Here is a 113,941-nt window from a genome sequence, read left to right as displayed (position 1 = left end):
TCACTGAACGTGGAGCCCAGCGACTGCGCCACATAGTTGCCGCCGCCTTGCTTGCTGACCAGCAACCCCTTGGCCACCAGCTTCTGGATCGCTTCGCGCAACGACGGGCGTGATACCCCAAACTGCTCGGCCAGCACGCGTTCGGCTGGCAGCCGCTGGCCCGACGTCAACGTGCCTTCCAGAATCATCCCTTCCAACCGATCGACAATGTCGTCGGACAGGCGCCGCTGGCGGACCTGATCAAAAACCATCACACGCTCTCCACGAATCCCGGCTGATATCCGGGGCATCCATTCTCGCCGATCCACAGCCGGCCGACACCCACCAGCGCTCGATTTTCACGCCACATCACCTGCCCGCCCATCGGCATTCGACCAAAGTGCTGCCTCGGACAAATTGACACACCCCCGTGTGCGCTTTTAACCTAGCGGCGAGCCATTGTAAATTGGTCTTACCAATTATCCAGGGCCGGCGCATGACCAACAACAATTAGGGGCCACCCCATATGCAAACCTGGCAACAACTCTACAGCCCGCTGGGCAGTCTCGGCCTGTCCGCACTGGCGGCAGTCATCCCCATCGTCTTCTTCTTCCTGGCCCTGGCCGTCTTCCGTCTCAAGGGCCATGTCGCCGGCAGCATCACCTTGGGCTTGTCGATCCTGGTGGCGATCTTCGCTTTCCAGATGCCTGTCGACATGGCCCTGGCGGCTGCCGGCTACGGCTTCCTCTATGGTCTGTGGCCCATCGCCTGGATCATCGTCGCGGCCGTGTTCCTGTACAAACTCACGGTCAAGAGCGGCCAGTTCGAGGTGATCCGCAGTTCGGTGCTGTCGATCACCGACGACCAGCGCCTGCAGGTGTTGCTGATCGGCTTCTGCTTCGGCGCCTTCCTGGAAGGGGCGGCCGGCTTTGGTGCACCGGTGGCGATCACCGCCGCGCTGCTGGTGGGCCTTGGCTTCAACCCGCTGTACGCCGCAGGCCTGTGCCTGATCGCCAACACCGCACCGGTCGCCTTCGGCGCGCTGGGCATCCCGATCATCGTGGCAGGCCAGGTCACCGGCATCGACGCCTTCCACATTGGCGCCATGACTGGTCGCCAGCTGCCGTTGCTGTCGCTGTTCGTGCCGTTCTGGCTGGTGTTCATGATGGACGGCCTGCGCGGCGTGAAGGAAACCTGGCCTGCTGCCCTGGTGGCCGGCTTGAGCTTCGCCGTCACCCAGTACTTCACCTCGAACTTCATCGGCCCGGAACTCCCTGACATCACCTCGGCCCTGGCCAGCCTGATCGCCCTGACCTTGTTCCTGAAAGTGTGGCAGCCCAAGCGTTCGTTCGCGGCGGCCACCGGCAGCGTCGGCGCGGCCGTGGTGCAAACCGGTGGCAGCCAGCCAAGCCCCTACAGCCTGGGTGAAATCTTCAAGGCCTGGTCGCCGTTCCTGATCCTCACGGTGCTGGTGACGATCTGGACCCTCAAGCCCTTCAAGGCCGCGTTCGCCCCGGGCGGTGCGATGTACAACTTCGTGTTCAACTTCGCCATCCCGCACCTCGACCAACTGGTGATCAAGACCGCCCCCATCGTGGCTGCGCCTACCGCCATGCCGGCCGTGTTCAAGCTCGACCCGATTTCTGCCACGGGCACCGCGATCTTCCTGTCGGCACTGATCTCCATGGCCGTGCTCAAGATCAACGTCAAGACTGGTCTGACCACTTTCAAGGAAACACTCTTCGAGCTGCGCTGGCCCATTCTGTCCATCGGCATGGTGCTGGCCTTCGCCTTCGTGACCAACTATTCCGGCATGTCCTCGACCATGGCCCTGGTACTGGCCGGCACCGGCGCGGCGTTCCCGTTCTTCTCGCCGTTCCTGGGCTGGCTGGGGGTGTTCCTGACCGGTTCGGACACCTCCTCCAACGCCCTGTTCAGCTCGTTGCAAGCCACCACCGCGCACCAGATCGGCGTGAACGACACCCTGCTGGTTGCAGCCAACACCAGCGGCGGCGTGACCGGAAAGATGATTTCGCCGCAGTCGATCGCCGTGGCGTGCGCCGCCACCGGCCTTGTGGGTAAGGAGTCCGACCTGTTCCGCTTCACCGTCAAGCACAGCCTGTTCTTCGCCACCATCGTCGGCCTGATCACCTTGGTGCAGGCCTACTGGCTGACCGGCATGCTGGTTCATCACTAAAGTGAAAGGGGCCGGGCAGCCCACATCGCCCGGCCTTACTCACCTGCCAAGCTGCGAGAGCCCATGATCATTTCTGCCTCTACCGATTACCGCGCCGCCGCCCAACGCAAGTTGCCGCCCTTCCTGTTCCACTATGCCGATGGCGGCGCCTACGCCGAGCACACCCTGCGCCATAACGTTTCGGACCTGGCCAGCATCGCCCTGCGCCAGCGCGTGCTGAAGAACATGTCCGAACTCAGCCTGCAGACCGAGCTGTTCGGTGAAACCCTGAGCATGCCTGTGGCCCTGGCCCCGGTCGGCCTGACCGGCATGTACGCCCGCCGTGGCGAAGTGCAGGCGGCGCGTGCGGCTGCTGCCCACGGCATCCCGTTCACCATGTCCACCGTTTCGGTCTGCCCCATCGAAGAAGTGGCCCCGGCCATCGACCGGCCGATGTGGTTCCAGCTGTACGTGCTCAAGGACCGCGGGTTCATGCGCAATGCCCTGGAGCGCGCCAAGGCTGCCGGCGTTCGCACCCTGGTGTTCACCGTCGACATGCCCACCCCCGGCGCCCGCTACCGCGATGCCCACTCGGGCATGAGCGGCAAGAACGGCCCGCTGCGGCGTATGCTGCAAGCCATGACCCACCCGCAGTGGGCATGGGACGTGGGCGTCATGGGCCGCCCGCACGATCTGGGCAACATCTCCACCTACCGGGGCAACCCTACGGGCCTGGCCGACTACATCGGCTGGCTGGCCAACAATTTCGACCCGTCCATTTCCTGGCGCGACCTGGAATGGATCCGCGAATTCTGGGACGGCCCGATGATCATCAAGGGCATCCTCGATGCCGACGATGCCCGCGATGCGGTCAAGTTCGGCGCCGACGGTATCGTCGTGTCCAACCACGGTGGCCGCCAGCTCGACGGCGTGCTGTCCAGCGCCCGCGCCTTGCCGGCGATTGCCGACGCGGTGAAGGGCGACCTGAAGATCCTGGCCGACTCGGGCATTCGCAGCGGCCTGGACGTGGTGCGCATGATCGCCCTGGGCGCCGACACCGTGCTGATCGGCCGGGCCTTCCTGTATGCCCTGGCCGTTCATGGCCAGGCCGGGGTGAAGAACCTGCTGGAGCTGTTCGAGAAAGAAATGCGCGTGGCCATGGTGCTGACCGGCACCAAGTCCATCGGCGAGATCACCCGCGACTCGCTGGTACGCGAACTCGGCGCCTGAGCGCCTGCCTGAAACACCGCCTGATTACCGGGGCACGCGCCGCACCAGACGCCGCGGCCCCGCGAGGAGACTGCATGAGCCTGCCTGCTGCGTTTCTGCGCGATGCCGAGCGCCTGATACCTGCCGAGCGTCGCTTCGACGACCCGACCTCTACCCTGGCCTTCGGCACCGATGCCAGCTTCTATCGCCTGATCCCCAAGCTGGTGGTGCGGGTGGAGTCCGAGGACGAGGTGGTCGGGCTGATCAAGCTGGCCCAGCGCGAGCGGGTGCCCATCACCTTCCGCGCCGCCGGCACCAGCTTGTCCGGCCAGGCCATCAGCGATTCGGTCCTGATCGTGCTGGGCGATAACTGGAACGGGCGCGAGGTGCGCGGCCAGGGCGAACAGATTAGGCTGCAGCCGGGTGTCATCGGCGCCCAGGCCAACGCCTGGCTGGCGCCGTTCGGGCGCAAGATCGGCCCCGACCCTGCCTCGATCAATGCCTGCAAGATTGGCGGTATCGTCGCCAACAACGCCAGCGGCATGTGCTGCGGCACGGCGCAGAACACCTACCACACCCTGGCCGGCCTGCGCCTGGTGCTGGCCGACGGCACCTGCCTGGACAGCGAGGACCCGGCCAGCGTCGCGGCCTTCCAGAACAGCCACGCCCCCTTGCTCGACGCCCTCGCCCGCCTGGGTCGGGAGACCCGCGCCAATACGGCCCTGGCCGAGCGCATCCGGCACAAGTACCGGCTCAAGAACACCACCGGCCTGTCGCTCAATGCCCTGGTGGATTTTGACCAGCCGCTCGACATCCTGCAGCACCTGCTGGTCGGCTCCGAGGGCACCCTGGGCTTCATCAGCGCGGTGACCTACGACACCGTGCCCGACCACCCGCACAAGGCCAGCGCCCTGCTGGTGTTCCCCAGTGTCGAAAGCTGCTGCCGCGCCGTGCCGATCCTCAAGCGCCAGCCCGTATCGGCCGTGGAGTTGCTGGACCGGCGCAGCCTGCGCTCGGTGCAGGACATGGCCGGCATGCCGGTGTGGGTCAAGGGCCTGTCGGCCAACGCCTGCGCCCTGTTGATCGAATCCCGCGCCGCCAGCCAGACCCTGCTGCACGAGCAAGTGCACCAAGTGATGGCCTCGATTGCCGAGTTCCCCCTGGAACAGCAAGTGGATTTCAGCGAAGACCCGGTGGTGTACAACCAGCTGTGGAAGATCCGCAAGGACACCTTCCCCGCCGTGGGCGCCGTGCGCCAGACCGGCACCACGGTCATCATCGAAGACGTCACCTTCCCCGTCGAGCAACTGGCCGAAGGCGTCAACCGGCTGATCCAGCTGTTCGACCAGCACCGCTACGACGAGGCAATCATTTTCGGCCATGCGCTGGAAGGCAACCTGCACTTCGTCTTCACCCAGGGTTTCAACAGCGCCGAGGAAGTGGCGCGCTACCAGGCCTTCATGGACGACGTGGCGCAGTTGGTGGCCGTGGAGTTCGGCGGCTCGCTCAAGGCCGAGCACGGCACCGGCCGCAACATGGCGCCCTTCGTGGCGCTCGAATGGGGCCAGGATGCCTACCAGCTGATGTGGCAGCTCAAGCGCCTGCTCGACCCCAACGGCATTCTCAACCCCGATGTGGTGCTCAGCGAAGACCCGGCCATCCACCTCAAGCACCTCAAGCCGCTGCCGGCTGCCGACGCGATCGTCGACAAATGCATCGAATGCGGGTTCTGCGAACCGGTGTGCCCGTCCAAGGGGCTGACCCTCAGCCCACGCCAGCGCATCGTCATGTGGCGGGATATCCAAGCCAGGGAGCGCGACGGCCAGGACACCCGCGCGCTGCGCGACACCTTCCAGTACCAGGGCATGGACACCTGCGCCGCCACGGGGCTGTGTGCCCAGCGCTGCCCGGTGGGCATCAACACCGGCGAGCTGGTCAAGAAGCTGCGCGCCCAGGCGGCCGAACATGGCAAGGCCGCCGACTGGTTGGCCGAACACTTCAAGACGGCCATGGGCGGCGCGCGCCTGTCCCTGACCGCCGCCAATACCGCCCGCAAGCTGCTGGGCGCGCCGCGCCTGAACCGCTTGAGCGCCGCCCTGAGCAAGACCAGCAAAGGGCGCATGCCCCGCTGGACCCCGACCATGCCCCAGCCTGTGCGCCCTGTGCGCGTGGGTGAGGCGAGCAACGACCCGCGCCCTCGCGTGGTTTACCTGGCTGCCTGCGTGTCCAAGGTCATGGGCCCGGCGTATGCCGATCGCGAGCAGAGCTCGTTGCTGGACAAGACCCGCAGCCTGCTGGAGAAGGCAGGGTATCAGGTGGTCTTCCCTGACAATGCCGAAAGCCTGTGCTGCGGCCAGCCCTTCGCCTCCAAAGGCTACCCTGAGCAGGCTGAACACAAGCGCCAGGAGCTGATCAATGCCCTGCTGCACGCCAGCCGGGGCGGTCTGGACCCGATCTATTGCGACACCAGCCCCTGCACCCTGCGCCTGGTCCAGGACCTGGGGGATACCCGTTTGGACCTGTACGACCCGGTGCGTTTCATCCGTACGCACCTGGTCGATCGGCTCACCTTCACTCCTCAGGATGAACCGGTCGCCGTGCATGTGACCTGCAGTACGCAGCACCTAGGCGAAAGCCAGGCGCTGATCGACCTGGCGCGGCGGTGCAGCACGCAGGTGGTGATACCTGAAGGGATTCATTGCTGCGGGTTTGCCGGCGACAAGGGCTTCACCACCCCGGAGCTCAATGCCCATGCCTTGCGCAGCCTGAAGGATGCGGTGCAGTACTGCGGTGAAGGCATCTCCACCAGCCGCACCTGTGAAATTGGCTTGTCGACCCACAGTGGCATCGATTATCACGGGCTGGTGTATCTGGTGGATCGGGTCACTCGGGCGCGGTAGTTGGGGCCGCTGTGCGGCCCATCGCGGCACAAGGCCGCTTGTGTCTTGATTAGAGATTAGAATCTGGAGTGAGAGCGGTGAATGGCAAGCTGAAGGCCGCAGGTGCCTTGAGCACGAGTGGGAGCACAAGCTGCCATTCACCGTTCCACTTTGGCGAGAGCCCGAACAGTTGGACGCGGCTCTGATCTCGAATCACAAGCGTGGGCCAAGCCAAAGTCCTCTCACAGTGTTGAGTTTAGGAGATTTAGGCGATGGTTTCCTACCTGGGTATCGATGTTTCTAGTCTTTCGCTTGATGCTGCGGTACGGCCTCAGGGCACCAGACTTCATGTAAGCAATGATCCGGCGGGATTCGAAGCGTTGCTCGATGGCCTTTGCGGTCTCAGCATAAAGCGTGTTCTGCTGGAGGCCACAGGTGGCTATGAGCGTAATATCCTGAGGTTCTTGCAGGACGCGGGCTACAAGGTCATACGCGTCAATCCCAGGCGAGCCCGAGCGTTCGCAGAATCCATCGGAGTCAAAGCCAAGACCGACGCCATCGATGCCGAAGTACTGGCCCACTACGCTGAGGTCATTCCAGACCAGCCCACCCTGCGGATCAGCCCGGAGCGTGCGCTGTTGCGAGAATTGCTGCAGCAACGTGATCGGCTGGTTCAGCAGCGTGATGACGACCGCAGGCGCCTGAAACAGGCGCAGTTCAGCGCGGTGTCCGACTTTCTGAAAGCCAACCTTCAGCACTTCAAGTCGCAGATCAAGCTGATTGAGCAAGCGATCAGCCAGCAAACGGAAGCCCTGAAAGATGAACGGGTTACTCAGCTGGTCCAGGTCAAAGGCATTGGGCTGGTAACGGCGGGCAAGCTGATAACACTTCTGCCAGAACTGGGGCGTGTAGAGTCCAAAGAAATAGCCTCGTTGGTCGGGGTGGCGCCTTTTAACCACGACAGCGGAAAATCCGTGGGCAAACGCTCTATCTCGGGCGGGCGGTTTGAGGCCAGGCGATCGTTGTATATGTCATGCCTTGTGGCGATAAAGTACAACCCAGCACTCAAGGCTCGTTATGAGGCGCTGCGCGGACGCGGAAAAGTTGCCAAGGTCGCCCTCGTAGCCTGTATGCGGGTATTGATCGTACGGCTCAATGCCATGCTAAGGACGGGCAAGCCTTGGCTTGATCTGGTCTTGCCACAGCCTATGCGGACCTAGAGCAGGAAGCCGACGTAACTCATACAGGAGCGGGCTTGCCCATCAATCCAATACCGCGCTGGATGGCACGGGCTTCGCCCGTGGCCGCGCGACAAGCGCGCCCCCTGGGGGGCGGGCTAGATTTTAAATAAATCGGGCAAGACAGTTGCTCCCACAGGGATTTGCGTATTCGAAAGGTACCGGGATCTACTGTGGGAGTGGCCTCGTGCCGCGATGGGCCGCATAGCGGCCCCGGCGGTCTTCATCCCGGACTCGACGGCACAGCAAACCCAGCAACAAAAAAGGGCTGCCAGGCAGCCCTTTCACACAGGTCAAAAAACCTGCCTCAAACACCCCGACACCGCCGGTGCCAGGCCCCCATCCTCTCAACCATAAACCGGATAACGACGGCACAGCGCAACCACCTGCTCACGCACATGGTGCCCCACCTCGTCACTGCGCCCGGTTTCCAGGGCATCGAGCACATCACACAGCCACCCCGCCACCTGCTCGCACGCCTCTACATCGAACCCTCGCGTGGTCACCGCCGGTGTACCGATGCGCAGCCCCGAGGTCACGAACGGCGAACGCGGGTCGTTGGGCACCGAGTTCTTGTTGGCCGTGATATAGGCGCTGCTCAAGGCCGCATCGGCTTCCTTACCCGTGTAGGGCTTGGCCGACAGGTCGATCAGCATCATGTGGTTGTCGGTCCCGTCCGACACGATCTTGTACCCGCGCGCCTGCAACACCTTGGCCATGGCCCGGGCATTGGTCACCACCTGGGTCTGGTAACTGCGAAATGCCGGCGACAGCGCTTCCTTGAAGGCCACGGCCTTGGCCGCGATCTGGTGCATCAGTGGGCCACCCTGGACACCCGGGAATACCGCCGAGTCGAGCTTCTTGTAGAAACTTTCGTCCTGCCCCTTGGACAGGATCAGGCCGCCGCGCGGGCCGCGCAGGGTCTTGTGGGTGGTGCTGGTGACCACATGGGCGTGGGGCAGCGGGTCTGGGTATTCGCCTGCGGCAACCAGCCCGGCCACGTGGGCCATGTCCACCCAGAAGATCGCCCCGACCTTGTCGGCGATGCTGCGCATGCGTGCCCAGTCCTTGTAGCGCGAGTAGGCCGAGAAACCACCGATGAGCATCTTCGGGCGGGTTTCCAGCGCGATGCGCTCCATCTCGTCATAGTCGAGAAAGCCCGTTTCAGGGTCCAGGCCGTAGGGCACGATCTTGTAGTGGCGGCCCGAGAAGTTGGCCGGGTTGCCGTGGGTCAGGTGCCCGCCCTGGGCCAGGTTCATGCCCATCACGGTGTCGCCTGGCTGGATCAGCGCCAGGAACACCGCCGCGTTGGCCTGGGCGCCGGCGTGGGGCTGCACGTTGGCGTAGTCGCAGTTGAACAGGGCCTTGACCCGCTCGATGGCCAGGCTTTCGGCCACGTCCACGTATTCGCAGCCACTGTAGTAGCGCTTGCCGGGATAGCCTTCGGCGTACTTGTTGGTGAGCACCGTGCTCTGGATCTGCATCACCAAGGGGCTTGCATAGTTTTCCGAGGCGATCAGCTCGATGTGGTCTTCCTGGCGATTCACTTCGTTGCGAATCGAGGCGTGCAGCTCTGGATCGAAGGCGTTGAGGGTCAGCGTCGAGTCGTACATGGGTTAAGCGTCCTTGTTCTGAATCAGGCTTGGGGTGACAGCAAGCGGGTGAGGCGTGCAGCGATGTCGTCGATCTGCACCTCGGAGCAGATCAGGGGCGGCAGCAGGCGCACGGTGGTACCGCGGGTGACGGTGATCAGCAGGTGTTGCTCGTCCCGGGCCCGGTCCACCAGCTCGGCGCAGGGGCGGTTGAGCTCGATGCCGACCATCAGGCCCAGGCCGCGCACCGACACCACTTCAGGGTGCCCGCCCAGCGCCAGCTGCAAGGCCGCCAGCAAACGCTGGCCCAGCACCGCAGCGCGCTGCGGCAGCTGATCGCGCTGCATGATGTCCACCACCGTGCAGCCCACGCGGCAAGCCAGCGGGTTGCCGCCGAAGGTGGAGGCATGGTGGCCGGGGGAAAACAGCTCGGCGGCCTTGCCTCGGGCCAGGCACGCGCCGATGGGGAAGCCATTGCCCAGGGCCTTGGCCAGGGTGATGACGTCGGGCTCGATGCCGGCGTGCTGGAAACCGAACCAGGTGCCGGTACGGCCCATGCCGGTCTGCACCTCGTCGATCATCATCAGCCAGTCGTGCGCGTCGCACAGCTGGCGCAGCGCTTGCAGATAGCCCGCCGATGCCGGGTGCACACCGCCCTCGCCCTGCACGGGCTCGACCAGCACGGCCACCACGTTGGGCGAGTTGGCCGCCACCTGGCGCACCGCCTCGATGTCATCGTAGGGCACGCGGATGAAGCCTGGCATCAGCGGCTCGAAACCGCGGTGAACGGCCGGGTTGCCGGTGGCGGCCAGGGTTGCCAGGGTACGCCCATGGAAGCTGTTTTCCATCACCAGCACCTGGGGTTGGGCAACGCTCCGGGCCGTGGCGTGCAAGCGCGCCAGCTTGAGCGCGGCCTCGTTGGCCTCGGCGCCGGAGTTGCAGAAGAACGCCCGCTCCATGCCCGAGAGCCGGCACAGGCGCTCGCCTAGCTGTTCCTGCCATGGGATACGAAACATGTTGGTGGTGTGCAGCAGCACGTCGGCCTGTTCGGCCAGGGCCGAGGCGATCTCGGGGTTGGCGTGCCCCAGGCTGGTCACGGCCACCCCGGCGATGGCATCGAGGTACTCGACCCCGTGCGAATCCCACAACAAGGCGCCCTGGCCCCGGCTGAACGCAACTGGTTGGCGGGCTGAGGTGTGCATGAGGTAAGCGGGAGCAGCAGACATTGCAGGTTTCCTGTACAGAGTGGTCAATGGCTGGTGGCCAGCGACGGAGTAGCGTCCGGGTGCGGCGCGGCATCGGCGGTGGGCCAGTAGTAGGCATCGGGCATGGCGCGGGCGCCGAAGATCGCCTGGCCGACACGCACCACCGTGGCGCCCTCCTCGATGGCCACTTCGAAATCACCCGACATGCCCATCGACAGCTCCTGCAACGACACCCCTTCAGGCGCAGTGGCGCGCAGCTGGTCGCGCAGCTCACGCAGCAACACGAAGCACGGGCGTACCCGCGCGGCGTCGGCCGAAAACAGCGCCAGGGTCATCAGGCCGCGCACACGCAGCGCCGGGAACGCTGGCAGTGCCTGTAGAAACGCCGCCACGTCATCGGGCACCAGCCCGTACTTGCTGGCCTCGCCCGAGGTGTTGACCTGGACGAACACATCCATCTGCCGCCCTTCGATGCGCAGCCGGCGGTCCAGCACCTCGGCCACGCGTAGGCTGTCCAGCGCCTGGAACTCACTGGCAAAACGCGCCACCTGCTTGGCCTTGTTGGTCTGCAAGTGGCCGATCACCGACCACTGCAAGTCCTGCAGGTCGGCCATGGCTTCCCACTTGCGCTGGGCCTCCTGCACCTTGTTCTCGCCCAGCAGGCGGCAACCGGCGGCATAGGCCAGGCGCAGGTGGGCTTCGTCGAAGGTCTTGCTGACCGGCAGCAGGCGCACTTCGGCCGGGTCTCGCCCGACCCGCTCGCAGGCCCGGGCGATGCGCTCATGCACGGCGGCCAGGTTGCGGCGAAAATCCTCGACGGTGTTGGCCTGCGGATAGCGGCCATGGCGCGCATGCAGGGTGGTGAGGTCTTCGGCGTACTCGGTCATCAATTCGTCGCTCCTTTGGTGGGCACTGCTGCCGGTTCTGCCTGGGCGGCCTTGGCCCGGCGTGGCAGGCGACCGTTGAGCACGGCGTAGGCCACAAGGCCGATCACCAGCCCCCAGAACGCACCGCCGATGCCCAGCAGGGTGATGTTGGCCGCACAGGCCAGGAAGGTGATCAACGACGCCTCGCGCGCTTTTGCATCGAGCATGGCGTTGGCCAGGCTGCCGCCGATGGTGCCCAGCAGGGCCAGCCCCGCCAGGGTGGTGATGAAGGTGGCCGGAAAGGCCATGAACACCGCCGCCAGCGTCACGCCGAAAATGCCCACCAGGATGTAGAAGATGCCGGCGGCCACACCGGCCACCCAGCGCTTGGACGGGTCTTCGGACGCTTCCTTGCCGGTGCAGATGGCGGCGGTGATGGCGGCGATGTTGAAGGCGTGGGAGCCGAACGGCGCCATCAACAGCGAGCCCAGCCCGGTGATGCCGAGGATCGGATTGGCACTGGTGCGAAACCCGTCGTTGCGCAACACCAGCATGCCGGGCATGTACTGGCCGGTCAGGGTGATCAGAAACAACGGCAGCGCCACGCTCAGCAGTGCGTTGAGCGAGAACTCGGGGCGGGTGAGTACCGGCGTGGCGAATTCAAGGGACAGCCCAGCGAAATCGACCCGGCCCTGCATCACCAGGTACACCAGCCCCAGCACCAGGATGCCCACCACGGCATAGCGAGCGCTCAGGCGCTTGAACACGATGTACGCCCCGATCAGCAGCCCGACCAGCAGGGGGTCGACGCTCATGCTGGCGAAGGCGCCGATACCGAACTGCAACAGAATGCCGCCCAGCAGGCCCGCGGCTACCCCCGGCGGAATCAGGCGCACGGCTTTTTCGAAGTAGCCCGACACGCCCAGCAGCACGAAGGCCACCGCCGACACCATGTACGCCCCCACCGCCTCGGCGTAGGGCGTGGTGGCCAGGGCCACGATCAGGAACGCCGCCGCCGGCGTGGACCAGGCCGTGATGATCGGCTCGCGGCTGACCCAGCTGAGCAGCAGCCCGGTCACGCCCACGCCGATGGACACCGACCACACCCACGAGGCGGTCAGCTCGGGGCTGAGCCCTGCAACCTTGGCAGCCTGGAACACCAGAATGAAAGTGCCGCCATAGTTGACGATCACCGAAATGAGCCCGGCCACCACCGGGTGCAGCAGGTCCTGCAGGCGCAGGGGCGAGAGGGTACGAGTAGATGACATAGGTCTTGGCTCCTTGCTAGACGCTGTATCCGGCTGCGGTAGGCAGTCATTTATAGCCGCAGATTGGCTGGTTTTACCCCGACGCTTCACCGGGGCAGACCAGACCACTTTCAGTGCGCTCAACCGTACCTGCGGGCGAACGCCCCCATGAACTCGCACAGGGCGGCCACCGCTTCGACAGAGATGGCGTTGTACAGGCTGGCGCGAATGCCGCCGACGCTGGCGTGGCCCTTCAGGCCATGCAGCCCGGCCGCCTCGGCCTCGCGCAGGAAGACCGCTTGAAGTGCTTCATCGGCCAGCCGGAACGGCACGTTGTTGATCGAGCGATAGGCCGGCTGCACCGGGTTGCGGTAGAAGCCGTCGCTGCCGTCGAGGGTTTCGTACAGCAGGCTGGCTTTGGTCTGGTTGCGCTGGTGCAGCACCTGCAAGCCCCCGCTGCGCTTGATCCACTGCAACGTCAGGCCGGTCAGGTACCAGGGGAAGGTGGCGGGCGTGTTGAGCATCGACTGGGCATCGCTGATGCGCCCGTAGTTGAGGATGTCCGGGGTGAACCCATGGCAGCGATCCAGCAGCGCCGGGTCCATGATGACCACCGTCAGCCCGGCCACGCCCATGTTCTTCTGGGCGGCGGCATACACCAGGCCATGACGTGCGATGTCGATGGGCTTGGACAGCAGGCTCGAACAGGCATCGCACACCAGCGGCGCCTCGCTGGCGGGCGCTTCGGTGAACTGCACGCCGTGCACGGTTTCGTTCTCGGTGTAGTGCAGGTAGGCCGCCTTGGGGTTCAGCTGCCAGTGCGCGACCGCCGGCACCCGGTCAAAGCCGGTGCCCTGGGCACTGGCGACCACGCGCACTTCGCCATACTGGCGCGCCGCCTCGATCGCCTTGCCCGACCACAACCCGGTGTGCAGGTAGTCCACGCTGCCGTTGTCCCCGGCCAGGTTCATGGGCACCTGGGCGAACTGCAACGAAGCGCCGCCCTGCACGAACAGCACGCGGTAATGCGCCGGCACCTCCAGCAGCTCGCGCAGGTCGGCCTCGGTCTGCTCGGCAATGGCGCGGAAGATGGGCGAGCGGTGGCTCATCTCCATGATGGACATGCCCGTGCCGGCAAAATCGTGGAACTCGTCGTACGCCTGGTTGAGCACTTCCAGAGGGACTGCGGTGGGGCCTGCGCTGAAATTGTGTGACCGTGCCATGGTGGGTGGGCTCCTGTGCGTGAACGCGCCGACGCGGTGAATACCAGGCCAGGCCTGGGTGGCGAAGGCCGGAGTCTACGGATAAACTGGCCTGCCCTTACCTGCCAGTTCATGGATGGAGAGCAGACCACATGGCGAAGACCTTCGCGCTGGACACCCTGAAGATTCGGCTCAACGACGCCGAGTTTCAGCTGCTGGACCTGCACCAGCGCATCCAGCGCGCCTTGCGTGCGTTGATCCTGGATGGCGCGCTGGGCCCGAGCCTGAAACTGCCCTCCACCCGTGCGCTGTCCAAGTCTCTGGGCTGCGCCCGCGATACCGTCGAAAACGCCTACGTGCAGCTGCACCGGGACGGTTTCATCGTGCGCCGCGGCGGCGCGGGCAGCTACGTGTGCGACACGGTGGGCGCCGAATTGCGCGGGGCCGGCCCACGCCGGCAACGGACCCAGGAGATGCGGCGCAGCGTGGTCGCGCCCGGCGCCGAACTCAGCCAGCGCGGGCGCATGATCTTCGAGACCGGCGGCGTGCGTGACCAGCAAGTGATCAAGGCCTTCGCCACCGGCCTGCCGGAAACCCGCAGCTTCCCCACCGACGTCTGGGAGCGGCTGCAGCGTCAAGTGGTCAAGGACTACCGCGCCAGCGTCCTGCTGCACGGTGACCCGCAAGGCGCCGAACCCCTGCGCAAGGCCATCGCCACCTACCTGAACCTCGAACGCGGGGCCACGTGCACCCCCGACCAGGTGCTGGTGCTCAGCAGTACGCGTCAGGCGTTGTACCTGTGCGCGCAATTGCTGGTAGATGCCGGCAAACCCATCCTGCTGGAAAACCCCGGCTACTACGGCGCCCGCAAGGCGTTCGCCATCGCCGAAACCAAGGTGTTGCCCATCGACGTGGACGAACGGGGCATCCGCACCGACCTGCTGTTCGCCGACCGCAGCGGCGCCAATTGCGTGTACGTCACCCCCTCGCACCAGTACCCCACCGGCGCGACCCTGCCCCTGGAGCGCCGGCTGGAGCTGATCAACTGGGCCGCGCAGAAAGCCAAGTGGATCATCGAGGACGACTACGACAGCGAGTTTCACTACGACGGCCAGCCCACCGCCTGCGTGCAGGGCCTGGACCGCTACCAGCGCACCCTGTACATCGGCACCTTCAGCAAGACCCTCTACCCTGGCCTGCGCATGGGCTACATCGTGCTGCCGCCCGAACTGGTCAAGCCCTTCGCCTATGCCCGCAGCATGATGGATGGCCACACCCCGCAGACCTTGCAGCTGACCCTGGCGCGCTTCATGGAGGACGGGCACTACAACGCCCACGTGCGTGCCATGCGCAAGTTGTACGCCGGGCGCCGGGCGGTGATGCACGACGCCATCGCCAAGTACCTGAGCCCGGTGGTCACCGCCCACCTGCCGCCAGGTGGCTTGCAGATCCCCTGCCTGCTCAAGCCAGGCTGGTCCGAAGAAAAGACCATTCGCCAGGCGGCCACGGCCGGCGTGCAGCTGTCGGGCCTGAGCAGCCTGTACCTGGGCGAGCCGCAGACCCACGGCTGGCTGCTGGGGTATTCCTCGCTCACGGCCTACGAGATCGAAGCGGCCATGCTGCGCCTGGCCAACGCCCTCAAGCTTTGAGCGCCGGGTTCAGTAAGGCAGCTTGAAACGCCGGGTCAGGTCGAAGATGCCCTCGCGGATCGAGCGCTCGGTGCGGCTGTCCATGGCACCGCTGCGCACGCCCCCGAGCATGGCCAGGATCATGTCCCCGATCTCGCGGAACTCATCCTCGCCCATGCCCCGGGAGGTACAGGCCGCACTGCCCAGGCGAATGCCCGAGGTGACGCTGGACTTGACCTCGTCACCGGGCACGACGTTACGGTTCACGGTGATGCCGACCGCCTCCAGCGCACCCTCGGCGGCGTTGCCGGCAAGGCCCCAGGGGCGCAGGTCGATCACCCCCAGGTGGCAGTCCGTGCCGCCCGACACCACCAGCAAGCCACCTTCGGCCAGCCGCCCGCACAAGGCCCGGGCATTGGCCACCACCGCATGGGCGTAGGGGCCAAACCCCGGTTGCAGCGCCTCGCCCAGCGCCACCGCCTTGGCCGCGACCGTGTGCATCAGTGCAGCGCCCTGCAGGCCGGGGAACACCGCCGCGTTGATTTTGCGCGCCAGGGTCTGGTCGTTGCACAGGATCATCCCTCCGCGCGGGCCGCGCAGGGTCGCGTGGGTGCTCAGCGTGGTGACGTGGGCATGGGGCACAGGCGAGGGATAGGCGCCGCCTGCGACCAGCCCGGCGACGTGGGCGATGTCGGCCATCAGATACGCCCCCACCTCGTCGGCAATGGCGCGGAAACGGGCGAAATCCAGCGCGCGTGAATAGGCCGACGCCCCGGCGATGATCAGCCGTGGCCGCTCACGGCGGGCGATCTGCGCCACCTGGTCCATGTCGACCCGGTGCGTCAGCGGGTGCACACCGTAGCTGACCGCCTGGAACCAACGCCCGGACACGTTGAACGCCGCGCCGTGGGACAGGTGCCCGCCCGACTTCAGGTCAAGGCCGAGGATCTTGTCCTCCGGGTCCAGCAGCGCCAGGAACACCGCCTGGTTGGCCTGGTTGCCGGAGTGAGGCTGCACGTTGGCATAGCTGCAATCGAACAGCAGCCGGGCCCGCTCGATGGCCAGGTCCTCGACCACATCCACATTGCCGCAGCTGGCGTAATAGCGTCGCCCCGGGTACCCCTCGGCGTACTTGTTGGTCAGCACCGACCCTTGGGCCTCGAGCACGGCGCGGCTGACCACGTTCTCGGCGGCGATCAGCTCGATGGACTGCACCTGGCGCAACCGCTCGGCATCGATGGCGGTCCACACCTCGCTGTCCACCTGCGGCAGCGCAGCGGCACTGATGCCCGGCAGCGCGTGGCCCTCTTTATAAGCGAAATGCGGCATGTGTACTCCTTGGTCTGAACGCCGGCGACAACCGCACTACCCTAGCGGCCTGCGGCGCCTGCGACCGTACCGATTACCCGCGCTGTTGCAGACCACCTGGCTTGGCCCGGCAAGCAGGCGTCTGGCCTGGGCATGCCAGAACGCTCGAAAGATGGGCCAAAGCGGTCTGGCCTATTGCCACTAATTGGACTACCCGACAAGACCAAAGCCTCATTAAGCTCTGCGCCGACTCAGCTCATGCCACTACAGGTTTCACCATGACGATACGTATCGGCCTGTTGCCGCAAGTCGCCGCAGCGCACTTTGTCAGCCACCTGCACATCATGGTGCTGGCGGCGCTCTTTCCGCTGCTGCCTGCTTTTTTGAACGTGGATTATGTGGCGTTGGGCCTGGCCCTCAGCGTGTTCAACATCGTCACCGCGCTGGTGCAGGCCCCCATGGGGTTTGCCGTCGATCGCCATGGCGCCCGGCGCCTGCTGCTGATGGCCCTGGCCTTGGGCAGTTGCAGTTTCCTGTTGATTGCCCTGCTGCCCGGCTACACCTGCCTGCTGGTGGGCATGGCGCTGGCGGGGGTGGCCAATGCCGTCTACCACCCTGCCGACTATGCCCTGCTGTCCCGGCACATCAACCCTGCGCACATCGGCAAGGCGTTCTCGGTGCACACCTTTGCAGGTTTTCTGGGCGCGGCGGTGGCCCCGGTGTTGCTGCTGGGGGTGGCGGTGGCCAGCGGCCCGGCCATGGCCTTCGCGACCGCAGCGCTGGTGGGCTTTGCAGCACTGGCCCTGCTGTTGATACCCGGCTCGGCACTGGCCCAGGTCAGTGACGCGCCGCCCGCCCCGGCACCCAAGCCCGTGCAGGCGCAACGCGTGGCGCTGCTCTCGCCGATGATCATCAGCCTGACCCTGCTGTTCGTGCTGCTGAACCTGAGCACTGGCGCCATCGAAAAGTTTTCCGTCGCGGCCCTGATGCAAGGCCAGGGCGTGGCGCTGTACTGGGCCAACTCGGCCTTGACCGCCTTCCTGTTCGCCAGCGCATTCGGCGTGCTGGCAGGCGGTGCATTGGCCGACCGCACCCAGCGTCACGGGGTGGTGGCGGCCAGCGCTTTTGGGGTGGCGTGCATGCTGATGTTGCTGGTGGCCACGGCGGGCCTGAGCGAGCCGCTCTTGCTTGCCGTGCTGGGCCTGGCGGGCTTTTTGACCGGCGTGATCGCCCCGTCACGGGACATGCTGGTACGGGCTGCCGCCACCAAAGGGGCTGAAGGCAAGACCTTCGGCATCGTGTCCACGGGTTTCAACATCGGCGGCGCCATCGGGCCAGTCGGGTTCGGCTGGTTGCTGGACCAGGGCCACCCCAACGCGATTTTCTGGGCCAGTGCCGCCTTCATGGGCCTGACCGTGGCCCTGACATTGTTGCAGGAATGGGTAATGGCGCGGCAGCGCAAAGTCACTGCGCTGCAACTTTCATTTAAATGACCTGACGCAATAATAACGACACATTTGTACCGCAAACTTGAAGGGCGCCGCCCGCACCTGTGCGTGCCACCCAGCCGGCGTAATCAAACTGAACAACTACAACCGATAGCCTGGAGTTTTAACATGGATGTTAACCATAGCGGTACCGATGATGCAGTTAGAGGCATGCTCGCCAAACTTTCAACCCTGTGGAAAACCCGCGCTGCCGTGAACCAGCCACAACCCGATTACTGGGGCCTGGCGTTCGATGCCAACAAGAACGACTTCAGCCATTCACTGCTGCCGTTTCGCAACCACCAGGCCTGGCTTGAAGCCCCCAAGGACTTGCAGTCCAAGTGCATGTCCTACGCCTGGGGCATTTATAACCTCAAGACCATTTATATTGAATGCAATGTGGTGGTGCCGGCCTGCGAAGACATTATCAAGACCCCGCCCCACAGCCATAACCGCGCACTGCTGCAAGATGTAATGTCTCAAGCCCTGCTCGATGAAGCCCTGCATACACGCATGTCGATCATGGCCTGCAACTATATCTATGACATGCGCCAACTTACCCCTCTGGACTTCAGCGCCTTCAACCTGGTGACCTGGCGCGAAGCGCTGCTGGCCAACTGCACCGCCGAATGGGAACGCCGCCTGACCCGCTTTGGCATCGCCTGCGCCAGCGAAACGCTGATCACCGACTACCTCAAGACCATGGCCGAAGACACCACCATCCAGTCGGTCTGCCACGAGGTCACCCGCACCCACGCCATGGACGAGTGGAGCCACTCCAGCGTGTTCAGCTTCGTCGCCACCGACATCGTCAACGGCCTGACCCGCAAGGAACGCCTGTACCTGCGCTCGATCATCCTGCGCACCGTGCAGATGTTCGCCAACAACGAGATGGGCGCCTGGTCGCGGGTGTTCGAGATGCTGGGCTTCCCCAACGGCAACGAGATCCTGCACGACGTGGGCGACAACAACGAGATCAGCGTCTATACCGACTCCCTCGAAGCCCTGGTCAACCGCATCGGCCTGGCCGGCAATGGCCTGGAGAGCGCCGAACAGGCCGTCGAACAGCTGCGCGAGAGGGCTAGCGCATGAGTACCCCGACAGGCTTTGAAGCCGTGTGCGAGCATGTCAGCAGCGAGACCGCGCAGATCAAGGTATTTGGCCTGCGCGTACTCAACGCCTCCAGCGCCTTTCTGGCAGACCTCGTGCCCGGCCGGCACGTGGCGTTGCAGGCAACGGACCTGTCCGGCGCCCGTCAGCAACGGCTGTACTCCATCACCCGCAGGCTTGGCAACGACCAGTTCGAGCTGGCGATCAAGCGCGAAGGCCGTGGCGGGGTCTCGGACCAGTTGCACGCCACCTGCCAGCCCGGCACGCGTTTCGACGTGCAGTTCGCCGCAGGTGACATCACCCTGGCTTCGGTCCAGGCCTGCCGCCACGTCGGCTTGCTGGCCGGCGGCATCGGCATCACCCTGCCGATCGCCCTGCTGCGCGGGCTGCACGAGCGCGCCCTGCGCGGCTTGAACGTGCCCCAGGTCAGCCTGCTGCTGTGCGTGCCGTCCATTGCCGACATCCCGTTCCTGCACGAATTGCTGCAACTGGAACTGAGCTGCCCCTGGTTCGACCTGCAGGTGTTCGTCACCCGCGAAGCGGTGCACGGCAAAGGCCACTTCAAGGCCGGCCGCCCACAAGCCCAGGACCTGAAAGCGCTGGGCAACCCGGACAGCGTGGTGATCTGTGGCAGCCACGGCTTCGCCCAGGGCATGCGCGAGCACCTGCTGGCGTTGTTCCCCACCTGCCCCTTGCTGATCGAATCTTTCACCCCACCAGCGGCCTCTGCCCCGGCCACGCCAGACGATGCCCAGGCCGAAAGCCCCTTGCGCCTGCACCTTCAGCATAACGACCAGGTGCTGGAGCCCGCCGCGGGCAAGAGCCTGCTGGAGATGCTGGAAACCAGCGGCATCGCCGTACGCAGCCTGTGCCGCGCCGGCATCTGCGGCCACTGCCGGCTGAAAGTGTCGGAAGGCGAGTACACCGTCGAACCAGACTTCTGCCTGACCGACCAGGACAAGCGCGACGGCCACGCCCTGGCCTGCTGCACCTTCCCCAAGGCCGGTACGATCAAGGTCGACCTCAACCCTACGGCGTAAACCGCGCCCTCACTTCTTTCATCATCGGGTTTGCACATGAAAACAGCCATCGCACTGCGCCACATCCACTTCGAAGACGTCGGCACCCTGGCCCCCGTTCTGAGTGAGGCCGGCTACAGCCTCACCTACATCGACCCCACCGTCGAAACCCTCCACGCCGAACAGGTGATGCAGGCCGACCTGCTGATCGTGCTGGGCGGCCCCATTGGCGCCTACGACGAAAAGCCCTACCCCTTCCTCAAGGCCGAGCTCGAGCTGGTGCGCCAACGCATTGAGTCCGGCAAGCCCATGCTGGGCATCTGCCTGGGTGCACAACTGATCGCCCGCGCCATGAACGCCAAGGTCTACCCCATGGGCGTCAAGGAAATCGGCTTCTCGCCGCTTACCCTCACCGCCGAAGGCCAGCAATCGCCGCTTGCCGAACTGGGCGACGTACCCGTGCTGCACTGGCACGGCGACCAGTTCGACATCCCGCAGGGCGCCGTGCTGCTGGCCAAGACCGACATCTGCGCGCACCAGGCCTTTGCCGTGGACAACCGCATCCTGGGCCTGCAATGCCATCTGGAAGCCGACCCCGCCCGCATCGAGCAATGGCTGGTAGGCCACGCCAACGAAGTCGGCCAGGCCGGCCTGGACCCCATCGCCCTGCGCTCGGCTGCCGCCGAACTCGGCGAGCGCCTGACCCAGGCCGCCGCCCGCGTGATGCGCGCCTGGCTCGCCAACCTGAAGTAACCCGCTGCACCACCACCGCATCAAAACAACAAAGTCATCAAGGATGAGGCACGCCCCATGATCGTCGTATTGTTCGAGTTGCAAGCACTGCCCGGCCAGGGCGAAACCTACGTTGACCTGGTCAACAAGCTCACCCCCCTGCTCAAGCCCATGGAAGGGTTCATCTCGGTAGAGTGCTTCCAGAGCACCCTCAACCCCAAGAAAGTGATGTCGGTGACCACCTGGCGCGATGAAGAAGCCGTGGTGCAATGGCGCAACGTCACCGCCCACCTCTCTGCCCAACGCGCCGGCCGCGACAAGATCTTCGACGACTACCGCGTGCGCGTCACCTCGGTCATCCGCGACTATGGCCTACGCGACCGCGACCAGGCGCCCTACAACGAAGTCGTAGACGGCACCCGCCCAACCGCCTGCCCAGTAGCCTAAAGCTACCCCCCTGTGGGAGCGGCCTCGCCGGGGCGCCGGACCGACCGCGATGGGCCGCAAAGCGGCCCCTTCCCACTCTGCACTCCAGCAACATCCCGCCACAAACCCTCATGCCATCCCGCCACCATCAAAACGGAACTGTCAGCCAAACGGCACAGTCCACCTTTACAGGCCCACCTACCAGAGGCCACAGAGGAGACTCCCATGAAAGGTACCGCGCTTTCGGCCCTGTTCGCGGCCGCTACCCTGCTCGCTTCGCCGGCCTTCGCTGCCGAAAAAGACCTGTGCGCCCTGAACCTGCAGAAAATCAACGACAGCATGGCCACCGCCGGAGCCACCTCGGAAGGCCTCAAAACGCAAATCGATGATGAAGTGACCAAGGCCAAAGATGCCCAGGCAAAAGGCAATGACAAGGAGTGCATTGCAATCACTCAAAAAGCCCTGACCACGCTGCAAAACACCAACAAAGGCAGCGGCTCGAGCAGCGGCGGCGCCTGATGCATCGCGCGGGTGAGCGCTCAGCTGTCGACGCCGCCCGCGCAATGCCGTATACTCCGGTTCACGTGCCGTAAGGTGCGTTAGCTTAGAGCTAGTGTGGGGCCGATTAGGATTCGACGCCGGTAGCGAAACTCTAGGTGCATGCCGAGTTGGTAACAGAACTCGTAAATCCACTGTTGCAACTTTCTATAGTTGCCAATGACGAAAACTACGAGGGCTACGCTCTCGCTGCGTAAGCAGCTGAGCCCGCTCTCCTGGTAGCTTCGGCTCCAGCAATCACCAGGGGATGCCTGTAAACCCGAAGTGATTGTCATACAGAACAGGATCGTCGTGTAGCACGTTGGGGGCAAAGCGACTAAAACTTACCCAACTCGTCCAAAGCACCCTGCCCGTCGGGCGGCTGCGGATTAACTCAATAGACACGGCTAAGCATGTAGTACCGACAGCGGAGTACTGGCGGACGGGGGTTCAAATCCCCCCGGCTCCACCAAATTAACGAAGGAAGACGTCTAATGGGCGTCTTTTTTTGTGCCTGCGGTTTGGTAAATATGTGGTTTCCAGCGCTTTCGCGGTCTTTTGAGCGCTTTTGAATTCCAGCGATTCGGTATTCCAGGCGTTATTCCGGCTCACACGATGCCAGGCGCTGTCTGAAAAAAGCCGTCGCATACACCGCATGACACAAGCCAGCGAGACCATCGCGACGTAACTTTTTGCTAGCTTGTCGAAGCGCGTGACGATCCGGCGGTTCTCTTTCAGCCCGCCAAACATGCGTTCGATGATGTTGCGCTGTCGGTATTTGGGCCGGTCGAACAGTCTGGGTAAGCCAGGCTTGGGCTTGCGCTTCATCGAGCGCAGCGGGATGACGGGTTGTATTCGATATTGATCGCAGTAGCGGCGTAGCGCTTCGGCGTCGTAACCCTTTACAGCGCTTGCGCGGGCGGCCACGTTGGCTCGATGGAATGCTGACCTCGTCCAGCAGTGGTTGTGCGTAGCTGATGTCACTGGCTTGACCGCCAGAGAGGAGAAAGCGCAACGGTATCCCGTTGGCGTCGCAGAGCATGTGGATTTTGGTTGTCAGGCCGCCACGACTTCGGCCTAGAGCGTGATCGTCAGGCCCCCTTTTTTTCCGCGCTCCAGATGAAACACGGGTTGCTCTAACAGCGGTCGAATCGATCATCCAGGTGTGGGGATCGATCAAGCCCTTGTCATTGAGTCTGAGGTGCAATCGTCTGAGCATCTGATCGAACGTTCCGCGGTTTCGCCAGACTCGGAAGCGGTGATAGGCAGTCGCCCAAGACCCGAATCGCTCGGGCATATCTCGCCAGGCTGCTCCTGAGCAGAGCACCCAGAGAATACCATCGAGCATCAAACGATCACTGCTGCGGGGCCTGCCCCTGACGTGGACTGTGGTAGAGGTCGGCGACCACCGCCCACGCTTCATCCGAGAGCTCATAACGCTTTGCCATCACAGAATTCCTTTCCGTAGATGGTCGGCGACTGTACCGAACCCGGGCTGTTCCGGGGCCACATTTCAGTTTCTTGGAGTTTCAGACAAAGCCTAGGCCTATCTCAAGAGGCGCTTGCGGATGAGGCGAGGATAGATCGCTCTCATATGAGTAAGATTGAAAGCGGAGAGAGGAACGTGACGTTCTTGAACATCGTGAGAATTTCGACGGCCTTGGGATGCAAGCCGTCATTGCTGCTGAGCGAGACGGGTTTGTAGCTTTGAATGAGGTTGAGTTAGGCAAGGACTATCCTTGCCTGCTGCAATCTATTCAGATTTCCATCACTGCAAAGTTCGGAAGATATCTGTACATCCGGCAAAATTTCTCCGCGTCGGATGCGGGTATTGAGCCCAGGTCCAGCTCTCGGTCTACAGGTTTAGGAAGCTGTTGCTCAATTTTCCGAAGCTCTCGAATTGTCAACTTCGGCATTTCAATTCGAATAGGTTTTTGCGTTGCCGGCATGAAGTCGAGCCGCTCAAAAGCACAAGCCTCAAGTCGATTGATTTCGTCCTCGTCGACAAACGCTCCAACGATGGTGCACATTCGAGCATCATCCTGATACTCGATCTCGCAAATTGATTCGAATCGGAGGCTCGTGCCAGCACTCAGGTTACGTTCGGCTAGAGCCAACTCGATCTCAATAATCAGCATCTTTCGGCTAAGAGTCCCATAGGGCCATCCTGCAAGATCATCGTCTCGTGCATCTTCTGGGACTCGTTCTCGACCAAATGTTTGCCTGAAACGCTCGATTGCGGTCATTTTGCCTTCGTCCGTATCCCGCTGATAATCGATTAGGGACGGAGCCTTAACACATTGGACCGATACGGCTAAAACCGAGCCAGAACGGACCCGGTTTGCGACTGACCGAACATCTTGCAGCATACCGGGCTCTAAAGGATCGTCGTAATCGAGCCACGCAATAACTCGCTCCGACCAATCTAATCGAGGTAGAACAGTAGATGAATTTCCGAATTCGATATTGATATTGAAAGGCCTATTCTCCTCGAATCGGGCTCGAGCCCCCTCAGCTTGCTCAATGGATATCATTTTATTTATACCAAGCATGCGGTGAAATAAAATGAAATCCGAAAACCAGACCGACCCGAAGCCAATATAGCAATAGTCCTCCACTGCTTGGAATGGAGTAAGCCGACGAAGAACGTCAACTAACATTTTTCTCTCGGCGTGTTTAGCTGGCCGTAAAGAATAGTCGATTTTTCGGAAGCTTCCGCTCATCAGTCGCGCTGCCTCGTCAGAACCATGTCGAAGCAAGTCTCACCTACAGCCTTTGCTGATGTTACCCCTAAAGCATCTTGTAGGAACTCAACGTCATCAACTGTTCGAGAGTATTGTATTTTGACCAACTTTGGCCCCCTAGCAACTGAGCTTCTGTTTGGTGCGGTGAAGTCCGCTTTTTTCTGGAACGTCTCCGGGCCTTGAGGGGCTGCTTTGGTGACGAACTCTAAAAGAGGGCTCTTCTCTTTGGTGTTCTCGTCAATATCAGCGTCCAGCTCGTTGAGGAAGTCGATTACCGGTCTCATCATTTCCAGCATACGCTGGAATGTTGATCGCCAAACATTACTGTCTACGTCCACATCGGTTTTGGTCGTATTCCAAGGGATTCGAGATGAGTCATCTGAGTCGAATGAAACTATGCCTCGGAATCTAGCGAACTGGTTGTGGAAGCTGGGGATTATCATCTTCTCAGCGTTTTCTTCCAGTAAACCCCAGCCTGTTTGAGGCCTGCGGTCTGCTTCCAAGACGACCCGGCCATTACATATAACGTTCCAGCCTGCCTCCTTCGGAGACGACTTCCCTAAGCCTACTATAATTTTCGCTGTAACGGTAGCGGCGCCATCTTCGCTGAACTCTAAAATGTCGGTTCCAGGCGTAAACCCATCACCAACAAGTAGATAAATATTCGTTGCATCGATTCGAGTATCGTTAACCTTGATATCTAGGCCGTCTGAAATAAACTGCCGGTGTTTTGACTTGATTAGACCGATAATTGAGTTGACGAAGTAAGTTGTACCAAATTTTGCTGCAACTTCTCGCCGCAGCTTGGTTACTAAGATGTCAGTCCCCGGCTTGTCTTTTCCAATCTTGTCTGATTGGACTTCGGCCCAAGGGAAACTCCAGCCACCTGTCTCAGCTTCCCACTTTTCAACGTCAACATCTACAGCCCATGTTTCTGCTGAGGTGGATGACTCAACTCTGAAATGGCGTCCGAATTTGAACAGCGCTCGCTTCATGCCCACGCCAAATTGGCCGATAGAGTGTGCAGTTCTAGCGGCAGCCGCGGGCCTACCGAAGCGAAACGCATACTCCTGAGCAGTTTCGACATCGAATCCGCCACAATTATCGTAAATGCTGAACTGGTGGCTGTTAAGCACGATTTCGACCTTACATCCATCGTAAGGGCGAGTAGCGTCGCTTTCCCGGCCTGCGGCTATTCTTTTGGCTCCATCGACGCAGTTGTCGACTAGATCGAGCACAGCCTGTTCAAGTGGAATATCGCGGGTCAGCATGTCTACGAAGAACGCTTTCGTAGGCTCTGCGTTGATTTCCTTGCGGTGTGGAACGTCCGTTTCAGCCATCATGTACCTCCGGTCTCTTCGGCGATAATGACCGCTTTGCTGGCATTTCGCTAGCCTTCACGATCGACAAAAAGCTTCTGATCGCGTATGCTGTGCCAATGCTAATGGACTCTAATTATGCCTACCCTACTCGACCTTTTTAGTGGATGCGGCGGGCTAGCGCTCGGCTCCAAAAATGCGGGCTTCAAGACCTGCTTGGCTGTGGACATCGACCCGATCCTCTCAAGCTCATTCCCTGTCAATTTTCCTACAACCCCTTTTCTCCACGCCGACGTAGCGACGTTGGCGTGGGAAAATATCCGCCCCTACATGCCCGAAGGTGTTGACGGCATCGTAGGTGGCCCACCCTGTCAAGCCTTCAGTAGCATTGGGAAGCGGCTTCCTGATGACCCTAGGCGATCACTTGTGGGCCATTTTTTCCGCATAGTCGAGGAGGTCCAGCCCAAATTCTTTGTCATGGAGAACGTGCCTGGCTTGGCATTCCCTGAGAATAGGCCTGTTCTAGATGAAGGGCTGAGTCGACTCGGTAGCCACTGGAAAGTCCTTGGCCCGGTCATTCTGGATGCCTCTAATTTTGGGGCCCCGACGAAACGGAAGAGGGTGTTTGTATTCGGATTCAACTCACTGAAGCTCAGCCCTCCCGATCTTGGCTACCTTACCGAGTCGGCTTCGTTCTCTACTACGGTCCTTGATGCCATCAACGACTTGAAAAACTCCGTACCTTTGGGAACTGGTGGGGGGGGCAGTCAGTGGATGTACGGGAAAAGTCGAAAGCTGTCCGAATACGCAAAGCGCATGCGCGCCAAATCTGGTTCGTTCACTGGCCACCAGCGTACGGTGCACAAGGCAGAGACTAAAATGCGGTTTTCTATGGTTCCCCAAGGAGGCGTGGATACCGTTGGTAAGCACAAGCGGCTTGAGTGGCGTGGCTTTTGTCCTACCCTGCGCGCGGGAACCGGAAGTGATCGTGGCTCATATCAGGCGGTTCGGCCACTGCACCCGGACGAGGATAGAGTGATCACGCCGAGAGAGGCAGCGCGATTACAAGGTTTTCATGACGACTTTATCTTTCATCCAACGACTTGGCACAGCTTCAGGATGATCGGCAACAGCGTCTCTCCAATAATTGCTGAGGCATTGCTAACCAGGATTAAGCGCCTCCTCTAATCAGATGCCGATCATAGTACCTGCCTGAACAGGCTCTGGAGAGCGGTCTAGTTTGGTCGCGTGCGTTAGGGCCCGGTGCTACGCTGTGTCTGAAATCCCCAGAAACTGAAATGTGGCCCCGGAACAGCCCGGGTTCGGTACAGTCGCCGACCATCTACGGAAAGGAATTCTGTGATGGCAAAGCGTTATGAGCTCTCGGATGAAGCATGGGCGGTGGTCGCCGATCTCTACCACAGTCCACGTCAGGGGCAGGCACGCATGAGTAAGCCATTCGACATGAAACTGTTCTTGGCTGGCGTGCTGACCGGCTCGCGTGCAACCCAGCAACGCCATGTGCGGCAGGCGAAAATCATCCCGATTTAAATTGCAGAGCGCTGGCAACGAAAAACGCCTTGGGCTTGGCAAAGAAAGCATGTGACATGGTTCCTTGAACATTGCCTAGATGGACGCTGCGACGCGACTCGGTATTACTATCTGCTGACCATGCGGCTGATCATTCGCCGTTTAGACAAATCATGGGCATTGCCCTCCAGAGAGAGTCTGATATTGATAGTCACGACCGACTACAGAGTATCCAAACCGGTCAGTCATTGCAGGAAATAATCTGTCATTAGGAGTAATTTATGTCAGCCTATTGTCGGGAGGACTAATGCCCGCCATATATTTTTCTTTTTATGCGTTCAAAGGTAACTCACGAGCGAGTGCAGCAGACAGCTCAACACACAGATGAAGGACCGAGTACGCCGTACCCGGATTGATCGGTGCTCCTTCTTGGTGTTGTCCGAAGTCTCCAAACGCGTGCACCGCATTCATCAAGACAAAGGTTCCCCTCGTGATGTGCGCTGCGCACGGGGCACTCTTGTCTGTACCAGTCATGAGGTTGAGCAAGCGCACTCGGTGTACACCCTGAGGGAAAGTCGTCTTGAGTCTGTCGATACCACTTTCTTTGTTGTACTCCCAGATCGATATCCAACCGGAGGGTATCCGCTTTTCTGGCAGCTCAGCCTTCCAGACCAGATCAAATGCTTTGTCAACGATGCCACGGACATTACTCAGGAACATACTGGGGTGGTCGGGTAAATCCTCTGTACCGCGTTCAAGATAGCGCTTCAACGTCGAATCAATGCCGTTGACCTGTCCAATCCGGCGTTCTAACACCCCCTTGAGATTCTTCCGATAGGCATCATCTGTCCCAAACAAACGAACAAGCGCATTGCCCTCGTGTGGCAGCTCATCAAGATAGCGTTCAAGCAGCCGACAGGGTCTCAGTAGCTTGTTCGCTGACGTTTGCACAAACCCACGCTCAATCAGCGTATCTGCATCTGCGACAGCTATACCCGCTCGTGCAACAGAACTTTCATCTAGAACACGCCGAAGAAGATCCTGAGCAGAGGGGAGGCAATCACTCCATAGAGCATCTAGTTTGTCAGAAATCGTAGGAAATGCTCTGTCACATGCAGCCTGCATGGCTACTGCGCTCACAGCCCCCGGCCCACTAAACTCGCATACGGTGTTGAGTACACCCAGCATTACTACCGGGAAACCATTGCTCGCATTCCAAAGTTCTGTCTGGGCACCCGCAGCAAGCTGCCATTCCGGCATCTTATCTAAAACAGCCGCCAAGTCGCTCTCATCGAAGCATCCCACACGCACCGGATTCGGCTCGAAGATATTCCAGAAATCACTAGTCTGAGCCTCTGGATTGCGAATCAAGTCGCGTAATGTGCGCCGACTGGCAGTGACCAATCTGAGGCTGGGTTTAAGCGCCAGTTCCCGCAGTTGATCCCATAGGTTGCGCGTCAGTTGCCCATTGGATAGCGGCTTATCAAAGCCATCCATGATTATTAGTACTTTGACGCCCTCATCCTTAAGTATATCCAGCACCTCTGCGATGTCTTGGTAAGGGTTGTCCTGTGAGACCTTGAGATGATTGGCATAGTCGGTGTAGCTGCCCCTTAATGCTGAAGAGAGCTCGCTCGCCAATCGTTGCATAAAGAGTGCATCAGTCCCTGGCGTCTGATGACCTAAGTCCCATAGCAGTACAGCCGAGTAGGGTGAGCCAGCCTGACGCAAGCGAGCAGCTAACTCATGCAGAAGCACCGTTTTGCCGGCAAATCTTGGCCCGACCACTTGCAGATGGTCCGGAGTCGCCTTGGCCAGCGCGCCCATCATTTTTTGCAGAATGGCCCCTCGTCCGAGCATCGGTGGTACAGCAGTGCCCAATATGGGGAATTGAGTGTCAGGCATTTTCTTCCTCCGCTTCCGTGCGCGCGCGGCTGGCCACCACGTCTGCATCCTGTTGTTGTTCTATCCAGTCCGTCATTAACGGGATGGCCAAGCGATATTCACCATCGCCGATTCCGCCTGAGAACTCGATAAGCTCAAGTTCACGTAGATAACTCAAATCGGCATCAAGCGCTTCATCATTGACGTCCACGCCGACTTGAGCCAATTGTTCGTGTAAGGTGCCAAAATCGATGTGCGTTCCCTGTTTGAAGCTCAGCGCACACAACAGCAAGATCAACTGCCGGCGATGGCATCCCGTCTGGAGTCCCCGGGCTGAGTAATCCCATAAACTGGCGAAGTGCTCGTTGTCCCGCACCAGCGCATGCGCCGCATCATTAACCACGCTTACGGTGATTGACCTGCTCTTGGTCTGAACCGCGTAGTCGAACACACGGTTGCACAGACACTGCATCAGGTAAGGGTGGCGTGCAGTGACCTCGATCACCCGTTCAATGGCTTCCTGGGAGAAGACCAACTGATCACGCACAGGCTCGGTGACCACCTTGCGTGCGCTCTCCATATCGAGTGTCGTTACTGGGGTGCTCGTTCCCAGTCCGTACAGCGCTGACCAATACTCTTCGCGTAGCCGCTTCAGGCGGCGCGATCCGGTCAGGATCGCCGAGAACTTCGGGTAGCTCTGAATAAGGAAGCGAATATTCTCCGGCACCTGGGGTGAGGTCACTCCGTTATCGATGCCCTCCTGCAGCTTGTCGAACTCATCGAGCATCAAAACGAGGCCGAGCCCCGAGCGCTCCAGAACGGTCAGCACCAGCTCCAGATACTCGCGGAACTCGGTAAACGGTGACTCGTCACCGATGCCTTCACGACAAGCTCGCGCCACGCCCAACGCGAGTTTCCCGGCTGGAAGCATCTGGCCATTGGGCAGCGGTACATCAATGCCCAATTTGGTTAGTGCCGTAGCGATGCTGCGGGCGATCTCGCGGAAAACTTCGGCCGTCGGCACACCCACGACTTGAGCAGCGCCTTCAGCCCCTTGCAGGCTGGCATACACCGCCAACCAACCTGGAATCGCTAAACACCCTTCAAGATGCTTGAGGATAGAAGTCTTGCCAGCCCGACGATTACCCTCAAGCAGTACCACATTTCCATGGGTGGCGATTTGACGGCTGACCTTACCGAGCAGCTCGTCGCGGCCGTAGAAAACGCTATGACCATGTTGAGGCTCCAGCGGGCTGCCGGTCACATAGGGGCTTCCGCCCAGTTCGGCGGGCACCGTGTTGGCTACTAGCTCGGGCTCGGCCACACGAATGACTAATTCGATTTCCCCATCGACTTCCTGCCCCGCCAAGGCTCGTGCCTGCCAAATCAGGCGCAGCGCCAGATCGCCAACTTGCTTGGAAACGTCCCCTCGCAGGTTGATCGCGAACGCACCCCGCTCTGCGAGATACGGTAGCTCGACGATGCCCCAATCCGGCTGAGTTTCCACACGCACATTGCGCAGCGGCAAGGCCCCGGGATTTTCCAGCTCCACGGTAAACTCGGCGAAGCTACCCGCCACCAGTGATCCCGGCGAGGTACGCACCTGCAGTCCATTCGAATCGATCAGGTCTACAATCGCCGCGCGCAACCACTCCCGAAGACGCTCGCCAACGGCACGCGCCTGCGATTCAGAGGGTAGGTGGCCGGTGGTCTGCTCCAGGGTGGCTTGCACCCCTCGCTCAGCATCCTGCAACACACTTAAAAGCCCAGGACCTTGTGGAATCTGAGCGACGCCCGCCAGAGGAAGCAGTGCCTGGCTCAGCGGCATCAGCCAACGTCCAGCCTGGCTACTGACCTGCTCATGAGCCACCCAGTTCCTGGCCCTACTGACCAAGGCGACAATAGACTCGAAGTGACTGAGTGCTGGCGTGTCGTCTAGGCCACCTAAAAACTTGGGCACCTTGCCATCTAGCTCCGCCAGCCATGCGGCGAGGCGATCTGATCCACTGTTCCCCATTGCCTGGGATAAAAACGCAAGTGCGTCAGTGCCAAACTCGCGGTACTGCGCAGCGGCACGTGCCTGCATCTGCAATGGAGGCAGCGGCACCGGCAAGCCATCGAGTACGGCTCTGTTGAGGTGTTGAATCACTGTCCCACGTGACTGAGCGGCAAGCCAGTTTTGGCAAGCCGGACTAGCGAGATAAGCCAACAAAAAACCTGCGTCGAGGCGCTCCTGATCTGCCCTCAGCACATAGAGACCGTTAGCCGCGATGGCACCCACAGCGCCGTTACGTACCAAAGCTGTCTTTCCGATGGTACCGGATTTAGATACCAGTACGTCACCCGGTAGCAGGGCCCAACGCTGTTCGACGCTGGCAAGATCCGGGCGCAGCCAACTCGAGCTGCGTCCAACCTTTCCTTGACTGAGATCTTTGATCCGGACATAACCCACTGCTCGCTCAGTTGGGGGCTCCCCCAGCAGATCAGCAGACTTAATGGATCGCCCGGCCATAATTTGAGCCACCTCGGCGAGCGAGACCACTGCACCAGCTTTGCCCAAGGCTTCTTTGAGATTGCCCAGTAGGTCATCAAGCCCACCCTTCTCACGACGGCGTGGACTGAGATCCCATTCCGCAGCTTCAAGCTCACTGACACCGAGCTCCCAAGAGAGGCGGCTGATCATGCCCCTGTCCGGAGTGTTTTCTTCATTCCCTTTGAATGACTTTTGAAGTTCGGGACGGCGAAGCTCGCTTGCTAGCTGCTCGGCAACCTCCGCTAGGATCGTCGGAGCTTTGCGGCCAGACCGTGTTTCAAACAAGGTACTGGCATCTACCATCCGTACCCGGCTAGCACCACCTTGCTTACTGAGCACCAGCAAACTGCCCTTCACACTGGTATATGGAGCAAACGCCCCAGCTGGAAGCCCAATCACGGCCTCGATCTGCCCCTTTTCCAATAGGTGGCGACGCAACTCTCGCTCCGCCCCGCCACGAAATAGAAACCCCTCAGTCACAGCGATGACCGCACGCCCGTATGGCTTGAGCTGAGATATCGCATGCTGAATGAACAGCCCCGTGCTGTCGTTAGTCGCAATAGCGAAGTGCTGATACCGCCAGGGCTCTCGGCTGATCTTAGCGCCAATGGGAGGGTTGGCCAGAACCACATCAAAGCCCTGGCTGCTAGGGCTGCTCAGCGGCTCTCGCTCCAAGCTGTTGCCCAGCTGCAAGCGGGGCGTTTCAATACCCGCCAGCAACATCCGCGTCAAGCCAATCAGGAAGGCGCTGGCACTGATTTCAATCCCCGCGACCTCCAGTAAAGCGCCAGGACGAAGTAGTTCATTGCGACTGCGCTCGGTCTGCAGCCATGCAGCCACAAGGAAGTTGCCAGCACCAAAGCATGGGTCATAGATGCGCTCGCCCGGTTGTGGGTTCGCAAGAGCTGCAACGAGGCGAGCGATATTGATCGGCGTGGAATAATGCCCGTCGTAAGGATCGCCGGTTTCGGCGATGACCTGATCGAATAATTCCAGTAGCGCACGGCGCTCGCTCGGAGTCTCGAAGGGCAGATCTGCCACCCAGCACACGAAGGAGTGCAGGTAGACGAAGTTCACCCTTAGCACGCGGCGCAACGGCTCAGCCAGCGCATGCAAATAAGCTGCAACCGGGTGCGTCGTATCTCCGCGCACCCCCTCCAGATAATGCGCCAGCTCCCGCAGCCGATCGGTAATAGCGGAAGGGTGATCCAGCCGCACCCAATGTCGCCACTGCAGCGGTTCTGGCAAGAGCGGCAGGTAGGCTCGGTCTTCGAAGATTGCCATCGCTTCCTGCTCAGCATCCTGAAGATCAGCCCAGCGCAACAGCAAAAAAGCGGCGAACACCTCTCGAATCAGCGCCCTGGACTCACTGGTAGGCATTTCGCTGCGCAGCACGTCCAATGCAGCAACCCATTGAGAGGTAGCTTCGACCCATTGTTTGTCCTGCACGATGCTCAAAGCTCCCCGGCGAAGGCTTTGCGGAGGATGGCTCCGCGAAGCACTTCGACTTCACCGGACAAAGATTCCACGGCCAGGTGACGCATCAAGTCGTGAGCGGCGTCCAGCCGGCCGACAATCTTCGCTTGCTCAATCAATGACGGAACCGGAACGCTAATCTCCCGGAGCCGTTCACCAGAGATCTTCACCATCGTCTGGCTAGACCCAAGCGCACGAGCCTTGATCTGCTTGCGGGAACTGGCACTGCGCAAGGCATAGGCCAGATACCGGGGCAAGATTAGGGTAGGGTCCACCTTGAGTTTGATGAGTAGATCTGGGTAGATGAGTCGCTCCGAAATTGCTTCCATCGCCACAGCAGAGAGGCCGACCAACTCAATGGTGTTCGCACGCGATACAAAAACGTCGCCTGCATCAATTCTGAATTGCTTGGCAACTTGGTTTGGAAGGACGATAGGCTTTTGAAAAGAAATGCCCAGGTCGAAACTTCTAACTGCAGTCAACGTCAGTACCGCGCCGTCGGCAAGGCCTTCGGTATCTTGGGCAATGGACTTTCCATTTCGAACGGTGGTGACAAGATCCCCAATGGTACGGGTTGTCCAGCCTTCCGCACCCGTCAGGTCGGGATGCAATTCCGACTCGATCAGGGAAGCAGATAGGTATTGTTGCTGAATACGTGAGGAGTTCTTTAATTCCTCGACTTCCTTTACCCGTGCCATGAACTCCTTGATGCGGCCGACAATGCGGCGCTGTTCGGGTAACGGAGGAAGCGGCACTTCAAGAGCGTCGAGCACTTTGGTCGTAACCCCCTTAATGGTCGCACCTCGCTGATGCGACCTTAGATCGCCTTTTGCTTTTATCAGGAAGTACGCAAGAAATTCGCGATCAAGGCCATCGCATGGAACGAAAGTCGAGAAGTCTTGATTGGTGGCCATTGCGTTCTTTGCAATTCCCACTTTCCCAACAACAACGCGAGCCGAGAAGATAACCGCACCTTCAGGAACAAGCTTTGCCGCACTGTTTGCCAAGCCGGCCTCTGTAATAGACTCGCGACTGGTGCTCAGACACTGGATATCTTCTACGTCCTGTAGATCGGCTACGGTGAACCACGGGATATCGCCGCCCCAATAGTCCTTCCTTTCGCGTGCAGGTGTGCCGCCGCCAATCCGGTGAGTCACGCTAGCCAGCGGCTTCGTCACCCAAGGCATTAGGAAGCCTCCAACATTGACTGGAGCTCATCCAGCAATTCGATGATTCGAGCCTCCTTGTTCTTGATTGACTGCACCAGTTCAAGTGCCGGCCGATGCTCGTAGTCATCCACCTTGTTCGGGTTCTTGGCGGAAAGGTCAAAGCCCTTGGCCGTTATGTCAGCCAAGGGCACTATCCAGGAATTGTCGTCCTCCACACGGCCTTGCCACTTGGCCAAGAAGTCAGGCAGTTGGTTACCTGCAATCGGCTTGCGCGTCTGCTTGAGCTCAAAGCCGTCGTTGGTCAGGTCGTAATACCAGACAGACTCCGTGCCCGATCCGTCTTCCGCACGGTCAAAAAAGATCACATTAGTCTTAACGCCGGTATAGGGCAGAAAGCAGCCTGCCGGCAGCGACAGAATGGTGTGCACCTTAAACTGTTCTAGCAACTCCTTGCGGACCTTTTGGTCAGGACCACCACGAAACAGCACACCCTCCGGGATGACCACCGCCGCGCGGCCACCCTTGGCCAGATTAGCCATGATGTGCTGCAGGAACAGACACTCGGTGGCGCTGGAGCGAACGCGAAAGTTGGTTTGCAGCTCCTGCGCCATCTTGCCACCATAGGGCGGGTTGGCAAGGATAACCTGGTACTTGTCCTTCTCGGAGACGTTCTGACCGTGCGCTTCAAGCGTGTTGGCCAGCTCGAGATTGGCACCCTCGATGCCGTGCAAAATCATGTTCATCGATCCCAGCAGATAGGTCAGCGGCTTGAGCTCCAGACCAAATAAGGCCTTATGTTGTAACTCATCAAGCTGATTGCCGCTCAGCGTGCTGTGGTAGCGCAAGTAGTCGGCCGCCTCCCCCAGGAAACCCGCAGTGCCAAAGCAGGGGTCGTATACACGCTCGCCGGATTGCGGCTGAACCACTTGCACCATGGCACGGATGATGTGGCGCTGAGTGTAGAACTCGCCAGCGTAGCCGGCCGAGTCGGCCGCCACACGCTTGAGCAAGTCTTCGTAGATTTCCGACAGCACAATTACATCGGTCTCGCTGGAAAAGTGCAGCCTATCGACCTGCTGCACGACCTTCGCAAAGCTCACGCCCCGGCGACTGTAATTGCGTACGTTGTCAAAGATGCGACGGAAGCGCTGGGCCAGCGCATCATTGCCCAGGCCTATAGCCGGATCGGGGCTAGTGAGTTTGATCCACAGCTTGCCATCGACAAACTCGAGCATGTCGTCGGGGTGGTCTGTGTCCTTCGCCCAATGGCTCCAGGCGTAACTCCCCGTCAGGCGGCGCTCATAGGGTGTGTCGTCGAAGGCGGCCTCTTGCTCCTTGCGCGTTTCAGTTTCGTCGAAGGCCTTTAGGAAGAAGAGCCAGGCAAGCTGTTCCACGTAGTTGCGTGCATCCACCCCTTCAGCATTGAGCTGATCGCAAGCGTTCTTGACGATCTGCTGCACTTCCTGGCGGCGGTGATCCGTGTTGTTATGGGTCATGTACATTCCTGATGTTCTTGTAGGTCCGGTCGCCTCAGGCGGCCATGGACACGTAAAGGCGTTGCTTTACCAGCTCGAGGTCGGCCTTGAGCAAAGCCGGACCGCCGTAACGCTGGGTAAGCGTGGTAAAGCTGCCGAACTGCTCGGCAAATTGCGGGGCTCCGTAGGTACGCGCCTGTTCGAGGTCGTCAATACCGAAAAGACGGTAGTGGTCTAGTGCGGTTTGCCAGAGATGGGTTTTGAATCGCTGGCTCTCAGGCAGCGCGGCTTCGCCCATCTGAGTCAACAGCCAAATCTGATCCTCATCCCACAGTCTGTTGGCGCGGTCCGCGCGATTGGGTACTCGAGGCAGCTGAAAGCCAATCTTGGCTAAGACGTCGACGTCGTCGGCATCGGGAAGGTCCAGGTAGTGCCGGAAAGCTGACGGGTAAATGTCGCGGTCGCGTAAAGCTTCACGCAACTCCTGGCGACTGCCTTTATCGATCCAGATGCGCAACAACTCATCCATACCCTTGTGACTGACGTCGAGGATAAACTCGCGGGACTGCTCGGTATATTCCTCGAACGGCACCTTGCGCCCATCAGCAAGACACACGTAGCGGTTCTCGATGGAGATGACCACCGAAACACCATTACCCACAGGCTTAGGGGTACTGTCGTCGCCCTTTTTCTTTAGTTTGCTGCTGGTGGAGACAGCCTTCTGCCGATTTGCAGGGTGGCCGTCAAACTCAGCATCCTCAAGCTGGCTAGCGCCGGAATAGTCGAAGATGGTGAAGTAGCGCTTGTTAATGTCCTCGCACAGCCGGGTACCACGGCCCTTCATTTGCTTGTAGAGGATGGCGCTGCGCAACGGGCGTACAAAGACAACGTTTTTCACATCGGGCGCATCAAAGCCCGTGGTGAGAAGATCTACGGTGACAGCCACGCGTGGGTTGCTGGGTCCCACTACAGCGAAGTTTCGCTCGAGCTGGTGGCTGTTGCGCTCAGCCCTGGTGATGCGAGCTGCGTAGTCTGCGCTACCCGAAAGGCGGCGCAGCTCCTGTGCCATAAAGGCGGCATGGGTATCGTCCACGCAGAATATGATGGTCTTCTCATCGCGCAGATCGTACTTGCCCAGCACCTCCCAAAGGTCTTCGGCGATAGCCTTTGTGCGGTCCGGCATGCGGATGTCGCGCTCGAAGTTGGCAGTGGTGTAGCGCTTGCCGTCGGAGCCGGTGTAACCCTCTTCATCGATGTTGGTGATGCGTTCTTCAAGCAGATAGGGTACCAGGAAGCCATCTTCGATGGCCTGCTTGAGGCTGTAGGTAAAGACTGGATCGCCAAAATAGTGCTGCGTGTCGCGGCGCTTTTCTTCAGCTGTCAGCGAACGGTCACCCTCTTCGAGCTCGCGCGGGGTAGCTGTCAGGCCCAACTGCAACGCGCTGCCGAAATGTTTGAGTACACCGAACCAGTCCCCAAAGCCCGAGCGGTGGCATTCGTCGATCACTACTAGATCGAAGAAGTCGGGGTCGTAGTGCTCATAAACTTTCTTGCCATCCAGTTCCTCATCGAGACTCTGGTAATTTGCAAAGAAGACCTTGCCGACCAAGTGCTGGCCGTGAGCAACGGTATCCTTGTCGATCTGCACGCGCTCCGACGCCGAGAAGGCCGAGAAAGCACGATAGGCTTGGTCTTTGAGGCTGTTACGATCGGTCAGGAACAGTACATGTTCGCGCTTCAGCGATTTGCCGTTGAGCAACTTCCAAATTAGCTGAAAAATGGTGAAAGTCTTTCCCGTGCCGGTTGCCATCAGCAACAGCACACGGTCGTCACCTAGAGCAAATTGCCACAGCGCCTTATTGATGGCGATATCTTGATACGGACGCACGCCTTTGCGTGAAACCTGATCCATGTGGTAACCAGCGGCGAACGCGCCTTCCCAACGGGACCAGTCAACTGCGCCTCCCGAACGGGCGATGAGTTCTTCCGCCGACGGTGGAGCATTCAGCGACTCGAACTTGCCGGTTTCGTTGTCAGTCAGAATCCAGTCGTTGCCGTTCGATGCAATCGAGAAGCGCAGAGATAGGCGACGGGCGTAGCGCGAAGCCTGCTGCATGCCGTCGGCCGCACTTGCAGTTTCGGATTTGGCCTCCAGAATCGCCAAAGGTACGCCTTTGAAACGCAGTAGATAATCCGCGATGATCGACTGTGTTTCGTCGTACATCGCATCGCCAGTGAGGTTGACCCGCCCCGGCCCGATCCGCAGTTGCTCCTGCCATGACCAACCCAGCGCTGCCAATTGAGGCTCAATCAGTTCCTTGCAGGTCAATCGTTCGTTGCGTGCCATTCCGTTGCCTTGTCTATTTGTTCATGGTTGCGGACTTCGCCAAAAAAGTAGAACGCGTACCGATTATCCAACACTGTCCTTCGGATGAGTGTTGTTAGTGGGCAGGTCGGGCTATTTTAGGCTCCAAGGCGAGAGGTTCAGACCTGCCGCCATTAGGCTGTTCCAAGCGCGCTCTAGGTAGTGGCACGCCAGGCTTGCCCCTCGATATTCGGGAAGGAAAAGCACGCTCAGGTGGTCCGGGTACTGAGTTACCTTTGGCAGCGATCATATTCGGCGAAACTGCGACGTTTTCAACGCCAATTTCCCGTCTGAGGCAAGATACTACTGAAAAACAGATAGCCTGCATCCCAGCCACGGATGGCTATGATAATGTCCCTCGCCGCAGCATCCAATTTTTTATGCTTGCAGACAGGCGGTGATGAGACCCCGGCGTTAATGGCAACCAACATCGAATCGATCAGCCCCTCAAAATCACTTTCGCGTTTCCGGCGCCACTCCCCATCGAGAGCTACCCGCAAGTCTCTTGGAGATTCGGATCAGAATCACCTCTGCTCACCATCACGCTCATTGCACCAAATGAGAAGCCTGGTTTTCCAGTTGGTATTCCAAAGATCAAATCTAAGCGCTAAAAACAAAGAAAACTCAAATAGTTAAACGTTTTTCTCCAAATCCCCCCGGCTCAGCGGATTACCATTTCATCGCATCTGCGAGCGCCAGTCGATATTCGGGATTTGGGGTACACAAGGCTAATTCGTGAGGTCGGACGTTCCTGCAATCCTGCTCAGGATTACGCCCCCCACCCAAAACCTCAGACTTCCCCCCTTCCCTGTAGTCCATTTCCCAAAGATACTCCCCTCCCCTGTTTCCCGTTGCGTGAGCCTTCCCAGCGTCCTAGTCTCACCCCGTCGTTGCCAACCCAACGACACGACTTTGACAGGTCGCAGCGGTAAACAACTAAGCGGTCGCCCTTATGGCGGCTGTACGTGCGGGCACGCTTGCGTGCGCCGGATCTTGTTGTTTCCGCCGGTCTGTCAACCCACGTACAGCTGCCACCCACCGTTTGACAGCGGCGGATGTCGGCCCAGCAACGGAAGCAACTCATGTTAAAAATCGTCCCTGATCCACCACCCACACCCGTCACCCTGGAAGACACCCTAACCCTAGCCGCCGACTACGCCCTCTGCGCCGAAGCCGTGGCCCAACAAGCCCTCCTCACGCAGCCCCGCTCCCCGGCAGCCCCGCTGATCATGGCTTCCATGCACGAGCTCGAATCCCTGCGCCGCCTGCTGGAATCCGCCCTCCTGCAAATCCACCACCCTCCCTCGCGACACCCCACGCACTAACCCTCAAGCCCCTGGCTCAATCAAAACGGCAGTAACCCAGCCACGACACAAAAACAGCCAGCCCAAAAAACTTCAGGGAGCCACACCCATGTCCACCGCACACACCCCCTGCACCCTTGGCCAAACCGTCTTCTACCAAGGCGAAAACCACACCCACGCCCTGTTCCGCATCGAGCCCGGCATCCCCTGCCAACACGCCCGCGAACAAGCTTCGGAATTGATGGGTTACGCCCGCGACCTCACCCTCGAAGGCTTGATGGAAGACAAACCCAAACTGATCTGGGCCGCCCACTACCTCTGCGCACTCGGCAAAGCCCTGCTGGACGACGCTGAACTGGGCTTGATGCGCTGAGCCTACGGATCCCGGCGAAACGAGTCTGCTCGTAGCGCCGGGTCCGGCTCGTGCCTAAGGCTTGCAGGAGCTCTGAAGGAGTCCTAAGAAATTCAACGATCCAAACCCAAGGCGTTATCGTTTCTTATCGCCTTCAAATCTGGCGCCTCACGCCGGCACATAGAAATACGTCAGCGGCACCAAACGCTTGGTTTCCGGATCAGTCGCTGGGTAATGCGCCATCAATGTGCGAGCCAACTCGTCCAAGGTCCACATGGTCAGATGTACATTGGCTCGCTCCCCTTCGTACAAAGCTTCCTTAGTGAATCCGCCTGTACTCACATAGAGCCCGCGATCATCTTTGTGACGTCCACCTAGGAAGCTACGAATCTCATTACTGCCCATCCGCGCGCTACGGTGCTTGACCTGGACGACGATACGCGGGGGCTCGAAGCCGAAGCCGTCAGGGGAGGCAATGATGTCTTTGCCCCGGTCAGCCCCTGCTGGAGAGACGAGCGTTTTGTAACCCATCGCACGCAAAATGCCTGCTACCAGCTCTTGCATCTCTGACCAGTCCAAACCGTTGATCTGGTCTTTAATGCGTTCGAATGCAATCTCTTGAACGCCTTTCAAGGGGTCTTCCAGGGCCTCAGGGTCTTCAATCGCTTCCTTTGGCGTAGGAGAAAACACTTTTCCGTTGGCAAGCGCCAGCAGCTCTTTCTGCGCCTCCTCCGCCACGTTGAACACCGTCAACGTCGAGCCAAGGCTGTTGCGGCTAGCACTGGTTAATTTGTCCCTATCAACTTCGTGGGGGGACCACTCCACGGCACGCGTTAGTGACATGCCGTCTTCCGCTAGGTCCGCTCGATAGACGCATTCGCCCACGAACAGGCCAACTAGATAAGTCCTGTTTGCAGGTGAATAGGTGACCACCGCATCACCTGCTTTCACTTCGTTAACGAATCGGAATACCTGAGAGGCACCTGACACAGCACTGGCGTCTTTGATGCCAGGTTGGAGGTTTTTGTAAGCCTGAATCAGCGCTTTGCGCGAGACCCCTGGCTTAGCCTCTATCGCAAACTGTCCCCAACCAATCGCAGCTAAGTTGCGGTCTCAGAAGTCGTCATAGAGGCGTCCACCGTCGCCTCGGATCATCCACATGGTCGGCATCTGCAGGTTTTCCTAACCTTGGTTTTGAGGGGACCTAGCAATCTGTGTGTGGGAAGTGAACGCACTCATTCCAACAGGTACAACTAATTGGCCATCACTCTATAATGCGGCCCCGCCGGGCGGGTTGCGCTGCGTCATCTGCGCTCGATCAAACCGGCGGAGCCTGGTTTCCAACCCAATCAAGAAACGGATCACACCCAGGCACCACAATCCCGATCTTCACAAGGTTAAGAAATGGACGTCACCACCCTCCTCAGCCAGCACTGGGGCACACTGAGCTGGTTCATTCCGCTCGTCATCTGCATCTCAATACTGAAAACGCCAGCTGCCAAAGGCTACCTCGGCGAGCTACTCGTGCGCTTTTTCATATGGCTAGAGCTGGATGACAAAACGTATCACCGCGTACATAACGTGACCCTAGACACGCCAGACGGCACGACGCAGATCGATCACGTCATCGTGTCTATGTACGGCATTTTCGTGCTCGAAACTAAAAACATGAGGGGATGGATTTTTGGTTCGGAGCGCCAACCCCAATGGACGCAAAAGCTCTTCAAGCGCACGTTCAAGTTCCAGAACCCGCTGCGCCAAAACTACAAGCACCTGAAAGCCCTCGAAGCCACCCTGAAGGTAGCGCCTGAGCACCTTCACTCGATTATCACCTTCGTCGGTGATAGCACGTTCAAAACTGAAATGCCGCCAAATGTCACCCACGGCAGCAGGTTTATCCGGTACATCAAGTCGTTCACACAGCCCGTATTCACAGCGTCCGAAGTCGATACGCTGGTTCAAAATCTGTTGGATGGAAGGCGGGCACCTTCACTTGCAACGCACCGCGAGCACGTGGAGAACCTGAAGCGACGCAGTGATCCCACAGCCGACAGGCAATGTCCGAAATGCGGCAGTGCGCTACTGGTGCGGACTATCAAAACAGGTGCTAATGCCGGCCAACAATTCTGGGGATGCTCGACATTCCCGAAGTGCAGAACGCGGCAGATTTTCTAGCTTAGAAGGTTGCTGAGAGTGCTCGCATGCTGCGGGTGCTCTGAGCTGAAACGTCTCCCATCAATCAGGGCAGTCTCCGAGAAAGCCACCCAACATCGCTGCATCAAAGACCTAACATTCCTACAGGCGACACGCTCAAAGCCACCCAGAACTTTCAGACTTTTTTCCTTCCCTGTAGTCCATTTCCCAAAGATACTCCCCAAGCCCATTTCTCATTGCACACCCCAAAAGCCGACCGTAGTCTCGCCGTGTCGCTGACATCCAGCGACCAGGTTAGCCGCCTGAAAAAAACGTCGGACACCACAGCTGTGCAATACCGGGAAATCGGTGTTGTCGCCTTATGGCGGCTGTGCGTGGGGCACTTTCGAGTGCGCCGGGTGCCTGACGTCCCGGTCGGCTAACCCGCGTACAGCTGCCACCTTCCTGTTTAGCCGCAGCAGGTGGTCGCTTCATCACGTCAGGAGTCGTCATGTTAAAAATCGTCCCCGACCCACCGCCCACCCCCGCCACCCTGCAAGACACCCTAACCCTAGCCGCCGACTACGCCCTCTGCGCCGAAGCCGTGGCCCAACAAGCCCTCCTCATGCAGCCCCGCTCCCCGGCAGCCCCCCTGATCATGGCTTCCATGCACGAGCTCGAATCCCTGCGCCGCCTGCTGGAATCCGCCCTCCTTCAAATCCACCACCCTCCCTCGCGACGCCCCACGCACTAACCCTCAAGCCCCTGGCTCAATCAAAACGGCAGTAACCCAGCTGCAGCACAAAAACAGCCAGCCCAAAAAACTTCAGGGAGCCACACCCATGTCCACCGCACACACACCCTGCACCCTAGGCCAAACCGTCTTCTACCAAGGCGAAAACCACACCCACGCGCTGTTCCGCATCGAACCGGGCATCCCCTGCCAACACGCCCGCGAACAGGCTTCGGAATTGATGGGTTACGCCCGCGACCTCACCCTCGAAGGCTTGATGGAAGACAAACCCAAACTGATCTGGGCCGCCCACTACCTCTGCGCACTCGGCAAAGCCCTGCTGGACGACGCTGAACTGGGCTTGATGCGCTGACCCCGGTCCCCCGGCGCATCTGCGCGCCGGGGCTGTCGATCAGGTCAAACCGGGCCCGGCACCTGGGGCACTGCGCGCCCCGAGAGAAAACGCGGCAACACCACCATATGCGGCAGTGCAAACGCCGCCAGCACCACGAACAGCGCCCGAATGCCGGTCTGTTCCTGCTGCCAGAACACAGCCCCACCCACCAAGGCAAACACCCCTGCCCCGACGAGCACTGGCCAGGTGCGATGCAGGTAGTCGCCCATCGACAAGGCACCTACCATGCGCTCGCGCACACGGGTTTGGGGTTCGGCGTGCAGCAGGTAGAACCCGAGCGCAAACCCGATCAGCGGCGGGGTTACCACCACCAGCAGGAAGGTCAGCGCCAGCCTTAGGTCACGCTGTTGCCAGGCACTCATCAGCAATACACCGAACGCAATCAGCCCGGCACATGCCAGCGTCACCGCCAGCCATCCACCCAAGGCAGAGGATGCACCGGCCGCCATCGCCAGGTTGAGCAACCGGGCTACTGCGTCGCTGTGCAGCACCGCAGGGCCGCCCAGGATGAACAGCCCCAGCGCAATCTGCTCATGCCGCCGCTGGAACACCTCGTCCTCATGGGCGAAGTGCCAAACCGACAGCAACAAAAAAGCGGTAAGCGCCAGCGCCCCCGCCACTTGCCAGACCAGGGCGCACACGATGGCCACGCCCAGGTAACTGAGCACAAAGCGCCTGCGCTGCCCGTGCTCGATCAGGTACAGGTCGCTTGCCCCATGCAGCAGGCCAAGCCCGAGCCCGACCAGCAGCACGTAAGCCAGCGGTGCCAGCCCGCCTGCAAGGCTGGCCGCTATCGCCAGCCCCACAAGGGCGCGCCAGCTGCGCCCTGTGCAGGTCATGCTCAGTAGCCTCGGCCTACCGGCACGGCGCGCAGGTTACGTTCCGAAGTGAAGGCGTAGACGACCTTGGCCAGCACGTCGAGCACCAGGAATACCCATACGGTGGTGGCGTCGCTCACGGCCCAGAAGCCTTCTGGGCCGACGGCGAAGACCACGGGGTAAATCAGCCACAGCACGGTGAGAAAGCCTACGTTACGGCGGTAGGCGGGGCTGACGCCGGGTTGTTGGCTGGCGATGCTGGCGACAGGTTTCCACAGCAGGTACAGCACGCCGGCAAAGGCGGCGCAGGACCAGGCGAAGAACACCCATTTGATCACGCCGTAAGGGGCCAGGGAGGCGATCAGGCCGGTGACGATCATGATCACATCGAGGGTGACGATGGCGGTGATGTAGCCGCTTTTGCCGTACAGGTCGCGGGTGCCGTAGTAGGCGGAGCTGACGACGCCGGCCAACAACAGTGGGGTGGTGAAGGCCCAGTCCACGTAGCGGGCCAGGTAGGTGACGCTGCCGTCGACTTTGATCAGGTTGCCGACGCCCAGGTACATGCACAGGTAGGCGGTGGCGGCGATGAAGGGGACGGCGGCGTGGATGAGGGTGTGGCCCAGAAGCGGGCCGTAGTGTGCGCCTTTGATGTAGATGACCAGTGATGCCAGGGCCATGACGATGAAACCGATCAGCAAGGGGGTTTGGATCATTTGAGGCTCCGCTACCAGCAGTAAAAGGCCCGGGTGCATGCAAGGGGATGCCGGGGTTCGCCGCGGTTTATTTAGCCGCTTCGTTTACGGATGGAGAGGGGGGTGAGATTTTTGGTTCAAAATGTTTCGGGGGTCGGTTGAGATCTTTTCCAGGTCACGCGATCTACTACTGTGGGAGCGGCCTCGCGCCGCGATGGGCTGCGAAGCGGCCCCAGGATTTCAGCCCGCAGCTCAAATCGCCGGGGCCGCTATGCGGCCCATCGCGGCGCAAGGCCGCTCCCACACGGAGGGCGTGTTTCTGTCAGATCACCGAGTCATCGGAGCACGCGCCCCTGCTAGATCACCGCCTCGTCAGCCCATCAAACGCCTTGTCCAACCCCGCATCCGCATCCACCAGCTTCTGCCGCCGCTGCTCCATCCAGGCCTGATCCTCCTTCAACCGCGCCTGGGCCTCAGCCAACATGCGCCGCACTTCTTCAGGCTGCGGCCCACCAGTACCCTTGCGACTTTGCACCATGGCGCGAGGGGACAGGCTGGCGCGGAAATCCGCTTCGCTCAGGGGCAGGGTGTTGTCCTTCCATTTGTATTTGTCCGCCGCCTGGGTGAACAACGCCTGCGCATCGGCGTAGGCGAAGTCCTTGGGCAAGGTGCCGTCGGCGCGGGCTTTTTCGACGATCAGCGAGGCGAAGCTGTGGCCGATGCGGAAGGGGACGTGGTGCTTGCGCTCCAGGGTGTCTGCCAGCTCCATGGAGGTGGTCCAGTCGGCGTCCAGTTCTTCTTCGGCGCGTGCGGCGTTGATTTTCAGGGCGTCGAGCACCTGGTCCAGGCGCTTGAACATGTCGCCCGTGGAGCGGAACAGGCCCAGGTCGTCGAAGGCGGCCTTGTAGTCGGTCATGCCGGTGGTGACGTTGTGGGCGCGCAGGGTGGTGGCGTTGGCCAGGCCGACCACGTCGGAGGCGGCTTCGCGGGTGCGCATCAAGAGGCCAGGGTTGCGCTTTTGCGGCATGGCGCTGCTGGTGTAGGTGGCCCCTTCGTCGAGCAGCAGCCAGGGGCGGGTCTGGTGATACTGGGTGTGAATGTCGCCGATGAAGGCGCCGATGCGAATGGCCGAGGACGAGACCAGGCCCGCGGCTTCCAGCGGAATGTCGTAGGTCGAGACTTGGCTGGCGTCCAGCGAGTTCTCGCGCACGCCGTCAAAGCCCAGCAGCTGGGCCAGGCGCTCGCGGTTGATGGGGTAGCCGGAGTTGGCCAGCACGGCGGTGCCCATGGGGCTGAGGTTCAGGCGGGCGTAGAGTTCGTGCAGGCGTTGGGCGTCGCGCTCGAACGAGGCCTCGTAGGCCAGCAGGTAATGGGCGTAGCTGATGGGCATGGCTTGCACGCCGTTGGTGTAGGCCGGCACCAGGGTATCGACGTGCTGGGCGGCCAGGGTGAGCAAGCGCTGGCGGGTGGCGTCCAGGGCGTCGCCGTAGGCCAGCACGTGGCGGCGCAGCGAGGCCAGGCGGTAGGTGGCGTACATGTCCTGGCGGCTGCGCCCCGAGTGAATCAGCGAGGCCTCGGGGCCGACCTTGTCGGTGATGATCTGCTCCAGTTGCAGCACATCGCTGGGGCGCTTGCCGTCTGGCTGGGTGGCCTGGTCGATGGCGTGGCGTACCCCGCCTGCAATGGTCGCGGCCTGTTCGGCGGTGACGATGCCGGCTTCCTTGAGCATCACCAGCGAGGCTTTGTTGATGCGGTTGAGGTAGTCGAACTGGGTCTCGCCGTGGCGCTGGCCGTCGGGGGTCTTTTCCACGAAGGCGCCGATCTTGCGGGCCTGCTCGGCGCACTCGGCGGTGGTCTTGCATGGGTTGTCGGCGGTGTTGGCGGCCTGGGCCGCGGGGCTGGTGAGCCAGGCGCAGGCGATGGCAAGGCACAGCAGTGATCTTGTTGTTGTCATGGTGGGTCCGCTCGGGGCTTGTGGAAGACTGGCGGGCTGGTGGCACCCTTGGAGGGTCAACCTACACCCCTGCCCCCTTGGCCGAAAGTGAAACCACCGCCGGGTAGGCGGTGGCGTCGGTGCAGTGGCGGGGTTGATCGAGCCGCCGGTCAGGGCATGCCGAGAAACTCTGGCAGCGCCAGGGAGATGTACGGCACGTAGGTGACCAGGATCAGGAACAGCAACAAGATCGACAGCCACGGCAGCGCTGCGCGAATGGTCTGGCCCAATGTCAGGCCCGTCACGGCACTGGTCACGAACAGGTTCAAACCTACTGGCGGGTGAACCAGTCCGATCTCCATGTTCACCACCATCACGATGCCCAGGTGGATCGGGTCGATGCCCAGTTCCATGGCGATGGGGAAGAAGATCGGCGCCAGAATCAGGATGATCGCCGACGGCTCCATGAAGCTGCCGGCAATCAGCAGCACCACGTTGACCATGATCAGGAAGCCGATGGGCGTCAGGCCTTCGGAGAGCACCCACTGGGTGATCTGCTGCGGGATCTGCTCGGTGGTCAGCACATGGGCGAACAGCATGGCGTTGGCGATGATGAACAGCAGCATGATGGTCAGCCGCCCGGACTCCAGCAACACCTTGGGGCACTCGCGCCAGGTCATGTCCTTGTACACGAACAGGGCGATGAACGCCGAGTACACCGCCGCCACGGCCGCCGCTTCAGTGGGGGTGAACATGCCGCTGTAGATGCCGCCCAGGATGATCACCAGCAACAACAGCCCCCAGAACGCCCGCCGCGCGGCCGTAAGCCATTCGCGGAAGCTGGCACGTGGCTGGGCAGGCAGCTTCTTGACCCGCGCCACGATGTAGATGGCTACCATCAGCGACACGCCCAGCAAGATCCCAGGGATCACGCCAGCCATGAACAACTTGCCCACCGACGTTTCGGTCGCGGCTGAATAGACCACCATCACGATCGACGGGGGGATCAGGATGCCCAGCGTACCGGCGTTACAGATGATGCCGGCGCCGAATTCCTTCGGATACCCCGAGCGCACCATGCCGGCCACAGCGATCGAACCCACTGCCGCCACCGTGGCCGGCGACGAGCCGGACAACGCAGCGAACAACATGCAGGCCAGCACGGCGGCAATGGCCAGGCCGCCCCGAATGTGCCCCACGCAGGCGTTGGCAAAATCGATCAGCCGCTGCGCCACGCCGCCGGTGGTCATGAAGGCGCCAGACAGCAGGAAGAAGGGGATGGCCAGGAAGGTGTAGCTATCAGAGGTTTCGAACAGCTTGATCGCCAACGAACTGAGCGAGTCCTGGCTGAACAGCAGAATCGACACCGCCCCCGACAGGCCCAGGGAAATGGCAATGGGCACGCCCAGGAACATGAAGATGAACAGCAGCAGGAACAGGCAGATAACGGTCATTGCTGCGACTCCTCACCGGGATTGGCCAGCTTGCTCGCCTCGGCCGCTTCGTCGGCCAGGCCCAGGTTGATCTGGCGGTGGGTGTAGATGCGGTAGAGGATTTCCAGGTAGCGCACGATGATCAAAGCGAACCCGAAGGGCACAATCATCGCGATGTGGCCGATCTTGATGCCGTAGCGGTCCAGGTCTTCGGCCCCAATGCCAGCCGCCAGCACAGCGCTGACCCATTTGATGCTGGCAATCAGAAACAGCCCGGCATACGCCAGGCAACAGGCGCAGGCAACCATGGCCAGCACACGCTGCACCGGCTTGCGGGTGCGCCTGACCAGCACATCGACCCCAAGGTGGCCGGCGGTACGTACGCCATAGGCGATGCCGAAGAAGATCAGCCAGCCAAACAGGGCCTTGGTCAGGGCGATGCTCCAGGTCATTTCCTGGGCGTAGCCCATCAAGTGGTCACCGATGTTCAACAGCGGCTCGCTGGCAAAGGTCCAACGGTCGCTCAAGTTGTAGAACATCGTGTAGAGGTTGTTCAGCGCTACGTAGATGAAGGTGATGAGGGTCATGGCCGCCAGAAGAAAGGCGATCATGCCTTCCTCGAAGCGCTCCCAGACGCGCCGTAACGTTTGCATGGGCATTCTCCGCGCAGAATGAGGCTGAGCCGCCCACGCAGGGGCGGCTGCAGGCGGGGCCAATCAAGAGGCTGTGTTGGCGTCCTGGGCGGCTTTGATCAGGTCGGCGCCAATCTGGCCTTCGAACTTGTCCCAGACCGGACGCATGGCTTTGCGCCATTCGTCACGCTGCTCGGGGGTGAGCGCATCGACCTCGCTGGTCTTGGCGTCGATGATCTTCTGCCGCGAGGCCTGGTTCAGCGCCTCGGCCTGCTTGTTCACCTCGACGGTGACCTTGTCCATGATGCCCTGCAGTTCGGTGCGCACATCTTCAGGCAGGCCGTTCCAGAACTTGGCGTTGGTGATCACCATGTAGTCGATCAGGCCGTGGTCGGTCTCGGTGAAGAACGGCTGCACTTCGTTGACCTTCTGGCTTTCGTAGTTCGACCAGGTGTTCTCGGTGCCGTTGACGGTGCCGGTCTGCAAGCCTTGGTACACCTCGGCAAAACTCATCTTGCGCGGGTTGGCGCGCACGGCCTTGAACTGCTCTTCCAGCACGCTGGAGGCTTGTACGCGGAACTTCAGGCCACGGGCATCCTTGGGCAGCAGGATCTTCTTGTTAGCCGACAGCTGCTTCAAGCCGTTATGCCAGTAGGCCAGGCCGCGGATGCCCTTGTCTTCCATGGAGGTGAGCAGCGCCTTGCCTTGGGGCCCCTGCTGGAAGCGGTCGACCGCCGCTAGGTTGTCGAACAGAAACGGCAGGTCGAAGATTTGCACCTGCTTGTTGTAGTGCTCGAATTTGGCCAGCGAGGGCGCCAGCATCTGCACGTCGCCCAGCAGCAGCGCTTCCATTTCCTTGCCGTCGCCGAACAGCGACGAGTTGGGGTAAACCTCGACCTTGACCTTGCCCTTGAGCTTGTCATCGGCCTCCACGAGCTTCTGGAACATGAGCGCGCCCTGGCCTTTGGGCGTGCTGTCGGCCACTACGTGGGCGAACTTGATGATGACCGGGTCCGCGGCGTAAGCGAACGAGGTCAGGGAGACGGCGGCGGCGCAGAACAGCGCCTGGGTCAGCTTCAACATGGGTTTCACCTGTTATTGTTGTTGGTAAGGTCAGCAGGGAAGCGTAGCCAAGATTACGGTGGCGCAAGTATAGGTGTTTGGGGAATCTGCTTTTGTGTAAGGCTGCGTTCGGCAAAAACGAACGCCGCCCCTCATGCCTTGGCCTGGACCATAGCCACTAGCCAGCATGGGCCAACGCCAGCAGGCGCTGCGCGCGCAACACCACTGGCGCATCGACCATCTGCCCGTCCAGCTGGAAGGCCCCTGCCCCACCCGCCGCTGCGCTGCCCTCGAGCACGCGCTGCGCCCAAGCCAGTTCGTGCTCGCTGGGCTGCAAGGCCTCGTGAATCACCGGCACCTGGCTTGGGTGAATGCACAGCGCCCCGCCATAGCCCATGTCGTAGGCATGGCGCATGGCCTCGCGCTGCCCTTGCGGGTCGCGGATCGCAGGAAACACACCGTCCAGCGGCGGCGCCAGGTCGGCGCCCCGGGAATGCAGTTGCACGGCCATGCGGGCCTGGTCGATGAAGCGTTGGCCTGCCGGGCTGTCAGTGTTCAGGCAAAGGTCCAGCGCCAGGTCCAGGCTGCCGAACGACAAGCGCTCGACGCCCTCGGCGCCGGCGATACGTTCAAGGGCCAACAGCCCCTTGGCGGTCTCGATGATAGGCACCACGGCCTTGCCCGTGCGGGCGGCAACCGCCACCTGTGCGGCGCTTTCGACCTTGGGCAGCAGCACCGTGGTCACGCCCAGGTGCTGCGCGCACAATTGCAAGTCCTCGGCGTGGTTTGCATGGCTGGGTGCGTTGACCCTCACCCACACCCGGGCGTCAGGGTGTTCGCCCAGAAAGCGCGCCAGGTGCTCGCGGGCCTGGGCCTTGAGCGGTTCTTCGACCGCGTCTTCGAAGTCCACGATCACGGCATCGGCACCGGCAGCCAGGGCCTTGGCGAAGCGCTCCGGGCGGCTACCGGGCACGAACAGGGCGGAGCGAACGATGGGGTATGGCATGCTTTTGCTCCTCTACTAAACCACGCCTGCGCTGTTCAATTGCGCCTGCTGATCATCGCCATACCCCAGCTCGGCCAGGATCGCGGCGGTGTGCTGGCCCAGTGCAGGCACCGGGTCCATGCGCGGGCTGAAGGCCGCGTTGCGCCCCGGCGGTAGCAGGGACGGCAGCTTGCCCGCCGGGCTGTCCACCTCGCGCCAGCGGTCACGGGCCTGCAACTGGGGGTGCTGCCACACCCCTTGCATGTCGTTGACCCGGGCGTTGGCGATCTGGGCGGTCTCAAGGCGCGCCACGACGTCTTCCAGGCTCAGCGCGGCGAAACCGTCGACGATGATCTGGCGCAGCAGGTCGCGGTTCTCCGAGCGCAGGTAATTGGCGCAGAAGCGCTCGTCGGTGGCCAACGCCGGGTCGAGCAGCACCTTCTCGCAGAACAGCTGCCATTCACGCTCGTTCTGCAACCCCAGCATCACCGTGCCGCCATCGCCTGTGGGGAAAGGGCCGTACGGGTAGATGGTCGAGTGCGAAGCACCCGCGCGAGGCGGTGGCGGTGCGCCGTTGTAGGCGTAGTACATGGGGTAACCCATCCACTCCACCAGGCTTTCGAGCATGGACACGTCGATGCGGCTACCCACCCCGGTGCGATCACGCAACAGCAGGGCCGAAAGCACGCCGGTATAGGCGTACATGCCAGCGGCGATATCGGCCACCGAGCATCCAGCCTTGGCCATCCCCTCCTCGCCTGGGCTGCCGGTGACCGACAAGAAACCGCCTTCGCTTTGAATCAGCAGGTCGTAGGCCTTTTTCTTCTCATAGGGGCCGCCTTCACCGTAGCCAGAGATGTCGCACACGATCAGCCGTGGAAAGCGCGCGTGCAGGGCCTCGAACCCCAGGCCCATGCGCGCCGCAGCGCCAGGTGCGAGGTTTTGCACCAGCACGTCGGCCTTGGCCAGCAGCCCTTCGAGGATGGCATCGGCCTGAGGCTGCTTCAGGTCCAGGGTCAGGCTTTCCTTGGAGCGGTTGGTCCACACGAAGTGGGACGCCAGGCCGTCGACGCGCTGGTCATAGCCTCGGGCAAAATCACCGCTGCCGGGGCGTTCGACCTTGATAACCCGGGCGCCCAGGTCGGCCAGTTGGCGGGTGCAGAACGGCGCGGCGATGGCGTGTTCCAGGCTGACGACGGTGATGCCGTCCAGGGGGCGGGGGGCAGATGCACTCATGGCAAGGTCCTGTGCGGGAGTCATGGCAGGTCGGCCAGCGAGCGGGTATCGCGCAGCTGCCAGACACGTTGGATCAAGGCACGGCCGTCGGCCGCACTGCGCTGGCCGGCGTAGGCCAGCAAGCGCTGGAACTTGTCCTCCAGTTCCGCGCGGGACAAGGTGTTGCCGGGGTCGCCCTTGGGTTCGTCAATGGCAGCAGTGAAGCGGCGCCCGTCCTTGCAGCCCACTTCTACCCGGCCCAGCCACCGGGCCGGATAGGCGGCGTCCACCTCGGGGTCCAGCTGCATGCGCACCTTGTCGCGGAACCCCGCCACGTCCGGGTCGTTCAGGGCCAGGTCGCGGAATGTAAGCAACTGCGCGCTGCCGTGCACGGCAATCAGGCCGAGCACCGTGCCCATGGAGAACTTGGCCTGGTGCACGCTGGTGGGCACCTTCACCCGGCCGAGCACGTCGATGGCGCCCTGGTGCACGTGGGCGATCACCTCGGCGATGTCGCCGTGGCGCAGCCCTTCGCGCTGCATCAGTTCGAGCAAGGCATCGGCCGCCGGGTGGGTGTGGCGGCACGAGGCGTGGAACTTGAACGAGGTTTCGGCCAGCGCCCAGCGGCTGCCCAGGCGGTCCGACAGGCGGGCCGGGTCGGCGTCGCTGGACATGCCGGCCGCCAGGCCCTGGTCGCCTTCCAGAATGTTGCGCGCCCCGCTCAGGCCATCGGCGGTCAGGTACGCCGCCAACAGCCCGTCGGCAGCGGCCTTGGCCGTGTGCAGCTGTTTCGAATCGGCCGCATCGCGCAAGAACTCCCACAGCCCGGCCGCCTGAGTGCCGGCACTGCCCAGCACGTTGATGAACTGGGCCTGGTCGAAGTCCATCAGCTTGCCCACCGCGACAGCCGCCGCCAGGGTGCCGACGGTGGCGGTGGTGTGGAAAATGCGGTAGTGCGAGCGGCCCATGAATTCGCCGATGCGAATGCCAGCCTCGTAGCCGGCCACAGCCGCCAGCAGCAGGTCCGGCCCCGACTTGTCCAGGTCCTGCGCGGCAGCCAGGGCTGCGGAAAACACCACCGTGGCCGGGTGCAGCACCGAGCTGTTGTGCAGGTCGTCCTGCTCCACCAGGTGCGACGCTGCGCCATTGACCAACGCAGCGAAATACGGCGAGGTGCCACGGCCGGTGCTCATCAACCGGGCTTTACCGGCAGGTGGCCCCATGCGCTCGGCGTAGCGCTCGAACAGCGGCACCGGGTGCGCGCCCTGGCTGGCCAGGGCCGAGCCGAGCCAGTCGAGGAACAGGTCTTCGGTACGCGCCAGCACGGAGGGCGGGATGTCCTGGTAGCGCAGGTCGGCCAGGAAGGTGGCCAGTGCTTGGGTATCACGCATGGGCATACCCTCCTTCAGAAGCTGCGCGGCAGCTCGAGCAGGTGCTCGGCCACGTACGACAGGATCAGGTTGGTGGAAATCGGCGCCACCTGGTACAGGCGGGTCTCGCGGAATTTGCGCTCCACGTCGTACTCGTTGGCAAAGCCGAAGCCGCCGTGGGTTTGCAGGCAGGCGTTGGCCGCCTCCCACGAGGCTTTGGCTGCCAGGTACTTGGCCATGTTCGCGGCAGCACCGGCGTTGGCGCCGCTGTCGTACTCGGCGCACGCCCGCCAGCGCATCAGGTCGGCCGCCTCCAGTTCGATGTGGGCTTCGGCGATGGGGAATTGCACGCCCTGGTTCTGGCCGATCGGGCGGCCGAACACCACGCGGTCGCGGGCGTACTGGCTGGCCTTTTCGACGAACCAGCGCCCGTCGCCGATGCACTCGGCAGCGATCAGCGTACGCTCGGCGTTCAGGCCGTCGAGGATGTAGCGAAAACCCTTGCCCTCCTCGCCGATCAGGCTGCTGGCCGGGATGCGCAGGTTGTCGAAGAACAGCTCGTTGGTTTCGTGGTTGACCATGTTGGCAATCGGCTGCACGGTCAGGCCGTTGCCAATGGCCGTGCGCAGGTCCACCAGGAAGATGGACATGCCTTCGGACTTGCGCGTGACCTGCGCCAGCGGCGTGGTACGCGCCAGCAAGATCATCAGGTCCGAATGCTGGATGCGCGAGATCCACACTTTCTGCCCATTGATCACGTAGTCGTCGCCCTCGCGCACGGCCGTGGTCTTGAGCTGCGTGGTGTCGGTGCCGGTGGTCGGTTCGGTCACGCCCATCGACTGCAGGCGCAGCTCGCCGCTGGCCAACTTGGGCAGGTAATGACGTTTCTGTTCCTCGCTGCCGTGGCGCAGCAAGGTGAACATGTTGTACATCTGCCCGTGGATGGTGCCGGAGTTGCCACCGCAGTGGTTCACTTCCTCGAGTATCACCGACGCCTCGGCCAGGCCCAGCCCTGAACCGCCGTAGGCCTCGGGGATCATCGCCGACAGCCAGCCGGCGTCGGTCATGGCCTTGACGAAGGCTTCGGGGAAGGCCTTCTGCTCGTCCAGGGTGCGCCAGTATTCGGCCGGAAATTCGGCGCACAAGGCGCGCACGCCTTCGCGGATGGCGTTGAGGTCATCGCTGTCGTAGCTGTGCATGGCAGGCTTCTCTACGGTGCTGAAAGGGGGTCAGTCGAAGGTAACGTCGGCGCTTTGCGCCACGCCGGCAGCGTTGCCGGCCCACAGGCGCGCCTGGCCTGGGCCGTCGAGGCAGCCGCTGAGCTGGAAGGGCGTGGGCAGGGTCAGCGGGCGCAGGCTGCGGTAGCTGTAGCGGCGCAGGCGGGCACCGGGGTTGGCGCGCAGAAAGGCCCGCAGGTTGAGCGTCGCGATCAGGGGGCCGTGCACCACCAGGTCCGGGTATCCCTCGGTGGCGGTGACATAGGGGTAGTCGTAATGGATGCGGTGGCCGTTGAAGGTGACCGCCGAATAGCGGAACAGCAGGGTCGCGGTGGGCGTGACGGTTTCACCCCAGGTGCCGGTTTCACAAGGCTCGCCCGTGCTCGCCTTGGGCGGGGTCGGCTCGCGGTAGACGATGTCCTGCTCTTCGCGGATGCACAGCTGGTCGTGCTGGGTGTAGTCATGGCGCACCGTCACGAACAGCAAGGCGCCGCTGCGGCCGTGTTTCTCCTCGATGTGCAGGATGGTCGAGGTACGCTGCGCCTCGCCGCCGACCACCAGGGGGGCGATGAACTCGACCCGGCCACCGGCCCACATGCGGTTGCGCCCGTCAGCCGGCGGCAGAAAGCCCCCGCGTGCCGGGTGCCCGTCGGTGCCCAGTTGCGCTTCGGGTACAGGGTCTTGAAAGAAGCACCAGGTCCACAGCGGCGGCAACGCCTCGCCATGGGCCGGGGCGGTCTCGCCGAACGTCGCCGCGATGCGCTGCACCAGGTTGCGGCTGAGCACATCCCAGGCGTGCTCGGTACGGCCGAGCCAGGGGCTGTAATCAAAGGGCGTAGTGGGCATGGGTGGGCCTCTGGAATTGTTGTTATGGCAGGTCGCTTGCAGGCGCGTCATCGACGCTGCGCAGGCGACAGGGACGATCATGCGACCCTGTCGCGCATTCTGTGAATTTGCATTTCCATAACCCGGCGTTCATAAATGCCGAACGCCTTCCCTACCCAGGACTTGCCCATGCACTTCGATCTGGCTGACTTGCGCCTGTTCATCTACATCGGCGAATCTCCCAGCCTGACCCAGGGCGCCCGCCGTGCCCACCTCTCCCCGGCCGCCGCCAGTGCGCGTATCAAGGCGCTGGAAGCGCAGCTCGACACACGCCTGCTGTACCGCGACAGCCGCGGCGTCGAACTGACCCCGGCCGGGCACACGCTGTTGACCCACGCGCGTCTGGTGATGCGCCAGGTGGATTACCTGAAGGCGGAGTTCACTCAGTTCGGCGGCGATTCGGCGGGGCATATCCGCATCTTTGCCAACACCACGGCGGTGACCGAGTTTCTGCCCGAGGTGCTGGCAGGCTTTCTGGCGCAACGGCCGGGGGTCACGGTCGACCTGCAGGAACGCCTGTCCCGCGACATCGTGCGAGGCGTGCTCGATGGCAGCACCGACATGGGCATCATCGCCGGCCCTGTGGAGGCCAGCGGCCTGCAGGTGATGCACTTCAGCACCGATCGGCTGGTGCTGATCGTGCCCGCCGGCCACGAGCTGGCCAACCGCCGCCAGGTGACGTTGAAACAGACTCTGGCCTACCAGCACATCGGGCTGCACGACGGCAGCACCCTGCTGACCTTTCTGCGCGACCAGGTCGAGCGCATGGGTGAAACCCTGGCCCTGCGTATCCAGCTGTCGGGCTTCGAGGCCATCTGCCGCATGGTCGAGGCAGGCGTGGGCATCGGCATCATTCCCGAGTCGTCCGCATCGCGCCACAGCCACACCATGAACCTGGTGACCATCGCCCTGGACGAACCCTGGGCCGAGCGCGAACGCAGCATACTCGTCCGAGAGCTGGAGGCCCTGCCGGGGACGGTGCGCGCATTGATCAAGACGTTGATGCCTGCGAACTAGGCAAGCCATTACGCTCGGGTTATCTGACCGTCAGATCGGGTGCAGGACAGTGGTTCAGATTTGCACTGCAGAAGGATAAATCCTACTGTGGCGCGTCGTTTTGGATATGGACAATAAGGATATGGCCCAAATCATCCCAACACTCGGCGCGTGCCGTTTCGACTCGCCCGGGGAAAAACGCCTGGCTGAGCGCCTCGAAAAGAAACTCCCCGATGACTGGTTATGCTGGTTCAACGTGCCGGTTGGCCCAAAGGGGCTGCAACCGGACTTCGTCCTCCTGCACCCTGAAGTGGGCTTGCTCATTCTCGAGGTCAAGGACTGGAAGCTGAGCTCGCTGAAAGAGGTGACGATCAACGAGGTCACCAAGCTCGAGCACGGTCGCGAAGTCACCGTCATCAACCCCATGGCGCAGGCCCGCAAGAACGCGTTCGAAACGAAGGAAGCGCTGGAAAAGGACCCCGCGCTGACCCAGAAGCCAGGCTCTATCCGAGCGGGCAAACTGTTGATGCCCTATACCTGGGGCGTCGTGCTGCCAGAGATGACACGCAAGGAATTCACCTCGCTGCAAGCCGGTTCGGCCTTGCAAAGCCTGCGTGTCATCTGCAAGGACGAAATGTTCGAAACCGTGGATGCAGGCCTGTTCGAACAACGCTTCAAGGCCATGTTCGTGCAGCACTTTCCCGTGGCGCTGTCGGACGAGCACATGGACCGCGTGCGTTACCACCTGTTCCCGGAAATCCGCCTGAACCCGGCACGTGCCCAGTTCGGGCTGTTCGGTGAGCAGGAGGCGCCCATGCCCAGCCTGATCAAGGTCATGGACCTGCAGCAGGAGCAACTGGCGCGTTCCATGGGCAGTGGGCACCGGGTGATTCACGGCGTGGCCGGCAGCGGCAAGACCATGGTCCTGGTGTACCGCAGCCTTTACCTGGCGCGCACCTCCAGCAAGCCGGTACTGGTGTTGTGCTACAACAAGACCCTCGCAGCGCGCTTGAACCAAGTGCTCAAGGCGCACCAGCAAGACGTTCAGGTAGTTGCCATGAGCTTTCATGCCTGGTGTCGCAAGCTGCTGACCGATGCGCAGCTGCCCATCCCTCAACTCCAGGGCCAGAAGTTCTTTCAGGCGCTCGAAGACGATGTGCTCAAGCACATGGCGGACGGCAAGCTGGACGCTGATCGGTATGCCGCGATCCTGATCGATGAGGGCCACGACTTCAAACCGGAGTGGTTCCGCCTGGTCGTTCATCAACTCGACCAGGAGCAGGAAAACCTGCTGGTGCTCTACGACGACGCCCAGGCCATCTACCGCGGCAAGGCCACCCTTGCCTCGAAAATGACATTCAGCTTCGCCAGTGTAGGGATCAAGGCGTCGGGCCGGACCACCATCTTGCGCATCAACTACCGCAATACGCTGGAAGTGCTGTCGGTCGCGCATGCGTTTTCCAAGGATTTGCTCAGCGCCCGCGATGCCGAAGACGACCATATCCCGGTACTGGCTCCGCAAAGCGCAGGCCGGCGCGGCGACTTGCCGCAACTGCTGAGCCACCCAGGGCTTGTGCAGGAAGCCCAATGCCTTGTCGCCCGGCTTGAGCATGAGCAGGCAAACGGCCGGGCCTGGCAAGACATGGCCGTGATTTACCGAGAAGGTTTCCAGGCCACCTGGATCGAGGACACACTCAAGGCCGCGGGCATCCCGTACACCAGCGCCAAGACCGTTTCCAAACGCAGCGCGCTGTATGGCGAGAACACGGTGAAGATCGTGAGCATGCATTCGAGCAAGGGGTTGGAATTCGGGTTCGTGGTGATTCCGCGCTTGCACGAGATGCCGGTGCAGGGCGAAGACGAAGCCGATGAGATGCGCTTGCTGTATGTAGCCATGACCCGCGCCGTGGACAGGCTGGTGATGACCCATCAGACCCACTCCGGATTCACCGAACGCCTGGAGGAGGCAGTGGCTCAGGTTCAAGCGAGCCTTTAGCTGCTTGATAGTGCGGGACTAAGGGTTGCGCGGTATTAGTGGACGCGGCCTCGCCGGGATGCCGGACCGGCCGCGATGGGCCGCGAAGCGGCCCCAAAATTTCAGCTCCCCATTAGAGCTCAAGGCCTACCGTGCGGCTCACAACGGCCAGACTGCGCAGGCCATCGATTGCAGCCTCTACAGACACTGCTCAGCACCCCCAAGTAATCGCTTACCAGCTATAACTCACCCGCGCCGTCACCTCACGCCCCGGGTTGTAATAATCAGCCGTCCCCGAGCCCACCACGTGCTGTTCATCGAACAGGTTGCTCACGTTCACCGCCAGGTCGGTGCCCTTGGCGATCTGGTACTTGAATGCCGCGTCGAACAACGTGGTGCCGTCGGTCTTCTTGGTGTTGGCCGCATCCATGTAGTAAGCCCCCACGTACCGTGCGCCCAGCCCGACACTCACGTCGGTCGCCGGAATGTCGTAGTACGTCCACAACGAAGCCGAATGCTTGGGCGCGGTGGCAAAAGCGTTGCCCTTGAGCGAAGAGCCGTCATACAGCGACCCGCGTTTCACATCGGTGTCCATGTACGAATAGGCGCCAATCACGCTGATATCAGCCGTCACCTGGGCCTTGGCTTCCAGGTCCAGGCCGCGTGCGTGGGACTCACCGACGGTTTGCTGTTCGATGATGCCGCTGGGCAGTACCACAGCGATGGTGACGTTTTCCTGGGTCAGGTCATACACCGCAGCGGAGAACATCGCGTCCATGCCGATGGGCGAGTACTTCACGCCCACTTCGTACTGCTTGCCGGTTTGCGGCGTCACGCCCACCTGGGGTGGGGACACCGACTCCACCATGCTCACGTACGTCGACACTTCGTCGTTGACGATATAGGTGAGCGCCGCGCGATACGAGGTTTCCGACAAGTCGTCGCTCTGCTTGGCGGCCCCGCCCACGTACTCGGTGCTGGACAGATCCATGGAGTCATTGCGCACGCCAGCGGTGGCGATGACGCGGTCGTAGAACGAAAGGTTCTGCTGCATGAACACAGCCTTGGTGGTCACGTCCTGCTTCTTGCGGCTGTAGGGCTCGATGCCACGCGGCACGCCAGTGAACACCGGGTTGGCGATGTCGATTGGGGTGGCGAGGCTATAGACCGAGCGCTGCTTGGTCGAGGAGTCGAGGTACTCCACCCCCACCAGGGTGCTGCTGTCGATGTGCTCGAACTGCGCATCGTATTGCAGCATCAGGTTGCCGTTGAGCTGGTCGGCGTCGCTGTCGGTGCCGAACACATAGCGCGGGATGGTCGTGCCCACCCGCGACGGGCTGTCGCTCAAGTAGGCGTAGCCAAAATCGTCGGTCAGTTCGCTGTAGCGCAGGTTGCCACGCAATACAAAGCCGTTGTCGAAGTCGTGGGTGATGTTGCCGGACAGGCTGGTGCGCTCCACATCGTGGAAGTTGTAGCCGGGCTCGCCGAAGAACTTGCTGCGGTCGTACTCCTTGTCCAGCGGGTAGCCACCGCTGTTGGGCGAGCTGTTGGTCTTCAGGTAGTCCAGCACCACGGTGGCCGAGGTGAAGTCGCTCGGTGCCCAGGTCAGCCCGCCCATCACCAGGCGGCTGTCGTCCCGGGAATGGTCGTACTCACGGTCGCTGTCCTGCAGCTTGGCCGTGAAGCGCCCCGCCACGGTGCCGCCTTCGTTGAGCACATCGCCCACATCGATGCCGGTCTCGGCATGGTCGTACGAACCGTAGGTCACGTAGCCCTGGCCGAAGCGCTCGAACCGTGGCTGTTTGGTCACGAAGTTGACCGAGCCGCCTGGGTCGGCGGGGCCGAACAGGGTGGAGTTGGCGCCGCGAATGATCTCGATACGCTCGTAGGCGTAAGGGTCTTCGCGCACGCCACGCATGGAGCTGAGCGTCAGGCCGTCACGGTAGGTGGTGGCCTGGAAGCCGCGAATCTGGAAGTAGTCGTTACGGTCGTCCGACCCATAGAAGTCGCTGATCACCCCTGGGGTGTACTGCAGCGCTTCTTCGGTGGTGCTGACGCTGCGCTGCTCCATCTCCTTGCGGGTCACCACCGATACCGACGCCGGGGTATTGAGGATGCTGGTGGCGACCTTGCCCCCCACCCACAACTCCTTGGCCACGACCGAGTTAATGTCGTCGTCGGCGCTGGCCTTGACCTTGGCATTGACGATTACCGGGGCCAGGCGGTAGTCCTCGGTGGCGCCCAGCTCCAGCGGGCCGGTGGGCTTGGGCTGGGGCAGCAGCAGGTAGGCGTTGGGGCCTTGCTGTTCAGATTGCAGGTCACTGCCCTGCAACAGCGAAGACAAGGCCGCTGCGGTACCCAGCGAGCCCTGGACGCCCGGCGTCGTCTGGTGGGCCACGCTTTGCGCGTCATATGAGAGGCTGATGCCGGCTTCCCTGGCAAAACGATCGAGCGCTGGCGCCAGCGGGCCTGCCGGAATGTTCCACTGCTTGAGCGGGCTGCTGCTGTCAGTGGCCGCAGGCTGGGCCAGGGCTGGCAGGACATGGCTGCCTACCACGAGCCCGAGCAAGGCACCACGCAGGGCTCGGTTCAGGGGGTGGCGCGGTGAAACCGGGGTAAAACTCATTCTCTCGCTCCGTAGCGTATCGGCGGGCGGCCTGTATTCCGGCCTTCCCTACCTGCCGAACGAGAATGAGAAAACACCTCATTTATTTTCAGATTAATTAACTTCGATTGTAGGTTGGGTCCTACACCTTACCGATGGCCTGCCTCACTTTGCCCAGCAGCTCACCCATACGGAACGGCTTGATCAGCATGTCCATGCCATCGCCGAGAAACGCCTGCCGGTCCAACGCGGCATCGGCATAGCCGGTCATGAACAGCACAGGCAGTTCGGGCCGGTAGCCACGGGCAAGGTCGGCCAGCTCCCGGCCGCTGAGCGTTGGCAGGCCAACGTCGGTCAGCATCAGGTCCAGGCTCGGGTCGTCGCGCAGGTATTGCAGCGCCTGGTCGGTGGTCGAAGCCAGTGTGCAGTGGTAGCCGGCATCGGCCAGCGCTTCGGCCACCGACAGCCGTACCGAGGCCATGTCCTCGACGATCAGCACATGCTCGCCATTACCCTGTAGATCGAGCCCACGCTCGCGTACCACGGGCACGGCTGCCTGCGCGCTGGCCGGCAGCATCAGCGCCACTTCGGTGCCCTCCCCCACCACGCTGTTGAGCATCACGTGGCCGCTGGACTGCCGGGCGAAACCATAGATGGTCGACAACCCAAGGCCGGTGCCCTGCCCGACGGGCTTGGTGGTGAAGAACGGGTCGAACACCTTGTCCAGCAACTCAGGTTCGATGCCGGTGCCGTTGTCGCGCACGCTGACCATCACATAGGGGCCGTCGGCAAGATTGGGGTTTTCCTGGGACCAGATGGCGGCCGTGTCGAGCCAGATCCGCCCGCCCTTGGGCAGCGCGTCGCGGGCGTTGATCACTAGGTTGAGCACCGCGCTTTCCAGCTGCACCGGGTCGACCAGGGCGATGGCCGGTTGGGTGGAGAGGTTCAGGGTCAACGTGATGCGCTCGCCAATGGTGCGGGTCAGCAGTTCTTCGAGCGAGCGCACGTGGCGGTTGACGTCCACGGGCCGGGTGTCCAGCGGTTGCTGGCGAGCGAAGGCCAGCAGCCGATGGGTCAGCGAAGCCGCGCTGTTGGCCGAGCTGAGCGCAGCTTCGGCATAGCGCGGCACTCTGTCGACACGGTTCTCGGCCACCCGTTTGCAGATCAGTTCGAGGCTGGTGATGATGCCGGTCAGCAGGTTGTTGAAGTCGTGGGCGATGCCGCCGGTCAAGCTGCCCAGTGCCTCCATTTTTTGCAGTTGCACCAGCTGCGCCTCGGTGCGTTCGCGCACGGCCACTTCATGGGCCAACTGGCTGGTCGCGTCGTCCAGCCGGGCCAGGTGCGAGCGTTCGCGGTGACGGTGCTCGGTGATGTCCTCGACGAACACCAGGCACAAACCCGGCGCCTGATACGGCGAAAGCTGCCACTCGGTCTCGCGTACATGGCCATGCACCTGCATGCTCAAGGTGCCCTGCCAGCGCTCGCCAGCCATGAGGTGCTCGCGCAGGCTGGCCAGCGCCGCCTCCTGCCCATCGGCGAAGCAGTCGTGCAGCTGCTCGGGGTGGCGGTTGTCCTGGATCAGGTAGCTGAACGCCTGGTTGCATTCATGCACCTTCAGCTGCGCGTCCATCACGGCAATCGGCGCCGACACACTGGTGAAGATCTCGCGAAAGCGTGCCTCGCTCTGGCGCAATGCGCGCTCGGTGTCGCGCACGCGCAGCAAGGTGCGCAGGGTGGCCAGCAGCACGTCCGGGTCGACGGGGTGAATCAGGTAGGCATCGGCGCCAGCGTTCAGCCCGGTGATGATGTCGCCGCTCTGGATCGACGCGGCCGACACATGAATCACTGGCAGCAGCGCCGTGCGTGGGTCCTGACGCAGCAGCCGGACGATGTCGAAGCCGCTCATGTCCGGCAGGTTCACGTCCAGGATCAAGGCGTCGATCTGGCTGTCGCGGATCAGCGCCAGGCCCTCCCCGCCCGTGCCGGCCTCCAGTACCTGGTAACCGTGCACCGCCAGACGCCTGCGCATGGCGTAGCGGGTGGCGACGTTGTCATCGACGATCAGCAAGCGCACATCGGCATTCATTCAGTGCTCTCCGGGGCGAGGGCAAGCGGGATCACCACGAAGAAACAGGAGCCGACGCCCGGCTCGCTCTCAACGCCCACATGACCACCCAGCAGCTCGGCAAAGCGCTTGCACAGCGACAGGCCCAGGCCTGTACCGCGCAAGCGTTTCTGCAACGGCGAGTCCACCTGGGCGAAGTCTTCGAACAGGGTACCCAGCAGCTCCGGTGCAATGCCGATACCCGTGTCGCTCACGGCGAAACGGATACTGTCATCGCCTTCCAGGCAGGCGGAAATACGCACTTCGCCCTGTGAGGTGAACTTCAGGGCATTGGAAATGAAGTTGCGCAGAATCTGCGCCAGCTTCTTGTCATCGGTGTACAGCCGCGGCAGGCCGGCATGTTCTTCGAAGATGAGGTCCACGGCCGAGGCATCGACAATGGGCCTGAACATGCCTCGCAGGGCGGCGAACAGGTCGAACATGTCGAACCAGGCCGGCGAAATGGTGATGCGGCCGGCTTCGATCTTGGCCAGGTCGAGCAAGTCGTCGACCATGTCGGACAGCTCGCGGGTAGCGGTACTGATGAACGTGACCTGACGGTGCTGTTCCGCCGACAACGGCCCGTCGAGCTCGTCGGTCAGCAGGCCGGTGATGCTCAAGATCGAGCCCAGCGGGGTGCGGAACTCATGGCTCATGTAGGACAGGAAGCGGCTTTTGAGGTCCGAGGCCTGGCGCAGGTGCTCGGCCTGGGTATCGAGCTCGGCATACAGCGCCAGCACACCCTGGTTGGTTTCATCCAGCTCGGCGCGCAAGGCGTCGTTCTCGGCTTGCAGGCGGGCAATCAGTGCGGCATCAGCCATTGGGCAGCTCCAGGTCGATGACAAGCACGGTGACATCGTCCCGGCCTCGGCAAAAGTCGCGGTGCAGCACGGCAGCGATCACGGCCGGATGACGGTGCACCAGGCCAGGGTAATCCTTGAGGTTCCACCGGGACTGCAGGCCATCGCTGTACATGATCAACACATTTCCGTTCAGATCAGCGTAGTCGAACACTTGGGTTTTTCTGAATTGCCCGCCGACGATGCCGGGCATCGACGCCAGGCCTCGTGATTGGCTGCCATTGACCAGGCTCGCGCCGATGTTGCCAATACCGGTGTAGCTCAGCCATGCATTGCAGCCATCGTAGTGCGCCAGGGCCACGGCGCCACCGCGCGTGCCTGCCATCGCCTGGTGCATGGCCAGAAGCTGCTGCTGCGGGTGGGCGAACGGTGCCTGTGCATACACTGCCGCACCCGCCTGGGCTGCCGCTTCGGCTTCGCTGCCATGCCCCAGCCCGTCGATCACCAGGGCGCTCACGTGCTGCCCATCGAAGGCCAGGTGCCAGGTGTCGCCGCAGGCCGGGTCGCCATTGAGGGCATGCTGGCTGACGCCGAAGCGCAGGTCAGTACCTGGGTCATCCCGGGCATACAACCGCGCCAGAACCACGGCTCCCCGGGTATCGGCATAGACGTCGAAGACTTGAGCCTGGCGGGCGATGGCGCCCAGGCCGATGCCTTGGGTACCCGCCGACGAATAGCCGTCGGCCAGGCAGGCTTGGGCATCGAACCCTTGCGCGCGATCGAGGGTGAGCACTTCGATGCCAAACCTGCCGCCACCGCGCGGCAGCGCCCGCAGATGAAGCTCGCCGTGCCCGGCATGCTTGAGCACGTTGGTGCACAGCTCGGTCACCACCAGCGCGACACGTCCGGCGTCCGTTTCGTCAAGACCGTGGGCCTGTGCAAGTTTTTGCGCGATCCGTCGAGCGTGGCCAACGTCACTGGGGTCAGCCAACGGTACGACGCAGGTCTGGCTGGCAGCGATGCTCACGCCCATCGTGTGATCGTCACACGGGTACCCTCGCCAGGCGCGGTATCCAACTCGAACTCATCCACCAGGCGCCGCGCGCCGGTCAGGCCCAGGCCCATGCCAGCGCCCGAGGTCCAGCCGTCGGTCAACGCCAGGCCGATATCGGGAATGCCAGGGCCTTCGTCACGAAAATGCAGGCGCAGGCCCACGCGACCGAAGTCCTCCAGCACCTGCCAGTCCATGTCGCCGCCACGGCCATAGACCACGGTGTTGCGGGCCAGCTCGCTGACGGCAGTGACCAGCTTGGTCAGGTCGACCAGGCGCATACCGCACTCGCCCGCCAGCTTGCGGGCCAACTGGCGCGCAAGGACCACATCCTGCTCGATGCGCACCGGCAGGCTACCGCTGTCGCGCACATTCATTTGCGGGCCACACGCTGACGCAGCACTTGCATGCCGCGTTCTACATTCAAGGCGGTACTTACCCCAGGCAACGTCAGCCCCAGTTCCACCAGGGTGATGGCCACGGCAGGCTGCATGCCGACCACCATGGTCTCGGCGTCCATGATGCGCGACAGGCCCGAGATGCTGGCGATCATGCGCCCGATGAACGAGTCGACCATGTCCAGTGCCGAGATGTCGATGAGTACGCCGCGGGCGGAAGTGCTGCTGATGCGGTCGGTCAGGTCTTCCTGCAGGGTGAGGGCCAGTTGGTCATGCATGTCCACCTGGATGGTCACCAGCAGGAATTCCCCCATCTGCAGTATCGGGATACGCTCCATGGCTCAGGCTCGCTGGCCGAGGTCGCTGCCCACGCGGGTCAGGGCCAGCTTCAGGGCGTCGGACAGGTTGGCCTTGGTGGTCAGAGTGCCGAGGTCCAGGCCCAGGTGCACGATGGTCTGGGCGATCTGCGGGCGGATGCCGCTGATGATGCAATCGGCGCCCATCAGGCGAATCGCCGTCACGGTCTTGAGCAGGTGCTGCGCCACCAGGGTGTCCACGGTGGGCACGCCCGTGATGTCGATGATGGCGATTTCCGAACCGGTGTCGACGATGCGCTGCAGCAGCGACTCCATGACAGTCTGGCTGCGCTGGGAGTCGAGGGTACCGATCAACGGCAAGGCCAGCACACCGTCCCACAGCTTGACCACCGGGGTGGACAGCTCCAGCAGTTCTTCCTGCTGGCGGCGGATGACGTTTTCACGGCTCGCCTGGTAAGTGCGCATGGTGTGCATGCCCATGCTGTCGAGCAGCTCGGACACGCGCCAGAGTTCCTCGGCCAGCGTGGCCGGGTCGGCGCTGTAGTGCGATTGCAGCAAGGCGAACAGCGGACGCTTCAGGGCGTAGATGAAGTACACGGTCTGGTGGGAGTCATGGCCCATCTGCGCGCGCGATGACGACAGCTTTTCGAGGAACCGGCGTACGGCCTCCCAATCGGCGGCTGCCAGGTTGGCGCCACCTTGGCCCTTCAAGCCCTGCACTAACAGTTGCAGGAACTCGCGGGTCTCTTGGGCCAGCACCTGTTCCTTGACGTTGCGCGTGGCACCGTTGGCTTCCAGGCCTGCCAACCACTGGGTCAGCAACTGGTCCTGGTTGTTTTCGACCGCGTCCAACGTACTGCTTTGCAGTGCTGCCATGTATCTGAGCTCCTGTGGTGAAAGCGGGCACCTTCACGCTATGACCGGGTGTTTTGTGAGTGACAGTTACTGGCCGGAATAGTTGTCCGGGTGGCGCATTTAATTGCATTAGGCCATCGGATGGTAGTCCATTGCTCAAAGAAATTTGGCAGGTTGGATCAAGGGCAGGCGAGTGCGCCGTGAGCACCGGACCAAAGCATGGGTGGCCTGCCTCTTCACGCCATGGCCGGTAGCGTCCCTGGCGCCTTGAAACCATTGGTGACCCCGGCACTCAATAGGGGCTACCCACCAGAAGGAACTGATGCATGAACACGACTCGCCTGATCCTGCCCCTGCTTGCCAGCCTTGCTGGCGTGGCCACCGCTCACGCTGAAAACCTCGATCAAACCGAGGCTCTCACGCGTATCGGCCAAGTTCTGACGTGCAAGCGCGTGGTCTCACCCGAGCAGTTCGATGCACTGGTCACGGCGGCCAAGGGCCAGGCCACCGTCCAGGCGTCGGAGCTGTCGGACGCTGAGTATTCGCTGGCGCAGCCAGTGGAGGTCTACGGCCAACCGATCACGCAGCTGACAGCACATGCTGCCAGTGACGGCGAAGGTGACTTCAACGAATTTTCGGGGATGTTCAAGGGCCAGCGCGTCGAGGACATCGCCAAGCTGAGCGGCATCGGCAAGGATGACCTGGGGCATTACACCCAGGAAGTTGGCAACCACGATGTGTCGTTGCGGGGCGAGTCGGGCAGTACCTACGTTGACTGCACGCAAGACAAGCGCCCGGCGCAGTAGGCTGATCGCCTCGCCGCCCAGCGCCTATGAGCTGCCAGCCCTGCAAGGCTGGCATTCCCGCCTGCCCTAGTACAGACGTGTGCAGCTCATGGACATGATCTTCATGGGCACTACGTAACGCGTAAAGTCACTGGTGTTGACCGAAGGCGGCTTGCGCCCCAGGTCGACGGCAGCTTGCGGCTCCAGCAACGCTTCACACTTGATGGACTCACCAAGGTCAGTCTGTCGCCTGACGGCGGTGGCCCGCATCTGGACCCCATCGGCCGGATCGCTGAACACCACCGGTGCCGGAGCTGGCGTTGCCCTGAGGGCGTAGTCCTCACTTTTGCCCTGGCCCAGGAACCCGAGGGTGACAAACGGTGTGCCTGCCTTGTCATAGCGAGGGATGACACCTACTCGCGTTTTAAACTGCTTCTGCGCGGCGAGCTGCCCAATGACCCGGCGCGTGAGCGAATCCCAATAGGGGTGATGGGGGCCATCCAGTTCGCCGACAGGGGCTGCGCGGTCGTAGGGTTTACCAATCGCCTTGAGGTCCTGCTGCCTGGCCAGGTAGCGAATCCTGCAGCTGTCGTCGATCTTGGTCGCGAGTGGTTTGCCGGACTTGGCGCTGTAGAACAAGGCTGCAGTGCACTCGGCGTCGAACCTGCCGCCCAGGTAAAGGTACTCGCCACTGCTCGAGGGCAAGGTGGCAATCAAGTCCAGCTCACTGCCAGCACTGCCAGCAATTCCGTTGGCCATGGCCGAAGGCATCATCGATGTCAGTGAGCTGACCGTGTCGTCGGAAAAACGAACCTTGGTACGACCGTCGGGCATTTGCTCGGTCGTGACGCAGCCGGTCAGGGCCATGGCGGCCAGCATGGGCAGGAGGAATCTACACAGGGTCATGGGGACGTATCCTTACTCTGGAAAATCGAAGCAGGCGCAGCGAGAAATGCGCCTCACATCCGTGTCGTTGACAGCGACGCCCAGACGGGCGAGGCGCGATTTTCCATCATTCGGTAGGGGGGTGCCAGTGTGTATGCTCGGCCGGTTTGGCCGGGCCATTGGATGCGTCGGCCGCAAAGCGGCCCCAGCACCCTGAGTTGCGAAGCTGATAACCCTGAAGCCGCATCGCAGCCTCGAGGCTCCAGCAAAGCTCATCTCAACCCAACGACCGCGCCCCCACAGGCTGCGCATGACCGCGTGTCGTCACGATACCCAGGAAGGAAATCAGGATCGCAAGCCCCAGCGTGGCGCTCACTTCCGCCCGGTGCTCGGGCGTGTACATCATCACCGCCAAGGCCAGGGCAATGAAGATGATCACCGCCCAGGTCAACCAGGGGAACAGCCACATGCGGAACTTGAGCTCAGTATTCTCCCGCTCAAGACGGCGACGCATGCGCAGTTGGGAGATGGCGATGACCATGTAGACCAGCAGCGCGATGGCACCTGAGCTTGCCAGCAGGAACTCGAACACGCCCTTGGGTGCGAAGTAGTTGAGCACGGCGATGGATGCACCGATCAGGGTGCTGCCGAACACCGCAGCACGGGGTACGCCGACCTTGGACGTGTGTTTGAGCATTGCCGGCGCATCGCCACGCTTGGCCAGCGAATACATCATGCGCGAGGCGATGTAGATCGAGGAGTTCATGCAGCTGGTGACCGCTACCAGCACCACCAGGTCTACCAGCAAGGCCGCATTGGGGATGTTCATGATTTCCAGTGCACGCTGATACGAGCCCACCACAGCCAACTGTGGGTCGTTCCACGGCACGACGGAAATGATCACGAAGATGGAGAGGATGTAGAAGGTACTGATGCGCCAGATGACCGAACGGGTGGCCTTGGCGATGTTGCGCGAAGGATCGCTCGACTCCGAAGCGGCGATGGTCACTGCCTCCGTGCCGATGAAGCTGAACATCACAGTGATGAACGCGCCCACCACCGCCGCCCAGCCATTGGGCGCAAAACCGCCATGCTCGGCAATCAGCCCACTCAAACCGCTGACTTCACGGTTGGGCAGCCACCCCATCAGCGCCGCGAAGCCGAGGCTGATGAAGGCAAGGATCGCAGTCACTTTCAAAATGGCGAACCAGAACTCGAACTCACCGTACTTGGCCACACTGAACAGGTTGGTACCTGCCAGCAACAGCACGGACGCCAAGGCGAAGATCCAGCTGTCTATCTGCGGGAACCAGGCGTTGAGCACATGCCCTGCCGCCAGGGCTTCGATGGGAATGACCAGCACCCAGAACCACCAGTACAACCAGCCGATGGTGTAGCCGGCCCAGCGGCCGATGGCCTGGTCGGCGTAGGTGGAAAAGGAACCGGTATCGGGGTGCGCGACGGCCATTTCGCCGAGCATGCGCATGACCAGGACGACCAAGGTCCCGGCCACGAAATAGGAGATTATGGTAGCCGGGCCGGCTGCCGCAATGGCGTGGCCCGAGCCGACGAAAAGTCCGGCGCCGATGATGCCGGCGATGGACAGCATCGTTACATGACGTGGCTTGAAACCTTGTGCAAGGTTGCCATCAGATCCCACGGTGTTCATTGATGTTGTTCTCTTTTTGCTGACACAAGGATGGACGGGCAGGCGTAGGCGAAAATAGCTCCTTGAAGGGTTCAGGTCGACAGGTTGCTTGCGCTCTGTTGTTGATCTTTGCAGCGCATCACAAGGCAACGTGCCGGTGGGGGGTCGGGCTTCATTTAAGCCCCGCAGGGATGAGGGAAATTACACGAGAACGCCCCGGAACTGTTCGATCACGACAGCGCTTTTGTGCAAGCGACAAATGTCGCGATTGGCATGTCCGAACGCGCCATCAACGCCAATGACGCTTCTGTTTTTCATTCGAGTGTGTTGCACCCGCTACCTGTCCAGCAGGTAGCGGGTGGCGCGGGCATCAGGCCAAGGCGTGGTCGACCAGCACTTGCAGCCGCCCCAGGGAACAGCGCTCGACCCGCGCCTGGACGCCATACACCTGCGCCAGCAAGTCGGGCACCAACACATCCTGCGGCGTACCACTGGCGACCACCCTGCCCTCGCGCAGCACCACCAGCCAGTCGGCATGGCTGGCAGCCAGGTTGATGTCGTGCAGCACCGCCACCGCCAACAGGCGATGCACCTGCACGCGCTCACGCACGGCGTCCATGACCCGCAATTGATAATGCAGGTCCAGCGCGCTGGTGGGCTCATCGAGCAGCAGCACCTGCGGGTTGCGCGCCAGCAACTGGGCCAGCGCCACCAATTGCCGCTGCCCACCGGACAAGCTGTCCAGCGAGCGCTGGGCCAGGTGCTCGATACCCAGCTGGCGCAGGGCCGCAAAGGCCTGGCCCAGCAGGTCGTCCGCGCTGCCTACGCGAAGTGCGGCCATGATGCTTTCCAGCACGCCAAGGGCAATGCCGGGGGGCAACTGCTGGGGCATGTAGGCTAGCCGTCGAGCGCGCTCGGCAAAGGCCAGGCGGTTCACGTCCTGGCCATCCAGGCGCAGGCCGCCACGCATGCGTTCAAGCCCTGCCAGGGCCCTGAGCAGCGTGGACTTGCCTGCCCCGTTGGGCCCCACCAGCGCCACCAGGCTGCCTTCGGGCAGGGCAGGCAGGCTGACCTCGTGCAAAATCTGCCGCGCACCGTAGGCGACCGAAACCTTGTCGATCACCAGGCTCACAGCTTTCTCCCTCGCCGGAACACCAGCGTCACGAAAATCGGTACCCCCACCAGGGCGGTGACGATGCCGACCGGCACGATGACGCCTGGCATGATCAGCTTGCTGGCAATGGAGGACAACGACAGCATCAGCGCGCCCACCAGCGCGCTGGCCGGCAGCAGGAACCGCTGGTCTTCCCCCACCAGCAAGCGCGCAATGTGCGGCCCGACCAGGCCGACGAAGCCGATGGTGCCAACGAATGCCACGGCGGTTGCCGACAACAGGCTGATGCGCAGCAGCGAGGCAAAACGCAGCCGCCGGGTGTCCACGCCGAAGCTGCGCGCCCGGTCCTCGCCCATGCGCAGCAGCGTCATCGCAGGTGCCGCCCGCAGCGAAAACGGCAACACCAGCGCCACGACCAGCGCCAGAATGCCGAGTTTGTTCCAATCGGCCCGGGCCAGGCTGCCCATGGTCCAGAACACCAGTTGCTGCAATACGTCTTCGGTGGCCAGCAGTTGCAACAGCGACACCAGGGCATTGCAGCTGAACACCAGGGCGATGCCGAACAGCACCAGGCTCTCCACGCCCGCCCCGCGAAGCCGCGACATGGCCTGCAACAACACCACCGACAGGCAGGCGAAGACGAAGGCCATCACCGTCACCTGCACCCCCGGCGTCATCCAGGCGATGCTGAGCGGGTAGGCGATGGCAAGCGAAGCCCCCAGTGCCGCTGACGAGGACACCCCCAGGGTGAAGGGGCTGGCCAGCGGGTTGTCGAGGATTGCCTGCATCTCGGCCCCTGCGAGCGACAGTGCCGTGCCCACCAGCACCGCCATCAGCGCGTAGGGCAAGCGTACGTTCCAGATGATCACCCGCTCCGTGGCGCTGAGCGTGGCCGGGTCGAACAGGCCTTGCACCAGTCGCCCCAGGCTCATCCCCGACGCACCGCTGGCCAGGTCGCTCAAGACCGAAACCAGCAACAGCACGGCCAGCCCGGCAACCAGCCCGGTACGCCGCCACAGCAGCCGGCGGTAGTGCCAGGCGGCCTGTTGCACGCCTGGCAGCGCCTGTGCGGTCACTGGGCGTCGACCCAGTACTGACCGTCCAGCCCTACCTTGAGCATGCGGTTGATCTCGGCCATGGTCGCTTGCGGGTCGATGTCCTTGAACCGCTCCGGGTGCACCCAGCGCGCCATCGCTTCAATTGCAAGGATGTTGAACGGCGAGTTGTAGAAGTCATGCCACAAGCCATGGGCCTGGCCGGCCTGGATGGGCCGCAAGGGGGCGAATTCCGGGCGGGCGGTGATCTTCGCCAGGCTGTCCCGGGCCGTTTTTTCGGAAACCCCGGCCCCCAGCAGTACGCCGGGGGCGCGGTTGCCGGTGGCGATATAGACGTCGGGGTCGGCTTGCAGCACGTACTCGACGCTCACATCGCCCAGCGCACCGGGCACCACGTCGGCACCGATGTTATGGCCACCCACCGCCTGGACCACACTGCCCAAGCCGCTTTTGCCAGTGGTATGGCCAGGCGCTTGCCACACCCCGGCCAGCAATTCCAGAAACACCTTGGGCCGCTCGCTTTCCTTGATGCCAGCCACGCCCGCTTTCACCTGCTCCAGGTGACGGTCGTACAGGTCGAGGTACTGCTGCGCCTGCTGTTCACGGCCTAGCAGCGTACCCAGCGCCTGCATGCTGACGTGGGTATTGCGCATGGGGTGCACACGAAAATCGATGAACAACACCGGCACGCCGGCCTTGGCCAGCAGATCGGCCACCGGGCTGTGCTGGGTCGGGCCTTCGCCGGCGATGCTGAAAATGGCCAGGTCAGGCTTGAGCGACAGGATCTGCTCGGCGCTCACGCTCTGCTCGGAGGCCTGACCTATCAAGGGCAGCTTGGCGATCTGCGGGTACTGCCGGGCGTAGACCTCATAGGTATGCGGGTCCAGCAAGCGCATGTCGTTCTGCCAGCCCACCACGCGCTGGAAGGGGTTATCACGGTCGAGCAGCGCCAGGGCGAAGAACAAACGCCCCTCGCCCAGCACGATACGTTGCGGGGCGTGGTCAAGCTCGACGGTACGCCCCAGCACATCGGTAACTTGCAGGGCTTGGGCGGTGTGGGCAAAGCCGAGGCAGGACGCCAGCAGCAGCAAGGCAGGCAGCAGGCGCTGCCGCAAACGGGGGAACAGGCACATCGGGGCGTCCTCTTGAAGAGAGAATCAGTCGCAACGGAGCCGGGCATTCTAGCCAGCCGCCTGTGCTCCCGATGTGCGCGAATGTATTGGTCTGGTCGCCAGCCATTACATCCCGTTACCCCAAGGCGTTACCAGGTCAGGCAGATCTTGCCGAAATGGCGGTTGCTTTCCTGATAGCGAAACGCATCGACGATGTGTTCGAGCTCGAAGTGCTTGTCCACCACCGGGCGCAGGCCGTTGGCCTCGATGGCCCGGACCATGGCCTGCTGCTGGGCACGGCTGCCTACCAGCACACCCTGCAGACGGATCTGCCGCACCAGGGCCTGCACCAGTGGCAGCTGCCCCGCCACACCGGTCAGAATGCCGATCAGCGAGACATGGCCCCCGATGCGTGCGGCGATCATCGATTGCTCCAGGGTGGCGGGCCCGCCGACTTCGATCACATGGTCCACCCCACGGTTGTCGGTCAGCTCACGCACCTTTTCGCCCCAGGCCGGCGTGCGCGTGTAGTTGATCACGTGGTCGGCGCCCAAGGCCTTGAGCCGCTCGAGCTTGGCATCGCTGGAAGAGGTGGCGATCACCGACGCACCGGCCAGCTTGGCGAACTGCAGGGCAAAGATCGACACCCCGCCGGTGCCCTGTACCAGCACCGTGTCACCGGGCTTGAGGTGATCGTCGCTCATCAGCGCGCGCCAGGCGGTAAGCCCGGCGGTGGTCAAGGTCGCCGCCTCGGCGTGGCTGAAGCCCTTGGGCGCGCGGGTGAAGGCTGTGGCCAACGCGGTCACATGGCCGCGGGCATAACCGTCCAGGCCATCGCCCGGCACCCGGGCAAAGCCCTCGACATTGGCCTCACCATCCAGCCAGTCAGGGAAGAAGGTGCTGACCACGCTGTCACCGACCTGAAAGTCGCTGACGCCGCTGCCCACGGCGATCACCTCGCCGGCACCGTCGGCCATCGGGATGCGCCGTTCGGCTGGGCCCCACATGCCGCTGACCACGGCGAAGTCGTGGTAATTGAGGGAGCTGGCATGCAAGCGTACGGTGATTTCACCCACGCCTGGGGCAGTGGCCTCGCAGGTGCCGACCTCGACCTTGTCGTAGCCGCCGCCGGGTTGAACGTAGATCGCCTTGCTGCTCATGGTCGAGTGCTCCATCTGTAAAAAGGAAAGTGCCCGGCGAGCGTGGGGTCAGCCCAGCATACGCTTCAAGGCATGACAGTCGGGCGCATGTCGGTCGGCAAGGCCCGGCCAGGCGTCGTGCGGCTGGTTCACAAGCACCGTGCCCGCGCCGGCGGCTCGCCCGCAGTCGAGGTCGAAGCGGTGGTCGCCCACCATCACCATCGCCTGCGGCGCGACGCCCCAGGCACCGGCAATCTTGAGCAGCCCATCGGGGCTGGGCTTGGGCTGCGCTTCGTCACGGCCAAGAATGTGCGCCACCGGAAAACAGTCGGCAAGGCCAATGGCTTGGAGCGTGATGTGTGCCAGTTCGCGGGCATTGCGGGTGAGGATGCCCAGCTGGCAACCACGGCTGGCCAGCTCACGGACCAGCTCCACCGCCCCCTGGGCAGCTTTGGAGGCCAGCGCCAGATGACGCTCGTGCTCCAGCAGCCAGGCATGCTTGGCGGCGGCTTCGTCTGCGGGCAGAGCCGCCAGGTGCGCCAGAATGTCGTCCTTGGGAGGAATGCCCAACTTCACGCGGATAGCGGCAAAATCATGCGCGGCCACGGTCAGGGTGCCGTCCATGTCGAACACCCAATGGCGCACCTGGCCCAGGTTCATGCCCAGTCCTTGCGATGACGGATCAGGCCTTCCTGGCTGGACGAGGCGACCAGTTGGCCGGCCTGGTTGAAGATGCTGCCGCGGCAGAAGCCACGGGCATTGCCAGCCCAGGGGCTGTCGGTGGCGTACAGCAGCCATTCATCAGCCCGCAGGTTGCCGTGGAACCACAAAGAGTGGTCCAGGCTGGCGATCTGCATGTCCCGCTGCCAGACCGACTTGCCATGGGGCAGCATCGATGTGGTCAGCAGTCCGAAATCAGAGGCGTAGGCCAGGATGTACTTGTGCAGCGCAGGGATAGCCGGCAGATTGCCGTCGGCGCGGAACCAGGCGTATTTCACCGGGTCGCCGGGCTTGGGGTTGAACGGGTCACGCTCGGTTACTGGACGAATCTCGATGGGCTTGGCGCACAGCACCTTGTCGCGGATGCGCTCAGGAAGCTGATCGGCCATGGCGCTGGCCAGTTCCACTTCGGTGGGCAGGTTTTCAGGGCCGACCACATCGGGCATCTGTGCCTGGTGGGTGAACCCGTCCTCGTCGTACTGGAACGAGGCGCTGCAGGTGAAGATCGTCTTGCCCTTCTGAATCGCCGTGACGCGTCGGGTACTGAAACTGCCGCCATCACGCACGCGGTCCACCGAGTACACCACCGGCAGGCTGGCATCGCCCGGGCGCAGGAAGTAGCCGTGCAGCGAGTGCACGTGGCGGGCATCCTCTACCGTCTGGCTGGCGGCCGACAAGGACTGGCCCAGCACCTGGCCGCCATACAGCTGGCGAAAACCCAGGTCCTGGCTGCGGCCGCGGAACAGGTTTTCTTCAATGGCTTCGAGGCTCAACAGGTCGACCAGGTCGTCCAACACATGACTCATCAGGGTTCTCCGTAGACGCAAGACGTGCTCACAAGGCGCCGTGGGCCGGCGCTCGATTCAACCGGCGCGGCCCACGCATGAGCCGCACCGTCCAATAGCGCAAATAATACAGGGTTTGACATCGCCAGCCCCCCTGGCGGTTCACTCGGCCCGCAAGGTCTGCTCCCACCGCGCGCGATCGATCCGATACAGCACATGCGGGCGCAGTGGATGGCCGAGGGCGACACGCGGGTGGTCGAAACTGCCTGCCAGGTCCTGCTCCATGCCAATGGCTTGCATCACCTTCTGCGAGGGCAGGTTGAGGGTGCTGGTAAAGGACACCACCTGCTCGACCTGCAACTGGGCAAACGCACAGCGCAAGCACGTCCAGGCCGCCTCACTGGCAAACCCCAGGCCCCAGTGCCGACGTGCCAGGCGCCAGCCGATCTCGACTGCCGGGGCGAAGGGCGCGTCGAAGTTGACATTGAGCAGGCCCGTCATGCCGATGAAAGCCCCACTGTCCTTGCGCTCAAGCGCCCACAGGCCAAACCCGTACTCATGAAAATGCCCGCGGATGCGGCCGATCAAGGCAGCCGCTTCAAGGCGTGTGAGCGGCGCGGGGAAGTAGCGCATGACCTGGGGGTCGGCGCACAGGGCAGCGAACTCGCGCAGATCCTCGTCCTGCCATTGGCGCAGAATCAGCCGCGCGCTTTCCAGTTCCAGAAGGGGGGTCATGGGGTTCGCTCCGTTTTGGCGTGCTGCACTGTACAGCGTAGGCGCAGGCACGACCGCGCACCGGGTAATGAGTAGCCGAATGCATTTTTCACATGCGCTTCACCGGCTGGCAACACGCGGGTTAGCAAAATGCCGCCATCCCTGCCGCGCCCAGCGCGCGGTTTCCCTGTCGGAGCCACCCATGCTGTCGAGCAACACTCTGCCGCCCTACGCAATGCATTCACCGCGCAAGCGATGGCTGCCCCGCAGCACCGTGACCGTCGCCTTGAGCCTGTGCCTGGCCGTGGCGGCATCGACCTCCTGGTTTATGACGAGAACCTCCATCGTGGACCTTGGTAGCGAACAACAACTCAGCAAAAGCGGCTTGCTCCAGGCCTGGGCCAACGGTGCGGTGATCGTCATGATCCGCCATGCCGAGCGCTGTGACAGCGCACCGGGCCCCTGCCTGGGCGACCCGGCTGGCATCACGGTCGCCGGCAGCCAGGCTGCCGGGCGCGTGGGCGAAGGCCTCAAGCACCTGGGGCTGGCCGATGCCGACCTGTTGAGCAGCCCGAAGGTGCGCACCCAGCAGACGGCGCATTTCATTCTGGGGCAGCCGGTGGCCACGCGGGAATGGATCGGCCAGTGCGACGGCGGCTTCGCGGCTCAGGCGCTGGCAGCCAAACGCCCTGAACACAACCTGGTGCTGGTAACCCACAACGGCTGCGTCGATCAGTTCGCTCGCCAGCAGAACGTTACCGGCGGCGAACGGGACAGCGGTTATGCCAGTGCCTTGTTCGTTTCCGTGGACGACAATGGCAAGGCACGCATCCTAGGGCGGTTGAACGCGCCCGAATGGCAGCGCGTGCTGGCCAGCGCCGCACGTTGAAAGTGCCCGTTGCATAGGTGGGCACCGGCTTGCACGCTGGGCTAGCAAAGTTTTCCACAGCCGTTGGCTGTCATGGCAAGATCAAGTCTGTTTCTTGTTGTGGATAACCCATGTCGCTGCCGCTGATCTACCACGAAGACTACAGCCCAGAGTTTCCGCCGGACCATCGTTTTCCGATGGACAAGTTTCGTCTGCTGCACGATCACCTGATCGACAGTGGGTTGACCACCGACCAGGCGTTGCTGCGGCCCGAGATCTGCCCCAATGACATTCTTGCGCTGGCCCACGACCGCCGTTACATCGAGCGCTACATGCACGGCGAGCTATCCCGCGAGGACCAGCGGCGCCTGGGCCTGCCGTGGAGCGAAGCGCTGGCGCGGCGCACCGTGCGCGCAGTCGGGGGTTCGCTGTTGACGGCCGAGATGGCCCTGCAACACGGGGTGGCCTGTCACCTGGCGGGCGGTACCCACCATGCCCACTACGACCACCCAGCCGGCTTTTGCATCTTCAATGACCTGGCCGTGATCAGCCGTTACCTGCTCGAAGCCGGCCGCGTGCACCGGGTGCTGATCTTCGATTGCGATGTTCATCAAGGGGACGGTACCGCGCGCATTCTTGAAGACACGCCCGACGCCATTACCGTCTCCCTGCATTGCGAGCAGAACTTCCCGGCCCGCAAGGCGCAAAGCGACTGGGACATCCCCCTGCCACGTGGCATGGGGGACGACGCTTACCTGCACGTGGTGGATGAGGCGCTCAATTACCTGCTGCCGCTCTATCAGCCTGACCTGGTGCTGTACGACGCCGGGGTCGATGTTCACAAGGACGATGCCCTGGGTTACCTGCAAATCACCGATGCAGGGCTGGCCGCACGTGACGCGCGCGTGCTCGGCCAGTGCCTGGGCCGCGACATTCCGGTCATGGGCGTGATCGGGGGCGGTTACAGCAAGGATCGCAGAGCGCTGGCCAAGCGCCACGGCGTACTTCATCACACGGCGGCCAACGTCTTGCGTTGTGCACAATGACTGTGGAACCGCTTGTGGATAACCTGAGCGAAACAGGCTGTAGCCCTTTAATAGCGCTGCTTGCGCGACATTGATCATTTTTTGATCAGTGCTTGTGAGGGCTGTGCTGCGCTAGAATGCGCATCTTTTCCACAGCCTGCAGCCCATCATGTCCGAAGTCAGTCACCCCGCCCCTCCTGTCGCCGCTGTCATTGGGGGCGGCCCCGCCGGCCTGATGGCGGCTGAAGCCCTGGCACAGGCCGGGCTTTCAGTGGAAGTGTTCGACGCCATGCCTTCGGTGGGTCGCAAGTTTCTGCTGGCAGGCGTGGGCGGCATGAACATCACCCATTCCGAACCCTACCCTGCTTTTGCGGCGCAGTATGCCGAGCGCCGAAGCGAGGTTGACGGGCTGTTGCGCGACTTTGACGCAGACGCCTTGCGCCAGTGGATTCACGGGCTGGGTATCGCCACGTTCGTGGGCAGCTCGGGCCGCGTGTTCCCAACCGACATGAAGGCCGCCCCGCTCTTACGCGCGTGGCTCAAGCGCCTGCGTGAAACCGGCGTGGTTATCCACAACCGTCATCGCTGGCTGGGCTGGAGCGAGGACGGCGCGTTGCGCATTGCTTATCCACAGGGCGAGCGGCTGGTCCGGCCCGCCGTGGTCGTACTGGCACTGGGTGGCGGCAGTTGGGCGCGGCTGGGATCGGATGGGCGCTGGCAGGCAACCCTGGCTGACCGCGCTGTGGATATCTCACCCCTGCGACCGAGCAATTGCGGGTTCGAGGTCGCGGGCTGGAGTGCGGTGCTCACCGACAAGTTCGCAGGGGCGCCGGTCAAGAACATTGCCCTGAGCGTGCCAGGCCGTGCGCCGCGCAAAGGCGAGTTCATCCTGACCGCCCAGGGTGTGGAAGGCAGCCTGGTCTACGCCTGGTCGGCGCAGGTGCGTGCGGCCATTGAGCAATGTGGCAGCGGTGTGCTGATATTGGACCTGCTGCCGGACAAGCCTGTGGACAAGATTGCCCAGGCCCTGGCACGCCCGAGGGGCTCGCGGTCCATGGCCAAGCACTTGCAAGGGCAATTGGGCCTGGACGGGGTCAAGGCGGCGCTGCTGCGCGAGCTGACCGACCCGGCCACATTCGCCGACCCGCCAGCCCTTGCCCAGGCGATCAAGGCCCTGCCGATCACGCTGGTGCGCACTCGTCCCTTGGACGAAGCGATCAGTAGTGCCGGCGGGGTGCGCTTCGAAAACCTGGATGAGGGGCTGATGATAAAGCACATGCCAGGGGTGTTCTGTGCGGGCGAGATGCTGGACTGGGAAGCGCCAACAGGCGGGTATCTGCTGACTGCCTGCTTCGCCAGCGGGCTGCGGGCCGGTCGGGCAGCGGCGGCGTGGGTGGGGCGGCAGGGGAATACGACGGGCTGATCGCGGGTTTCACAGGCCTGTCCTCGCTTTGTGCAATCGGGGCTACTCAAGCCCCGGCTATGCCACCAGCTGCTTACCTTGCAATGAGTGATCAACGCATTCCAGGCTGCCCTTTGCGGATTGCGTCGTTCAACCCAGGCAGTCGCAGATTCTGTTTCGAATAATCGGTCTTGCCTGAATCGTTGACCATGATCATGTTGCTATCCGGTACAGGTTTTCCATTTACCACTTTGATATGGGTAGGGTTCACATCCTTCAACGTAAAGCCTGCTTCGATGAAACCGAAATCTTTCAACCGATACAAACCCACCTTGTCATTGGCAACGAGATACTCACTTATGAACAGAGATTGGTCCTCGTTAACATAGAAAGAACCACTCGTGGGAGCATCTGGGTCAGCACGCTCTAGCGGTTGGCCATTTGCCACTTTCACACGAAACCCCTTAATACGTTCACCCTCGGGCTCTGAGGAGTCGTAAGAGAAGCCCTTCAGCCGAAGTTTTCTATTTTCGATCTTGTTCCAAACAGGCTCTAGATTACTTTTATACGACTTGAATCGGTTACTCCCTTCAGGATCGTTGAAATTAACCGGATCGTTTTCGCAGTAGGCATACGCGTTCAAGCCTCCCTTTAGGAAAGGACTCAGCGGATCTGGGGTGTAGAAACGCCTCAGCTGGGGTTGGTACATCCTTCTCTTGAGCAGATACCCCCCGGTACTACGGTCCAGTAGCTGGCCGCTGTAAGCCAGTCCATAGAGGCGTGGGGCGCAGCGTTGGTCGCCATAGGGCAAATAGGAGAATGCTTGGCCAGTCCGTGATACCAAGCTTGCTGTATGACACATGATACACACCTAGTCCTATCGGGGTATCTAATGATGTGCAATGTGCCTGGTGAAAAAAACTGGCAGATTTGTCAGGCCAGGCTCTGTACTGCAAGTAAGGCTGCACGGTCTCTGGAAGTACCGTCCTGCCGATGTGATCGTCGGGGCTACGGTGTGCGCGCCCCTACGAGTGCCTACTGGCGGTTGGACTGGATTCATTGAATGGCGCCCGGTGATTCTCGTTTTAAGGAGAGGCAGCGCCCTACGCGGTGCCAAGGCTCGTACCTGCCCCGTTGAGATCAAAAGCCACTGCCTCACGCCAACGCTCTAACCGTCAGGGCTTGCGCTTGCGCGGCCCCCCATTGAAGCTAGGCACCTTGCGCACGGCCTTCACCGCAGGTGGCGCGGTGCCTGCCTCATCACTGTCCATCCAGCGACCCAGCCCACGCTTGGCACTGTTCTCCTTGGGCTTCTTCGGTTTCTTGGGCTTTTTCATCACCTGACCACTGGCATCGGTCAGGGGTACCCGGTGATCAGGAATGAAGTCAGGCTCTTCATGACGCGTCAGTGTCTGCCGGGTCAGCACTTCGATGGCCGCCAGCAACTGCACCTCATCCGCGCAGACCAGCGAAATCGCCTCACCCGTGTTGCCCGCACGGCCAGTGCGGCCGATACGGTGCACATAGTCTTCGGCCACGATCGGCAGGTCCAGGTTGACTACCAGCGGCAGGTCGTCGATGTCCAGCCCGCGCGCAGCCACGTCGGTGGCCACCAGCACCTGCACCTCGCGTGCCTTGAAGTTGTCCAGCGCCCGTTGCCGTGTCGCCTGGGGGCGGTCGCCATGGATACCGTCGGCCTTGACCCCTTCGGCCAGCAGGCGCTCGACCAGCTGATCGACGCCGTTGCGGGTCTTGGCGAAGACCAGCACCTGCTTCCAACGCTGCTTGCGCAACAGGTGGCAGAACAGGTCGACCTTGCGCTTCTTGTCCACCGTCACCAGCCATTGCTTGACGCTCGCCGCCGTGGCATTGCGCGGGCTGACTTCGATGCTGAGCGGGTCGTTGAGCGCGAGCCCTGCAAGCAGGCGGATCTGGTCCGAGAAGGTCGCCGAGAACAGCAGCGTCTGGCGCTTGCGGGGCAGCGCGGCATAGACCGATTGCAGCTCCTCGGCGAACCCCAGGTCGAGCATGCGATCGGCTTCGTCGAGCACCAGAATCTGCACCTGGTTGAACTTGATCGCGTTCTGGCGATACAGATCCAGCAGCCGGCCCGGGGTCGCCACCAGCAGGTCCACACCACGGCGCAGGCGCATCATCTGCGGGTTGATGCTGACCCCGCCATACACCGCATAGGTGCTCAGCGGCAGGTGCTCGGCGTACTCGCGCACGTTGGTATGCACCTGCTCGGCCAGTTCACGGGTGGGCACCAGAACCAAGGCACGAATCGAGTTGGCCGCCACCTTCTCGCCTTCAAGCGCCAGGCGTTGCAACACGGGTAGGGCAAAACCTGCGGTCTTGCCGGTGCCGGTCTGGGCGGCGGCCATCAGGTCGCGGCCGGCCAGCACGGCGGGGATGGCCTGGGCCTGTACCGGGGTCGGGGTGGTGTAATCGCGCTGCTCAAGGGTGCGCAGCAAGGGTTCGATCAGGCCGAGTTTGGCGAAATTCATGGCAATACCATCAGGGGTTCAGCGAAGCCGGCAAGTCTACCGCATCCCCCCTGTGCACTTGCAGGTTTCCCGGTCGAGCGGCTAGGCGATGGGTCGCGCCTTGCGCCACTGCGGCAGGCCGATCAGGACCACCGCGCCAATGATCACGGCCATGGCAACGCACTCTTCGGCACCGATCTGCTCGCCGGCAAACACGATGCCCAAGAGCACCGCCACGGCCGGGTTGACGTAGGCATAGCTGGTGGCCGCCGCCGGGCGAACGTGCTTGAGCAGGTACATGTAGGCGCTGAACGCCAGGATCGAGCCGAAGAACACCAGGTAGGCCAGCGCGCCCCAGCCGGCAGCGGTGGGCATCTGCGTCATGCGTTCACCCGACAGCAGGCTGCCCAACAGCAACGCCGTACCGCCGACCAGCATCTGTGCAGCGCTGGCCATGGGGCCCGGTGGCATGGGCAGGCGCTTGCTCCAGACCGACCCGAATGCCCACGAGGCGGCGGCGAAGATCAACAGCGCCGCGCCAAGCGGGCTCGCCTGCAGATTGGAGCCGAGGTTGAGCAAACCGATGCCGGTCAGGCCAAGCACGATGCCCGCCCATTCGAGCCCTGAGTTGCGATAACCGAACATCAGCCCAAACACCAGGGTAAACAAGGGCACGGTCGCCACCGCCAGCGCTGCCACGCCGGACGCCACGCCGGCATGCTCAGCGATCGTCACGCCCCCGTTGCCACAGCTGAGCAGCAAAAAGCCCACCAGCCCCGCTGCCCGCCACTGCGGCCAGGACGGTGATGGCGCCCCTCGCCAGCGCATGAAGCCGTACAACAGCCCCCCGGCAATCAGAAAGCGCACCCCAGCCATGAGCATGGGCGGCCAGCTTTCCACACCGATGCGAATGAACAGGTAGGTTGAACCCCATACGAAATACAGGGCCACGAAGGCCCCGATGAGCAACAGCGGGAAGCGGCGGGTGCTGGACATGGTCGACTCGAAAATCCATTTGCGGGTGACGCAGTCTAACGGTGTGAAGCGCAGCGGCAACCCTACAGTGAGGCGTTGGATAAGCAGCACACTTGCAGCCGCGGGCGTGCGACGCCAGGCGCTGCCCGTTTCAGCGGTAGGCTGCCAGCGCGTCGCGCACCTTGGCGGCGGGGGTTTTCTGCAAACGGCAGAACAAGTCGTGGGAAGGCTGCTGCACCCCGTGGTCCTGGCGCAGCACGCCGGCCAGGTGCTGGACCAGGTTAGCGGCCATTTCCGCGTCGGCCATGGCCCGGTGGGCCGTGCCGGTGTTGGGCAGCCCGGCCCAGTGGTTCAGTGTGCCCAGCTTGTGGTTGGGGGCGGCCGGCAGCAGGCGCCGGGACAGCAACAGCGAGCAGGCGAAGGGCTGGCTGCGGCTACGGCCGATGCGGCTCAGTTCGAAATCCCAGAACTTCTGGTCGAAGGCGGCGTTGTGGGCCAGCAGCGGCGTGGCCCCCACGAACTCGGCCACCTCGTTCATCACCTGCTCCACCGGGGGTGCCTTGCGCACCATGGCGGTGGTGATGCCGGTCAAGCCCGACACGAAAGCAGGCACCGACACCCCCGCGTTCATCAGGCTCTGATAGCGCTCGACGATTTGCCCGCGCTCGAGCATCACCACGGCCACCTCAGTGGCGCGGCAACCGGTGCCTGGGGAAATGCCGGTGGTTTCAAAGTCGATGACAGCGATACGTTCCATAAAAACCTTAGTGTTTGAGCAACAACGGGCCCTCGATGGGCACATAGCGGGTGGCGGCGCGGATCAGCGACATCGCCGTCAGCCCCGGCACGCCGTAGACCACCGCTTCGGTGCCGTGGCGCTGGATCACGCGGTCGAGCAGCAGGTCGAAATCCCCGTCACCCGAGGCCAGTACCACCTGGTCCACGCGGCTGGCCGCATCGATCACATCCAGGGTGATGCCGACATCCCAGTCGCCCTTGGCCGAGCCATCGCTGCGCTGGATGAAGGGCTTGAGGCGCACATCGAAACCCAGGTTGCGCAGTATCTGCTGAAACTGCTGCTGCTTGCTGTCGCCCCGATCGATGGCATAGGCCACCGCCTCGACGATCTGGCCTTCTCGGCTGACCTGGTTCCACAAGGCGGTGTAGTTGAAATGGCAACCGTGGGCCTGGCGCACGGTGTAATAGAGGTTCTGCACGTCGGCGAACAACGCGATCTTTTTCACCTTGGCACCTCGTCTGGCCGAATCGGGGCGGGTTCAGCGCCCCGCGAAGGCCAGCAGTATGCCAGAGCCGTCAGACGTAGGAATCGTCGTCGGAGAATAATCCACCGTCATCACCGCCGTAATCGGCGTCACTGTAACCGCCCTGGTCGCTGCCCCAGCCGCTGTTGTCGGCCACGTGCTGCTGCTCGTTCTGGTCGGTCCAGCCGCCCCTGTCACTGGCCTGCGCAGGCTCCTCCTTGATCACCTCGACCACCTCTTCGGGCTGGGCGTTGTGGTTGAACAGGCTGCTGATGCCCTGGGCCAGCAAGACACCCCCGGCTACACCGGCCGCAGTCTGCATGGCGCCACCCAGGAAGCTGCTGGCACCGCCACGCGCGGGCGCTGCGCCAAAGCCCGGCTGCTGGGCCGGCGGCTGCGAGAAGCCAGGTGCCGCCGGCTCGCGCCAGCCGCCACTGGCGGGTGCGGACGGCGCGACCGAGCGCTGGGGTTGAGGGGCAGGTGCCGGCGCCGAGCTGCGCCCACCAGCGCCGAAGATGCTGGACAGAAAACCGCCGCCGCCTGTGTTCTGCGAGGCGCCGGCCTGCGCAGCCTCGGCCTGGGCACGTGCCTGCTTGAGTTCGGCTTCGAGCTGTTTGTTCTGTTCGTCCAGGCGCTTGATGGCCGCTTCCTGCACCAGGATCGCCTGGGCCATGTAGTAAGGGGCCGCCGGCTGCTGGCGCACGTGCGCCTCGATACAGGCCTGTGCCTGCGCATCACGGGGCTGGCTTGGGTCTTCGGCCTGCTTGATGCGGCTGAACAGGCCATCGATCAGGGATTGTTCTTCGGTATTCATGGGGCGACCTCGTGGGTAGCGGGACAACGGACAGGCTCAAAGATGGGGCGTTAACGCGGCTGATTCAATCACTGGCGGGGTGAAACTTTTTTCAGCAAGTGACGGATCAGGGGTCGCTTTGGGCTAGAGTTAGACCCCTTGTTTCAACTGCCATGCGATGTTGACCCATGAATCCGCTGAGCGTTTTGCGCGACTCCCTCCACTTCTTCACCCGCCACCTGGCCGGTATTGCCCAACTGTGCCTGCCGCTGGTGGTGCTCGAAGCCGTGCTGACCCAGGTGCTGTATCGCCAGCTGGGCGAGCAGGCCTCGCCGGCCTACGGCATGCTGATCTACGTGCTGTGCTACCCGTTGTACAGCGCTGCACTGATCCTCTACCTCGATACCCGCAGCAATGGCCAGGCCATCGCCAAGCGCGACCTGTTTGCCCGTGCGGTGCAGCTCTGGCCGGCGCTGACGCTGCTGGTCCTGATCAGCTCGTTGCTGATCATGGCCGGCATGGCCTTGTTCGTGTTCCCAGGGGTGTGGATCATGGTCAACCTGGTGTTCGGCGAATACCTGCTGGTGCTGCGCGGCTTGCCCGTGGTGCAGGCGATGCGCGAAAGCGCCCGCATGACTACTGGCCATTTCATGCGCATTCTGGTGTGCCTGCTGGGGGTGCTGGCGTCGATCTGGCTGATCGAAGGCCTGATCCTGATGGCCATCCCCGATCCTTCCCCTGGCGTGCAACTGCTGGTGGATAGCCTGGCAGGCTTCCTGCAATTGTTCGGCACGGTGGTCATGTACCGGCTGTTCATGCTGCTCGAAGTCGAGCAGCGCACCTGAACGCAGCCGTTGGCTGCTAGCGCTGGGCCTTGAGGAACAGCGCGAACAGCTCCGACTGGGACTTGATGCCCAGCTTGCGGTAGATGTGCTTGCGATGGACCCGCACGGTTTCCGATGAAATGGCGAGTTTGCGGCCGATCTCCTTGCTGGAACAGCCGCTTAGCAGCATGCGGCCCACTTCCAGTTCGCGGGCGGTGAGCGGCGTTTCAAGGTGGCCAAAGCCCTCGGCCAAGTGGTTCTGCCACGCAGGCGCCGGGGTGACTTCGTCGACATCGTGCTCGAACCGAAAGCGCTGGCGCATGGTGGCCAGCACCCAGGGTTGCAAAAGGTGCAGCAACGCAATCTGCTCACCTGCAAAGCGTGAGCGGCTACCGAGCGACAGGCAAAGCGTGCGCCCTGCATCCAGGGCCACGTTGTACTGCACCTCGTCGGCCACCACGTTAAGGCGGAAATAACGCTGGTAGTAGTCGGTGCGCTCGAAGCATTCAGGGGCCACGTCGGCCAGTTGGACCAGGCCGCTTGCCGGTGCTTCCCGGCTGGCGATGTAGAACGGGTCCAGCAGGTAGAGGCCCTTGAGGTAATCCTGGAATAACGGGTCCAGCCCGCCGTCGCTGCCCGGGGATTCGGCATACACCAATGGGCGGTGCTCACTGAAAAGAAACGCGACCCAGCTGTCGAACGCCACGTATTGCTCCAGCAAACGCACCAGGCGCAGCCAGAAGCCGGGGTGGTCCAACGCATCGATCACCTGGCCGACCGAGCGATGCCAGGCAATGTCCTGAAGTGTAAGGTTCATGTCCGGGCTCTGTACCAAAAGGTGAGACGCAGGTCAGGGTGAATACAACCGAGCAGGCAAAGTGTACTGGAGTGCATCGGCATTGCGGCGCTGTTTTCAGCGCAGCGTTGACCAGTACCGACGGATTTGCATGGGGCTAACCCCTATGGGTTACCTCAAGGGCGTAATTACCCCGCCGCCGATGGCAGCGGCATACTCGGGCACTCACCGTGCGCCACAGCAGCTGGTTTCACGCCGCGTCGATCACCTGGCAGCCGTTGGGCTGCGCATTCAGGAGTTGCAATGAAAGTAGAACTCGTCCAGCTGGACGGTCGCGACGGCGACACCGCCTACAACCTGGAACGCACCCTCGAGGCGATCCACCGCGCAGCAGCGGATGTGGACCTGATCGTGTTCCCGGAAACCCAACTGATGGGCTTTCCAACCCATGACAACATCGCGGCTATCGCCGAGCCCCTGACCGGCCCGACGCTTGCCGCCGTCGCCCAAGCGGTGACCGACAAGGGCGTGGCAGCCGTGGTTGGCCTTGCCGAAGCGGGCGAAGACGGGCACTTCTACAACACCACCGTGTTGATCACCCCGGACGGTGTCGCGTTGAAGTACCGCAAAACCCACCTGTGGGCCTCCGACAAGGGCATCTTCACGGCGGGCGATCGCTACGCCACGGCGTTGTACAAAGGGGTGCGCGTAGGGCTGTTGATCTGCTTCGACATCGAATTCCCCGAAAGCGCCCGCGCCCTGGGCCAGCTGGGCGCCGAGCTGATCTTGGTGACCAACGGCAACATGGACCCCTATGGCCCCACGCACCGCACCGCCATCAGCGCCCGCGCCATGGAAAACCAGGCCTATGCGGTCATGGTCAATCGCGTCGGCCAGGGCGATGGCAACCTGGTCTTTGCAGGCGGCAGCGCGGTGGTCGACCCTTACGGCCAACTGTTATGCGAGGCAGGGCGCACCGCCTGCCGGCTGCAACTGGACCTCGACCTGGCGCTGATCGGGCAAGCGCGCCAGGACTACAGCTACCTGGCCGAGCGCCGCTTCGAACTGCCAGGCCAGCAGGTCGAGCACCCTGACGGCTTGCGAGAACTGATCCTGACCACCGTCTGAACCTTTGCGCCACGGCTGGCGCCCAGGGCCCAGGCCGGGCCCTGACATTGAACTCCATAAAAAACACAATCCGGAGTAACACCATGGCCCACTTGAAACGCACCCTGTCGCTGGGTGCGGTGACGCTGTTCGGCATCGCCTACATGACCCCCATCATTGTGCTGGGCACCTTCGGCATCCTCGCCGACACCACCCAGGGCGCCGTGCCCTCGGCTTATCTGGCCGCCTCCATCGCCATGCTGTTCACCGCCCTGAGCTACGGCAAGATGGCCAAGGCCTTCCCCGTCGCCGGCTCGGCCTACACCTACGTGCGCAAGTCCATCAGCCCCAAGCTGGGTTTTCTGGCCGGTTGGGCGGTGCTGCTGGACTACCTGTTCCTGCCCATGGCGATCTGGCTGATCGGCGCGGCCTACCTGCATTCGGCCTTTCCGGCGGTGCCGCACCCGGTGTGGGTGCTGGCCTTCATTGCCGTCACCACGGCCATCAACATCATCGGCCTGCAGCTGGCCAAGACCGTCAATGGCGTGCTTATGCTGCTTCAGTTCCTCGTACTGGCAGCCTTCGTGGGCCTGGCCGTGCATTACGCCACCGGCGAGCTGAACCAGCCGTTGTGGTCGCTGGCACCCTTCCATCAGGACGGTTTCCAGCTGCCCCTGATCATGAGTGGCGCCGCCATCGCCTGTTATTCGTTCCTGGGCTTCGATGCGGTCAGCACCTTGACCGAGGAGACCCATGAACCGCGCAAGACCATCCCTCGCGCCATCCTGCTCATCACCCTGCTGGGCGGTTTCATCTTCATCGTGGCAAGCTACTTCGTCCAACTCGCGCACCCAGGCGCGACCTTCAGCAACCCGGACTCGGCCGCCTACGAAATCGCGAAGGCCATTGGCGGGGACATTTTCGTGAGTTTCTTCCTGATCGGCCTGATCGTGGGCCAGTTCACCTCGGGGCTTTCCGCCCAAGCCAGTGCCTCGCGCCTGCTGTTCGCCATGGGCCGCGACGGTGTGCTGCCCAAGCGTTGGTTCGGGCGACTGAGTACGCGGTTCGGCACACCGGTCATCAGCATCGTCCTGTGTGGCGTAGTCGCGCTGCTGGCCTTGCGCATGGACGTGACGACCTCCACCTCGTTCATCAACTTCGGCGCTTTCCTGGCGTTCAGCCTGGTCAACCTGTCGGTGATCTTTCACTACTGGATCGCCCAGGGCGAGCGCGGGCTCAAGGCTGCAGCGGTGTACCTGGCTTTCCCCTTGGTCGGGCTGATGGCGGATCTGTGGCTGATGGCAAGCCTGGACCCCATGGCCATCTACCTTGGCGTGGCTTGGCTGGGCATGGGGTGCCTGTACCTGCTGGTCATCACCCGTGGGTTGCGCCAACAGCCGCCAGAGATGCATTTCGAGGAGGCTTGAGGTCGAGTGGGCAATATGATTTGCGGGGCTTGGAGATATGCCCCGCAGGGCTTGGGTCAGGGTGGGGATCGGATGATTGCGGCCAGTGCGAAATCTGGAAAAACTCGGTGGCGTTCTTCGCAGCTGGAATTCTATGAGGCTTCCGGCCGTCGACGGATAACAAATGCGTAATGGCATGGATCTTTATAACCGTTGGCATTCGTGGTTCGGCGATTGGGTTGCTCGCGATTTCGTGCGGGGCCCAAGGCCGTTCTCTAACACCTGTCAGTTTTGCCAGTGGCCGGGTGCGTACATCACCCGGATACTCAAGACGCCCGCCCTGCTAACGGGCGAAACGACAGTTCTCCAACCGCGAGCACAACCGCATGAACAGACTCGAGAGATCGGCGTACTCGCCTTACGGCTTTGCCGCAGAGATTCGATCTGCACACACGTTACTTGGCTTCAATGGTGAGCATGCGCAAGCGCTGACACCGCTCTACCTGCTTGGCTCCGGATACAGAGTCTACAACACGCGCTTAATGCGTTTTCTTTCACCTGATAGCCTAAGCCCGTTCGACGCGGGTGGCATGAATACCTACGCCTACTGTTCAAACGACCCCGTGAACCGCAGCGATCCCACTGGGCACTCTTTCCTATACCCCAACAAAAATGTGCGAAGACCAGCTATTACGCTGCCGAGTCGCGGCGAAGCAGGCAAGTGGCCGACACATCCCTCGGAGTTAGCGAAAAGGGATTTCAGCAATATGAAACTGAAGGAAATGTCCTATAAAGAGATTCAACACTGGTTCAAGATTTCCAAAGGGGAGTTAAAAGAAGCGAAACGCAATATACTGCGCAGCCCAAATGATGCTTCAGAGGCCATCGAGAAATATGTTAACACTGAGAACCGCCACCATGTATTGACTGAAGCATTAAATTCAAAGATTACAGGACGCCTCGTACACGTTATTGAGTCGTTGTTGGAGGAAGGACTCTACAAACCAAGCATGCCGGTGGAGTCTAATGCAGAACTGGCGACATTGATGCGGAACGGCATGCCCGTTATTATCCCCAGTGTCCATAATTTTAGAACTGTCAAAATGCGTCGCTAAGGCTGTACAAAACTTCGAGATACCCAACCGCTGCCCTCAAGCGCTAAGGTTCTTGAACCTTCCGCTATCGACGGAAAGGAATACTACGGCGGCTACGAACTTTGTGGGCGTCCGCTTGGATCAAGTACGAAGTCGGCACCCGTATGGTCTGCCCGCCTATGACACTGTTTTTCATCCACACGATGTCATGGGTCAGTGCTCCGACCTGCGCGCCGGTCAGGGGCACGCACAGGCTCAGATTGATGACATCCTGGCTGGCCAGGGCACTGTCCATCAGGTGGCGGCGCTGGCGTAGAGGGCTGTTTGCTGAGGACGATGTCGATGCCGACCACCGGCACCCCGGTCTGGTCGTCGCCCAGCTTGCCGGCGAGGATTTCCAGTGCGTTGTGCTCGCTCACCAAGCCGTTCTGCACACGGCGGGTGACGTTCAGTTACGTATGCGCATCGCTACTTCCTAGGCTTAGCCCTGGCAGTCGCTTCGGCCACCAGCGGGTCTTCAGGCCAATAGTGCTTCGGGTATCGCCCCTTCAGATCCTTCTTCACCTCCACGTAAGTGCTGCGCCAGAAGTTCGCCAGATCCTGGGTGACCTGCACAGGCCTGCGAGCCGGCGACAGGAGGTGCAGAACCAGCGGCTGCCTGCCCTGAGCGATGCGTGGGGTTTCTGCCAGGCCAAACAGCTCCTGAAGCCGCACGGCCAAAATTGGCGGATGCTGCGAATAGTCGATACGGATATTCGAGCCGGATGGCACCTGGATCGCCTGGGGTGCCTGGGTGTCCAGCTCCTGTGGAAGCGGCCAGGGCAGAAGGTTTCTGATGATCGAGGGCAGGTCCAGCTGGCTGAAGTGGCTGAGCCTCGTGACTTTACCCAGGTAGGGCGTGAGCCATTGGTCGAGCGTGTCCAGCAGATTGGCATCGCTCAGGTCAGGCCACTTGCTTTGTGCCTGCCCACGCTCGATATCCAGCTGGCGCAGCAGACCCACCCGGGCCTGCCACTGCCGCAGCTCGGGGTTCCAGGGCAGAAGCTCGATGCCCTTGCGCCTCACCAGGCTAACCAAGGCCAGCGAACGGGTTTGCTCGTCAAGGTTCGCCAGCGCTTTCGTCGACAGCACGAGCTGGCCTACCCGCCACTGCCGCTGCGCCTTGAGCACGCCTTCGCGCTCGTCCCAATCGACCTCATCGACCGACCTCACCAGGTCAGCCAGCTGGTTATCGAACAAGGCCGGATCGAGGTCACTCGCCAGGTAGATCCGCTCCTCGCGCTGTCCTTGCCGGCTACCCAGATCGGCCACCACCAGCCACTCATGTTTGGTGAGAGCATCGGGCTCTGAGAACACCGCAGCACGACCGTTGGAAAGACGGTATTCAGATTCAGTCGCCCGCCTCTGCAGGCCGATTCGATCAGGGTATGCGAACGCCAGCAGGCATCCTACCCACCGTGGGTGATCGAGCGCGTCTACAGGGCTCGAGGCCTTGCCACGCAGCAGCGACCGGTACTGCCGAGCAGACTGTTTCACGCGTTGCAGGGAACCGCCACTGCGACGGGCATGCTGCTCGCCCGACAGTGCGCTGAGCCGGGAGTGCAGGTCGGCACCGGCCCCACGCAGGATATCTTTCTCGCCCAGCAGAGCCGCGATGTTGCATGCCAGGTCATCCAGGCCCATCGCATTGCCCTTGATGAGCATGTGGGCGATCCGGGGGTGGGCTGGCAACGCGCTCATGGCTGCACCGTGTGGCGTGAGCTGTCCAGCATCGTCGAGCGCGCCCAGGCGCTTGAGCAGGTCTGTGGCTTGAGCGAAGGGCGCCGCTGGTGGTTGATCGAGCCAGGTCATCTCTTCCGGCTTCATGCCCCATCGAGCCAGCTGGAGCGCCAAGGCTGCCAGATCTGCCTGGAGGATTTCAGGGGTGCTGTAGCTGGCCATCTGCTCGTGCTGGGACTGCGACCACAGCCGATAGCAGACACCAGGCTCCAGGCGCCCCGCCCGTCCCGCCCGCTGGGTAGCGCTGGCCTTGGAAATGCGCTGTGTGTCGAGTCGGGTCATGCCGCTGCGGGGGTCGAACCTGGGTACTCGTTCAAGGCCACTGTCCACCACCACCCTGACCCCTTCGATGGTCAAGCTGGTCTCGGCGATGTTCGTGGCCAATACGACCTTGCGCGAGCCCTTGGGGGCCGGGTCTATCGCCGCACGCTGCGCCTGCAGGTCGAGGTCACCGTACAGCGGGCACACCATCACCTCTGGACGGCTGCCGAGATATGCCTTGAGGTCCTCTGCCACCCGCCGAATTTCCGCCTGCCCAGGCAGGAACACCAGGATGCTGCCAGGTTGTTCATCGAGGGCGGCCAGGCACGTGTCCGTGATGCGCGCATCGATTCGCTCGCCCGGCTGATAGGGGCTGCCCCATACCGTCGAGACGGGATACATCCGCCCTTCACTGGTGACCACGGGCGCATCGTCGAGCACCTTTGAGAGGCGGGCACCCTCCAGCGTGGCAGACATCAACAGCAGCTTGAGCGGGGGCTCATCGCGCAGCAGTTCACGGGCGCTCAGGCACAGCGCCAGTGCCAGGTCGGAATCGAGGTTGCGCAGGTGGTACTCATCGAAGATGACCACGCCCACACCCTCCAGCGCCGGGTCATCCTGAAGCCTGCGAGCCAGAATGCCTTCAGTGACCACTTCGATCTGCGTTCGCGGCCCTACCTTGCTTTCAAGGCGAATGCGGTAGCCGATCGTCTCGCCCACCTGCTCATCGAGTTCACTGGCCAAACGCTCCGCCGCCGCCCGCGCAGCCAGTCGGCGAGGTTCGAGCATCAGGATCTTTTGCCCGGCTAGCCAGGGCTCATGCAACAACGCCAGGGGCACCCGAGTGGTCTTGCCAGCACCCGGGGGCGCTTCGAGTATCACTTCATTGCGACTGGCCAGGGCCTGTCGTAGATCTGGCAATACACGGTCTATAGGTAATGAAATCATGGTGGCCCTCGAACAAGCAGGCGAGTATAACGGCGAACCGACGTTGTCCTATCATGGTCTTAACTGCGCGGGTTTAGGCGCCTTGCCTGGCCTGCCGAACGCCACGCCCGGAGATTTACATGCGCATTGCTTCCCGCCTGATCGGTGCTGCCCTCGTGGGCACCTTGCTGACGCAACTGACGGCTTGCGGCTCCATCTTCTACCCAGACCGTCGCGGCCAGATCGACGGCAAGGTCGACCCTGCGATCGCCGTGCTGGATGCCGTTGGCCTGCTGTTCTACGTCATCCCAGGGCTGATCGCCTTCGGCATCGACTTCGCCACCGGCGCCATCTACTACCCCCCAGGGCAAACCGCGCAGGTGGACCCGGCCAAACTGAAGGACGCCGTCAATGCCGATGGCAGCGTGGACAATCTCAAACTGCAGGCCATTCTGGAAAGCGAACTGGGGCAGCGCCTGCCGCTGGACGACCCACGCTTGATCCAGCACCGCGGCAGTGCTGAACAATTGGCCAGCCTTGGGCTGGTACCTGCCGCCTGACGTCAAGGACGACCGCCTGAGATGACCACTTCGGCCGAACACAAACGGTTGCTCCGCCTGGCCACACGCGCCTCCCTGGCGGTGGCCAGCATCCTGGTGGTCAGCAAGGCGCTGGCCTGGTGGTTGAGCGGCTCGGTTAGCCTGTTGGCCGGGTTGACCGATTCGGCCCTCGACGCCGTGGCGTCCTTCCTCAACCTGCTGGCTGTGCACTACGCCCTGCGCCCGGCCGATGACGACCACCGCTTCGGGCACGGCAAGGCAGAAGCCCTGGCTGGCATCGCCCAGGCGCTGTTCATCGGCGGCAGTGCCGTGCTGATTGCCTTGCAGGCGTTGGAGCGCCTGCGCAACCCGCAGCCGTTAGGCGATACCGCCATCGGCATCGGGGTGATGCTGATGTCGTTGGTGCTGACCGTCGCGCTGCTGGCCGTGCAACGCAAGGTCATCCGCGCCACAGGTTCAACGGCGGTACGCGCCGATTCCCTGCACTACCGCTCCGACCTGCTGCTCAACGGCAGCATCTTGCTGGCGTTGCTGCTGGCGCGCTTCGGCTGGCCGCAACTCGATGCGCTGTTCGGGTTGGGCATCGCACTGTACATCCTGTGGAGCGCCCTGCAGATCGCGCGCGAAAGCACGGCGATTCTCATGGACAAGGAGCTGCCCGTGGATGTGAGCGAAGACATGGCCAGCCGCGTGCTGGCCATCGAGGGCGTGCTGGGCGTGCACGACCTGCGCACCCGGGTATCGGGCAACCAGTGGTTCGTGCAATTGCACATCGAGCTGCCTGGGCAACTGCCGCTGCATCACGCACATGGGCTGTGCGTGCAGGCGTCGCAGGTGATCCGCCAGCAATACCCCAAGGCCGACGTGATGGTCCACGCCGACCCGGTGTAGCCCTCTAGTTGATGCTGTAGCCCCGCCCGGACAAGCACGCGCCAAGCGCCCGTTGGTAGGTACTTGCAACTGCAGGCGCCGGCGCGTAGGCCGCCATGGCAGGATCGAACCCCGACTGGCTGACCGCCCAGCGATGGCACTGGTAACGGTCCTGATCCTGCTGCTCCTGCCCCTGTCCATAGCGCGGATAAGCCACCACGTCATACCCCGACGCCGCTGTAGGCGCAGGTGCTGGGGGATTGACCACCACGTACTCGCGGCTGTTTTCCAGGTAGCGATAGTAGGTGTCGGCGACCAGGTAGATCATCGCGCCGTCCACGCGAAACTTGTGCGCATAGGGCGGCAGGTAGCTGACTCGCGCACCCGGGGGCGGCACCACGACCTGGTAACCCCTTTCCCAGGGGCGGTACCAGTACCCGCCGGAGTAGAAATAGTCCTGCCCCTGGTAGGGCACCTTCCAGAAACGGTCAGCAAACCGCTCCACGGTCTGGCCAGGCCGGTAGTGCGGCCCGGGGCCCCAGCCTTCACCGTGGCCCCCAGGGCGGCCCTGCCAGCCCTCGTGAGGCGCGTAGCCAGGGCCTGGGCCATGCCAACGCGGGCCGTCATCGGGGCGGCGGGGAATGTCCTGGTAGAACCCCGGCCGTGGGGGCTGCGTCTGACCGACTTCGTCACGCGAATTGAGCGCACGCCCAGGCGCGGGCCCTGCCTCCACACCTGGCCCTGTAGCGGCGGGGGGCAAAGCACCTGGGCCGTCGTTGGGCCCGGCCGCCAGGGCTGCAACGCTGATGCCCATGCCCAGCAAACCAACACCTGCCCACTGCCAGATGTGCGACTTCATGGTAGTCCTCTCGACGGTAAAACGGCTGACTGCGCCAGTCTACCGCGCCCCATCACGCCGCCCATTAAATTTCAGCCATGAAAAAAGGGAGGCCACCTGGGCCTCCCTTCAGCAATTGTCGTCCGTGCTCGGCACTTGTGGCGCCGGCTCACCTCACACCGTCTTCTGGAAGGTGCGTAGCCCGGGGGCCTGGCCCATCCTGTTGGATGGCTTGGCCGCGAGCGCCCGTCTGGGGCGCATCGCCGTGGACTGATGTCCGGGCAGTGATTCTGGTGTTAACGATACCGGGCGCGCCCCGGCACAGGATTGCGAAGATTGCTCAGATAAATAGCACTTGCGCAATTTTTAACCCTGGATTGATAATTCGCCGCAATCCGAACAGAAAAGGCATGATTCATGAGCAAGCTGGACCGATACGACCTGAGCATTCTGGCTGAATTGCAGCGTGACGCGCGCATCTCCAACCAGGAGCTGGCCGAACGCATCGGCCTTTCACCCTCGCCCTGCTCGCGCCGCGTCAAGCAACTTGAAGACGACGGCTACATTTCCCGTCAGGTGGCCTTGCTCGATCGCAAGAAGCTGGGTTTGAGCCTGACCGCCTACGTACTCATCGGCATGGACCGGCACACCCCCGAGCGTTTCGAAACCTTCGAGGCCACCATCCGCAACCTGCCGCAGGTGCTGGAGTGCAGCCTGGTGACCGGGATGGACGCCGACTACCAGCTCAAGGTCGTCGTGCCCGACATGGACCATTACCAGAAGCTGCTGCTCGGTAGCCTCACGCGCATCGAGGGCGTCACCAGCGTGCGTTCAAGCTTCGTGCTCAACCAGGTGTTGGCCAGCACCGAGCTTCCATTGACCCACCTTCGCTGATCAGTTGCCACCTCACGGGTATACTTGCCCCCTCAACCCGCCTGGAGCACTGCAATGGATCCTGCCGTATTCGAAGAGTGGATGATGATCATCCTGGTGACCGCCTTGATCGGCTTCATGGGCTTCATCGTCTGGGACCTGGCGAAAAAATCCCAGGCGGGGCGGTTCGGCACCCTGATCCTGTTCTTCGTGCTCGGCCTGGGTGTGCTGGCGTTCATCATCAAGAGCGTGGTGGTGGGGTTCATCGAGGGGGTGTAGCCAGCGCGGTCGCCACGTGCCCGCTGGCCATGCCGCCTAGCGCCGCAGGGTCGGCGCCACCTCGCGCCAGCAGCCTTGCTCGAGCCCATCGAGTGTCCAATCGCCGATACGCACGCGCACCAGGCGCAAGGTGGGCAGGCCCACGGCGGCGGTCATTCGCCGTACCTGGCGATTGCGACCCTCGCGAATCACCAGCTCCAGCCAACAGGTCGGTACGCTTTTGCGAAAGCGCACTGGTGGGTTGCGCGGCCACAGAGCGGGGGCTTCGAGGCTGCGGGCCTCGGCGGGCAACGTTGGTCCGTCATTGAGCTGCACGCCTTCGCGCAGTTGGCGCAGCTGCTGCTCGGTGGGCTCGCCCTCGACCTGCACCCAGTAGGTCTTGGGCAGCTTGTGCTTGGGGTCGGCAATACGCGCCTGCAGCGCGCCGTCATTGGTCAACAGCAACAGGCCTTCACTGTCCCGGTCCAGCCGGCCGGCGGGGTAGACGCCCGGAATATCGATGAAATCCTTGAGCGTGGCGCGCCCCTCGCCGTCGCTGAACTGCGTCAGCACGTCGAAGGGTTTGTTGAACAGGATCAACCGCGGCTCGGCGGGTGGCGCCTTGGGCTGGCGGTGAGCGCCAGGCGCAGGCCGCCCCTGAGGGCGGCGCGGCTTGGAACGGGGTGGCAGTGACATGGGTCCTCAGCGGAACGGCGGCTCGTCGAAGCTGCGCAGTTTACGCGAGTGCAGCGAATTGAGCTCGGTGCGCAACAGGTCCAGCGCCGCGATCCCGATCTTCAGGTGCTGGCTGACCGCGCGGTTGTAGAACGCGTTGGCTGAGCCTGGCAGCTTGATTTCGCTGTGCAGCGGTTTGTCGGACACGCACAGCAAGGTGCCGTACGGCACCCGCAGGCGATAGCCCTGGGCTGCGATGGTGCCGCTTTCCATGTCCACGGCAACGGCGCGGGACAAGTTGATCAGCGGCCGTTCCTGGGCCCAGCGCAGCTCCCAGTTGCGGTCGTCGTACGTCAGCACGGTACCGGTGCGCAGGCGCTTCTTGAGCTGCTCGCCCCGCTCGCCGGTCACCTGCGCAGCGGCTTCCTGCAGGGCCAGTTGCACCTCTGCCAATGCCGGGATCGGAATGTTCGGCGGCACCACGCGGTCAAGGATGCCGTCACGGCGCATGTAGGCGTGGGCCAGCACGTAGTCGCCAATGGTCTGCGACTGGCGCAGCCCGCCGCAGTGCCCGATCATCAGCCAGCAATGCGGGCGCAGCACTGCCAGGTGGTCAGTGATGTTCTTGGCGTTGGACGGGCCGACGCCGATGTTGACCAGCGTGATGCCGTCGCCGTCCCCTGCAATCAGGTGGTAGGCCGGCATCTGGTAGCGGTGCCAGACCACACCGGCGACCAGCGCCTGGGCCTCACCATGGTCCATGCTCTTCTCGATCACGACGTTGCCCGGCAACACCATGCGCACGAAGCGCGGATCATCGCGCAACTGCTCAAGGCCATGGCTGATGAACTGGTCCACGTAACGGTGGTAGTTGGTCAGCAGGATCCAGGGCTGCACGTGGCGCCAGTCACTGCCGGTGTAGTGCACCAGGCGCCGCAGCGAGAAGTCCACGCGCGCGGCATCGAACAGCGCCAGGGGCAAGGTATCGGTGCTGTCCCAGTCGTAGAGCCCATCGGCGATGTTGTCGGTGGCCGAGGACAGGTCGGTGCTGGGGAATACCCGCGCCAGCTGCGCGGCGGTGATGCCGCTGCCGGCCAGCTCGTCGCCCTGGTCGACCACGTACGGATACGGAATGGGCTGCTCGCTCACCCCCACTTCGACCGTGACGGTGTAGTCGTGCATCAACGGGCGCAATTGCTCCAGCAGGTAGCCGCGAAAAGCAGCCGGCTGGGTGATGGTGACGCTGTAGGTGCCCGCCACCTGGACCTTGGCGTAGGCCCGCGTGGTGGCAGCGACTTCGCCATTGCTGTGGTAGGTCAGGCGCAGCGCCGGGTAGCGAAACAGGTCTCGCTGCTGGGCATCGGGCTCGGTGCGGTCCTTGAGGTAACGCTTGAGGGCCTGGCTCAGGGCACCGGTGGCCTGCTCATGCAAGGCCGCCAGACGATCGACGGCCTGTTCGGGAGTATCAACGACTTCAAACGCGTGGCTCACACTGTGCTTCCTGTCTGGACATGCATGCGAACCATCTTGCCTGCCTTCTCGGGTAAATTCATCCCCTTGATGATGCAAGGCGGCGCAGCTGGGCCGAGCCGGTCAGCTGGCCATGGCCCGCGCCATCAGGGCCTGTACGTCCACACCGCGCGGCAGCGTGCCATAAGCGCGCCCTGTCCCTGTGAGGCGGCTGGCGATGAACGCATCGCTGACCGCACAATGGCCGGCCTCCAGCAGCAACTTGGCCTGCAATGCCAGGGCGATGGTCTCGGTCAGTTGCCGCGCCCGGTACTGGATGTCGCCCGTGTCGAGGAACGCATCCTTCAGGTTGACGATGCAGGTGGCCAGGCGCTTGTCGCCGTGTCCGTCCCCCAGTTCGGCGAACAACGCCTCCAGCACACCCGGCTCCTTGGACAAGGCGCGCAGCACATCCAGGCACTGCACATTACCCGAACCTTCCCAGGTCGAGTTGACGGGCGCCTCGCGGTAAAGCCGCGGCAGGATGCTGTCCTCCACATACCCCGCCCCGCCCAGGCACTCGGCCGCTTCGTTGATCATGGCCGGGGCACGCTTGCAGATCCAGTACTTGCCTACCGCCGTGACCAGGCGCGCGAAGTGCGCCTGCTGGGGGTCGTCGAGCTGCTCGAGGGCGTGGCCCATGCGCAGGCTCAGGGCCAATGCCGCTTCGCTTTCCAACGACAGGTCGGCGAGCACGTTCTGCATCAGCGGCTGCTCGGTCAACAGGCGGCCCGCCACCTGCCGATGCGCGCAGTGGTGCAGGGCCTGGGTCAGCGCCTGGCGCATCAGGGCACTGGAGCCGACCATGCAGTCGAAACGGGTCATGGCCACCATTTCGATGATGGTCGGTACGCCCCGGCCCTCCTCACCGATCATCCAGGCCAGCGCACCGCGAAACTCCACTTCGCTGGAGGCGTTGGAGACATTGCCCAACTTGTCCTTCAGGCGCTGGATATAGAACTGGTTACGGGTGTCGTCCGGGCGGTGGCGGGGCAGCAGGAAGCAGCTCAGGCCGTGCTCGGTCTGGGCAAGGACCAGGAAGGCATCGCACATGGGCGCCGAACAGAACCACTTGTGACCCACCAGCTCGTAGGCCTGGCCGGGCCCCGGCGCGCCGACTGGGTAGGCACGGGTGGTATTGGCGCGCACGTCCGTGCCACCCTGCTTCTCCGTCATGGCCATGCCCAACGTGACGCCGGCCTTGTGCCGGTCGCCGACGTTGCGCGGGTCATACTCACGCGACAGCGCCTTGGGCAGCCAGTAGTGGGCGATCTCGGGTTGCAGGCGCAGGGCCGGCACCGCAGCGAAGGTCATGGTCAGCGGGCAGCCCGTGCCGGCCTCGGCCTGGCTGTGCAGGTAGGTCATCGCCGCGCGGGCCACATGGGCGCCCGGGCGCGGCTCGGCCCAGGGCAGCGACGGCAGCCCATGCTCGACGGCGGTGCGCATCAACTGGTGATAGGCGGGGTGAAACTCGACCAGGTCGATGCGATGGCCATAGCGATCATGGCTGCTGAACACAGGCTTGTGCGCATTGGCCAGAAAGCCTGCCTGCATCAACGGCCCACCGGCCAGCGCGCCGTACGCATCGATCCGCGACTGCGCCCAGTCGGCACCAAAGCGCCTGGACCACTCCTGTAGCGGCAGGTCCAGGCGGTACAGGTTGGCCCCGTCCAGCGGTGGCGGCTGGTTGGTGACCTCGTGGGTTTCAGCGAACTGGTGCAGGTTCATGGAGGTACTCCTGAATCCGGGCAGGCGTGAGGTTCCCAGTGAAGCACTGTCTGGTCGATGGACAAAGGGGCATTCCTGACTAAACGCAGGGGTGCGTGATGAGCGGCGCTTAGGCGGCCGGCTTCATCGGGATCGCCAGCGGCGTGTTCGTTCGACGCCCGAACCGGTGAGGCCTTCAGGAACTTGTAATCCAGTTCCCAATCGTCCGTGGGAGTTTTCCTAGAAGCTGAATCAAGCGCCTATAAAGCGGATGCCGCCTGCTAGGTTGCGAGTTCTTTCTTGATCAGCAGGCAAGCCATGAGCATGCGAATCAGCATCCTGGGTCGGTACCAAGGCCTGGACAGCGATGAAACCACCACCGGCGCCATTTGCATTGCCGGGCAAGCCAGGGGGCGCGTCCATGGCCGTAACTGGCTGCTGCAAGGCGACAAGACCACGCCCTGCCCCGGCTGCGGGCAACCCGGCACACTGGTGGAGGGCGAGCCCTATTGGAGTCAGGACGGCATACCCACGGTCCTGGACGGCGCATTGGTGGCGTGTGGGTGTCCTATAGGCAGCAACCGCGTGATTGCGGGCGGATCTGCGGCCCTTGCAACGTCCAGGGCATCTGCACCTGAACCGGTCAATGACGCCGTGCGAAACCCCGACGCCCGCGCTAGGACGATCGATCCGGAGCGGTTCCGGGACGCTGCGCCTTCAGTGGCTCAGCCCGTTAATGAACCGGGTTTCTACATCGTGCCGCGCAGCATGTCGTATGACGAGGTGCTGATAGAACTCGGTGCCCCATACGCTCACTTGTCCCGATCAGCACTGGAACGGCTTAACCCCACTTCGCGAAACGGATTCAAACCGGGCGAACTGTTCGTCGTGGGTGAAGAATCGGGGTACCCCATGTGTACCCGGCAAGAAATGTCGGTCATGGGTGCAGCGGAGCAGGCGCGTGCTGCATTGGCGGACCTCACCGAGGAGGAAGCCGGCTTCATGATGCAGTACCAGGCCGAGATCGCCGCGCTGTTTGGTGATACCAGTCTGGCCATGGGCGTAGCCGAGACGGTGGCGGGTAAGTCACTGGATGAAATCACCCGCCTCTTGCGCAAAATCGAAGACCTGCACAAAGCGCAATTCGCCAAGCACGGGCACCTTCGCCACCCAGACTTCTTCGCCCAGCGCCAGCACCTGTTCAATCAGTTGAGTGCCGGTTTAAAGGCCACCTTTCTCAACAAGAGGCTCAATCTTGGGGATTACTCACGACTGCGCCGAGACTTGGGTATCTCCTCGAAAAGCCTGGTGCACCATTGGAGCAAAGCAGGCGGGCCCACCAGCATACCGGGGTATTCGACTCACTTGGATAGACTGGCGAAGATGGCCAAGTACTTGAAGGCTGGAGGGGCAGTGGGTATTACGCTCGGGGGTATTGGATCAGCGATGAACATTGCCGATGCGTGTCGGGTGGGGAATACGAAAGCATGTAGAAAAATGCGTTTTACTGAGGCTGGTAATTTTTCGGGTGGTTTAGTAGGTGGATGGGGGGGAGCGAAGCTAGCTAGCAGATTAACGCCCGGGATTTGCTGGTGGACCGGCCCAAAGGCATGGGCCTGTGGGATAGTGGTTACAGGGGCTGGAGCATTGGCTGGAAGCCTAGAAGGAATGGAATTCGGCGAATACGTAGGAGAGGTAATCTTCGAGGCTTTGCAGAATGATTGACCACCTTGACATAAAACTGAAGTTGTTTCTGCTCACTTCCCCTTTCATCATAGGCTTTATCTCACTGGCCATGGACCTGCGCATTGCATGTTCAAAAGAATACGACGTCATGATCGCAGCGCTCCAGCGCAGTGCGTGCCTAGAGTTTATTACAACACTCTGGGGAGAACAAAGCATACGCGCACGATTATTGGTGATCTCAATGGTGGGTGGGCTCCTAGCATTTCCAACCTACCACATTCGCAAAGGTGCGCTTGATCCACTCGATTATCAGAATTTTCCAGCCTCCCTTAAAAAGAAGATCAACACCGCATCCTGGCTGAACACAGTAGCGTTCACTTGGCTAACAGTCGGTTACTTTTTCCTACTACCAAGGTGAAACTGTTTACTCATTACAAGCACCATGGATCCACGCTGATGATTGGGTATTCGACGCATCTGGGCGAGCTGGCAAGTAGGCCAGGTACTCGAAGCTCGCACGGCGGACGGGAATACAAAGCCATGTTGAAGAACACTATTTACTGAGCCTGACGATTTTGGCTTGCCCAAAATGGTCGGGGCCAAAATAGCTAATGAAGTGATACTTATTCCTTCCCGAAGAACTGCCTTGACGGCGCTGCATATGGCATCTCGACCCCTGCAACAGCGCCTCTGACGGGAAGTCTTCGTGCATGCAATTAAGCGAAAACTTTCGAGGCCTTGAGAGTGATCAAGAATTTTGACATTACGTTTCAATTACTTTTTCTTGCCACTCCCTTTGCCCTCGGACTGACCGGTCTCGCCATGGATCTGCGTATCGCAGGCTCCAAAGAATACAAAGTCATGATCGGGGCCCTGCAGCGCAGTGCGTGCTTACCCTTTATTGTCACCCTTTGGGGTGAAAAGACTCTGCGTGCGAGAATGTTGGTGACATTCATGGTCGCCGGGATCATAAAGTATCCAAAATCAAGTATTCGACGAGGCATGCTTGATGCACAGGATTATGAGCAATTTCCATCATCCATGAAAAAGCGGATAGTAATTTCCTCATGGCTAAACACTGTCGCGTTCAGCTGGTTGATCATAGGCTCTTACTTTCTTTGATGCCGTGAATCCCACGTCCACGGTATCTCGCTGCGCACATAGCTAACAGCACATCGTCCTAACCTACCGATGCTTACCGCCAACGCCGCCCCTCATGCCCCTGCACAGCCACCTGCCCCTGCGAAATCGCCAATTCCAGACTCATCTCGAACCGACTGCCCACGCCAGGCGCCGATTGATGCGATAGCCGTGCCCCCAGTAATTCGCTCATCTGCCTGCAGATGGCAAGGCCAATGCCCAACCCGCCATAGCGCCGGGTCATGGAGCCATCCACCTGAAAGAACCGCTGATAAAGAATCGACTGGTCGAGGTCTTCGAAACCGATACCCGTGTCGCTCACGGTAAACGTCAAGGCCAGTTGATTAGGGCCCCTGTGCTGCCCCCGGACCTGGATCATCACACCGCCCTGGTGGGTGAATTTCAGGCCGTTGTCCACCAGGCACCCCAGGCAGCGGGCCAGCTTCGGCCCATCCCCCACCAGCCGGTCGGGCAGGTCCGCCGGCATGTCCACACTCAAGTACAGGCCCTTGCCCAGCGCCTGGCCGGCATACGTAGCGCGCAAGCCTTGCAGCAATGTCCGAAGGTCGAAGGGCGCTGGCTGCGCTCGCAGCCGCCCTGCTTGCAATTCGGACAAGGTCAGGATGTCGTCGACCATGTTCATCATGCCCTGAGCCGAGCCCACCGCCGTCTGGTGGAAGCGGGCCATTTCCGCGTCCATCGGCAGGGTATGCATCAGCTCCAGGGACCCGATCACGCCATTCATCGGGGTGCGCAGTTCATGGGTGACGCAGGCCAGAAACTCATCCTTGAGCCGGTTGCTGTTGGCCAGTTGCTGGTTGAGCACCTCCAGTTGCTGCCCCGTCTCACGCAGGGTGCGGGCCTGCTCGTCGCGCAGCGTCTTGATGCGGTCTGCCAAGGCCAGCGATAGCAACGCCACCTCCAGCGCAGCGCCCAATTGGCTGGCATACATGGTCAGGAACATGTTCGGCAGGTAGCCCAGCACCATCAGCGTATTGACCAGCCCCCCGACCAGAAACGCGGTCCAGGCGATGATGAACCAGCGCGCCACGCGCAGGCCGCGCCGCCAGGCGTCGAGCCCTGCGCAGAAAACGCCCAGGCTGAACACGAGCGCCAAGGCGGTGGCAAGGCGCATGGCGAGGCCATAGGGCACGCTCACAGACAGCACCATCACCACGGCACCGCCCAGCATCAGCGCCTGCAGCAACCGGTCAAAGCCACGGCTTTTATGGCGAAGCTGCAGAAAATGCCGGGCGAACTGAGAGCCGAACAGCGCAGCTGCGCCGACGAACAACGGTGTGCAGGCATTGGCCCACCAGGGGCTGTCAGGCCACAGGTAAGCGATGCCGGCGCCGTTGACCGAGACCTGGTAAAGGCCGAAGGAGGCAATATAGAGGATGTAGTACAGGTAGCTGACGTCCCGCACGCTCAGGTACAGGAACAGGTTGTACACCAGCATCACCAACAGTACCCCGTAGATCATCCCCAGCACGTACAGGCGCGTGGCCTGGGCTTCGAGGTAAGCCTGGGGCGACCAGAGGGCCAGCGGCGCCTGCACCGAGCCCTGGCTGTGCAGCCGCATAAAGACGGTGGTGACCTGGCCAGGTGGCAATTGCAGGTTGAACAGGTAGTTGTCCTGACGGATCTCCCGGCTTGAATAAGGCAACGCATCACCCGTGCGCTGGGCCAGGCGAAAGCGCCCGTCCGGGCCTGTCAGGTAAAGGTCGAGGTGATCAAGGGGTGGGTAGGCCAGCTCCAGCAACCAGTGCAGGGGCATGCCCGGCGCCGGGTCAGGGTGCAGTTCGAGCTTGAGCCAGAACACCGACGTGGAAAACCCGGCATTGAGGACGTCTTCAGGGTGGGGGCGAAAACGCTGCGCGAAGTCGGGCGCACTGACATCCGTGATGCTGGCGCTGCCGTCCGGGTCTTCATAAACCTGCATGACCTTGCCCAGAGGCAGGTGACGGGTGGCCGCGGTGATGTCCACCGCTTCGGCGAATGTGGGCAGCAAACCCATGAGCACAATCAGCAAATAGCGCATACAGCCCCAGCAAGGCCTGTCCGGTCGCGTCGCGGTTGCCCCCTTTCCGTTTGAGACGACGAAATCCTGCAGAACCTGTTTATCGATTTATCTGCGCACTCTAGCACAGCCTCAAGCTGCGTCGAGCGGCCGCACAAAACCCACAGGACCGCTCTGGAACGGGCCTTAGCGGCATTCAGGGGCGCATACCGTTCTTCGGAAAACGCACCGACCTGCACGCGCAAGGTCCGCACAAACAGGTTTGGTGGTAAGCTCGCCGACCATGAATACCTACGCCTCCCGCCCCGTTGTCCTCTGTCTCTCCGGCCACGACCCCAGTGGCGGCGCCGGCTTGCAGGCAGATATCGAAGCCCTGCTTGCACAAGGCTGTCATGCCGCGCCCGCGGTGACCGCCCTGACCGTGCAGGATACCGTCAATGTCTCCGACTTCCGCGTGCTCGACCGTGAGTGGGTGCTGGCCCAGGCCAATGCCGTGCTCACCGACTCCACGGTGGCCGCGGTCAAGCTGGGCATGCTCGGCTCGATCGACATGGTCGATACCGTGGCCGAGCTGCTGGCTGCGCACCCGCACCTGCCGTTGGTGTGCGACCCGGTGCTGCGTGCAGGCGGCGGCGGCCGCCTGGGCAAGGACGAAGTAGGCTATGCCCTGCGTGAACGCCTGTTGCCGCTGGCGACCATCACCACGCCGAACCTGCCCGAAGCCCGCATTCTCGCCGAGCTGCCCGACGGCAGCGCCGACGAGTGCGCTGCCAGGCTGCTGGAGTTCTGCGAGCACGTGCTGATCACGGGCGGACACGGCGACGAGGTGGAAATCCACAACCGTCTGTACAGCCGCGACGGTCACCGCAGCACCTCGACCTGCCAACGCCTGCCGGGCAGCTACCACGGATCGGGCTGCACCCTGGCCAGCGCCCTGGCGGGTCGACTGGCCCTGGGCGAGCACCTGGAAAGCGCCGTGCGCACGGCCCTGGACTACACCTGGCGCACCCTGCGCGATGCGGAGCAGTTGGGACGAGGCCAGTTCGTGCCTCGGCGCCTGCCCCTGGATTTCTGCTCCTGACTCGAGGTGCTCATGACGCTACGCGGCCTGTATGCCATCACCGACAGCCAATTGCTGGCCGGCCGATTCCTGTCTCATGTGGAGGCAGCTCTCGAAGGGGGCGTATGCCTTCTGCAGTACCGTGACAAAAGCGACGACGCCGCGCGGCGCTTGCGAGAAGCCCAGGCGCTCCAGCAATTGTGCGAGCGCTACGGCACCCAGCTGATCATCAACGACGATGCCGAACTGGCCAGGCACCTGGGCGTGGGCGTCCACCTGGGGCAAACCGACGGGCCGCTGACCCCTGCACGCGCCCTGCTGGGCAGCGCGGCGATCATTGGCTCGACCTGCCATGCCAGCCTGGACCTGGCCGCCCAGGCAGCCCGCGAAGGCGCCAGCTACGTCGCCTTCGGCCGCTTTTTCACCTCCAGCACCAAACCCGGCGCCCCGGCTGCCGACGTCCGTCTTCTGGCGCAGGCGCGCGCCCAGGTGAACCTGCCGATCGCCGCCATCGGCGGGGTCACCCTCGACAATGCCGCAGCACTGGTGCACCACGGTGCCGACCTGCTGGCGGTGATCCACGGCTTGTTCGGTGCCGACAGCGCGCAGGAAGTCACCCGCCGCGCCCGCGCCTTCAACGCCTTGTTCGCATCCTGATTCGAGAGAATTTCCATGTCCCGTTCCGAAGCACTTTTCGCCCAAGCCCAGAAGCACATCCCCGGTGGTGTCAACTCGCCCGTGCGCGCGTTCAAGAGCGTGGGCGGCACGCCTTTGTTCTTCAAGCATGCCGAGGGTGCCTACGTCGTCGACGAAGATGACAAGCGCTACGTCGACTACGTGGGTTCCTGGGGCCCGATGATCCTGGGCCATGGCCACCCTGACGTGCTGGACTCGGTACGTCGCCAGCTGGAACACGGGCTGTCCTATGGTGCCCCGACCGCCATGGAAACCGAAATGGCAGACCTGGTGTGCTCGCTGGTGCCTTCCATGGAAATGGTGCGCATGGTCAGCTCGGGTACCGAGGCGACCATGAGCGCCATCCGCCTGGCCCGTGGCTACACCGGCCGTGACGCGATCATCAAGTTCGAGGGCTGCTACCACGGCCACTCCGACAGCCTGTTGGTCAAGGCCGGCTCCGGCCTGCTGACCCAAGGCGTGCCCAGCTCGGCCGGCGTGCCGGCCGACTTCGCCAAGCACACCCTGACCCTGCCCTTCAACGACATCGCCGCCGTCGAGAAGACGCTGGCCGAGGTGGGCCAGACCGTGGCCTGCATCATCGTCGAGCCGGTTGCCGGCAACATGAACTGCGTACCGCCGGCGCCGGGCTTCCTCGAAGGCCTGCGCGAGCAGTGCGACAAGCATGGCGTGGTGTTGATCTTCGATGAGGTGATGACCGGTTTCCGGGTTTCGCTGGGCGGCGCGCAGGCGCACTACGGCATCACCCCCGACTTGTCCACCTTCGGCAAGATCGTCGGCGGCGGCATGCCGGTCGGCTGCTTTGGCGGCAAGCGCGAAATCATGGGCTGCATCGCCCCGCTGGGTCCGGTCTACCAGGCGGGTACGCTGTCGGGCAACCCGCTGGCCATGGCCGCCGGCCTGACCACGCTCAAGCTGATCAGTCGTCCAGGCTTCCACGCCGAGCTGACCGACTACACCAGCCGCATGCTCGACGGCCTGCAACAGCGCGCCGACGCTGCCGGCGTGCCGTTCGTGACCACGCAGGCTGGCGGTATGTTCGGCCTGTACTTCAGCGGGGCCGACGACATCGTCACCTTCGATGACGTAATGGCCAGTGACGCCAGTCGCTTCAAGCAGTTCTTCCACCTGATGCTCGACGGTGGCGTGTACCTGGCGCCGAGCGCGTTCGAAGCTGGCTTCACCTCGATCGCTCATGGCGACAACGAGCTGCAGATCACCCTGGATGCCGCTGAAAAGGCCTTCGCAGCCCTGAAGTAACCCGGCGTTTCCCCACCGTGATCGCCGGTAGAACCCGCTATCACGGTGGTTGTACCGGCCATCGCCAGGGGCGTACGCCGTGTGAACGGGCGCACGTTCGATGAGGCCATACGGGTAACGAAGGACTCTTGCCATCAGCCTGTTTCGCCACGCCGACATAAATTCGAGTAAAACTTTGTAAGGTTGGCGCTGCTTATCCCATAATGTGCCACCAGAGACATTGGCCGCAGCTTTGCAGAGGTAAGTCGATCCCCATGAACCGCACCGGCCGCGCCCTCACCCTGGGCTGCCTGTTGCTTCTCCAGCCCCTGCTGGCCCTGGCGGAGGGCGGTAACTCGTTGCTCATCCCGACGACGGGTCGCTGCACCTTGAACGTGCAGCCGCAGGACCTGGCAAGCGCACTCAAGAGCTGTGAACAGGTGGCCGATGCCGGCGATGCCCAGGCACAGTTCGAGCTGGGCGAGTACTTCTATGCGCAAGCGCCAAAGAACCTCAACAAGGCACTGGACTGGTACCAGAAAGCGTCCCTGCAAGGCCACGCCGAGGCCCAGTACCGCCTAGGGTCGATGTTTTTCCGCGGCGAAGGGGTCAAGGCCAACAACGTGCAGGCCTACATTCTCTTGAAGATGGCGGCAGTCAATGGCGCTGAAGATGCCCTGGACATGGCAGATGAAGTGACAGAGCAGATGCCCAGGGACGACCTGGAGCATGCGACGCAGGTGCTCGGCCAGATCTTCCGCAAGTACCTGCTGGAGCTGCAGAACGCCGAGGGACGCTCGCCGTTCTCCCCACTGCCCTAGGCTCTGTGTGAAAAGTCTTGAGACGAAGGTCAGGCAAGGCGAAAACGGCCGAGGAAGCGGAGTTTACGGGTTGTAAATGAGCATTCCGACCGGGCTGGCGCTCCAGGCTGTTTTCAATCACCGAGTATCAAGGCTTTTCACGCAGAGCCTGGGCGTTGCTGGGCATAACGCCGTTGAACCCATCAGGACTTTCGCCACTGCCATTCAAGGGTTATTCTTGAGTTCACACTCATTGCCGTCGGGCGGCTATAAACGACCTTGAACGCACCCATCGAACCCCATCGTTTCATCCTCGAACCTTTCGAGGCCCACCGTTTCGCCAACTTGTGTGGCCAATTCGACGAGCACCTGCGCTTGATCGAACAGCGCCTGGCCATCGAGATCCGCAACCGCGGCAATCAGTTCGAACTGATCGGCGAATCCAAGACCACCCATGCTGCCGAGCAACTGCTGCGCCGTCTCTACCGTGAGACCCAGGCCACCGAGCTGTCGCCGGAAACCGTGCACCTGTACCTTCAGGAATCGGCCGTCGAGCACATCGACAACCCGGCGGTAAACGAGGTCAGCGTCTCGCTGCGCACGCGCAAGGGCAATATCCGACCACGGGGCGCCAACCAGCAGCGCTACGTCAAGGAGATCCTGGCCAACGACATCAACTTCGGCATCGGCCCGGCCGGTACCGGCAAGACATACCTGGCCGTGGCCTGTGCCGTCGACGCGCTGGAACGTGAACAGGTTCGCCGTATCCTGCTGGTGCGCCCGGCCGTTGAAGCTGGCGAGAAGCTCGGGTTCCTGCCGGGCGACCTTGCTCAGAAGATCGACCCTTATCTGCGCCCGCTTTACGACGCCCTTTATGAAATGCTGGGTTTCGAGCACGTGGCCAAGCTGATCGAACGCCAGGTCATCGAAATTGCGCCGCTTGCCTACATGCGCGGTCGCACCCTGAACAACAGCTTCATCATTCTCGACGAAAGCCAGAACACCACGCTCGAGCAGATGAAGATGTTCCTCACCCGCATCGGCTTTGGCTCCACGGCGGTGATCACCGGCGACATCACCCAGGTCGACCTGCCCCGGGGCACCAAGTCGGGTCTGGCGCATGTGATCGAGGTGCTACGGGACGTGCCGGGTATCAGTTTCACCCACTTCCAGCCCAAGGACGTGGTACGTCACCCCTTGGTGCAGCGTATCGTCGAGGCCTATGACCGCTTCGAAGCCCGCCAAGCCACCCCCGAGGCACCCGGCAAAAATGCTTGAACTGGACATACAACGGGCGACCCAGGCGCTCGCCCCGATTGATGCCGACTTTCGCCGCTGGTGCGAGCTGGCCTTGCAGCAACGCAAGGCCGACTCGGAGATGACCATTCGTCTTGTCGACGAAGCGGAAGCACGCGAGCTCAATCACACGTATCGGCACAAGGACTACGCGACCAACGTGTTGTCCTTCCCGGCCGACGTGCCAGATGAGCTGCTCGATATTCCCTTGCTGGGCGACCTGGTGATCTGCGTCGCGGTGGTTGAACGCGAGGCGGCCGAGCAAGGCAAGTCGCTGGAGGCGCACTGGGCACATCTGGTCATTCATGGCTGCCTGCATCTGCTTGGCTACGACCACATCGAGGATGAGGAAGCCGAGGAAATGGAAAGCCTGGAACGAGAATTGCTGGCGCAACTGGGTCACCCGGACCCATACGCCGATGACGAAACCGAATCAACCCCACACTGATAGACCAAGGATCACGAGAACCGCCATGAGCGAAGATCGATCGAGCAACGGGCAGAAGTCCTGGCTGGGTAAACTGACCCAGGCTTTTGCCCATGAGCCGAAAAACCGCCAGGAGCTCCTGGAGCTGCTGCGCGAAGCACATCAGAACAAGCTGCTCGACAGCGAGGCGCTGACCATCGTCGAAGGGGCCATCCAGGTGGCGGACCTTCAGGTGCGTGACATCATGGTGCCACGCTCGCAGATGAACAGCATCAAGGCCGGCCAGTCACCACGCGAGTTCCTGCCGGCGGTGATCGACGCAGCGCACTCGCGCTACCCGGTAATCGGCGAAAGCCATGACGATGTGCTCGGTGTCCTGCTCGCCAAGGACCTGCTGCCGCTGATTCTCAAGGAGAACGGCGACAACTTCGACATCAAGACGCTGCTGCGCCCGGCCACGTTCGTGCCCGAGTCCAAGCGCCTGAACGTGCTGCTGCGCGAGTTTCGCGCCAACCACAACCACATGGCCATCGTCATCGATGAATACGGCGGCGTGGCTGGCCTGGTGACCATCGAGGATGTGCTCGAACAGATCGTCGGCGATATCGAAGACGAACATGACGTCGAAGAGGACAGCTATATCAAGCCGCTGCCTAACGGCGACTTCCTGGTCAAGGCACTGACGCCGATCGAGCACTTCAACGAGTCCTTCGACAGCGCGTTCTCCGACGATGAGTTCGACACCGTCGGCGGTTTGGTGATGAGTGCGTTCGGCCATTTGCCCAAGCGCAACGAAACCACCGAAATCGGTGCGTACAAGTTCCGCGTGCTCAACGCCGACAGCCGCCGGATACACCTGCTGCGCCTGACCCCGATCAACCGTTAAGGAACGACATGCGCTGGATCACCCGCCCCGGCTGGCCCGGTAACCTGCTGGCCTTGGCGGCCGGCGCTTCTACCCTCCTGGCCCTGGCGCCATTCGATCTGTGGCCACTGGCGCTGCTGTCCATCGCCATGCTCTACCTGGGCCTGCGCGAGCTTGGCCCGCGCCAGGCCCTGTGGCGTGGCTGGTGGTTCGGCTTTGGCCTTTACGGCGCCGGCACCTGGTGGATCTACGTCAGCATGACCAACTACGGCGGCGCCTCGCCGCTATTGGCCATTGCGCTGCTGGTCGCGTTCTTTGCGGCCCTGGCCTGGTTCTTCGCGCTGCCCACCTGGTTGTGGGCGCGCTGGTTGCGGCGCAGCGAGGCGCCCCTGGCCGATGCGCTGGGCTTTGCTGCCCTATGGGTGGCGCAAGAGGCGTTCCGCGGCTGGTTCCTCACCGGCTTCCCTTGGTTGTACGCAGGCTACAGCCAACTGGACGGCCCGCTGGCCGGCCTGGCGCCTCTGGGTGGGGTGTGGCTGGTGTCGTTTGCGTTGGCCCTGACGGCTGCGCTGCTGTGCAACCTCAACCGTTTGCGTGCCCGCCCGGGCTTTCTTGCCATCGCCTGCGTGCTGCTGCTCACCCCCTGGGCAGTGGGGTTGGCGCTCAAAGGGCATGCCTGGACCACCCCCGCAGGCGAGCCGCTCAAGGTCGCTGCCATTCAGGGCAACGTCGAACAGGACGTGAAGTGGGACCCGGCGCATATCGACGCCCAGCTGGCCCTGTACCGCGACCTGAGTTTCAGTTCAAAGCCTGCCGACTTGCTGATCTGGCCGGAAACCGCGGTACCTGTGCTCAAGGACCAGGCCCAAGGCTACATCGACGTCATGGGCCGCTTCGCCGCAGAGCGGCATTCAGCCCTGATCACTGGCGTGCCGGTTCGCGAGGTGGTGCACCGTCAGCGTCGTTACTTCAACGGCATCACCGTCACGGGCGAAGGGGACGGCACCTACCTCAAGCAGAAGCTGGTGCCCTTTGGCGAATATGTCCCACTGCAAGACATGCTGCGAGGGCTGATCGAGTTCTTCAACCTGCCCATGTCGGATTTCGCCCGGGGCCCTGAGGACCAACCGCTGCTCCAGGCCAAGGGTTATCAGATCGCGCCTTACATCTGCTACGAGGTGGTCTACCCCGAGTTTGCCGCCGGCCTGGCAGCACGCAGCGACTTGCTGCTGACCATCAGCAACGATACCTGGTTCGGCACTTCCATAGGCCCGCTGCAGCACTTGCAGATGGCTCAGATGCGTGCGCTTGAAGCCGGCCGCTGGATGATGCGCGCCACCAACAATGGCGTGACGGCCTTGATCGACCCGTTCGGGCGCATCACGACCCAGGTACCTCAGTTCCAGCAGGCGGTGATGTACGGCGAGGTCGTGCCGATGCAGCAGCTGACGCCTTATCTGCAATGGCGTTCGTGGCCGCTTGCGATCCTGTGTGGGTTGCTGCTGGCCTGGGCGTTGATGGCCGGGCGTGTGGCCAGGGCCGTGTGATGCGGCCTTGCAGTTGACGTTGCAAGGGGCTGCTTCGCAGCCCCCCTTCAGTAGAACAATCGATACCCCACCAGCCCTGCCACCTCGTTGAGCAACTGCCCGCTCTGCCACATCGCCCGGCTTTCCGGCAGCCAACCTCCGAATGGCCGCGCGGGATCACGGCTGAGGAAACCGACCGGCGCGGGTACCACCTCGAAACCTGCCTGCTCGAAGCTCCAGCGCGAGCGCTGCATGTGCCAGGCCTGGGTCACTACCACGACGCGGCGTATCCCCAACGGCTGAAGCACGCTCGCCG

At 62.3% G+C, this 113,941-nt stretch carries 100 protein-coding genes, 1 other RNA gene and 3 pseudogenes (2 of these 104 running past the window's edge); 47 read left to right on the top strand and 57 right to left on the bottom strand.

The genetic code is table 11. The annotated features are described in order from the left end of the window. Nucleotides 1-251: the 5' end (the start) of an FCD domain-containing protein gene (locus MOP87_RS02500; protein WP_027915425.1), read on the bottom strand. It extends 517 nt beyond the left edge of the window; the window shows 251 of its 768 coding nt (coding positions 1-251); the start codon lies at nt 249-251; the stop codon falls past the left edge of the window. Nucleotides 252-505: 254 nt separating this feature from the next. Here MOP87_RS02500 and MOP87_RS02495 point away from each other — a divergent pair, with 254 nt between their 5' ends. From MOP87_RS02495 to MOP87_RS02480, 4 genes are all read left to right on the top strand, one after another. Next, on the top strand, nt 506-2,176 hold the full coding sequence (locus tag MOP87_RS02495; RefSeq protein WP_049696585.1) for a lactate permease LctP family transporter: 1,671 nt from the start codon (nt 506-508) through the stop codon (nt 2,174-2,176). 63 nt (nt 2,177-2,239) lie between these two features. Beyond that, nucleotides 2,240-3,385, top strand: a complete 1,146-nt coding sequence (lldD, locus tag MOP87_RS02490) for an FMN-dependent L-lactate dehydrogenase LldD (protein WP_140174717.1) — start codon at nt 2,240-2,242, stop codon at nt 3,383-3,385. Between the two features lie 74 nt (nt 3,386-3,459). Further along, the gene (locus tag MOP87_RS02485) at nt 3,460-6,264 is read left to right on the top strand and encodes an FAD-binding and (Fe-S)-binding domain-containing protein (RefSeq protein ID WP_242810094.1); all 2,805 of its coding nucleotides are present in this window, start codon (nt 3,460-3,462) and stop codon (nt 6,262-6,264) included. 251 nt (nt 6,265-6,515) lie between these two features. Then, nucleotides 6,516-7,463 carry an IS110 family transposase gene (locus MOP87_RS02480; protein WP_059183221.1) on the top strand — a complete coding sequence of 316 codons (948 nt, stop codon included), beginning with the start codon at nt 6,516-6,518 and terminating at the stop codon, nt 7,461-7,463. A 365-nt stretch (nt 7,464-7,828) separates the two neighbouring features. On the opposite strand, the gene glyA is transcribed toward MOP87_RS02480, so the two are convergent. The 5 genes from glyA to serC form a co-directional block, all read right to left on the bottom strand. After that, nucleotides 7,829-9,094, bottom strand: coding sequence for a serine hydroxymethyltransferase (gene glyA, locus MOP87_RS02475; protein WP_027915429.1), 1,266 nt, complete (start codon nt 9,092-9,094; stop codon nt 7,829-7,831). A gap of 23 nt (nt 9,095-9,117) precedes the next feature. After that, nucleotides 9,118-10,299: an aspartate aminotransferase family protein gene (locus MOP87_RS02470; RefSeq protein ID WP_242810093.1), complete on the bottom strand. Its 1,182-nt coding sequence runs from the start codon at nt 10,297-10,299 to the stop codon at nt 9,118-9,120. 23 nt (nt 10,300-10,322) lie between these two features. Continuing rightward, entirely contained in the window at nt 10,323-11,165 is an 843-nt protein-coding gene (locus MOP87_RS02465) for a YggS family pyridoxal phosphate-dependent enzyme (protein WP_028687087.1), read from the bottom strand. Next, complete coding sequence (locus tag MOP87_RS02460) at nt 11,165-12,412, bottom strand: benzoate/H(+) symporter BenE family transporter (protein WP_242810092.1); 1,248 nt, start codon at nt 12,410-12,412, stop codon at nt 11,165-11,167. The genes MOP87_RS02465 and MOP87_RS02460 overlap by 1 nt, the downstream gene beginning before the upstream one ends. Nucleotides 12,413-12,531: 119 nt before the next feature. Continuing rightward, on the bottom strand, nt 12,532-13,614 hold the full coding sequence (serC, locus tag MOP87_RS02455; RefSeq protein ID WP_027915432.1) for a 3-phosphoserine/phosphohydroxythreonine transaminase: 1,083 nt from the start codon (nt 13,612-13,614) through the stop codon (nt 12,532-12,534). Nucleotides 13,615-13,745: 131 nt separating this feature from the next. Between serC and MOP87_RS02450 the strand changes: the two genes are divergently transcribed. Continuing rightward, the gene (locus MOP87_RS02450) at nt 13,746-15,242 is read left to right on the top strand and encodes a PLP-dependent aminotransferase family protein (protein WP_242810091.1); all 1,497 of its coding nucleotides are present in this window, start codon (nt 13,746-13,748) and stop codon (nt 15,240-15,242) included. A gap of 9 nt (nt 15,243-15,251) precedes the next feature. Here MOP87_RS02450 and MOP87_RS02445 read toward each other — a convergent pair whose 3' ends face one another. Continuing rightward, nucleotides 15,252-16,550 (bottom strand): serine hydroxymethyltransferase, encoded by a 1,299-nt coding sequence (locus MOP87_RS02445; RefSeq protein WP_242810090.1) that lies wholly within the window; start codon nt 16,548-16,550, stop codon nt 15,252-15,254. Between the two features lie 257 nt (nt 16,551-16,807). On the opposite strand from MOP87_RS02445, the gene MOP87_RS02440 reads away from it, so the two are divergent. The 7 genes from MOP87_RS02440 (at nt 16,808) to ssrA (ending at nt 22,312) form a co-directional block, all read left to right on the top strand. Further along, nucleotides 16,808-18,022 carry an MFS transporter gene (locus MOP87_RS02440; RefSeq protein WP_028687091.1) on the top strand — a complete coding sequence of 405 codons (1,215 nt, stop codon included), beginning with the start codon at nt 16,808-16,810 and terminating at the stop codon, nt 18,020-18,022. A 123-nt stretch (nt 18,023-18,145) separates the two neighbouring features. After that, a complete protein-coding gene (locus tag MOP87_RS02435) occupies nt 18,146-19,108 on the top strand; it encodes a diiron oxygenase (protein WP_236165751.1) in 963 nt (320 codons plus the stop codon). Beyond that, nucleotides 19,105-20,166 carry an iron-sulfur cluster-binding domain-containing protein gene (locus MOP87_RS02430; RefSeq protein ID WP_242810089.1) on the top strand — a complete coding sequence of 354 codons (1,062 nt, stop codon included), beginning with the start codon at nt 19,105-19,107 and terminating at the stop codon, nt 20,164-20,166. Before MOP87_RS02435 ends, MOP87_RS02430 begins: the two co-directional genes overlap by 4 nt. Nucleotides 20,167-20,202: 36 nt before the next feature. Then, nucleotides 20,203-20,898, top strand: coding sequence for a glutamine amidotransferase (locus MOP87_RS02425; protein ID WP_242810088.1), 696 nt, complete (start codon nt 20,203-20,205; stop codon nt 20,896-20,898). Between the two features lie 57 nt (nt 20,899-20,955). After that, nucleotides 20,956-21,324, top strand: coding sequence for an antibiotic biosynthesis monooxygenase (locus tag MOP87_RS02420; protein ID WP_027915438.1), 369 nt, complete (start codon nt 20,956-20,958; stop codon nt 21,322-21,324). Between the two features lie 204 nt (nt 21,325-21,528). Continuing rightward, a complete protein-coding gene (locus tag MOP87_RS02415; RefSeq protein ID WP_049696595.1) occupies nt 21,529-21,822 on the top strand; it encodes a hypothetical protein in 294 nt (97 codons plus the stop codon). A gap of 98 nt (nt 21,823-21,920) precedes the next feature. Further along, nucleotides 21,921-22,312, top strand: a transfer-messenger RNA (tmRNA) gene (ssrA, locus tag MOP87_RS02410). A gap of 158 nt (nt 22,313-22,470) precedes the next feature. Here the strand turns inward: ssrA and MOP87_RS02405 are convergent. Further along, nucleotides 22,471-23,288 (bottom strand): annotated as a pseudogene (locus tag MOP87_RS02405) (IS5 family transposase); the annotation flags it as partial. Between the two features lie 92 nt (nt 23,289-23,380). Here MOP87_RS02405 and MOP87_RS02400 point away from each other — a divergent pair. Beyond that, nucleotides 23,381-23,545 (top strand): annotated as a pseudogene (locus MOP87_RS02400) (helix-turn-helix transcriptional regulator); the annotation flags it as partial. A gap of 52 nt (nt 23,546-23,597) precedes the next feature. Here the strand turns inward: MOP87_RS02400 and MOP87_RS02395 are convergent. Together MOP87_RS02395 and MOP87_RS02390 are read right to left on the bottom strand one after the other, a co-directional pair. Further along, nucleotides 23,598-24,563 carry an O-methyltransferase gene (locus MOP87_RS02395; protein WP_242810087.1) on the bottom strand — a complete coding sequence of 322 codons (966 nt, stop codon included), beginning with the start codon at nt 24,561-24,563 and terminating at the stop codon, nt 23,598-23,600. Continuing rightward, complete coding sequence (locus tag MOP87_RS02390; protein ID WP_242810086.1) at nt 24,563-25,927, bottom strand: ATP-binding protein; 1,365 nt, start codon at nt 25,925-25,927, stop codon at nt 24,563-24,565. The genes MOP87_RS02395 and MOP87_RS02390 overlap by 1 nt, the downstream gene beginning before the upstream one ends. 114 nt (nt 25,928-26,041) lie before the next feature. Between MOP87_RS02390 and MOP87_RS02385 the strand changes: the two genes are divergently transcribed. Next, nucleotides 26,042-27,091 (top strand): DNA cytosine methyltransferase, encoded by a 1,050-nt coding sequence (locus MOP87_RS02385; protein ID WP_242810085.1) that lies wholly within the window; start codon nt 26,042-26,044, stop codon nt 27,089-27,091. 258 nt (nt 27,092-27,349) lie between these two features. Beyond that, nucleotides 27,350-27,694 (top strand): annotated as a pseudogene (locus MOP87_RS02380) (hypothetical protein). Nucleotides 27,695-27,763: 69 nt separating this feature from the next. On the opposite strand, the gene MOP87_RS02375 reads toward MOP87_RS02380, so the two are convergent. From MOP87_RS02375 to MOP87_RS02355, 5 genes are read right to left on the bottom strand one after another with little or no spacing between them, the layout of a single operon-like run. Next, nucleotides 27,764-29,338 carry an ATP-binding protein gene (locus MOP87_RS02375; RefSeq protein WP_242810084.1) on the bottom strand — a complete coding sequence of 525 codons (1,575 nt, stop codon included), beginning with the start codon at nt 29,336-29,338 and terminating at the stop codon, nt 27,764-27,766. Further along, entirely contained in the window at nt 29,331-33,299 is a 3,969-nt protein-coding gene (locus MOP87_RS02370) for an N-6 DNA methylase (protein ID WP_242810083.1), read from the bottom strand. Before MOP87_RS02370 ends, MOP87_RS02375 begins: the two co-directional genes overlap by 8 nt. A gap of 5 nt (nt 33,300-33,304) precedes the next feature. Then, on the bottom strand, nt 33,305-34,513 hold the full coding sequence (locus MOP87_RS02365) for a restriction endonuclease subunit S (RefSeq protein WP_242810082.1): 1,209 nt from the start codon (nt 34,511-34,513) through the stop codon (nt 33,305-33,307). Next, nucleotides 34,513-35,991, bottom strand: coding sequence for a class I SAM-dependent DNA methyltransferase (locus MOP87_RS02360; protein ID WP_242810081.1), 1,479 nt, complete (start codon nt 35,989-35,991; stop codon nt 34,513-34,515). The genes MOP87_RS02365 and MOP87_RS02360 overlap by 1 nt, the downstream gene beginning before the upstream one ends. A gap of 34 nt (nt 35,992-36,025) precedes the next feature. Next, the gene (locus MOP87_RS02355) at nt 36,026-38,317 is read right to left on the bottom strand and encodes a type I restriction endonuclease subunit R (RefSeq protein ID WP_242810080.1); all 2,292 of its coding nucleotides are present in this window, start codon (nt 38,315-38,317) and stop codon (nt 36,026-36,028) included. A gap of 1,100 nt (nt 38,318-39,417) precedes the next feature. Here MOP87_RS02355 and MOP87_RS02350 point away from each other — a divergent pair. Both MOP87_RS02350 and MOP87_RS02345 read left to right on the top strand, forming a co-directional pair. Then, entirely contained in the window at nt 39,418-39,660 is a 243-nt protein-coding gene (locus tag MOP87_RS02350) for a hypothetical protein (protein WP_058638404.1), read from the top strand. Between the two features lie 88 nt (nt 39,661-39,748). Next, the gene (locus tag MOP87_RS02345; RefSeq protein WP_125922125.1) at nt 39,749-40,012 is read left to right on the top strand and encodes a DUF3077 domain-containing protein; all 264 of its coding nucleotides are present in this window, start codon (nt 39,749-39,751) and stop codon (nt 40,010-40,012) included. A 147-nt stretch (nt 40,013-40,159) separates the two neighbouring features. Here the strand turns inward: MOP87_RS02345 and MOP87_RS02340 are convergent, their stop codons facing one another. Then, on the bottom strand, nt 40,160-40,924 hold the full coding sequence (locus MOP87_RS02340; RefSeq protein WP_242810079.1) for a restriction endonuclease: 765 nt from the start codon (nt 40,922-40,924) through the stop codon (nt 40,160-40,162). A 471-nt stretch (nt 40,925-41,395) separates the two neighbouring features. On the opposite strand from MOP87_RS02340, the gene MOP87_RS02335 reads away from it, so the two are divergent. The 3 genes from MOP87_RS02335 (at nt 41,396) to MOP87_RS02325 (ending at nt 43,230) form a co-directional block, all read left to right on the top strand. After that, the gene (locus MOP87_RS02335) at nt 41,396-42,166 is read left to right on the top strand and encodes an NERD domain-containing protein (protein ID WP_242810078.1); all 771 of its coding nucleotides are present in this window, start codon (nt 41,396-41,398) and stop codon (nt 42,164-42,166) included. A 469-nt stretch (nt 42,167-42,635) separates the two neighbouring features. Continuing rightward, a complete protein-coding gene (locus MOP87_RS02330) occupies nt 42,636-42,878 on the top strand; it encodes a hypothetical protein (RefSeq protein ID WP_242810077.1) in 243 nt (80 codons plus the stop codon). An 88-nt stretch (nt 42,879-42,966) separates the two neighbouring features. Further along, entirely contained in the window at nt 42,967-43,230 is a 264-nt protein-coding gene (locus MOP87_RS02325) for a DUF3077 domain-containing protein (RefSeq protein ID WP_125922125.1), read from the top strand. Between the two features lie 44 nt (nt 43,231-43,274). Here MOP87_RS02325 and MOP87_RS02320 read toward each other — a convergent pair whose 3' ends face one another. From MOP87_RS02320 to MOP87_RS02270, 11 genes are all read right to left on the bottom strand, one after another. Then, the gene (locus MOP87_RS02320; protein WP_242810076.1) at nt 43,275-44,111 is read right to left on the bottom strand and encodes a Brp/Blh family beta-carotene 15,15'-dioxygenase; all 837 of its coding nucleotides are present in this window, start codon (nt 44,109-44,111) and stop codon (nt 43,275-43,277) included. A 2-nt stretch (nt 44,112-44,113) separates the two neighbouring features. Continuing rightward, nucleotides 44,114-44,806 (bottom strand): bacteriorhodopsin, encoded by a 693-nt coding sequence (locus MOP87_RS02315; protein WP_110607571.1) that lies wholly within the window; start codon nt 44,804-44,806, stop codon nt 44,114-44,116. Between the two features lie 340 nt (nt 44,807-45,146). Continuing rightward, the gene (locus MOP87_RS02310; RefSeq protein ID WP_242810075.1) at nt 45,147-46,739 is read right to left on the bottom strand and encodes an argininosuccinate lyase; all 1,593 of its coding nucleotides are present in this window, start codon (nt 46,737-46,739) and stop codon (nt 45,147-45,149) included. A 149-nt stretch (nt 46,740-46,888) separates the two neighbouring features. Then, nucleotides 46,889-48,172 carry a C4-dicarboxylate TRAP transporter large permease protein DctM gene (gene dctM, locus MOP87_RS02305; protein WP_027915195.1) on the bottom strand — a complete coding sequence of 428 codons (1,284 nt, stop codon included), beginning with the start codon at nt 48,170-48,172 and terminating at the stop codon, nt 46,889-46,891. Further along, the gene (locus tag MOP87_RS02300) at nt 48,169-48,804 is read right to left on the bottom strand and encodes a TRAP transporter small permease (RefSeq protein ID WP_027915196.1); all 636 of its coding nucleotides are present in this window, start codon (nt 48,802-48,804) and stop codon (nt 48,169-48,171) included. Before MOP87_RS02300 ends, dctM begins: the two co-directional genes overlap by 4 nt. 63 nt (nt 48,805-48,867) lie before the next feature. Next, nucleotides 48,868-49,866, bottom strand: a complete 999-nt coding sequence (locus MOP87_RS02295) for a TRAP transporter substrate-binding protein (protein ID WP_023534545.1) — start codon at nt 49,864-49,866, stop codon at nt 48,868-48,870. A gap of 157 nt (nt 49,867-50,023) precedes the next feature. After that, nucleotides 50,024-50,851, bottom strand: coding sequence for a CoA ester lyase (locus MOP87_RS02290; protein ID WP_110607058.1), 828 nt, complete (start codon nt 50,849-50,851; stop codon nt 50,024-50,026). A 15-nt stretch (nt 50,852-50,866) separates the two neighbouring features. Further along, entirely contained in the window at nt 50,867-52,066 is a 1,200-nt protein-coding gene (locus tag MOP87_RS02285; RefSeq protein WP_028687118.1) for a CaiB/BaiF CoA-transferase family protein, read from the bottom strand. A 20-nt stretch (nt 52,067-52,086) separates the two neighbouring features. Then, entirely contained in the window at nt 52,087-53,436 is a 1,350-nt protein-coding gene (locus MOP87_RS02280; protein ID WP_242810074.1) for an MmgE/PrpD family protein, read from the bottom strand. Nucleotides 53,437-53,450: 14 nt separating this feature from the next. Continuing rightward, nucleotides 53,451-54,614, bottom strand: coding sequence for an acyl-CoA dehydrogenase family protein (locus MOP87_RS02275; protein ID WP_023534647.1), 1,164 nt, complete (start codon nt 54,612-54,614; stop codon nt 53,451-53,453). 30 nt (nt 54,615-54,644) lie between these two features. Then, complete coding sequence (locus MOP87_RS02270) at nt 54,645-55,478, bottom strand: MaoC family dehydratase N-terminal domain-containing protein (RefSeq protein ID WP_027915201.1); 834 nt, start codon at nt 55,476-55,478, stop codon at nt 54,645-54,647. A 168-nt stretch (nt 55,479-55,646) separates the two neighbouring features. Between MOP87_RS02270 and MOP87_RS02265 the strand changes: the two genes are divergently transcribed. After that, on the top strand, nt 55,647-56,534 hold the full coding sequence (locus tag MOP87_RS02265) for a LysR substrate-binding domain-containing protein (protein ID WP_242810525.1): 888 nt from the start codon (nt 55,647-55,649) through the stop codon (nt 56,532-56,534). Nucleotides 56,535-56,655: 121 nt separating this feature from the next. Beyond that, entirely contained in the window at nt 56,656-58,509 is a 1,854-nt protein-coding gene (locus MOP87_RS02260; RefSeq protein ID WP_242810073.1) for a 3'-5' exonuclease, read from the top strand. A gap of 211 nt (nt 58,510-58,720) precedes the next feature. Here MOP87_RS02260 and MOP87_RS02255 read toward each other — a convergent pair whose 3' ends face one another. From MOP87_RS02255 to MOP87_RS02225, 7 genes are all read right to left on the bottom strand, one after another. Next, nucleotides 58,721-61,114: a TonB-dependent siderophore receptor gene (locus tag MOP87_RS02255; protein ID WP_242810072.1), complete on the bottom strand. Its 2,394-nt coding sequence runs from the start codon at nt 61,112-61,114 to the stop codon at nt 58,721-58,723. 121 nt (nt 61,115-61,235) lie between these two features. Beyond that, entirely contained in the window at nt 61,236-63,179 is a 1,944-nt protein-coding gene (locus MOP87_RS02250; protein ID WP_242810071.1) for a response regulator, read from the bottom strand. After that, nucleotides 63,176-64,018 (bottom strand): ATP-binding protein, encoded by an 843-nt coding sequence (locus tag MOP87_RS02245; RefSeq protein WP_027915206.1) that lies wholly within the window; start codon nt 64,016-64,018, stop codon nt 63,176-63,178. The genes MOP87_RS02250 and MOP87_RS02245 overlap by 4 nt, the downstream gene beginning before the upstream one ends. After that, nucleotides 64,011-65,024: an ATP-binding protein gene (locus MOP87_RS02240; RefSeq protein WP_242810524.1), complete on the bottom strand. Its 1,014-nt coding sequence runs from the start codon at nt 65,022-65,024 to the stop codon at nt 64,011-64,013. The genes MOP87_RS02245 and MOP87_RS02240 overlap by 8 nt, the downstream gene beginning before the upstream one ends. Continuing rightward, nucleotides 65,021-65,425 (bottom strand): anti-sigma regulatory factor, encoded by a 405-nt coding sequence (locus MOP87_RS02235; RefSeq protein WP_242810070.1) that lies wholly within the window; start codon nt 65,423-65,425, stop codon nt 65,021-65,023. Before MOP87_RS02235 ends, MOP87_RS02240 begins: the two co-directional genes overlap by 4 nt. Next, complete coding sequence (locus MOP87_RS02230) at nt 65,422-65,784, bottom strand: STAS domain-containing protein (protein WP_023534539.1); 363 nt, start codon at nt 65,782-65,784, stop codon at nt 65,422-65,424. The genes MOP87_RS02235 and MOP87_RS02230 overlap by 4 nt, the downstream gene beginning before the upstream one ends. Before the next feature lie 3 nt (nt 65,785-65,787). After that, nucleotides 65,788-66,639 carry an STAS domain-containing protein gene (locus MOP87_RS02225; RefSeq protein ID WP_242810069.1) on the bottom strand — a complete coding sequence of 284 codons (852 nt, stop codon included), beginning with the start codon at nt 66,637-66,639 and terminating at the stop codon, nt 65,788-65,790. Nucleotides 66,640-66,944: 305 nt separating this feature from the next. Between MOP87_RS02225 and MOP87_RS02220 the strand changes: the two genes are divergently transcribed. Continuing rightward, complete coding sequence (locus tag MOP87_RS02220; protein ID WP_242810068.1) at nt 66,945-67,424, top strand: hypothetical protein; 480 nt, start codon at nt 66,945-66,947, stop codon at nt 67,422-67,424. Between the two features lie 66 nt (nt 67,425-67,490). Here the strand turns inward: MOP87_RS02220 and MOP87_RS02215 are convergent, their stop codons facing one another. The 9 genes from MOP87_RS02215 to MOP87_RS02175 all read right to left on the bottom strand — a co-directional run bounded on the left by MOP87_RS02215 (nt 67,491) and on the right by MOP87_RS02175 (nt 76,596). Beyond that, nucleotides 67,491-68,309, bottom strand: coding sequence for a hypothetical protein (locus MOP87_RS02215; protein ID WP_104925756.1), 819 nt, complete (start codon nt 68,307-68,309; stop codon nt 67,491-67,493). Between the two features lie 256 nt (nt 68,310-68,565). Next, on the bottom strand, nt 68,566-69,957 hold the full coding sequence (gabP, locus tag MOP87_RS02210; protein WP_028687127.1) for a GABA permease: 1,392 nt from the start codon (nt 69,955-69,957) through the stop codon (nt 68,566-68,568). A 349-nt stretch (nt 69,958-70,306) separates the two neighbouring features. After that, nucleotides 70,307-71,068: an ABC transporter ATP-binding protein gene (locus MOP87_RS02205; protein WP_110607064.1), complete on the bottom strand. Its 762-nt coding sequence runs from the start codon at nt 71,066-71,068 to the stop codon at nt 70,307-70,309. Further along, a complete protein-coding gene (locus tag MOP87_RS02200) occupies nt 71,065-72,126 on the bottom strand; it encodes an iron ABC transporter permease (RefSeq protein WP_197874338.1) in 1,062 nt (353 codons plus the stop codon). The genes MOP87_RS02205 and MOP87_RS02200 overlap by 4 nt, the downstream gene beginning before the upstream one ends. Next, nucleotides 72,123-73,238 carry an ABC transporter substrate-binding protein gene (locus tag MOP87_RS02195; protein ID WP_027915213.1) on the bottom strand — a complete coding sequence of 372 codons (1,116 nt, stop codon included), beginning with the start codon at nt 73,236-73,238 and terminating at the stop codon, nt 72,123-72,125. Before MOP87_RS02195 ends, MOP87_RS02200 begins: the two co-directional genes overlap by 4 nt. Before the next feature lie 128 nt (nt 73,239-73,366). Beyond that, nucleotides 73,367-74,377, bottom strand: a complete 1,011-nt coding sequence (locus MOP87_RS02190; RefSeq protein WP_088523411.1) for an NAD(P)-dependent alcohol dehydrogenase — start codon at nt 74,375-74,377, stop codon at nt 73,367-73,369. Nucleotides 74,378-74,425: 48 nt separating this feature from the next. Then, a complete protein-coding gene (locus MOP87_RS02185; RefSeq protein WP_104925753.1) occupies nt 74,426-75,016 on the bottom strand; it encodes an HAD family hydrolase in 591 nt (196 codons plus the stop codon). Continuing rightward, entirely contained in the window at nt 75,013-75,882 is an 870-nt protein-coding gene (gene tesB / locus MOP87_RS02180; RefSeq protein ID WP_023534523.1) for an acyl-CoA thioesterase II, read from the bottom strand. The genes MOP87_RS02185 and tesB overlap by 4 nt, the downstream gene beginning before the upstream one ends. A 141-nt stretch (nt 75,883-76,023) precedes the next feature. Then, nucleotides 76,024-76,596 carry a GNAT family N-acetyltransferase gene (locus MOP87_RS02175; protein WP_242810067.1) on the bottom strand — a complete coding sequence of 191 codons (573 nt, stop codon included), beginning with the start codon at nt 76,594-76,596 and terminating at the stop codon, nt 76,024-76,026. A gap of 181 nt (nt 76,597-76,777) precedes the next feature. Here MOP87_RS02175 and MOP87_RS02170 point away from each other — a divergent pair, with 181 nt between their 5' ends. The 3 genes from MOP87_RS02170 to MOP87_RS02160 all read left to right on the top strand — a co-directional run bounded on the left by MOP87_RS02170 (nt 76,778) and on the right by MOP87_RS02160 (nt 79,891). Further along, nucleotides 76,778-77,464 (top strand): histidine phosphatase family protein, encoded by a 687-nt coding sequence (locus MOP87_RS02170; RefSeq protein ID WP_242810066.1) that lies wholly within the window; start codon nt 76,778-76,780, stop codon nt 77,462-77,464. A gap of 110 nt (nt 77,465-77,574) precedes the next feature. After that, nucleotides 77,575-78,489 carry a histone deacetylase gene (locus tag MOP87_RS02165; protein ID WP_027915218.1) on the top strand — a complete coding sequence of 305 codons (915 nt, stop codon included), beginning with the start codon at nt 77,575-77,577 and terminating at the stop codon, nt 78,487-78,489. A 148-nt stretch (nt 78,490-78,637) separates the two neighbouring features. Then, the gene (locus MOP87_RS02160; RefSeq protein WP_242810065.1) at nt 78,638-79,891 is read left to right on the top strand and encodes a TIGR03862 family flavoprotein; all 1,254 of its coding nucleotides are present in this window, start codon (nt 78,638-78,640) and stop codon (nt 79,889-79,891) included. Between the two features lie 91 nt (nt 79,892-79,982). On the opposite strand, the gene MOP87_RS02155 is transcribed toward MOP87_RS02160, so the two are convergent. From MOP87_RS02155 to MOP87_RS02130, 6 genes are all read right to left on the bottom strand, one after another. After that, on the bottom strand, nt 79,983-80,732 hold the full coding sequence (locus MOP87_RS02155; protein WP_242810064.1) for an RHS repeat-associated core domain-containing protein: 750 nt from the start codon (nt 80,730-80,732) through the stop codon (nt 79,983-79,985). A 313-nt stretch (nt 80,733-81,045) separates the two neighbouring features. Then, nucleotides 81,046-82,377: a DEAD/DEAH box helicase gene (locus MOP87_RS02150; protein WP_242810063.1), complete on the bottom strand. Its 1,332-nt coding sequence runs from the start codon at nt 82,375-82,377 to the stop codon at nt 81,046-81,048. Nucleotides 82,378-82,458: 81 nt separating this feature from the next. After that, on the bottom strand, nt 82,459-83,352 hold the full coding sequence (gene yedA / locus MOP87_RS02145; RefSeq protein WP_027915221.1) for a drug/metabolite exporter YedA: 894 nt from the start codon (nt 83,350-83,352) through the stop codon (nt 82,459-82,461). Nucleotides 83,353-83,482: 130 nt separating this feature from the next. Beyond that, nucleotides 83,483-84,088, bottom strand: coding sequence for a 3'-5' exonuclease (locus tag MOP87_RS02140; protein ID WP_027915222.1), 606 nt, complete (start codon nt 84,086-84,088; stop codon nt 83,483-83,485). A 7-nt stretch (nt 84,089-84,095) separates the two neighbouring features. Further along, on the bottom strand, nt 84,096-84,575 hold the full coding sequence (locus MOP87_RS02135; RefSeq protein ID WP_023534583.1) for an NYN domain-containing protein: 480 nt from the start codon (nt 84,573-84,575) through the stop codon (nt 84,096-84,098). 70 nt (nt 84,576-84,645) lie between these two features. Then, complete coding sequence (locus tag MOP87_RS02130) at nt 84,646-85,407, bottom strand: DUF2076 domain-containing protein (protein ID WP_242810062.1); 762 nt, start codon at nt 85,405-85,407, stop codon at nt 84,646-84,648. A 167-nt stretch (nt 85,408-85,574) separates the two neighbouring features. Between MOP87_RS02130 and MOP87_RS02125 the strand changes: the two genes are divergently transcribed. Next, nucleotides 85,575-86,231, top strand: a complete 657-nt coding sequence (locus MOP87_RS02125; protein ID WP_027915224.1) for a membrane protein — start codon at nt 85,575-85,577, stop codon at nt 86,229-86,231. 16 nt (nt 86,232-86,247) lie between these two features. Here the strand turns inward: MOP87_RS02125 and MOP87_RS02120 are convergent, their stop codons facing one another. After that, nucleotides 86,248-87,027 (bottom strand): helix-turn-helix transcriptional regulator, encoded by a 780-nt coding sequence (locus MOP87_RS02120; protein WP_028687140.1) that lies wholly within the window; start codon nt 87,025-87,027, stop codon nt 86,248-86,250. A gap of 130 nt (nt 87,028-87,157) precedes the next feature. Here MOP87_RS02120 and MOP87_RS02115 point away from each other — a divergent pair, with 130 nt between their 5' ends. From MOP87_RS02115 to MOP87_RS02095, 5 genes are all read left to right on the top strand, one after another. After that, nucleotides 87,158-87,313 carry a hypothetical protein gene (locus tag MOP87_RS02115; protein ID WP_154665194.1) on the top strand — a complete coding sequence of 52 codons (156 nt, stop codon included), beginning with the start codon at nt 87,158-87,160 and terminating at the stop codon, nt 87,311-87,313. Beyond that, nucleotides 87,310-88,134 carry a carbon-nitrogen hydrolase family protein gene (locus MOP87_RS02110; protein WP_027915226.1) on the top strand — a complete coding sequence of 275 codons (825 nt, stop codon included), beginning with the start codon at nt 87,310-87,312 and terminating at the stop codon, nt 88,132-88,134. The genes MOP87_RS02115 and MOP87_RS02110 overlap by 4 nt, the downstream gene beginning before the upstream one ends. 83 nt (nt 88,135-88,217) lie before the next feature. Continuing rightward, nucleotides 88,218-89,540: an APC family permease gene (locus tag MOP87_RS02105; RefSeq protein WP_242810061.1), complete on the top strand. Its 1,323-nt coding sequence runs from the start codon at nt 88,218-88,220 to the stop codon at nt 89,538-89,540. Between the two features lie 365 nt (nt 89,541-89,905). Further along, entirely contained in the window at nt 89,906-90,634 is a 729-nt protein-coding gene (locus MOP87_RS02100; RefSeq protein WP_242810060.1) for an RHS repeat-associated core domain-containing protein, read from the top strand. Between the two features lie 242 nt (nt 90,635-90,876). After that, the gene (locus MOP87_RS02095; protein ID WP_206405552.1) at nt 90,877-91,092 is read left to right on the top strand and encodes a hypothetical protein; all 216 of its coding nucleotides are present in this window, start codon (nt 90,877-90,879) and stop codon (nt 91,090-91,092) included. Here MOP87_RS02095 and hrpB read toward each other — a convergent pair. Continuing rightward, nucleotides 91,082-93,601, bottom strand: a complete 2,520-nt coding sequence (gene hrpB / locus MOP87_RS02090) for an ATP-dependent helicase HrpB (RefSeq protein WP_242810059.1) — start codon at nt 93,599-93,601, stop codon at nt 91,082-91,084. The genes MOP87_RS02095 and hrpB overlap by 11 nt on opposite strands. 119 nt (nt 93,602-93,720) lie before the next feature. Here hrpB and MOP87_RS02085 point away from each other — a divergent pair, with 119 nt between their 5' ends. Then, a complete protein-coding gene (locus MOP87_RS02085; RefSeq protein ID WP_027915231.1) occupies nt 93,721-94,140 on the top strand; it encodes a hypothetical protein in 420 nt (139 codons plus the stop codon). 21 nt (nt 94,141-94,161) lie between these two features. Beyond that, nucleotides 94,162-95,031 carry a cation diffusion facilitator family transporter gene (locus MOP87_RS02080; RefSeq protein WP_242810058.1) on the top strand — a complete coding sequence of 290 codons (870 nt, stop codon included), beginning with the start codon at nt 94,162-94,164 and terminating at the stop codon, nt 95,029-95,031. Nucleotides 95,032-95,035: 4 nt separating this feature from the next. On the opposite strand, the gene MOP87_RS02075 is transcribed toward MOP87_RS02080, so the two are convergent. Continuing rightward, on the bottom strand, nt 95,036-95,869 hold the full coding sequence (locus tag MOP87_RS02075; RefSeq protein ID WP_242810057.1) for a DUF6515 family protein: 834 nt from the start codon (nt 95,867-95,869) through the stop codon (nt 95,036-95,038). Nucleotides 95,870-96,265: 396 nt separating this feature from the next. Here MOP87_RS02075 and MOP87_RS02070 point away from each other — a divergent pair, with 396 nt between their 5' ends. After that, nucleotides 96,266-96,742 carry an Lrp/AsnC family transcriptional regulator gene (locus MOP87_RS02070; protein WP_023534579.1) on the top strand — a complete coding sequence of 159 codons (477 nt, stop codon included), beginning with the start codon at nt 96,266-96,268 and terminating at the stop codon, nt 96,740-96,742. Between the two features lie 54 nt (nt 96,743-96,796). After that, nucleotides 96,797-97,000 (top strand): DUF2788 domain-containing protein, encoded by a 204-nt coding sequence (locus tag MOP87_RS02065; protein ID WP_023534618.1) that lies wholly within the window; start codon nt 96,797-96,799, stop codon nt 96,998-97,000. 36 nt (nt 97,001-97,036) lie between these two features. On the opposite strand, the gene MOP87_RS02060 is transcribed toward MOP87_RS02065, so the two are convergent. The 3 genes from MOP87_RS02060 to MOP87_RS02050 form a co-directional block, all read right to left on the bottom strand. Further along, nucleotides 97,037-97,675 carry a pseudouridine synthase gene (locus MOP87_RS02060; RefSeq protein WP_111475493.1) on the bottom strand — a complete coding sequence of 213 codons (639 nt, stop codon included), beginning with the start codon at nt 97,673-97,675 and terminating at the stop codon, nt 97,037-97,039. Nucleotides 97,676-97,681: 6 nt separating this feature from the next. Continuing rightward, nucleotides 97,682-99,145: an AMP nucleosidase gene (gene amn, locus MOP87_RS02055; protein WP_049696675.1), complete on the bottom strand. Its 1,464-nt coding sequence runs from the start codon at nt 99,143-99,145 to the stop codon at nt 97,682-97,684. Nucleotides 99,146-99,247: 102 nt separating this feature from the next. Continuing rightward, nucleotides 99,248-100,891: an acyl-CoA dehydrogenase family protein gene (locus tag MOP87_RS02050; RefSeq protein WP_027915236.1), complete on the bottom strand. Its 1,644-nt coding sequence runs from the start codon at nt 100,889-100,891 to the stop codon at nt 99,248-99,250. 297 nt (nt 100,892-101,188) lie between these two features. Between MOP87_RS02050 and MOP87_RS02045 the strand changes: the two genes are divergently transcribed. The 3 genes from MOP87_RS02045 to MOP87_RS02035 all read left to right on the top strand — a co-directional run bounded on the left by MOP87_RS02045 (nt 101,189) and on the right by MOP87_RS02035 (nt 103,678). Then, nucleotides 101,189-102,595, top strand: coding sequence for a PAAR domain-containing protein (locus MOP87_RS02045; RefSeq protein ID WP_242810056.1), 1,407 nt, complete (start codon nt 101,189-101,191; stop codon nt 102,593-102,595). Then, a complete protein-coding gene (locus MOP87_RS02040) occupies nt 102,588-102,974 on the top strand; it encodes a hypothetical protein (protein WP_242810055.1) in 387 nt (128 codons plus the stop codon). Before MOP87_RS02045 ends, MOP87_RS02040 begins: the two co-directional genes overlap by 8 nt. 326 nt (nt 102,975-103,300) lie before the next feature. Then, a complete protein-coding gene (locus tag MOP87_RS02035) occupies nt 103,301-103,678 on the top strand; it encodes a hypothetical protein (RefSeq protein ID WP_027915239.1) in 378 nt (125 codons plus the stop codon). A 73-nt stretch (nt 103,679-103,751) separates the two neighbouring features. On the opposite strand, the gene MOP87_RS02030 is transcribed toward MOP87_RS02035, so the two are convergent. Next, complete coding sequence (locus tag MOP87_RS02030) at nt 103,752-105,737, bottom strand: hybrid sensor histidine kinase/response regulator (RefSeq protein WP_028687149.1); 1,986 nt, start codon at nt 105,735-105,737, stop codon at nt 103,752-103,754. A 262-nt stretch (nt 105,738-105,999) separates the two neighbouring features. Between MOP87_RS02030 and MOP87_RS02025 the strand changes: the two genes are divergently transcribed. The 8 genes from MOP87_RS02025 to lnt all read left to right on the top strand — a co-directional run bounded on the left by MOP87_RS02025 (nt 106,000) and on the right by lnt (nt 113,646). Further along, nucleotides 106,000-106,797, top strand: coding sequence for a hydroxymethylpyrimidine/phosphomethylpyrimidine kinase (locus tag MOP87_RS02025; protein WP_027915241.1), 798 nt, complete (start codon nt 106,000-106,002; stop codon nt 106,795-106,797). A gap of 12 nt (nt 106,798-106,809) precedes the next feature. Continuing rightward, a complete protein-coding gene (gene thiE, locus MOP87_RS02020) occupies nt 106,810-107,433 on the top strand; it encodes a thiamine phosphate synthase (protein WP_027915242.1) in 624 nt (207 codons plus the stop codon). Between the two features lie 15 nt (nt 107,434-107,448). After that, the gene (hemL, locus tag MOP87_RS02015) at nt 107,449-108,732 is read left to right on the top strand and encodes a glutamate-1-semialdehyde 2,1-aminomutase (RefSeq protein WP_027915243.1); all 1,284 of its coding nucleotides are present in this window, start codon (nt 107,449-107,451) and stop codon (nt 108,730-108,732) included. Between the two features lie 254 nt (nt 108,733-108,986). Further along, the gene (locus tag MOP87_RS02010) at nt 108,987-109,532 is read left to right on the top strand and encodes a tetratricopeptide repeat protein (protein WP_027915244.1); all 546 of its coding nucleotides are present in this window, start codon (nt 108,987-108,989) and stop codon (nt 109,530-109,532) included. 258 nt (nt 109,533-109,790) lie between these two features. Continuing rightward, nucleotides 109,791-110,789, top strand: a complete 999-nt coding sequence (locus tag MOP87_RS02005) for a PhoH family protein (RefSeq protein WP_028687151.1) — start codon at nt 109,791-109,793, stop codon at nt 110,787-110,789. Beyond that, nucleotides 110,782-111,255, top strand: a complete 474-nt coding sequence (gene ybeY, locus MOP87_RS02000; RefSeq protein ID WP_027915246.1) for an rRNA maturation RNase YbeY — start codon at nt 110,782-110,784, stop codon at nt 111,253-111,255. Before MOP87_RS02005 ends, ybeY begins: the two co-directional genes overlap by 8 nt. A gap of 25 nt (nt 111,256-111,280) precedes the next feature. Continuing rightward, nucleotides 111,281-112,120 carry an HlyC/CorC family transporter gene (locus MOP87_RS01995; protein ID WP_023534628.1) on the top strand — a complete coding sequence of 280 codons (840 nt, stop codon included), beginning with the start codon at nt 111,281-111,283 and terminating at the stop codon, nt 112,118-112,120. A gap of 8 nt (nt 112,121-112,128) precedes the next feature. Beyond that, nucleotides 112,129-113,646, top strand: a complete 1,518-nt coding sequence (lnt, locus tag MOP87_RS01990) for an apolipoprotein N-acyltransferase (RefSeq protein ID WP_242810054.1) — start codon at nt 112,129-112,131, stop codon at nt 113,644-113,646. Nucleotides 113,647-113,693: 47 nt separating this feature from the next. On the opposite strand, the gene MOP87_RS01985 is transcribed toward lnt, so the two are convergent. Further along, nucleotides 113,694-113,941: the end of a YdcF family protein gene (locus MOP87_RS01985; RefSeq protein WP_242810053.1), read on the bottom strand. The gene runs 514 nt beyond the window's last position; only the last 248 of its 762 coding nucleotides appear in the window; its start codon lies off the right edge, out of view; its stop codon occupies nt 113,694-113,696.

The organism is Pseudomonas sp. I3-I5, from assembly GCF_022699445.1.
GTDB classification, from domain to species: domain Bacteria; phylum Pseudomonadota; class Gammaproteobacteria; order Pseudomonadales; family Pseudomonadaceae; genus Aquipseudomonas; species Aquipseudomonas fulva.
Note: the sequence above shows the minus strand (reverse complement) of the source record. Positions and strands in the feature narration are given on the sequence as shown.

Bases quoted from the DNA above. Each gene is read 5' to 3' on its own strand.
- MOP87_RS02495 (WP_049696585.1), top strand. From the start codon at position 506: ATGCAAACCTGGCAACAACTCTACAGCCCGCTGGGCAGTCTCGGCCTG.
- lldD (WP_140174717.1), top strand. From the start codon at position 2,240: ATGATCATTTCTGCCTCTACCGATTACCGCGCCGCCGCCCAACGCAAG.
- MOP87_RS02485 (WP_242810094.1), top strand. From the start codon at position 3,460: ATGAGCCTGCCTGCTGCGTTTCTGCGCGATGCCGAGCGCCTGATACCT.
- MOP87_RS02480 (WP_059183221.1), top strand. From the start codon at position 6,516: ATGGTTTCCTACCTGGGTATCGATGTTTCTAGTCTTTCGCTTGATGCT.
- glyA (WP_027915429.1), bottom strand. From the start codon at position 9,094: ATGTACGACTCGACGCTGACCCTCAACGCCTTCGATCCAGAGCTGCAC.
- MOP87_RS02470 (WP_242810093.1), bottom strand. From the start codon at position 10,299: ATGTCTGCTGCTCCCGCTTACCTCATGCACACCTCAGCCCGCCAACCA.
- MOP87_RS02465 (WP_028687087.1), bottom strand. From the start codon at position 11,165: ATGACCGAGTACGCCGAAGACCTCACCACCCTGCATGCGCGCCATGGC.
- MOP87_RS02460 (WP_242810092.1), bottom strand. From the start codon at position 12,412: ATGTCATCTACTCGTACCCTCTCGCCCCTGCGCCTGCAGGACCTGCTG.
- serC (WP_027915432.1), bottom strand. From the start codon at position 13,614: ATGGCACGGTCACACAATTTCAGCGCAGGCCCCACCGCAGTCCCTCTG.
- MOP87_RS02450 (WP_242810091.1), top strand. From the start codon at position 13,746: ATGGCGAAGACCTTCGCGCTGGACACCCTGAAGATTCGGCTCAACGAC.
- MOP87_RS02445 (WP_242810090.1), bottom strand. From the start codon at position 16,550: ATGCCGCATTTCGCTTATAAAGAGGGCCACGCGCTGCCGGGCATCAGT.
- MOP87_RS02440 (WP_028687091.1), top strand. From the start codon at position 16,808: ATGACGATACGTATCGGCCTGTTGCCGCAAGTCGCCGCAGCGCACTTT.
- MOP87_RS02435 (WP_236165751.1), top strand. From the start codon at position 18,146: ATGGATGTTAACCATAGCGGTACCGATGATGCAGTTAGAGGCATGCTC.
- MOP87_RS02430 (WP_242810089.1), top strand. From the start codon at position 19,105: ATGAGTACCCCGACAGGCTTTGAAGCCGTGTGCGAGCATGTCAGCAGC.
- MOP87_RS02425 (WP_242810088.1), top strand. From the start codon at position 20,203: ATGAAAACAGCCATCGCACTGCGCCACATCCACTTCGAAGACGTCGGC.
- MOP87_RS02420 (WP_027915438.1), top strand. From the start codon at position 20,956: ATGATCGTCGTATTGTTCGAGTTGCAAGCACTGCCCGGCCAGGGCGAA.
- MOP87_RS02415 (WP_049696595.1), top strand. From the start codon at position 21,529: ATGAAAGGTACCGCGCTTTCGGCCCTGTTCGCGGCCGCTACCCTGCTC.
- MOP87_RS02395 (WP_242810087.1), bottom strand. From the start codon at position 24,563: ATGAGCGGAAGCTTCCGAAAAATCGACTATTCTTTACGGCCAGCTAAA.
- MOP87_RS02390 (WP_242810086.1), bottom strand. From the start codon at position 25,927: ATGATGGCTGAAACGGACGTTCCACACCGCAAGGAAATCAACGCAGAG.
- MOP87_RS02385 (WP_242810085.1), top strand. From the start codon at position 26,042: ATGCCTACCCTACTCGACCTTTTTAGTGGATGCGGCGGGCTAGCGCTC.
- MOP87_RS02375 (WP_242810084.1), bottom strand. From the start codon at position 29,338: ATGCCTGACACTCAATTCCCCATATTGGGCACTGCTGTACCACCGATG.
- MOP87_RS02365 (WP_242810082.1), bottom strand. From the start codon at position 34,513: ATGCCTTGGGTGACGAAGCCGCTGGCTAGCGTGACTCACCGGATTGGC.
- MOP87_RS02360 (WP_242810081.1), bottom strand. From the start codon at position 35,991: ATGACCCATAACAACACGGATCACCGCCGCCAGGAAGTGCAGCAGATC.
- MOP87_RS02355 (WP_242810080.1), bottom strand. From the start codon at position 38,317: ATGGCACGCAACGAACGATTGACCTGCAAGGAACTGATTGAGCCTCAA.
- MOP87_RS02350 (WP_058638404.1), top strand. From the start codon at position 39,418: ATGTTAAAAATCGTCCCTGATCCACCACCCACACCCGTCACCCTGGAA.
- MOP87_RS02345 (WP_125922125.1), top strand. From the start codon at position 39,749: ATGTCCACCGCACACACCCCCTGCACCCTTGGCCAAACCGTCTTCTAC.
- MOP87_RS02335 (WP_242810078.1), top strand. From the start codon at position 41,396: ATGGACGTCACCACCCTCCTCAGCCAGCACTGGGGCACACTGAGCTGG.
- MOP87_RS02330 (WP_242810077.1), top strand. From the start codon at position 42,636: ATGTTAAAAATCGTCCCCGACCCACCGCCCACCCCCGCCACCCTGCAA.
- MOP87_RS02325 (WP_125922125.1), top strand. From the start codon at position 42,967: ATGTCCACCGCACACACACCCTGCACCCTAGGCCAAACCGTCTTCTAC.
- MOP87_RS02320 (WP_242810076.1), bottom strand. From the start codon at position 44,111: ATGACCTGCACAGGGCGCAGCTGGCGCGCCCTTGTGGGGCTGGCGATA.
- MOP87_RS02315 (WP_110607571.1), bottom strand. From the start codon at position 44,806: ATGATCCAAACCCCCTTGCTGATCGGTTTCATCGTCATGGCCCTGGCA.
- MOP87_RS02310 (WP_242810075.1), bottom strand. From the start codon at position 46,739: ATGACAACAACAAGATCACTGCTGTGCCTTGCCATCGCCTGCGCCTGG.
- dctM (WP_027915195.1), bottom strand. From the start codon at position 48,172: ATGACCGTTATCTGCCTGTTCCTGCTGCTGTTCATCTTCATGTTCCTG.
- MOP87_RS02300 (WP_027915196.1), bottom strand. From the start codon at position 48,804: ATGCAAACGTTACGGCGCGTCTGGGAGCGCTTCGAGGAAGGCATGATC.
- MOP87_RS02295 (WP_023534545.1), bottom strand. From the start codon at position 49,866: ATGTTGAAGCTGACCCAGGCGCTGTTCTGCGCCGCCGCCGTCTCCCTG.
- MOP87_RS02290 (WP_110607058.1), bottom strand. From the start codon at position 50,851: ATGCCATACCCCATCGTTCGCTCCGCCCTGTTCGTGCCCGGTAGCCGC.
- MOP87_RS02285 (WP_028687118.1), bottom strand. From the start codon at position 52,066: ATGAGTGCATCTGCCCCCCGCCCCCTGGACGGCATCACCGTCGTCAGC.
- MOP87_RS02280 (WP_242810074.1), bottom strand. From the start codon at position 53,436: ATGCGTGATACCCAAGCACTGGCCACCTTCCTGGCCGACCTGCGCTAC.
- MOP87_RS02275 (WP_023534647.1), bottom strand. From the start codon at position 54,614: ATGCACAGCTACGACAGCGATGACCTCAACGCCATCCGCGAAGGCGTG.
- MOP87_RS02270 (WP_027915201.1), bottom strand. From the start codon at position 55,478: ATGCCCACTACGCCCTTTGATTACAGCCCCTGGCTCGGCCGTACCGAG.
- MOP87_RS02265 (WP_242810525.1), top strand. From the start codon at position 55,647: ATGCACTTCGATCTGGCTGACTTGCGCCTGTTCATCTACATCGGCGAA.
- MOP87_RS02260 (WP_242810073.1), top strand. From the start codon at position 56,656: ATGGCCCAAATCATCCCAACACTCGGCGCGTGCCGTTTCGACTCGCCC.
- MOP87_RS02255 (WP_242810072.1), bottom strand. From the start codon at position 61,114: ATGAGTTTTACCCCGGTTTCACCGCGCCACCCCCTGAACCGAGCCCTG.
- MOP87_RS02250 (WP_242810071.1), bottom strand. From the start codon at position 63,179: ATGAATGCCGATGTGCGCTTGCTGATCGTCGATGACAACGTCGCCACC.
- MOP87_RS02245 (WP_027915206.1), bottom strand. From the start codon at position 64,018: ATGGCTGATGCCGCACTGATTGCCCGCCTGCAAGCCGAGAACGACGCC.
- MOP87_RS02235 (WP_242810070.1), bottom strand. From the start codon at position 65,425: ATGAATGTGCGCGACAGCGGTAGCCTGCCGGTGCGCATCGAGCAGGAT.
- MOP87_RS02230 (WP_023534539.1), bottom strand. From the start codon at position 65,784: ATGGAGCGTATCCCGATACTGCAGATGGGGGAATTCCTGCTGGTGACC.
- MOP87_RS02225 (WP_242810069.1), bottom strand. From the start codon at position 66,639: ATGGCAGCACTGCAAAGCAGTACGTTGGACGCGGTCGAAAACAACCAG.
- MOP87_RS02220 (WP_242810068.1), top strand. From the start codon at position 66,945: ATGAACACGACTCGCCTGATCCTGCCCCTGCTTGCCAGCCTTGCTGGC.
- MOP87_RS02215 (WP_104925756.1), bottom strand. From the start codon at position 68,309: ATGACCCTGTGTAGATTCCTCCTGCCCATGCTGGCCGCCATGGCCCTG.
- gabP (WP_028687127.1), bottom strand. From the start codon at position 69,957: ATGAACACCGTGGGATCTGATGGCAACCTTGCACAAGGTTTCAAGCCA.
- MOP87_RS02195 (WP_027915213.1), bottom strand. From the start codon at position 73,238: ATGTGCCTGTTCCCCCGTTTGCGGCAGCGCCTGCTGCCTGCCTTGCTG.
- MOP87_RS02190 (WP_088523411.1), bottom strand. From the start codon at position 74,377: ATGAGCAGCAAGGCGATCTACGTTCAACCCGGCGGCGGCTACGACAAG.
- MOP87_RS02185 (WP_104925753.1), bottom strand. From the start codon at position 75,016: ATGAACCTGGGCCAGGTGCGCCATTGGGTGTTCGACATGGACGGCACC.
- tesB (WP_023534523.1), bottom strand. From the start codon at position 75,882: ATGAGTCATGTGTTGGACGACCTGGTCGACCTGTTGAGCCTCGAAGCC.
- MOP87_RS02175 (WP_242810067.1), bottom strand. From the start codon at position 76,596: ATGACCCCCCTTCTGGAACTGGAAAGCGCGCGGCTGATTCTGCGCCAA.
- MOP87_RS02170 (WP_242810066.1), top strand. From the start codon at position 76,778: ATGCTGTCGAGCAACACTCTGCCGCCCTACGCAATGCATTCACCGCGC.
- MOP87_RS02165 (WP_027915218.1), top strand. From the start codon at position 77,575: ATGTCGCTGCCGCTGATCTACCACGAAGACTACAGCCCAGAGTTTCCG.
- MOP87_RS02160 (WP_242810065.1), top strand. From the start codon at position 78,638: ATGTCCGAAGTCAGTCACCCCGCCCCTCCTGTCGCCGCTGTCATTGGG.
- MOP87_RS02155 (WP_242810064.1), bottom strand. From the start codon at position 80,732: ATGTGTCATACAGCAAGCTTGGTATCACGGACTGGCCAAGCATTCTCC.
- MOP87_RS02150 (WP_242810063.1), bottom strand. From the start codon at position 82,377: ATGAATTTCGCCAAACTCGGCCTGATCGAACCCTTGCTGCGCACCCTT.
- yedA (WP_027915221.1), bottom strand. From the start codon at position 83,352: ATGTCCAGCACCCGCCGCTTCCCGCTGTTGCTCATCGGGGCCTTCGTG.
- MOP87_RS02140 (WP_027915222.1), bottom strand. From the start codon at position 84,088: ATGGAACGTATCGCTGTCATCGACTTTGAAACCACCGGCATTTCCCCA.
- MOP87_RS02130 (WP_242810062.1), bottom strand. From the start codon at position 85,407: ATGAATACCGAAGAACAATCCCTGATCGATGGCCTGTTCAGCCGCATC.
- MOP87_RS02125 (WP_027915224.1), top strand. From the start codon at position 85,575: ATGAATCCGCTGAGCGTTTTGCGCGACTCCCTCCACTTCTTCACCCGC.
- MOP87_RS02120 (WP_028687140.1), bottom strand. From the start codon at position 87,027: ATGAACCTTACACTTCAGGACATTGCCTGGCATCGCTCGGTCGGCCAG.
- MOP87_RS02115 (WP_154665194.1), top strand. From the start codon at position 87,158: ATGGGGCTAACCCCTATGGGTTACCTCAAGGGCGTAATTACCCCGCCG.
- MOP87_RS02110 (WP_027915226.1), top strand. From the start codon at position 87,310: ATGAAAGTAGAACTCGTCCAGCTGGACGGTCGCGACGGCGACACCGCC.
- MOP87_RS02105 (WP_242810061.1), top strand. From the start codon at position 88,218: ATGGCCCACTTGAAACGCACCCTGTCGCTGGGTGCGGTGACGCTGTTC.
- MOP87_RS02100 (WP_242810060.1), top strand. From the start codon at position 89,906: ATGAACAGACTCGAGAGATCGGCGTACTCGCCTTACGGCTTTGCCGCA.
- MOP87_RS02095 (WP_206405552.1), top strand. From the start codon at position 90,877: ATGACATCCTGGCTGGCCAGGGCACTGTCCATCAGGTGGCGGCGCTGG.
- hrpB (WP_242810059.1), bottom strand. From the start codon at position 93,601: ATGATTTCATTACCTATAGACCGTGTATTGCCAGATCTACGACAGGCC.
- MOP87_RS02085 (WP_027915231.1), top strand. From the start codon at position 93,721: ATGCGCATTGCTTCCCGCCTGATCGGTGCTGCCCTCGTGGGCACCTTG.
- MOP87_RS02080 (WP_242810058.1), top strand. From the start codon at position 94,162: ATGACCACTTCGGCCGAACACAAACGGTTGCTCCGCCTGGCCACACGC.
- MOP87_RS02075 (WP_242810057.1), bottom strand. From the start codon at position 95,869: ATGAAGTCGCACATCTGGCAGTGGGCAGGTGTTGGTTTGCTGGGCATG.
- MOP87_RS02070 (WP_023534579.1), top strand. From the start codon at position 96,266: ATGAGCAAGCTGGACCGATACGACCTGAGCATTCTGGCTGAATTGCAG.
- MOP87_RS02065 (WP_023534618.1), top strand. From the start codon at position 96,797: ATGGATCCTGCCGTATTCGAAGAGTGGATGATGATCATCCTGGTGACC.
- MOP87_RS02060 (WP_111475493.1), bottom strand. From the start codon at position 97,675: ATGTCACTGCCACCCCGTTCCAAGCCGCGCCGCCCTCAGGGGCGGCCT.
- MOP87_RS02050 (WP_027915236.1), bottom strand. From the start codon at position 100,891: ATGAACCTGCACCAGTTCGCTGAAACCCACGAGGTCACCAACCAGCCG.
- MOP87_RS02045 (WP_242810056.1), top strand. From the start codon at position 101,189: ATGAGCATGCGAATCAGCATCCTGGGTCGGTACCAAGGCCTGGACAGC.
- MOP87_RS02040 (WP_242810055.1), top strand. From the start codon at position 102,588: ATGATTGACCACCTTGACATAAAACTGAAGTTGTTTCTGCTCACTTCC.
- MOP87_RS02030 (WP_028687149.1), bottom strand. From the start codon at position 105,737: ATGCGCTATTTGCTGATTGTGCTCATGGGTTTGCTGCCCACATTCGCC.
- MOP87_RS02025 (WP_027915241.1), top strand. From the start codon at position 106,000: ATGAATACCTACGCCTCCCGCCCCGTTGTCCTCTGTCTCTCCGGCCAC.
- thiE (WP_027915242.1), top strand. From the start codon at position 106,810: ATGACGCTACGCGGCCTGTATGCCATCACCGACAGCCAATTGCTGGCC.
- hemL (WP_027915243.1), top strand. From the start codon at position 107,449: ATGTCCCGTTCCGAAGCACTTTTCGCCCAAGCCCAGAAGCACATCCCC.
- MOP87_RS02010 (WP_027915244.1), top strand. From the start codon at position 108,987: ATGAACCGCACCGGCCGCGCCCTCACCCTGGGCTGCCTGTTGCTTCTC.
- ybeY (WP_027915246.1), top strand. From the start codon at position 110,782: ATGCTTGAACTGGACATACAACGGGCGACCCAGGCGCTCGCCCCGATT.
- MOP87_RS01995 (WP_023534628.1), top strand. From the start codon at position 111,281: ATGAGCGAAGATCGATCGAGCAACGGGCAGAAGTCCTGGCTGGGTAAA.
- lnt (WP_242810054.1), top strand. From the start codon at position 112,129: ATGCGCTGGATCACCCGCCCCGGCTGGCCCGGTAACCTGCTGGCCTTG.